The 110,555-nt window shown below is 63.8% G+C and carries 115 protein-coding genes, 2 tRNA genes, 2 pseudogenes and 1 riboswitch (1 of these 120 running past the window's edge); of the genes and pseudogenes, 71 read left to right on the top strand and 48 right to left on the bottom strand.

Annotated features, from left to right (window positions below; translation table 11 throughout):
* Positions 1-1,524 carry the 5' portion of a bifunctional diguanylate cyclase/phosphodiesterase gene (locus KRZ98_RS09405; RefSeq protein ID WP_217673308.1) on the bottom strand. Its footprint begins 789 nt before the window's first position, so 1,524 of the gene's 2,313 nt are visible here — the first part of the coding sequence; its start codon is at positions 1,522-1,524; the stop codon falls past the left edge of the window.
* Complete coding sequence (locus tag KRZ98_RS09400) at positions 1,521-2,135, bottom strand: methylamine utilization protein (protein ID WP_217673307.1); 615 nt, start codon at positions 2,133-2,135, stop codon at positions 1,521-1,523. The genes KRZ98_RS09405 and KRZ98_RS09400 overlap by 4 nt, the downstream gene beginning before the upstream one ends.
* A gap of 115 nt (positions 2,136-2,250) precedes the next feature.
* Between KRZ98_RS09400 and KRZ98_RS09395 the strand changes: the two genes are divergently transcribed.
* The 3 genes from KRZ98_RS09395 (at position 2,251) to KRZ98_RS09385 (ending at position 3,869) form a co-directional block, all read left to right on the top strand.
* Complete coding sequence (locus tag KRZ98_RS09395; protein ID WP_217673306.1) at positions 2,251-3,123, top strand: DUF3034 family protein; 873 nt, start codon at positions 2,251-2,253, stop codon at positions 3,121-3,123.
* Between the two features lie 13 nt (positions 3,124-3,136).
* On the top strand, positions 3,137-3,607 hold the full coding sequence (locus tag KRZ98_RS09390) for a group 1 truncated hemoglobin (protein ID WP_217673305.1): 471 nt from the start codon (positions 3,137-3,139) through the stop codon (positions 3,605-3,607).
* A gap of 79 nt (positions 3,608-3,686) precedes the next feature.
* Positions 3,687-3,869 (top strand): CsbD family protein, encoded by a 183-nt coding sequence (locus KRZ98_RS09385; RefSeq protein ID WP_217673304.1) that lies wholly within the window; start codon positions 3,687-3,689, stop codon positions 3,867-3,869.
* Positions 3,870-3,905: 36 nt separating this feature from the next.
* Here KRZ98_RS09385 and KRZ98_RS09380 read toward each other — a convergent pair whose 3' ends face one another.
* On the bottom strand, positions 3,906-5,285 hold the full coding sequence (locus KRZ98_RS09380; protein WP_217673303.1) for a sodium:alanine symporter family protein: 1,380 nt from the start codon (positions 5,283-5,285) through the stop codon (positions 3,906-3,908).
* A 204-nt stretch (positions 5,286-5,489) separates the two neighbouring features.
* Here KRZ98_RS09380 and glmM point away from each other — a divergent pair, with 204 nt between their 5' ends.
* The 7 genes and pseudogenes from glmM to KRZ98_RS09350 all read left to right on the top strand — a co-directional run bounded on the left by glmM (position 5,490) and on the right by KRZ98_RS09350 (position 10,499).
* A complete protein-coding gene (gene glmM, locus KRZ98_RS09375; protein WP_217673302.1) occupies positions 5,490-6,830 on the top strand; it encodes a phosphoglucosamine mutase in 1,341 nt (446 codons plus the stop codon).
* Between the two features lie 114 nt (positions 6,831-6,944).
* Positions 6,945-7,169 (top strand): DUF1272 domain-containing protein, encoded by a 225-nt coding sequence (locus KRZ98_RS09370; RefSeq protein WP_217673301.1) that lies wholly within the window; start codon positions 6,945-6,947, stop codon positions 7,167-7,169.
* Positions 7,166-7,933, top strand: coding sequence for a bifunctional hydroxymethylpyrimidine kinase/phosphomethylpyrimidine kinase (gene thiD, locus KRZ98_RS09365; RefSeq protein ID WP_217673300.1), 768 nt, complete (start codon positions 7,166-7,168; stop codon positions 7,931-7,933). Before KRZ98_RS09370 ends, thiD begins: the two co-directional genes overlap by 4 nt.
* On the top strand, positions 7,926-8,525 hold the full coding sequence (locus tag KRZ98_RS09360; RefSeq protein WP_217673299.1) for a ribonuclease HII: 600 nt from the start codon (positions 7,926-7,928) through the stop codon (positions 8,523-8,525). The genes thiD and KRZ98_RS09360 overlap by 8 nt, the downstream gene beginning before the upstream one ends.
* Before the next feature lie 117 nt (positions 8,526-8,642).
* Positions 8,643-9,278, top strand: a complete 636-nt coding sequence (locus tag KRZ98_RS09355; protein ID WP_217673298.1) for a L,D-transpeptidase family protein — start codon at positions 8,643-8,645, stop codon at positions 9,276-9,278.
* A 192-nt stretch (positions 9,279-9,470) separates the two neighbouring features.
* Positions 9,471-9,584, top strand: a pseudogene (locus tag KRZ98_RS24040) (MJ0042-type zinc finger domain-containing protein); the annotation flags it as partial.
* A 189-nt stretch (positions 9,585-9,773) separates the two neighbouring features.
* A complete protein-coding gene (locus KRZ98_RS09350) occupies positions 9,774-10,499 on the top strand; it encodes a hypothetical protein (RefSeq protein ID WP_254798280.1) in 726 nt (241 codons plus the stop codon).
* Between the two features lie 328 nt (positions 10,500-10,827).
* Here KRZ98_RS09350 and ahpF read toward each other — a convergent pair whose 3' ends face one another.
* The 6 genes from ahpF to ispH form a co-directional block, all read right to left on the bottom strand.
* Positions 10,828-12,408, bottom strand: a complete 1,581-nt coding sequence (ahpF, locus tag KRZ98_RS09345; protein WP_217673296.1) for an alkyl hydroperoxide reductase subunit F — start codon at positions 12,406-12,408, stop codon at positions 10,828-10,830.
* Positions 12,409-12,500: 92 nt separating this feature from the next.
* Positions 12,501-13,064 (bottom strand): alkyl hydroperoxide reductase subunit C, encoded by a 564-nt coding sequence (gene ahpC / locus KRZ98_RS09340; RefSeq protein ID WP_217673295.1) that lies wholly within the window; start codon positions 13,062-13,064, stop codon positions 12,501-12,503.
* A gap of 106 nt (positions 13,065-13,170) precedes the next feature.
* Positions 13,171-13,845 carry a transcriptional regulator BetI gene (gene betI / locus KRZ98_RS09335; protein ID WP_217673294.1) on the bottom strand — a complete coding sequence of 225 codons (675 nt, stop codon included), beginning with the start codon at positions 13,843-13,845 and terminating at the stop codon, positions 13,171-13,173.
* A gap of 73 nt (positions 13,846-13,918) precedes the next feature.
* Positions 13,919-14,365: a ribonuclease HI gene (gene rnhA / locus KRZ98_RS09330; RefSeq protein ID WP_217673293.1), complete on the bottom strand. Its 447-nt coding sequence runs from the start codon at positions 14,363-14,365 to the stop codon at positions 13,919-13,921.
* Between the two features lie 60 nt (positions 14,366-14,425).
* Positions 14,426-15,403 (bottom strand): homoserine kinase, encoded by a 978-nt coding sequence (thrB, locus tag KRZ98_RS09325; RefSeq protein WP_217673292.1) that lies wholly within the window; start codon positions 15,401-15,403, stop codon positions 14,426-14,428.
* A gap of 3 nt (positions 15,404-15,406) precedes the next feature.
* Positions 15,407-16,366, bottom strand: coding sequence for a 4-hydroxy-3-methylbut-2-enyl diphosphate reductase (gene ispH / locus KRZ98_RS09320; RefSeq protein WP_217673291.1), 960 nt, complete (start codon positions 16,364-16,366; stop codon positions 15,407-15,409).
* A gap of 198 nt (positions 16,367-16,564) precedes the next feature.
* On the opposite strand from ispH, the gene KRZ98_RS09315 reads away from it, so the two are divergent.
* The 11 genes from KRZ98_RS09315 to tatC all read left to right on the top strand — a co-directional run bounded on the left by KRZ98_RS09315 (position 16,565) and on the right by tatC (position 25,650).
* Positions 16,565-17,173 (top strand): hypothetical protein, encoded by a 609-nt coding sequence (locus KRZ98_RS09315; RefSeq protein WP_217673677.1) that lies wholly within the window; start codon positions 16,565-16,567, stop codon positions 17,171-17,173.
* Positions 17,174-17,343: 170 nt separating this feature from the next.
* Entirely contained in the window at positions 17,344-19,068 is a 1,725-nt protein-coding gene (gene argS / locus KRZ98_RS09310) for an arginine--tRNA ligase (RefSeq protein ID WP_217673290.1), read from the top strand.
* A gap of 20 nt (positions 19,069-19,088) precedes the next feature.
* Complete coding sequence (locus KRZ98_RS09305; RefSeq protein ID WP_217673289.1) at positions 19,089-19,811, top strand: SPOR domain-containing protein; 723 nt, start codon at positions 19,089-19,091, stop codon at positions 19,809-19,811.
* Between the two features lie 49 nt (positions 19,812-19,860).
* Positions 19,861-20,409 (top strand): TetR family transcriptional regulator, encoded by a 549-nt coding sequence (locus KRZ98_RS09300; RefSeq protein WP_217673288.1) that lies wholly within the window; start codon positions 19,861-19,863, stop codon positions 20,407-20,409.
* An 86-nt stretch (positions 20,410-20,495) separates the two neighbouring features.
* Complete coding sequence (locus KRZ98_RS09295) at positions 20,496-21,551, top strand: Rieske 2Fe-2S domain-containing protein (RefSeq protein ID WP_217673287.1); 1,056 nt, start codon at positions 20,496-20,498, stop codon at positions 21,549-21,551.
* Between the two features lie 57 nt (positions 21,552-21,608).
* Positions 21,609-22,622, top strand: a complete 1,014-nt coding sequence (nagZ, locus tag KRZ98_RS09290) for a beta-N-acetylhexosaminidase (RefSeq protein ID WP_217673286.1) — start codon at positions 21,609-21,611, stop codon at positions 22,620-22,622.
* Positions 22,623-22,794: 172 nt separating this feature from the next.
* Positions 22,795-23,571 (top strand): ScpA family protein, encoded by a 777-nt coding sequence (locus KRZ98_RS09285; RefSeq protein WP_217673285.1) that lies wholly within the window; start codon positions 22,795-22,797, stop codon positions 23,569-23,571.
* Entirely contained in the window at positions 23,568-24,161 is a 594-nt protein-coding gene (gene scpB / locus KRZ98_RS09280; RefSeq protein WP_217673284.1) for an SMC-Scp complex subunit ScpB, read from the top strand. Before KRZ98_RS09285 ends, scpB begins: the two co-directional genes overlap by 4 nt.
* 27 nt (positions 24,162-24,188) lie before the next feature.
* On the top strand, positions 24,189-24,428 hold the full coding sequence (locus KRZ98_RS09275) for a twin-arginine translocase TatA/TatE family subunit (RefSeq protein WP_217673283.1): 240 nt from the start codon (positions 24,189-24,191) through the stop codon (positions 24,426-24,428).
* Positions 24,429-24,460: 32 nt separating this feature from the next.
* Positions 24,461-24,874: a Sec-independent protein translocase protein TatB gene (tatB, locus tag KRZ98_RS09270; protein WP_217673282.1), complete on the top strand. Its 414-nt coding sequence runs from the start codon at positions 24,461-24,463 to the stop codon at positions 24,872-24,874.
* Positions 24,871-25,650 carry a twin-arginine translocase subunit TatC gene (tatC, locus tag KRZ98_RS09265; RefSeq protein WP_217673281.1) on the top strand — a complete coding sequence of 260 codons (780 nt, stop codon included), beginning with the start codon at positions 24,871-24,873 and terminating at the stop codon, positions 25,648-25,650. Before tatB ends, tatC begins: the two co-directional genes overlap by 4 nt.
* 72 nt (positions 25,651-25,722) lie before the next feature.
* Here the strand turns inward: tatC and KRZ98_RS09260 are convergent, their stop codons facing one another.
* Together KRZ98_RS09260 and KRZ98_RS09255 are read right to left on the bottom strand one after the other, a co-directional pair.
* Complete coding sequence (locus tag KRZ98_RS09260; RefSeq protein ID WP_217673280.1) at positions 25,723-25,851, bottom strand: entericidin A/B family lipoprotein; 129 nt, start codon at positions 25,849-25,851, stop codon at positions 25,723-25,725.
* 347 nt (positions 25,852-26,198) lie between these two features.
* A complete protein-coding gene (locus tag KRZ98_RS09255; protein ID WP_217673279.1) occupies positions 26,199-27,149 on the bottom strand; it encodes a cell wall hydrolase in 951 nt (316 codons plus the stop codon).
* 203 nt (positions 27,150-27,352) lie between these two features.
* Between KRZ98_RS09255 and KRZ98_RS09250 the strand changes: the two genes are divergently transcribed.
* The 29 genes from KRZ98_RS09250 to KRZ98_RS09110 all read left to right on the top strand — a co-directional run bounded on the left by KRZ98_RS09250 (position 27,353) and on the right by KRZ98_RS09110 (position 59,171).
* Complete coding sequence (locus KRZ98_RS09250; protein WP_217673278.1) at positions 27,353-28,348, top strand: cysteine synthase A; 996 nt, start codon at positions 27,353-27,355, stop codon at positions 28,346-28,348.
* Positions 28,345-28,692, top strand: coding sequence for a hypothetical protein (locus KRZ98_RS09245; RefSeq protein WP_254798222.1), 348 nt, complete (start codon positions 28,345-28,347; stop codon positions 28,690-28,692). The genes KRZ98_RS09250 and KRZ98_RS09245 overlap by 4 nt, the downstream gene beginning before the upstream one ends.
* An 11-nt stretch (positions 28,693-28,703) precedes the next feature.
* Positions 28,704-29,909, top strand: coding sequence for a GldG family protein (locus KRZ98_RS09240; protein WP_254798221.1), 1,206 nt, complete (start codon positions 28,704-28,706; stop codon positions 29,907-29,909).
* A 218-nt stretch (positions 29,910-30,127) separates the two neighbouring features.
* Positions 30,128-30,625: a division/cell wall cluster transcriptional repressor MraZ gene (locus tag KRZ98_RS09235; RefSeq protein ID WP_217673277.1), complete on the top strand. Its 498-nt coding sequence runs from the start codon at positions 30,128-30,130 to the stop codon at positions 30,623-30,625.
* Entirely contained in the window at positions 30,622-31,581 is a 960-nt protein-coding gene (gene rsmH / locus KRZ98_RS09230) for a 16S rRNA (cytosine(1402)-N(4))-methyltransferase RsmH (RefSeq protein ID WP_217673276.1), read from the top strand. Before KRZ98_RS09235 ends, rsmH begins: the two co-directional genes overlap by 4 nt.
* The gene (locus KRZ98_RS09225; RefSeq protein WP_217673275.1) at positions 31,578-32,228 is read left to right on the top strand and encodes a colicin transporter; all 651 of its coding nucleotides are present in this window, start codon (positions 31,578-31,580) and stop codon (positions 32,226-32,228) included. The genes rsmH and KRZ98_RS09225 overlap by 4 nt, the downstream gene beginning before the upstream one ends.
* 1 nt (position 32,229) lies before the next feature.
* A complete protein-coding gene (locus KRZ98_RS09220; RefSeq protein WP_217673274.1) occupies positions 32,230-33,936 on the top strand; it encodes a penicillin-binding protein 2 in 1,707 nt (568 codons plus the stop codon).
* The gene (locus KRZ98_RS09215) at positions 33,933-35,390 is read left to right on the top strand and encodes a UDP-N-acetylmuramoyl-L-alanyl-D-glutamate--2,6-diaminopimelate ligase (protein WP_217673273.1); all 1,458 of its coding nucleotides are present in this window, start codon (positions 33,933-33,935) and stop codon (positions 35,388-35,390) included. The genes KRZ98_RS09220 and KRZ98_RS09215 overlap by 4 nt, the downstream gene beginning before the upstream one ends.
* Complete coding sequence (gene murF, locus KRZ98_RS09210) at positions 35,387-36,778, top strand: UDP-N-acetylmuramoyl-tripeptide--D-alanyl-D-alanine ligase (RefSeq protein WP_217673272.1); 1,392 nt, start codon at positions 35,387-35,389, stop codon at positions 36,776-36,778. The genes KRZ98_RS09215 and murF overlap by 4 nt, the downstream gene beginning before the upstream one ends.
* A complete protein-coding gene (mraY, locus tag KRZ98_RS09205) occupies positions 36,778-37,851 on the top strand; it encodes a phospho-N-acetylmuramoyl-pentapeptide-transferase (protein WP_217673271.1) in 1,074 nt (357 codons plus the stop codon). Before murF ends, mraY begins: the two co-directional genes overlap by 1 nt.
* Positions 37,848-39,233 carry a UDP-N-acetylmuramoyl-L-alanine--D-glutamate ligase gene (gene murD, locus KRZ98_RS09200; RefSeq protein ID WP_217673270.1) on the top strand — a complete coding sequence of 462 codons (1,386 nt, stop codon included), beginning with the start codon at positions 37,848-37,850 and terminating at the stop codon, positions 39,231-39,233. The genes mraY and murD overlap by 4 nt, the downstream gene beginning before the upstream one ends.
* A gap of 38 nt (positions 39,234-39,271) precedes the next feature.
* Positions 39,272-40,474, top strand: coding sequence for a putative lipid II flippase FtsW (gene ftsW, locus KRZ98_RS09195; protein WP_217673269.1), 1,203 nt, complete (start codon positions 39,272-39,274; stop codon positions 40,472-40,474).
* Positions 40,471-41,637 carry an undecaprenyldiphospho-muramoylpentapeptide beta-N-acetylglucosaminyltransferase gene (murG, locus tag KRZ98_RS09190; protein ID WP_217673268.1) on the top strand — a complete coding sequence of 389 codons (1,167 nt, stop codon included), beginning with the start codon at positions 40,471-40,473 and terminating at the stop codon, positions 41,635-41,637. The genes ftsW and murG overlap by 4 nt, the downstream gene beginning before the upstream one ends.
* Positions 41,638-41,791: 154 nt before the next feature.
* Entirely contained in the window at positions 41,792-43,219 is a 1,428-nt protein-coding gene (murC, locus tag KRZ98_RS09185; RefSeq protein WP_217673267.1) for a UDP-N-acetylmuramate--L-alanine ligase, read from the top strand.
* The gene (locus KRZ98_RS09180; protein ID WP_217673266.1) at positions 43,219-43,416 is read left to right on the top strand and encodes a hypothetical protein; all 198 of its coding nucleotides are present in this window, start codon (positions 43,219-43,221) and stop codon (positions 43,414-43,416) included. Before murC ends, KRZ98_RS09180 begins: the two co-directional genes overlap by 1 nt.
* Entirely contained in the window at positions 43,398-44,312 is a 915-nt protein-coding gene (murB, locus tag KRZ98_RS09175; protein WP_217673265.1) for a UDP-N-acetylmuramate dehydrogenase, read from the top strand. The genes KRZ98_RS09180 and murB overlap by 19 nt, the downstream gene beginning before the upstream one ends.
* A gap of 142 nt (positions 44,313-44,454) precedes the next feature.
* Complete coding sequence (locus KRZ98_RS09170; protein ID WP_217673264.1) at positions 44,455-45,405, top strand: D-alanine--D-alanine ligase; 951 nt, start codon at positions 44,455-44,457, stop codon at positions 45,403-45,405.
* Positions 45,398-46,342, top strand: coding sequence for a cell division protein FtsQ/DivIB (locus tag KRZ98_RS09165; RefSeq protein ID WP_217673263.1), 945 nt, complete (start codon positions 45,398-45,400; stop codon positions 46,340-46,342). The genes KRZ98_RS09170 and KRZ98_RS09165 overlap by 8 nt, the downstream gene beginning before the upstream one ends.
* A gap of 5 nt (positions 46,343-46,347) precedes the next feature.
* Complete coding sequence (gene ftsA, locus KRZ98_RS09160; protein WP_217673262.1) at positions 46,348-47,634, top strand: cell division protein FtsA; 1,287 nt, start codon at positions 46,348-46,350, stop codon at positions 47,632-47,634.
* 108 nt (positions 47,635-47,742) lie between these two features.
* Entirely contained in the window at positions 47,743-49,158 is a 1,416-nt protein-coding gene (ftsZ, locus tag KRZ98_RS09155; protein ID WP_217673261.1) for a cell division protein FtsZ, read from the top strand.
* A 159-nt stretch (positions 49,159-49,317) separates the two neighbouring features.
* On the top strand, positions 49,318-51,099 hold the full coding sequence (locus tag KRZ98_RS09150; RefSeq protein ID WP_217673674.1) for an SPOR domain-containing protein: 1,782 nt from the start codon (positions 49,318-49,320) through the stop codon (positions 51,097-51,099).
* Positions 51,100-51,110: 11 nt separating this feature from the next.
* Positions 51,111-52,265, top strand: a complete 1,155-nt coding sequence (locus KRZ98_RS09145; protein WP_217673260.1) for a deoxyguanosinetriphosphate triphosphohydrolase — start codon at positions 51,111-51,113, stop codon at positions 52,263-52,265.
* A gap of 58 nt (positions 52,266-52,323) precedes the next feature.
* Positions 52,324-52,424, top strand: a riboswitch (glycine riboswitch).
* A gap of 171 nt (positions 52,425-52,595) precedes the next feature.
* Positions 52,596-53,747, top strand: a complete 1,152-nt coding sequence (gene gcvT, locus KRZ98_RS09140; protein ID WP_217673259.1) for a glycine cleavage system aminomethyltransferase GcvT — start codon at positions 52,596-52,598, stop codon at positions 53,745-53,747.
* 32 nt (positions 53,748-53,779) lie between these two features.
* Complete coding sequence (gcvH, locus tag KRZ98_RS09135) at positions 53,780-54,151, top strand: glycine cleavage system protein GcvH (RefSeq protein WP_217673258.1); 372 nt, start codon at positions 53,780-53,782, stop codon at positions 54,149-54,151.
* A gap of 83 nt (positions 54,152-54,234) precedes the next feature.
* Entirely contained in the window at positions 54,235-54,621 is a 387-nt protein-coding gene (locus tag KRZ98_RS09130) for a hypothetical protein (protein ID WP_217673257.1), read from the top strand.
* 28 nt (positions 54,622-54,649) lie between these two features.
* Positions 54,650-56,008 carry an aminomethyl-transferring glycine dehydrogenase subunit GcvPA gene (gene gcvPA / locus KRZ98_RS09125; protein ID WP_217673256.1) on the top strand — a complete coding sequence of 453 codons (1,359 nt, stop codon included), beginning with the start codon at positions 54,650-54,652 and terminating at the stop codon, positions 56,006-56,008.
* Positions 56,005-57,573 (top strand): aminomethyl-transferring glycine dehydrogenase subunit GcvPB, encoded by a 1,569-nt coding sequence (gene gcvPB, locus KRZ98_RS09120; protein WP_217673255.1) that lies wholly within the window; start codon positions 56,005-56,007, stop codon positions 57,571-57,573. Before gcvPA ends, gcvPB begins: the two co-directional genes overlap by 4 nt.
* Positions 57,570-58,202 (top strand): DUF938 domain-containing protein, encoded by a 633-nt coding sequence (locus KRZ98_RS09115; protein WP_217673254.1) that lies wholly within the window; start codon positions 57,570-57,572, stop codon positions 58,200-58,202. Before gcvPB ends, KRZ98_RS09115 begins: the two co-directional genes overlap by 4 nt.
* A gap of 93 nt (positions 58,203-58,295) precedes the next feature.
* Positions 58,296-59,171, top strand: a complete 876-nt coding sequence (locus tag KRZ98_RS09110) for a hypothetical protein (protein WP_217673253.1) — start codon at positions 58,296-58,298, stop codon at positions 59,169-59,171.
* Here KRZ98_RS09110 and KRZ98_RS09105 read toward each other — a convergent pair.
* The 5 genes from KRZ98_RS09105 to hrpB all read right to left on the bottom strand — a co-directional run bounded on the left by KRZ98_RS09105 (position 59,128) and on the right by hrpB (position 65,692).
* Entirely contained in the window at positions 59,128-61,119 is a 1,992-nt protein-coding gene (locus KRZ98_RS09105) for an ATP-binding protein (protein ID WP_217673252.1), read from the bottom strand. The two genes, KRZ98_RS09110 and KRZ98_RS09105, sit on opposite strands and share 44 nt — an antisense overlap.
* Positions 61,120-61,172: 53 nt before the next feature.
* Complete coding sequence (locus KRZ98_RS09100) at positions 61,173-62,405, bottom strand: aminotransferase class I/II-fold pyridoxal phosphate-dependent enzyme (protein ID WP_217673251.1); 1,233 nt, start codon at positions 62,403-62,405, stop codon at positions 61,173-61,175.
* Between the two features lie 135 nt (positions 62,406-62,540).
* On the bottom strand, positions 62,541-62,786 hold the full coding sequence (locus KRZ98_RS09095) for an acyl carrier protein (protein ID WP_217673250.1): 246 nt from the start codon (positions 62,784-62,786) through the stop codon (positions 62,541-62,543).
* Between the two features lie 118 nt (positions 62,787-62,904).
* On the bottom strand, positions 62,905-63,183 hold the full coding sequence (locus tag KRZ98_RS09090) for an ETC complex I subunit (RefSeq protein WP_217673249.1): 279 nt from the start codon (positions 63,181-63,183) through the stop codon (positions 62,905-62,907).
* A gap of 55 nt (positions 63,184-63,238) precedes the next feature.
* A complete protein-coding gene (hrpB, locus tag KRZ98_RS09085; RefSeq protein WP_217673248.1) occupies positions 63,239-65,692 on the bottom strand; it encodes an ATP-dependent helicase HrpB in 2,454 nt (817 codons plus the stop codon).
* Between the two features lie 151 nt (positions 65,693-65,843).
* On the opposite strand from hrpB, the gene KRZ98_RS09080 reads away from it, so the two are divergent.
* Complete coding sequence (locus KRZ98_RS09080; protein WP_217673247.1) at positions 65,844-67,469, top strand: ATP-binding protein; 1,626 nt, start codon at positions 65,844-65,846, stop codon at positions 67,467-67,469.
* Here KRZ98_RS09080 and KRZ98_RS09075 read toward each other — a convergent pair.
* Positions 67,454-68,233 carry a TSUP family transporter gene (locus KRZ98_RS09075; protein ID WP_217673246.1) on the bottom strand — a complete coding sequence of 260 codons (780 nt, stop codon included), beginning with the start codon at positions 68,231-68,233 and terminating at the stop codon, positions 67,454-67,456. The two genes, KRZ98_RS09080 and KRZ98_RS09075, sit on opposite strands and share 16 nt — an antisense overlap.
* Positions 68,234-68,368: 135 nt before the next feature.
* Positions 68,369-69,397 (bottom strand): polyprenyl synthetase family protein, encoded by a 1,029-nt coding sequence (locus KRZ98_RS09070; protein WP_217673245.1) that lies wholly within the window; start codon positions 69,395-69,397, stop codon positions 68,369-68,371.
* A gap of 97 nt (positions 69,398-69,494) precedes the next feature.
* On the opposite strand from KRZ98_RS09070, the gene KRZ98_RS09065 reads away from it, so the two are divergent.
* The gene (locus KRZ98_RS09065; RefSeq protein ID WP_217673244.1) at positions 69,495-69,779 is read left to right on the top strand and encodes a chorismate mutase; all 285 of its coding nucleotides are present in this window, start codon (positions 69,495-69,497) and stop codon (positions 69,777-69,779) included.
* On the opposite strand, the gene KRZ98_RS09060 is transcribed toward KRZ98_RS09065, so the two are convergent.
* The 4 genes from KRZ98_RS09060 to KRZ98_RS09045 form a co-directional block, all read right to left on the bottom strand.
* Positions 69,776-70,669: a DMT family transporter gene (locus KRZ98_RS09060; RefSeq protein WP_217673243.1), complete on the bottom strand. Its 894-nt coding sequence runs from the start codon at positions 70,667-70,669 to the stop codon at positions 69,776-69,778. The genes KRZ98_RS09065 and KRZ98_RS09060 overlap by 4 nt on opposite strands.
* A 193-nt stretch (positions 70,670-70,862) precedes the next feature.
* The gene (locus KRZ98_RS09055) at positions 70,863-71,510 is read right to left on the bottom strand and encodes a heme exporter protein CcmB (RefSeq protein WP_217673242.1); all 648 of its coding nucleotides are present in this window, start codon (positions 71,508-71,510) and stop codon (positions 70,863-70,865) included.
* On the bottom strand, positions 71,507-72,118 hold the full coding sequence (gene ccmA, locus KRZ98_RS09050) for a heme ABC exporter ATP-binding protein CcmA (protein ID WP_217673241.1): 612 nt from the start codon (positions 72,116-72,118) through the stop codon (positions 71,507-71,509). The genes KRZ98_RS09055 and ccmA overlap by 4 nt, the downstream gene beginning before the upstream one ends.
* The gene (locus tag KRZ98_RS09045) at positions 72,115-72,522 is read right to left on the bottom strand and encodes a metallopeptidase family protein (RefSeq protein WP_217673240.1); all 408 of its coding nucleotides are present in this window, start codon (positions 72,520-72,522) and stop codon (positions 72,115-72,117) included. Before KRZ98_RS09045 ends, ccmA begins: the two co-directional genes overlap by 4 nt.
* Positions 72,523-72,562: 40 nt before the next feature.
* Here KRZ98_RS09045 and KRZ98_RS09040 point away from each other — a divergent pair, with 40 nt between their 5' ends.
* Entirely contained in the window at positions 72,563-72,850 is a 288-nt protein-coding gene (locus tag KRZ98_RS09040) for a 4a-hydroxytetrahydrobiopterin dehydratase (protein WP_217673239.1), read from the top strand.
* 118 nt (positions 72,851-72,968) lie between these two features.
* Here the strand turns inward: KRZ98_RS09040 and KRZ98_RS09035 are convergent, their stop codons facing one another.
* Genes KRZ98_RS09035 through KRZ98_RS09025 form a run of 3 tightly spaced genes read right to left on the bottom strand, consistent with a single transcriptional unit; the run spans position 72,969 to position 76,540 of the window.
* Complete coding sequence (locus KRZ98_RS09035) at positions 72,969-73,439, bottom strand: hypothetical protein (RefSeq protein WP_217673673.1); 471 nt, start codon at positions 73,437-73,439, stop codon at positions 72,969-72,971.
* Positions 73,440-73,468: 29 nt separating this feature from the next.
* Entirely contained in the window at positions 73,469-75,802 is a 2,334-nt protein-coding gene (locus KRZ98_RS09030) for a patatin-like protein (protein ID WP_217673238.1), read from the bottom strand.
* Between the two features lie 42 nt (positions 75,803-75,844).
* Positions 75,845-76,540 carry an endonuclease/exonuclease/phosphatase family protein gene (locus KRZ98_RS09025; RefSeq protein ID WP_217673237.1) on the bottom strand — a complete coding sequence of 232 codons (696 nt, stop codon included), beginning with the start codon at positions 76,538-76,540 and terminating at the stop codon, positions 75,845-75,847.
* A gap of 89 nt (positions 76,541-76,629) precedes the next feature.
* On the opposite strand from KRZ98_RS09025, the gene radA reads away from it, so the two are divergent.
* Both radA and KRZ98_RS09015 read left to right on the top strand, forming a co-directional pair.
* Positions 76,630-77,997 carry a DNA repair protein RadA gene (gene radA / locus KRZ98_RS09020; RefSeq protein ID WP_217673672.1) on the top strand — a complete coding sequence of 456 codons (1,368 nt, stop codon included), beginning with the start codon at positions 76,630-76,632 and terminating at the stop codon, positions 77,995-77,997.
* Between the two features lie 11 nt (positions 77,998-78,008).
* Positions 78,009-78,521, top strand: coding sequence for a CvpA family protein (locus KRZ98_RS09015; RefSeq protein WP_217673236.1), 513 nt, complete (start codon positions 78,009-78,011; stop codon positions 78,519-78,521).
* A gap of 111 nt (positions 78,522-78,632) precedes the next feature.
* On the opposite strand, the gene KRZ98_RS09010 is transcribed toward KRZ98_RS09015, so the two are convergent.
* Genes KRZ98_RS09010 through obgE form a run of 3 tightly spaced genes read right to left on the bottom strand, consistent with a single transcriptional unit; the run spans position 78,633 to position 81,826 of the window.
* A complete protein-coding gene (locus tag KRZ98_RS09010; protein ID WP_217673235.1) occupies positions 78,633-79,547 on the bottom strand; it encodes an NAD(P)-dependent oxidoreductase in 915 nt (304 codons plus the stop codon).
* 4 nt (positions 79,548-79,551) lie between these two features.
* Complete coding sequence (gene proB / locus KRZ98_RS09005; protein WP_217673234.1) at positions 79,552-80,679, bottom strand: glutamate 5-kinase; 1,128 nt, start codon at positions 80,677-80,679, stop codon at positions 79,552-79,554.
* A 46-nt stretch (positions 80,680-80,725) separates the two neighbouring features.
* Positions 80,726-81,826, bottom strand: coding sequence for a GTPase ObgE (obgE, locus tag KRZ98_RS09000; protein WP_217673233.1), 1,101 nt, complete (start codon positions 81,824-81,826; stop codon positions 80,726-80,728).
* Positions 81,827-81,926: 100 nt separating this feature from the next.
* Here obgE and KRZ98_RS08995 point away from each other — a divergent pair, with 100 nt between their 5' ends.
* A complete protein-coding gene (locus KRZ98_RS08995) occupies positions 81,927-82,493 on the top strand; it encodes a GNAT family N-acetyltransferase (protein ID WP_217673232.1) in 567 nt (188 codons plus the stop codon).
* An 81-nt stretch (positions 82,494-82,574) separates the two neighbouring features.
* Here the strand turns inward: KRZ98_RS08995 and KRZ98_RS08990 are convergent, their stop codons facing one another.
* The 3 genes from KRZ98_RS08990 to rplU form a co-directional block, all read right to left on the bottom strand.
* On the bottom strand, positions 82,575-83,150 hold the full coding sequence (locus KRZ98_RS08990; RefSeq protein WP_217673231.1) for a GNAT family N-acetyltransferase: 576 nt from the start codon (positions 83,148-83,150) through the stop codon (positions 82,575-82,577).
* A gap of 272 nt (positions 83,151-83,422) precedes the next feature.
* Positions 83,423-83,692, bottom strand: coding sequence for a 50S ribosomal protein L27 (gene rpmA, locus KRZ98_RS08985; protein ID WP_017183119.1), 270 nt, complete (start codon positions 83,690-83,692; stop codon positions 83,423-83,425).
* Positions 83,693-83,724: 32 nt separating this feature from the next.
* Complete coding sequence (gene rplU, locus KRZ98_RS08980) at positions 83,725-84,090, bottom strand: 50S ribosomal protein L21 (protein WP_217673230.1); 366 nt, start codon at positions 84,088-84,090, stop codon at positions 83,725-83,727.
* A 189-nt stretch (positions 84,091-84,279) separates the two neighbouring features.
* On the opposite strand from rplU, the gene KRZ98_RS08975 reads away from it, so the two are divergent.
* Positions 84,280-84,672 (top strand): hypothetical protein, encoded by a 393-nt coding sequence (locus KRZ98_RS08975; RefSeq protein WP_217673229.1) that lies wholly within the window; start codon positions 84,280-84,282, stop codon positions 84,670-84,672.
* Positions 84,673-84,726: 54 nt separating this feature from the next.
* A complete protein-coding gene (gene ybaL, locus KRZ98_RS08970; protein WP_217673228.1) occupies positions 84,727-86,364 on the top strand; it encodes a YbaL family putative K(+) efflux transporter in 1,638 nt (545 codons plus the stop codon).
* Here ybaL and KRZ98_RS08965 read toward each other — a convergent pair.
* The 10 genes from KRZ98_RS08965 to KRZ98_RS08920 all read right to left on the bottom strand — a co-directional run bounded on the left by KRZ98_RS08965 (position 86,361) and on the right by KRZ98_RS08920 (position 95,964).
* Positions 86,361-87,899, bottom strand: a complete 1,539-nt coding sequence (locus KRZ98_RS08965; RefSeq protein WP_217673227.1) for a cryptochrome/photolyase family protein — start codon at positions 87,897-87,899, stop codon at positions 86,361-86,363. The two genes, ybaL and KRZ98_RS08965, sit on opposite strands and share 4 nt — an antisense overlap.
* 205 nt (positions 87,900-88,104) lie before the next feature.
* Positions 88,105-89,895 (bottom strand): DEAD/DEAH box helicase, encoded by a 1,791-nt coding sequence (locus tag KRZ98_RS08960; RefSeq protein WP_217673226.1) that lies wholly within the window; start codon positions 89,893-89,895, stop codon positions 88,105-88,107.
* 255 nt (positions 89,896-90,150) lie between these two features.
* Positions 90,151-90,849, bottom strand: a complete 699-nt coding sequence (gene rplA, locus KRZ98_RS08955) for a 50S ribosomal protein L1 (protein ID WP_217673225.1) — start codon at positions 90,847-90,849, stop codon at positions 90,151-90,153.
* A 4-nt stretch (positions 90,850-90,853) separates the two neighbouring features.
* On the bottom strand, positions 90,854-91,285 hold the full coding sequence (gene rplK / locus KRZ98_RS08950) for a 50S ribosomal protein L11 (RefSeq protein ID WP_119749317.1): 432 nt from the start codon (positions 91,283-91,285) through the stop codon (positions 90,854-90,856).
* Between the two features lie 216 nt (positions 91,286-91,501).
* Complete coding sequence (nusG, locus tag KRZ98_RS08945) at positions 91,502-92,038, bottom strand: transcription termination/antitermination protein NusG (RefSeq protein ID WP_006968004.1); 537 nt, start codon at positions 92,036-92,038, stop codon at positions 91,502-91,504.
* Between the two features lie 39 nt (positions 92,039-92,077).
* A complete protein-coding gene (secE, locus tag KRZ98_RS08940; protein ID WP_066857860.1) occupies positions 92,078-92,284 on the bottom strand; it encodes a preprotein translocase subunit SecE in 207 nt (68 codons plus the stop codon).
* 170 nt (positions 92,285-92,454) lie between these two features.
* Positions 92,455-92,530 (bottom strand) — tRNA-Trp (locus KRZ98_RS08935).
* A gap of 53 nt (positions 92,531-92,583) precedes the next feature.
* Positions 92,584-93,501 carry a YihY/virulence factor BrkB family protein gene (locus tag KRZ98_RS08930; protein ID WP_217673224.1) on the bottom strand — a complete coding sequence of 306 codons (918 nt, stop codon included), beginning with the start codon at positions 93,499-93,501 and terminating at the stop codon, positions 92,584-92,586.
* Positions 93,502-93,626: 125 nt separating this feature from the next.
* A complete protein-coding gene (locus KRZ98_RS08925; protein WP_217673223.1) occupies positions 93,627-94,850 on the bottom strand; it encodes a dihydroorotase family protein in 1,224 nt (407 codons plus the stop codon).
* A gap of 118 nt (positions 94,851-94,968) precedes the next feature.
* Complete coding sequence (locus tag KRZ98_RS08920) at positions 94,969-95,964, bottom strand: aspartate carbamoyltransferase catalytic subunit (RefSeq protein ID WP_217673222.1); 996 nt, start codon at positions 95,962-95,964, stop codon at positions 94,969-94,971.
* A 115-nt stretch (positions 95,965-96,079) separates the two neighbouring features.
* On the opposite strand from KRZ98_RS08920, the gene KRZ98_RS08915 reads away from it, so the two are divergent.
* Complete coding sequence (locus tag KRZ98_RS08915; RefSeq protein ID WP_217673221.1) at positions 96,080-96,421, top strand: GIY-YIG nuclease family protein; 342 nt, start codon at positions 96,080-96,082, stop codon at positions 96,419-96,421.
* A gap of 41 nt (positions 96,422-96,462) precedes the next feature.
* On the opposite strand, the gene KRZ98_RS08910 is transcribed toward KRZ98_RS08915, so the two are convergent.
* The 3 genes from KRZ98_RS08910 to KRZ98_RS08900 form a co-directional block, all read right to left on the bottom strand.
* Positions 96,463-98,073, bottom strand: a complete 1,611-nt coding sequence (locus KRZ98_RS08910) for an NAD(P)/FAD-dependent oxidoreductase (protein ID WP_217673220.1) — start codon at positions 98,071-98,073, stop codon at positions 96,463-96,465.
* Positions 98,070-99,230 (bottom strand): aromatic ring-hydroxylating dioxygenase subunit alpha, encoded by a 1,161-nt coding sequence (locus KRZ98_RS08905; RefSeq protein ID WP_217673219.1) that lies wholly within the window; start codon positions 99,228-99,230, stop codon positions 98,070-98,072. Before KRZ98_RS08905 ends, KRZ98_RS08910 begins: the two co-directional genes overlap by 4 nt.
* Positions 99,231-99,297: 67 nt before the next feature.
* A complete protein-coding gene (locus tag KRZ98_RS08900) occupies positions 99,298-100,284 on the bottom strand; it encodes a bile acid:sodium symporter family protein (RefSeq protein ID WP_217673218.1) in 987 nt (328 codons plus the stop codon).
* A gap of 95 nt (positions 100,285-100,379) precedes the next feature.
* Between KRZ98_RS08900 and KRZ98_RS08895 the strand changes: the two genes are divergently transcribed.
* The gene (locus tag KRZ98_RS08895; RefSeq protein ID WP_217673217.1) at positions 100,380-101,138 is read left to right on the top strand and encodes an enoyl-CoA hydratase-related protein; all 759 of its coding nucleotides are present in this window, start codon (positions 100,380-100,382) and stop codon (positions 101,136-101,138) included.
* On the opposite strand, the gene KRZ98_RS08890 is transcribed toward KRZ98_RS08895, so the two are convergent.
* The 3 genes from KRZ98_RS08890 to KRZ98_RS08880 form a co-directional block, all read right to left on the bottom strand.
* The gene (locus KRZ98_RS08890) at positions 101,125-102,045 is read right to left on the bottom strand and encodes a DMT family transporter (RefSeq protein ID WP_217673216.1); all 921 of its coding nucleotides are present in this window, start codon (positions 102,043-102,045) and stop codon (positions 101,125-101,127) included. The two genes, KRZ98_RS08895 and KRZ98_RS08890, sit on opposite strands and share 14 nt — an antisense overlap.
* A 76-nt stretch (positions 102,046-102,121) precedes the next feature.
* On the bottom strand, positions 102,122-102,436 hold the full coding sequence (locus KRZ98_RS08885) for a hypothetical protein (RefSeq protein WP_217673215.1): 315 nt from the start codon (positions 102,434-102,436) through the stop codon (positions 102,122-102,124).
* Between the two features lie 63 nt (positions 102,437-102,499).
* Positions 102,500-102,979 (bottom strand): MarR family winged helix-turn-helix transcriptional regulator, encoded by a 480-nt coding sequence (locus KRZ98_RS08880; RefSeq protein ID WP_254798219.1) that lies wholly within the window; start codon positions 102,977-102,979, stop codon positions 102,500-102,502.
* A 159-nt stretch (positions 102,980-103,138) separates the two neighbouring features.
* Here KRZ98_RS08880 and KRZ98_RS08875 point away from each other — a divergent pair.
* The 6 genes and pseudogenes from KRZ98_RS08875 to KRZ98_RS08855 all read left to right on the top strand — a co-directional run bounded on the left by KRZ98_RS08875 (position 103,139) and on the right by KRZ98_RS08855 (position 106,979).
* Positions 103,139-103,213: transfer RNA gene (locus KRZ98_RS08875), tRNA-Gln, on the top strand.
* A gap of 103 nt (positions 103,214-103,316) precedes the next feature.
* Positions 103,317-103,496: pseudogene (locus KRZ98_RS24535) on the top strand (DUF6538 domain-containing protein); the annotation flags it as partial.
* 21 nt (positions 103,497-103,517) lie between these two features.
* On the top strand, positions 103,518-105,035 hold the full coding sequence (locus KRZ98_RS08870) for a site-specific integrase (protein ID WP_217673213.1): 1,518 nt from the start codon (positions 103,518-103,520) through the stop codon (positions 105,033-105,035).
* Between the two features lie 181 nt (positions 105,036-105,216).
* Positions 105,217-105,501, top strand: coding sequence for a hypothetical protein (locus tag KRZ98_RS08865; protein WP_217673212.1), 285 nt, complete (start codon positions 105,217-105,219; stop codon positions 105,499-105,501).
* Positions 105,502-105,562: 61 nt separating this feature from the next.
* Positions 105,563-106,624 (top strand): hypothetical protein, encoded by a 1,062-nt coding sequence (locus KRZ98_RS08860; protein ID WP_217673211.1) that lies wholly within the window; start codon positions 105,563-105,565, stop codon positions 106,622-106,624.
* 1 nt (position 106,625) lies between these two features.
* Positions 106,626-106,979 (top strand): DUF2958 domain-containing protein, encoded by a 354-nt coding sequence (locus KRZ98_RS08855; protein ID WP_217673210.1) that lies wholly within the window; start codon positions 106,626-106,628, stop codon positions 106,977-106,979.
* Here KRZ98_RS08855 and KRZ98_RS08850 read toward each other — a convergent pair.
* On the bottom strand, positions 106,969-107,196 hold the full coding sequence (locus KRZ98_RS08850) for a helix-turn-helix domain-containing protein (RefSeq protein ID WP_217673209.1): 228 nt from the start codon (positions 107,194-107,196) through the stop codon (positions 106,969-106,971). The genes KRZ98_RS08855 and KRZ98_RS08850 overlap by 11 nt on opposite strands.
* A 70-nt stretch (positions 107,197-107,266) precedes the next feature.
* On the opposite strand from KRZ98_RS08850, the gene KRZ98_RS08845 reads away from it, so the two are divergent.
* The 5 genes from KRZ98_RS08845 to KRZ98_RS08825 all read left to right on the top strand — a co-directional run bounded on the left by KRZ98_RS08845 (position 107,267) and on the right by KRZ98_RS08825 (position 110,226).
* Positions 107,267-107,926, top strand: coding sequence for an SHOCT domain-containing protein (locus KRZ98_RS08845; protein WP_217673208.1), 660 nt, complete (start codon positions 107,267-107,269; stop codon positions 107,924-107,926).
* Complete coding sequence (locus KRZ98_RS08840; protein ID WP_217673207.1) at positions 107,919-108,824, top strand: SHOCT domain-containing protein; 906 nt, start codon at positions 107,919-107,921, stop codon at positions 108,822-108,824. The genes KRZ98_RS08845 and KRZ98_RS08840 overlap by 8 nt, the downstream gene beginning before the upstream one ends.
* Positions 108,825-108,849: 25 nt before the next feature.
* Positions 108,850-109,110 (top strand): hypothetical protein, encoded by a 261-nt coding sequence (locus KRZ98_RS08835; RefSeq protein ID WP_217673206.1) that lies wholly within the window; start codon positions 108,850-108,852, stop codon positions 109,108-109,110.
* A gap of 141 nt (positions 109,111-109,251) precedes the next feature.
* Complete coding sequence (locus KRZ98_RS08830; protein WP_217673205.1) at positions 109,252-109,899, top strand: hypothetical protein; 648 nt, start codon at positions 109,252-109,254, stop codon at positions 109,897-109,899.
* Between the two features lie 156 nt (positions 109,900-110,055).
* Positions 110,056-110,226 (top strand): helix-turn-helix domain-containing protein, encoded by a 171-nt coding sequence (locus KRZ98_RS08825; protein WP_217673204.1) that lies wholly within the window; start codon positions 110,056-110,058, stop codon positions 110,224-110,226.
* The last annotated feature ends 329 nt before the right edge of the window (positions 110,227-110,555 follow it).

Below are 110,555 nucleotides of genomic sequence, written 5' to 3'. Positions count from 1 at the left end.
ATCCATGGCGCTTTCAAAGAAACGATGGCTGCCTTTGCCCTCGCTCTTGGCGCGGTGCAGTGCGAGTTCGGCATTTTTGAGCAGGCTGGTCGCGTCCGCGCCATCCTGCGGGCTGAGCGCGATGCCGACGCTGGCGCTGACGATGATGCGATGGCCGTCTATGTCGAAGGGTTCGGCCAGGGCCGCGACGATGGCGCGACCGGCCTGATCGGCGGTCTGTCCGCCTGCGCGCAGTTTGACCGCAAATTCGTCCCCGGCCAGTCGGGCGACAAAGCCGCTGGGGCAGGTCGCGGCCAGCCGAGTGCCGACTTCGCACAGCAGGGCGTCGCCGACCGGGTGGCCAAGCGATTCGTTGATCGATTTGAAATTGTCGATGTCGATGCAGAACAGCATCAGATTGCCGCCCTCGGCACGGGTCAGGCCCAGCGCGACCTGTTCGCGCAGCATCGCCCGGTTGGGCAGGCCAGTCAGCGCGTCGTGAAAGGCCATGTGCGCAATCTGCGCCTCTCGCGCCTCGACCGCATCGACCATGCGGTTGAAGCTTTGCGCCAGCCGCCCGATTTCGTCGCGCGTCTCCACTTTCACCTGCGCATGTTCGCCTGCGCTCACCTTGCGCGCCGCGGCCTCCAGCGCGACGATCGGCTGGGTTAGGCGGCGGGAAGCGGCAAATACGCCAGCCACCGCCAGCACGCCGCCAACCGCGCCGAAGCCGAACAAGGCCCACAGGATCGGCGCATAACCTGCCATGGCGCGGGTCAGGCTATATTCCAGCACCAGCATTTCCGGCGCCGTCTTAATCAGCGTTTCGACTGGCCGGGTCTGCACCAGCATCAGTTCGCCATCGCGCATGACTTCGCGCATGCCGCTATCGGCCTTGTCTGCTCGCGCGACACGCGCCAGAGGCATGAGTTGCGGATGCAGGTCGATCGAGGAGAGTTTCGCCAGCGCGTTGAGGTCGGCTGGACCCATGTTGCGGGCGAATACGACCCAGCCGGTCAGAATCGGCGCTCGCACGGGCGCCGCGGCCGCGATATGGCTGTCGCTACCCCATCGCACGACGCCCTGCGTCCTACCGGCGTCGAGCGCGTCATATAGCTGATCCTGTTCCGGGCGACTCAAATCCTTGATGTCGCCCATCACCGTGCCATCGACCCGGACGAACAGCGCATGGTCGAGCTGGAAACGCCCTTCCAGACTGTGCAGCGCGGACTCGATAGTCGGGGCGTCACCGGTGCCGACCGCCTCGCGGAAGCCGAAATCGCTGGCCAGCACGTCGGCCCCCTGGCCAAGCTGGCGCAACTGCATCGCCGAGATCCGGTCGAACAGCGCGCTGCCGACATTCATTTCGCGCCGAATGACATTTTCAGCATAGATTTCGATGGCATTGCGCGTGCCGAACAGGGTCAGCGTCGTCACTGCGACGAACAACGCGCCATAAAAGAGCGTCATCCTGATCGTCAGGGTCGACCGCGCCGCGCGCCGCCAGCGCCGCCATCGTCTTTTCAGGCGAAACGCGCGGGTCATCTGGAGGCGCGTAACGCCAATGGGACGCTTTTGCTCACCGTACCGCTGCCGGGAATGGGCAGGTTGATCAGCAATTCATTATCCTTGCCCTTGAGCAGGGGGTGCCACACCGTAACCTGCGCCGTGCCCGTCGCCAGCCCGCTGATCCGCGCTTGCCCTGCGGCATTGCTCTTGGTGGCAAAGGGGGTGTCTACCACTTTGATGAAGCCGCTCATTGCGTCGTGAATGTTGCAGCCCAGTGCCACCGCGCCTGCGCTGGTGAACGTATAGCTGCGGCTTTCATCCTGCCCGAACAGCTTGATTTCAAACTTTGCTGGTTTAGAGAAGGAATAGACATGGTGCCGCACCTTGTCCTTGTTGGGGAATTTCACCGTCGCGCCAACGGGTACGATCAGCACATGGGGCGCAAAGGCGATATTCTGCTGCACCATGGTGGTACCCCAGGGGAAGCGGATCGGCCCTGCCGGAATGCCGCCTGCGGGACGAACCGTGACGACCGCGTCACTGACCGGGCGACCAGCGGAATCGACGATCCGAAGATCAAGGTCACCCGCGATTGCCGGGCTGGCGATCAAAGACAGGGCGACAAGGAGTAGGCGTGACTCGTTCATGGTTACGCTTGGTAAATGGAAATATTAAACAAATGTTTAGTTCATTTTGGATCAGATTTTCGGAGGGGTAGGGTGGCGAACCCTATCTTAACCATGATCTGCCTAATATCCGATCATGACCTATCTCCGTCCGCTCCTGCTTGCTGCCCTCATGCTGGCCGCTTTGTCGCCGCAACAGGGTATGGCCAGACCGATCCGAAATGGCGGAAAATTGCTGCTGACCAATGGCATCACGTCGCTGGAGGGGGCATCGGGTGGTGGCCTGACCCCCTGGGCGGTGATTGCGGGCAATGAAACATCTGACGGCATCGGCCTGTCGGCGCATGGCACGCTGGTGGAGGTCAAGGATTATGACTATCAGAGCGCTGGCGTGGCGATCGGCATCCGGGACCGGATCGAGCTGAGCTACACGCATCAGGATTTCAACACGAACGAGATTGGCGCGGCGCTGGGGCTGGGCAAGGATTTTGCCTTCTCGCAGGATATTTTCGGCGCGAAGGTCAGGCTTGCAGGCGATCTGGTCTATGACCGGCTGCCCGCCATCGCGGTCGGCGTCCAGTATAAGAACAACAATCAGGGCGCGATCGTCCGCGCGGTTGGCGCGAAAAGTGACAAGGGCGTCGATTATTATGCTTCCGTCAGCAAATTATTCCTCTCCCGCTCCATCCTGCTGTCCGGCACTGCGCGTCTGACCAAGGCGAATCAGATGGGGCTGCTCGGCTTTGGCGGCGGCAAGCAGGCCGGTCATACGCTCCAGTTTGAAGGATCGGCTGCCTGGCAATTGTCGCGCCGCATCGCGATCGGCGGCGAATATCGGCGCAAGCCCGACAATCTGAATATCGCGCGGGAGGATGACTGGTTCGACGCCTTCGCCGCCGTCGCCATCAGCCGCAATGTCACCGCGACCATCGCCTATGCCGACCTGGGATCAATCGCCACGGTCAAGAAGCAGCGCGGCGTGCTTTTCCAGCTCCAGACCGCTTTCTAAAGGACGCAACTCCATGTCCATCATCCTGTCGCTACTGCTGTTGCAGGCGCCCTATGCGCTGCCGGGCGAAACTGCCGTCGATCCCTATGTGGCCGATAACCGCCATGCCGGAGCCGCACCTTTTGAAGGGGACGGCATGGCCAAGGCCTTTGGCGGGCAGGACGGCATCCGCCGCATCGTCGACCGCTTCGTCGCGATCAACTTTGCCGATCCGGTCATTGGTGAGATATTCGCCAATCATGATCAGGTCCGCCTGAAGCGCACCTTGTTCGAGCAATTCTGTTTCATTCTGAATGCCGGGTGCAGCTACACCGGGCGCGACATGGCCAGCGCACACAAGGATCTGGGCGTGCAGAAAGCGGACATGAACCGTCTCGTTGAAACGCTCCAGCGGGCGATGGGCGAAGAGGGCGTGAGCTTTCAGGCGCAAAATCGTTTTCTGTCCAAACTCGCGCCGATGCGCCGCGATGTGATTGAAAAGTAACGTTACGCCTGCGGTCCGACGGAAACCCTTTCTCCATGCGCTCGTTTGATATGTGGAAATCACGCAAGGAGTAAATCAGATGGGTGAAGCAACAGACAAGCTGAAGGCCGCTGGCAACAAGGCCGCTGGTGCCGTCAAGGAAGGCGTCGGCAAGGCGACCGACAATGAGCGTCTGGAAGCCGAAGGCAAGGCGCAGAAGGCCAAGGGCACGGCGCAGGACGTCGCCGGTTCGGTCAAGGGTGCGCTCGGCGACAAGATCTGAATTTGAGTTGCTCCCAAGCAGGAGAAAGCCCCGCCCTTATCCGGCGGGGTTTTCTTTGTCCGCCAGATAGGCGCACACGTCTCGCCGTAGCTCGCCTGCGCACAGATACAGGGCGATGACATTGGGAATGGCCATCAGGAAGAAGCTGCTGTCCACAATGTCGACCACGCGGCCAAGGTCGATCGCGGCGGCGGGCGGCAGGGCGACGATGTAGAGGATCTTGTAGGTCCATTGCGCCCTTTGGCCATGGCCAAACAGATAGCCCCAAGCCTGCAAGCCATAAAAGCCCCACGCCACCAAGGTCGAGTATGCGAACAGGAACACCACGACCGCCAGCAGCCAGGGAAACCAGGGCGACACCTGCGCGAAGGCGGCGGACGTGATCGCAATCCCCTCCAGCCCTATATTCCATGTTCCGGCAACCACCAGCGCGAGTCCGCCGAGCGCGCAAACGATCATCGTGCCGAGCAGGGGTTCGAGCAGCGCGACCAGCCCTTCGGACACCGGATGCCGCGCCCGTGCCAGGCTGTGCGCCATCACCGCCGACCCGACCCCCGCTTCACTCGCGAACACGGCGCGGCGCATTCCCGCGACAAACGCGCCCACCGCGCCACCCGTCGCCGCCTGACCGCTCCACGCCCCGTTCCAGATCAGCGCCAGCGCGCCCGGAATGGCGTCCAGATGCAGGATCAGGATTGCCAGCACGCCCGCCAGATAGACTGCGACCTTCAGGGGGGTCAGCCTTTTGGCAACCTCCCCCAGCCAGGCCGCGCCACCCAATGTCACCAGCGCGACGGCTCCGGCCAGGAACACGCCATAGGCCCAGCCATTGGTGAGGCCGGTGACGACCTTCACCTGCGCGAAGCTCTGGTTCACCTGCACCATCGGGATCGCGCCGAACAGGGCGAAGAAGGCATAGGCGCCGCCCAGCATCATGCCGATCCTTGGCCAGCCGCGCGCGGCGCCGACGGCCTTTAACACATACATCGGCCCGCCATGAACATGGCCGACCTCGTCGAAGATGCGATATTTAAGGCCCAGCGTGACCTCCGCCATCTTCACCGTCATCGCAAACCAGCCGATGATGAACATCCACAAGATCGCGCCCGGCCCACCCATCGTCAGCGCCACCGCGACACCCGCAATATTGCCAAGGCCGATCGTACCGGACAGCGCGGTGCTGAGCGCTGCCCACTGGCTGACATCGCCCTGCGCCTCGCCCTTGTCCGGCTGGGTGCGCAGGATGCGGATCGCCCGTCCGACCTGGGTGACATTGGGGAAGCCCAGCCACAGGGTGAAGAACAGCATCGGCAACGCCAGATACAGCACGATCAGTTCGATCTGCGCCCCCGCCACAGGCACCTTGAAAAACACCGCGCCCGAAAGCGCGTCGATAAACGCATTGAAACTGTCCATCGCGCCGGGATGCCGCGAGGCCGCTGGAAAGTCGATGAAGAAAACTTGGGCTTTCTCTCATCCCGTTCGCCCTGAGCGAAGTCGAAGGGCTCGACCGAGCGCAGCGAGGTGCCTTCGCCTCCGCTCAGGCAAAGGCTTCGACTTCGCTCAGCCCGAACGGTTCTGGGGTTGATACCGGGCACATCTCCGGTGCATGAGAAACGCATGACCAGACGATATTTCGGCACCGACGGCATACGCGGGCGCACCAACGCATGGCCGATGACGGCGCAACTGGCGATGCAGGTCGGCATGGCGGCGGGCACCCATTTCCAGCGCGGCGACCATCGCCATCGCGTGGTGATCGGCAAGGATACGCGCCTGTCGGGCTATATGGTCGAAAATGCGCTGGTCGCGGGTTTTACTGCGGTGGGCATGGACGTGGTGCAGTTCGGGCCGATCCCGACGCCTGCCGTCGCGATGCTGGCCCATTCGATGCGCGCGGACCTTGGGGTCATGATCTCGGCCAGCCACAATCCCTATTTCGACAATGGTATCAAGCTGTTCGGGCCGGACGGCTACAAGCTGTCGGACGAGGATGAGCTGAAGATCGAGGCGTTGATCGACCAGCAGGTGCCGTTGGCCGCGTCCAAGGATATTGGCCGCGCGCGGCGGGTCGAAGATGCGCGCGGCCGCTATATCCATGCGGTCAAATCCAGCTTCCCCGCCGACCTGCGGCTCGATGGCCTGAAAATCGTCATCGATTGCGCCAATGGCGCGGCCTACCAGGTCGCGCCGTCCGCCCTGTGGGAACTGGGCGCAACCGTCGTGGCGGTCGGCGTCAATCCCAACGGCACCAACATCAATGACGGCTGCGGATCGACCGCGCCCTTGCTGTGCCAGGAAACGGTCGTGTCGTCGGGCGCGGATATCGGCATTGCGCTGGATGGCGACGCGGACCGGCTGATCGTGGTCGATGAGAAAGGCCAGATCGTCGACGGCGACCAGATCATGGCGCTGATCGCCGCCAATTTCGCGCGTGCGGGGACGCTGCGCGGGGGCGGACTGGTGGCGACGGTCATGTCCAATCTGGGGCTGGAGCGCTTCCTGACCGGGCAGGGCATCGGCCTGGAGCGCACCAGCGTGGGCGACCGCTATGTGCTGGAGCGGATGCGCAGCGGGGGCTTCAATGTCGGCGGCGAACAGTCGGGCCATATGATCCTATCCGACTATGCGACCACCGGCGACGGCACGGTGGCGGCGTTGCAGGTGCTTGCCGCGCTCGTGCGTTCCGGCAAACCTGCCAGCGAGACGCTGCACCAGTTCGACCCGGTGCCGCAATTGCTCAAAAATGTCCGCTTTTCTGGGGGCAAACCGCTGGAGCATGACGACGTCAAGCGCGTCATCGCGCAGGCGGAAGCGGAGCTGACCGGGGTTGGCCGTCTGGTCATCCGCCCGTCCGGCACCGAACCGGTGATCCGGGTAATGGCCGAGGGCGATCGCGAGGAACAGGTGCGCGACGTGGTCGATCGCATCTGCGCGGCGGTCGAGAAGGCGGCGGCGTGATGGGTGTTTCCAACCGTCATCCTGACGAAAGTCAGGATCCAGAGTCTCTCTCTCAGCGCCGGGCGCTCTGGATCCCGGATCAGGTCCGGGATGACGAGGATGGGAGTTGGCTCAATGCTTGAAATGCGCCCCGACTGCGAACGCTGCGGCACGGACCTGCCCGCCGATGAACCCGGCGCGTTCATCTGCTCGTTCGAATGCACATACTGCGCGCCCTGTGCCGAGGCACTGGACGATCGCTGCCCCAATTGCGGCGGTGAACTGATGGACCGACCGAGCCGCACAGGCAAGGCGCTGGCGGGCAATCCCGCGTCCACCATGCGCCATTATAAGGGATGAGCATCGCGCGCATCCTGATCATCGCCGGGTCCGACAGTGGCGGCGGTGCGGGTATCCAGGCGGACTTGAAAGCGGTCACGATGCTGGGCGGCCACGCCATGACCGCGATCACCGCGATCACCGCGCAGAATACGCTGGGGGTGCAGGGCGTGCATCCGGTGCCGACGGACATGGTGCTGGCGCAGATGCACAGCTGCATCAGCGATATTGGCGTGGATGCAGTGAAGATCGGCATGATCGGATCGGCAGAGACGGCGATGGCGGTGGCGGAACTGCTAACTGGCCTGAGCGACGTGCCGATCGTCTTTGATCCGGTGATGGTGGCGACCAGCGGGTCGGTGCTGGCCGATGCGGCGACAATTGCGGCGTTCGAGAAATTGATGGCGATCGCGACGCTGGTAACGCCCAATATTCCCGAACTGGCGGCATTGGGCGGCGAGGGCATTGCCGCGCGGTTCGGCACGCATGTGCTGGCCAAGGGCGGGCATGGCGTGGGTGCGCTGCTGGTCGACCGCTTGGTCGGGCCAGAGGGGCTGGTCACCGATTGGACCGACCCGCGCATCAACACGCCACATACGCACGGCACCGGTTGCACATTGGCGAGCGCGATTGCGACCGGGCTGGGACAGGGGATGGCGCTTGCTCCCGCGATTGCGCGGGCGCGGGCTTATGTGCGCGCGGCGCTGACGATCGCGCCGGGGCTGGGCGGCGGGCATGGGCCGATGGGTGCGCCGCCAGAATTTCTTGCGCATTTTCATGCCTGATTTCACCCATGAACTGCGCCATCATCCGGGGCTCGTCGCCGGGGTGGATGAGGCGGGCAGGGGACCGCTGGCCGGGCCGGTGGTTGCCGCCGCTGTGATTTTGCGCGCGGAGGATTGCCCGGAGGGGCTGAATGACAGCAAGAAACTCTCGGCCAGTCGCCGCGCGGCGCTGGAGGGGGAGATCAAGGCGCGCGCAATCTGCTGGGGGCTGGGGGTGGCCAGTGTCGAGGAGATCGATCAGATCAATATCCTCTGGGCGACAATGCTGGCGATGACGCGGGCGGTCGAGGCGCTGGGGCAGGATTGCCAGCATGTGCTGGTCGATGGCAACCGGGTGCCGGACTGGCGATGGCCCGCCACAGCGGTCATCGGCGGGGACGCGCTGTGCCTGTCGATCGCCGCGGCCTCCATTTTGGCCAAGGAAGCGCGGGACCGGATGATGCTGGAGGCGGCGGCCAGCCACCCCCATTATGGCTGGGAAAGCAACAAGGGCTATGGCAGCGCGCAGCATCTCGCCGCGCTGCGCACCCATGGGCCGACCCCGCTGCACCGGCGCAGCTTTGCCCCGGTGGCGCAGATGGTGCTGATTTAGGGCGGCCCAAACGAACGGAGGTGGCGCGACGCGCCGCCCTGTCCCAAGTCGGGACCGTTGCGGTAAAGCGATTTCTGCCCCTCTGGCGCGCGGCGGGCTTATGGTTAAGAAAGGTTTATGCTTTTCCCCCGGCTGTTCGTCCTGCTGTGCTGCCTGGCTATGGGCGTGCCGTCCGCGCGGGCGGAGCTGGCGGATATGCCGTTGGCACCCGGCGCGTTTCGCTGGGCTGACGATGGCGCTGCCAGCGGGCCGCTCTATTTGATCGTCAGCATCGCGCGGCAGCGTGTGCATGTCTATCGCGGTGACCGGCTGATCGGCGCGGCCAGCGTGTCGACGGGGACGAAGGGTCACCGCACCCCCACCGGCAGCTTCCCAATCCTGCAAAAGCGGCAGTGGCATCGCTCCAACCTCTACAGCAATGCGCCCATGCCCTTCATGCAGCGGCTGACCTGGGACGGCATCGCGCTCCACGCCGGGCATAATCCCGGCTACCCCGCCAGCCATGGCTGCATCCGCCTGCCCTATGCCTTTGCCCGGCAGTTGTTCGCGCTGACGCAGATCGGCACGCTGACGGAGGTGACCAGCAACCGGCTGAACGCCGCGATCCTGCTCGACCCGCTAGTGGTGGGTGATGCAGGGAGCAGCGTGGTGACGTTCGGGATGGGCGGCAGCGACAGGCGGACGGGCGCGGCGACGCGGGTGCCGCTGCTGGAGATCGACCCGGATATTTTCGGTGTCTGGGGTCGGCGCTGAGGGGGCAGGCGGGGTACGATTGCTGACAGGCAGGTTTGAAACACCAGCCGGGTTACGTAGACCTTCGCGCAAGCAGATTTTAGAAGCGTTCACGCTCGCCACAACCTGAAATAGAATGTCTGTTGTTGTATCAAATCATCGCCACCTGCATCATCTAGATGAAAATGCGCGATGGATGGAGTTCGGTTAGCAATGCGTTTGTCCTGCCCAGTATGTCTAACGCGCTATATCGTCCCGGATGATGCTATCGGAGAGGGAGGACGACAAGTCAGGTGCGCCGCTTGCAAAAGTTCTTGGTTTCAAGACGAAAATGGCGCGGTTCGGGAAGTAACGAACCAGAGTCGGCAAAAAGATAAACTATCTATTCTGGAAAAAAGTCGCAAGTCGGTCAATCAGCTGAAGTTCCATAACATATCTCCACCATTGAGCCCGCTAGGTGCGCAAGTCTATAATGGCCAGCTTGTCCGGCACGATCCGGGGGGAAGGGATGGATTCATGTCGTCGCCGGATAATATAGAAGCTGTGCGCCGTGACTGTCTGGAAGACGCACAGGCTCTCTGTTTGCTTTTGACCAACGCAGGAGAGGCATTCGAACGCAGGTTTGCTCGCATCCGATCGATTCTCTCTACAGAACTGACTGGACAAAGCTGTGTCCGTCTTGGCTGTCAGATACACGCCCTTCGCCATTCGCTTATAGGCATCCAAGACCAGTTACTCGAGTCCACAATCGGCGACATCCGTGCGTTCATCGACACCGCCAGCCGACTGACTGCCCAGCATTCGGAATGGCATAAATTTCTACATGAGGCGGAAGCAGCGAAGGCTGATGCCAAAATCGGCGATGCGGCGAAAGAGGCGCTCAAAAGGCTTGCCGACAACCAAGGTTCAGTATCACAGCCATTATTGGACGATATGAACGTTCTTGTCGAAGACAATGGAGATGAAGATCCGATATCTTCCTTTTTCCTAGTTCGGGCTGCGCAAAGTCTTTACAGCGCCATAGCGCGTGCGATCATCGCTCGTTTTGATGGCATCATGCAGCAGGTCAAACAAGGCGTAGATAAAGGTGCGGCCTTGGCTCTGTTGGGTGGCGGGTTAATTTTAGCATCTGCGGCGGCGGCTGGTCCATTGAACGAGCTTGCCATCCGCTATCCTGAGGACTTCTCTTGGGTTCAAAACTTCCTCGAAGCTGTAAAAGCAATCAAAGACTTTATAAGCTGATTATCTGGCGGATGCTTCCTCCATCCACCATCTGATGATGCAATCGACGCCATTGCCCTGCCCCTCACTATAAGACTGTCACGGAGCAACAAGCTGCTCCAGCCCATGCTCAATAGAGGCGAGTGGTGCTGTTAACGGCAAGGGCAGGCTTTGCACCTGCGCCCCGCACCTCCAGAGTGCTAACTGGCTGCTTACAGGAACTATCTTATCGAGCGCGGGCGACCAAAACTGGAGTAACTCGGCCACTCCCCAACCCACAAAAAAGCGGCCGATCCGTCCCCGGATCGGCCGCTTTACATATGTCCAACTCGCTGTCGGACTTATCTCGTCACGCTGCCTGTGCGGCTTCTTCGCTCGCGGGCAGGCGGATCAGATAGTCGAACGCCGACAACCCGGCCGTTGATCCAGCACCCATGGCGATGACGATCTGCTTGTAAGGCACCGTCGTGCAGTCGCCTGCCGCGAAGATGCCCGGCACGCTGGTTTCGCCGCGGGCGTCGATTTCGATTTCGCCGCGGGGGGAGAGGGCGACGGCGTCCTTCAACCATTCGGTGTTGGGAACCAGGCCGATCTGGACGAAGATGCCTTCCAGTTCGATGTCATGTTCGGTGCCGCTGTTGCGGTCCTTGTAGGACAGGCCGGTGACGCGTTCGCCATTGCCGTCGACCTTGCTGGTGAGCGCCGAGGTGATGATCTTGACGTTGGGCAGGCTGGCGAGCTTACGTTGCAGCACCGCGTCGGCGCGGAGTTGGCTGTCAAACTCGATCAGCGTCACATGGGCGACGATGCCCGCCAGGTCGATCGCGGCTTCGACACCGCTATTGCCGCCGCCGATCACCGCGACGCGCTTGCCCTTGAACAGGGGGCCGTCGCAATGGGGGCAATAGGCCACGCCTTTGTTGCGATACTCTTCCTCGCCCGGCACGCCCATCTGCCGCCAGCGCGCGCCGGTGGAGAGGATGAGGGTGCGGCCCTTGAGCGACGCGCCATTTTCCAGCACGACCTCATGATAGCCGCCTTTGGTGCGGGCGGGGATCAGCTTGGTCGCCTTTTGCAGGTTCATGATCTCGACATCATAATCCTTCACATGGGCTTCCAGTGCGGACGCCAGCTTTGGCCCTTCGGTGCGGGACACAGAGATGAAATTTTCGATGTCCATCGTGTCGAGCACCTGGCCCCCGAAGCGTTCGGCGGCGACGCCGGTGCGGATGCCCTTGCGCGCGGCATAGATGGCTGCCGCAGCCCCGGCAGGTCCGCCGCCGACGACGAGAACCTCGAAAGGCTCCTGTTTCCGGATCTTCTCGGCGGCGCGGGTGGCGGCGCCGCTATCGATCTTCGCGACGATCTGCTCCAGTTCCATCCGGCCAGAGCCAAAGGGTTCGCCGTTCAGGAAGATGGTGGGGACGGCCATCACCTTGCGCTCGTCCACCTCCGCCTTGAACAGCGCGCCGTCGATGGCGACGTGGCTGATGCGGGGGTTGAGGACGCTCATGAGGTTCAAGGCCTGCACAACATCAGGGCAATTCTGGCAGGAGAGGGAGAAATAGGTTTCGAAGGCGAAGTCGCCGTCCAGCCCCTTGACCTGTTCGATCAGGTCCTGCGCGGCCTTTGATGGGTGACCGCCGACCTGGAGCAGGGCGAGGACGAGGCTGGTGAATTCATGGCCCATCGGGATGCCGGCAAAGCGCACGCCGATGTCGGTGCCGACGCGGCGGATCATGAAGCTGGGGACGCGCTTGTCGGTGCCGGTGGTGACGGTCACCTTGTCGGACAGGGCGGCGATTTCGTTGAGCAGATCGCCCAGTTCGCGCGATTTATTGTCGTCACCCAGAGAGGCGACGAGTTCGATCGGCTCACGGATGTTGACCAGATAGGCCTTGAGCTGCTGCGTCAGGGTGGCGTCGAGCATGGAATAATCCTTACGTTAGATACAAATATGGCCCGGAGCGGAGGAGAGGTTCCACTCCGAGCCACTTTGCGACCCGCTTGGGGAACCGTTATTTAGATTTTGCCGACCAGGTCGAGCGAGGGGGCGAGGGTGGTTTCGCCTTCTTCCCACTTGGCCGGGCAGACTTCGCCGGGGTGCGCGGCGACATATTGCGCAGCCTTCACCTTGCGCAGCAGTTCGGTCGCGTTGCGGCCAACGCCTTCGGAGGTGATTTCCATGAACTGGATCACGCCTTCGGGATCGACCAGGAAGGTCGCGCGATCGGCCAGGCCAACGCCGGGGCGCATCACGTCGAAATTGTTGGTGATCGTACCCGACTGGTCACCCAGCATATAATAGTTGATCTTGCCAATGGCAGGCGAGGTGTCGTGCCAGGCCTTGTGGCTGAAATGGGTGTCGGTCGATACCGAATAGACTTCGACGTTCAGACCCTGGAGCGTCGGGTAGATGCTGGCCAGATCTTCCAGCTCGGTTGGGCAGACGAAGGTGAAGTCGGCGGGGTAGAAGAAGAAGATCGCCCACTTGCCCTTCACGTCCGCGTCGGTGACGTCGACGAACTTGCCTTCTTTATAGGCGGTCGCGGCGAACGGCTTGATGGTGGTGTTGATAAGAGCCATGGGCTTGTCAGGTCCTTCTGAGGGGTTGCTGTTGCGAACACCATGTAGGGAAGGCGACGGCCCAAGGGAAATTGGTTTTCTCGGACTTGGATAGTGAGAAAAGCGATCACGGCCTGTCGGATTGATCGACCCACTCATCGCGCCATTGGCCGAGTGCCAGCATCATGGCGCGTTCGACCATGGCCTGCGCTTCGTCCGCCGAGAATGTTGTCGAGTCGAGGCAGATTTCCAGCCAAAGGCCATCGACCAGCGCAGTCAGACTGATCGCGGCGAGCCGGGCGCGGTCCTGCGGCATTTCCGGCACGATAGCGCACAAAAGCGATTCGAGCTGGGCGCGGGTGCCGCCATAGACGTCGGCATGGATGGCGGCGATGCGGGGGTCGGTCTTGACCAGACTCCAGAAGGCGGTCCAGGTCGCGAGCAGATCGGGATCGAGGATCGGCGCGCGGAAATTGGCCTGGAGGCAGGCGCGCAACTGGTCACGCGGATCGGCGCCCGCTTCCTCGACCGCCTGTTCGAGCGCAGCGGAGACTCGCGCACCGACATCCTCATAGGTGGCGACGATAAGCGCATCGACGCCATCGAAATAATGGGTGAGCAGGCCCGACGACACGCCCGCGCGGGCGCAGATGGCGCGGACGGAGGTGCCGGCGACGCCTTTCTCGGCAAGGCAGCGTGCGGTCGCCTCGATCAGGGCCTGCCGTCGCACGTCCGCCGTCTCGCGGATGAAGCGCGCTCTTGGTTTGGAAATTACGCTACGTTTTGCTAGATTTTCTGTCATCGTTCCCCCCGAAGACTCACTTTGGGGTCTGGCGGCGTGGCTGGCAAGATAGGCCGTTGCTTGGGATATGTCTCTAGCGACGAAAATTGTCGGCTGCGGCACTGGCCAGACGGTCGGCGCGTTCATTTTCAGGGTGTCCGGCATGGCCCTTGACCCATTTCCACGTCACCTGATGCGGGGCGGCGGCTTTCAATAGCGCCTGCCAGATTTCGACATTCTTGACCGGCTTGTTGTCTGCGGTGCGCCAGCCCTTCTTCTGCCAGCCGAACACCCATTTGGTGATGCCGTCCATGACATATTTGCTGTCGGTGTGGAGCGTCACGCGGCAGGGTTTCTTGAGCGCATTGAGCGCCTCGACCGCCGCCATCATCTCCATGCGGTTGTTGGTGGTCAGGGCTTCGCCGCCCGACATTTCCTTTTCCGTATCACCAAAACGCAGCACAGCGCCCCAGCCGCCAGGGCCGGGGTTGCCCTTGCACGCGCCGTCGGTGAAAATATCGACTGTGGGGGTTTCGGTCATTATTAGCCTTGCACTGCCAGTCGGTTTCTCGACTTCGCTCGAAACGAACGGATGTTGGAGTTAGGCGCCCAGCAGGTCCGCCGGATTGGCGCTGGCGTAGAAATCGAGGCGGCGCAGATAGGCGAGCGGGTCCTTGCGGGTCACCAGCGCGTCAGGCGGCGTGTTGATCCAATCATAGGCGCGGGTCAGCAGGAAGCGCAGCGCCGCGCCCCGGCACAATATCGGGAAGGCGGCGCGTTCCGCGTCAGTCAGGCCATGGGCGGCGTCATAACCTGCGCCCAGCGCTGCCGCGCGATCGGCAAAGAAGGTCGCGCCGTCATGGCTGAATACCCAGGCGCTGTGGGTGATGGCGAGGTCATAGGCCCGAATGTCGGTGCAGCTGAAATAAAAGTCGATGAGGCCCGTAACCTTTTCGCCCAGCATCAGCACATTGTCGGGAAACAGATCGGCATGGATGACGCTGCGGGGCAGATCGGCGGGCCAATGGGCATCGAGAAAGGCGAGTTCGTCGCGGACGCGGACGGCAAGGCCCGGCGCAATCTGGTCGAAATCCTCGCCGCATTTGTCCGCCAGATCATGCCAGCCTGCAAGGTCCAGCGTATTGCGCCGTTCAAGCGGGAAGCCTTCCGCCGCGCGATGCAGCTCGCCCAGCGCCGCGCCAGTCGCGCGGGCTTGTTCAGGCGTTGGTTCAGTGAGCGAAATGCCGGTCAGAAATTCAATGAGGCAGGCGGGGCGGCCCGACAGCGTCTGGAGCCGCTGGCCGTTCCGGTCGGCGATGAAGCGTGGGACGAGACAGCCGCGCGCGCCCAGATGGTCGAGCAGGTCCATAAAGAAGGGCAGGTCGGCCTCATCCACACGCTTTTCATAGAGGGTCAGGATATAGCGGTGGCCGGAACCATCATGGCCGGTGGTTTCGAGCAGATAATTGCTATTCTCCACCCCTTCGGCAATGCCCTTGGCCGACACGAGGCGGCCTGCGTCATAGCGGGTGAGGAAGGCATCAATCTCTTCGGCGGGAACATGGGTATAGACGGCCATGACTTATGCCGTCTCCAGCCCGCGCGGCAGCTTGAAGGCGATGGTTTCCCGCGCGGTTTCGACCTGCTCCTCGGTCACGGTGAAGCGGGTGGCGATGGCTTCGACCACTTCGCGCACCAGTATTTCGGGCGCGGAAGCGCCAGCGGTGAGGCCGAGCGTCGTGACGCCTTCGAGCCAGGCAAAGTCGATCTCGTCGGCACGCTGGATCAGGCGGGCGGGGGTGCCTTCGCGTTCGGCCACTTCGACCAGCCGCAGCGAATTGGAACTGTTGGGCGCGCCGATGACATAGAGCGCGTCGCAGCGCGGGGCGATCGCCTTCACTGACGTCTGGCGGTTGGAGGTGGCGTAGCAGATATCCTCCCCCTTTGGCGCGACGATCGCAGGGAAGCGCTCTTGTAGGGTGGCGACGATCGCGGCGGTGTCATCGACCGACAGGGTGGTCTGGGTCAGGAAGGCGAGATTGGCGGGATCGGCCGGGGTGAAGGCCTGCGCATCCTCGACAGTCTCGATCAGGGTCATGGTGCCGTCCGGTACCTGACCGAAGGTGCCGATGACTTCGGGATGCCCCTTATGCCCGATGAACAATATGTGGCGGCCATCCTTGACCTGCCGTTCGGCCTGACGATGAACCTTGCTGACCAGCGGGCAGGTGGCGTCGAGATAGGAAAGGCCGCGTTCTTCCGCCTTCGCAGGCACCGCCTTGGGTACGCCATGGGCGGAAAAGACGACCGGCACGCCGTCCGGCACCTGGTCCAGTTCCTCGACAAAGATCGCGCCCTTGGCCTTCAGGCTGTCCACGACATATTTGTTATGGACGATTTCATGGCGGACATAGACCGGCGCGCCATAGGTTTCGATCGCCCGTTCGACGATGATGATGGCGCGGTCGACCCCGGCGCAGAAACCGCGCGGTGCGGCGATCAAAAGGGTCATGGGCGGGCGGGCGGCGGCGCTGTCGGTCATGGCTTTGCGCTTAGGCGAATGTGGGCCGGGAGGAAAGCCGCTTCCTTGCGGTTGCGCGAGCGGCGGGGGATGGATAAGGAAGCGCAAAGCTTCTGGCCGACGGGCCATGCCAAGGAATTTCTGCCTGTGCCAAGGAATATCAGCCTGTCTCATACTGCCCCGTCTCGCGCCGTTCTGGCCCGGATCGTTACGACCGGCATGGTGGCGCTGGCCCTGGCGGGTTGTTCGCGCCGGGGTGAAATCGACGCGACCGGCGGCATTGTCGCGGTGCGCTCCGCTTGCCCTACGGCGGCTGTGCCTGCCTATACGGGCGACATCACCCTGTTCAATCCGGCGCAGAGCCGTGACGCAGCGGCGATCGATGTGGTGGCGGACATCACCAATTTGCGGTCGACCTGCACCGATGGTGCGCAATTCTACACCGAGGCCAGCTTCACCGTAAATGCCCGGCGCAGCGACGCCAGCGTGGCGCGGCAGGTGACCTTGCCCTATTTCTCCGCCGTGGTGCGCGGCGGCAATGCCGTGGTCGCCAAGCGGGTCGGCCAGGTCACGCTGAACTTTGCCGCAGGCGAATATCGCGCCAGTGCGCAGGCGAAGGCCGGTTCCTATGTGGACAAGGCGTCGGCATCGCTGCCCGCCGACATTCAGGCCAAGATTACGCAAAAGCGCAAGGCAGGCGACGCGGATGCCGCGATCGATCCCTTCGCCCAGCCCGACGTCAAGGCGGCACTGCAGCGAACCAGCTTCGAGTTGCTCGTGGGGTTCAACCTGACCCAGGACCAGCTCAAATATAACGCCACGCGCTAACGGCTCTACCGGATTTACCTTTCTCCGTTCGTGCTGAGTAGGGACTGAGCGAAGCCGAAGGCCCATATCGAAGCATCACACGCTGCGCTTGATCCTTCGATACGCCATTTCGACTTCGCTCAATGGCTACTCAGGACGAACGGTATATTTGTGATGCAGGATATAATCTGATGTCCCTCTATACCCGTTTCACCGCCCATCTCGACACTGTGCTGGACATATTGGAGGCCGATGGCGTCCTGCCGACAGGTCTCAATCGCAAGCCGGTGACGGTCGAGCCGCCGCGCGATGCGTCCCATGGCGATTTGGCGACCAACGCGGCGATGGTGCTGGCCAAGCCTGCGGGGACGAACCCGCGCGCGCTGGCCGAGGCGATCGTGGAAAAGCTGGAGGGGTTGACCGAGGTGGCGAGTGCGTCGATCGCCGGGCCGGGCTTCATCAACCTGACGCTGACCGATGTGACATGGCGTTCGGAACTCGCTGTGCTGGCGGAAGAAGGCGATGATTATGGCCGATCCGACATCGGGCAGGGCGTGACCGTCAATGTCGAATATGTGTCCGCCAATCCGACCGGTCCGATGCATATGGGCCATTGCCGGGGCGCTGTAGTGGGCGATGCGCTTGCGACCCTGCTGGAATATGCCGGGCATAAGGTGATCCGCGAATATTATATCAATGATGCGGGTGGGCAGGTGGACGTCCTCGCCCGGTCGGCGCATCTGCGCTATCGCGAGGCGCTGGGTGAAGCGATCACGATCCCCGAAGGTCTTTATCCCGGCGACTATTTGGTCTTGGTCGGTGAGGCCTTGATGCATGACTTTGGCGACACCTATAAAGACAAGCCAGAATCAGAATGGCTTGGGCTTTTTCGTAAGCGTGCCGTCGAATATATGATGATCCTTATCCGTGAGGATTTGGGGAAACTGGGAATCAAGCACGACGTATTTTCGTCCGAAGCCGAATTGCAGGCGGCGGGCAAGCCGGACGAGGCCGAAGCCTGGCTGCGCGCGCATGACCTGGTCTATGACGGCGTGCTGGAAGCGCCCAAGGGCGAATTGCCTGATGACTGGGAGCCGGTCGTGCTGCCGCTGTTCCGGTCGACCAAGTTCGGCGACGATCAGGACCGGCCGATCAAGAAGTCGAACGGAAGCTGGACCTATTTCGGTGCCGACATGGCATACCATTATCAGAAGGCCCAGAGCGCGGACCAGTTGATCGATATTTGGGGCGCGGACCATGCCGGCACGGTCAAGCGCATCCAGGCGGCGGTTGCCGCGCTGACGGAGGGCAAGGCGCGCTTCGACGTCAAGCTCATCCAGATGGTGCGGCTGCTGCGCGATGGCGAGCCGGTGAAAATGTCCAAGCGGGCGGGCAATTTCGTGACGCTGGCCGATGTCGTGCAGGAAGTGGGCAAGGATGTCGTCCGCTTCACCATGCTGACGCGCAAGGCCGACGCGCAGATGGATTTCGACTTCGCCAAGGTGGTGGAGGCGTCGAAGGACAATCCGGTATTCTATGTCCAATATGCCCATGCGCGCATTTCCTCGCTGGGGCGGCGGGCGGAAGAGGCGGGGATCGTGCTGCCAGCGCCGGACCTGTCCCTGCTTGGGACAGCGGAGCTTGGGCTGATCAAGCTGGCGGCGCAGTTCCCGCGCGTGGTCGAAGGGGCGGCGCTGACCCGCGAACCGCACAGAATTGCATTTTATCTTAACGACTTGGCTTCGGCTTTTCATGGCTGGTGGAATATGGGCAATGACGATCCGCGCGCGCGCGTGATTCTGGCCGACGATCCGGCGCTCACGTCGTCGCGGCTTTTCCTGAGCCGTGGAATAGGGCAGATTATACGCAATGGCCTTGCGCTCATGGGCGTGGCGGCATTGACTGAGCTGAACTAGAGCGGGCGGAGTTTCGGACGATGGGCGATTATGCACGGGGCCGGCTGGATTTTGACGATGAGGACCGGCTGCCTTGGCTGGAGCCTGCGGTCGATGACGAGGATGAAAATGGCATCTCGCCGCTGCGTCTGCTGTGCCTGATCCTGCTGGGCCTTGCGCTGATTGGCGTCGTCGTGGCGGGCATATGGTGGGTGCAGAATCGCAATGGTCCGGGCGCAGCGGGCGAGGGCCAGCTGATCGCGGCGCCTGCCGACAATTACAAGATCGCTGCCAATGAAGCCGACGCCAAGAAGTTCGATGGCGAAGGCGACGCGAGCTTCGCGGCAAGCGAGGGCGTGCTGCGCGACGGGCGGATCGATGCCAGCCGCGTGCCGGAAGCGCCGATCACCAAGTCCGCACCTGCGCCCACGGGGACCAAGCCTGTCGTCCCGGCCAAGCCCGCACAGAGCGTGAGCGCCCGTGTCGCTGACGAAACCAGGGATCGCGCAGCGGTCGCGCCCAAGGCGGCACCGGGCGGCGCTTTGATCCAGCTGGGTGCCTATGGCAGCGCGGCCGGCGCCAAGGACGCCTGGACCCGTCTGTCCAAGCGCTTTGCCTATCTCGCGCCGCTCACCATGGTCGTCGAGCCGGCAGAAGTGGGCGGCAGCACCGTCTATCGCCTGCGGGCGAGTGCGGGCGGGCAGGCCAGCCTGATCTGCGGCAAGCTGAAGGTCGCGGGCGAAAGCTGCATGGTGGTCAACTGAGCCTTCGCCCTGCGATGGACATAGGCGTCATGCTGCCCGAAAGAGGGGCATGACCGAACGGAAACTGACCCGCGCCACGATCGCGGCGGCGGCACTGGATGTGCTGAACGAGCAGGGGCTGGACCAGCTGAGCCTGCGCAAGGTCGCGGCACGTCTCGATGTCAAAGCGCCCTCGCTCTACTGGCACGTCGCGGACAAGAATATGCTGCTGGCGCTTCTGGCCGAAAGCATCTTCACCGATTGCCTGACCAAAATCCCGGCTTGTACCGACTGGCGCGACTGGTTGCGCGGGTTCGGCATGGCGTTGTGGCAGGCGCAGAATGCGACACGCGACGCGGGACGGCTGATCCTGGGTGCGGGACAGCCGATCGAAGTGCTGGAAGCGATGCAGGATGCGATCGCCACACCACTGATTGCGCTGGGACTGGCGCCGGAGCGGGCAATCATGATGCAGGCGTCGGTGCAGGCGCTGGTCACGGGCTGGACCACCTTCGCACAGGGACCGAATGCGGCCTATCTGCAATCCCGGCTGCCGATTGACACGGCCTTTGCGGCGGGGCTGGACGCGCTCATTCATGGCCTTGATCGCACTCCCTAACGATGTTAGACTAACACTGTTAGTTTATCTGGGTCGGCATTGATCGCGACACGCGGCGATGCGGGCCTTTGTCAGGGAGAGATGTCATGTATCCGTTTCGGGAAGGGTCTTTTGCCGTCCGCAATGGCTGGTATGTTGCCGCGTTTCGTAACGAACTGGGCCGCGATCTGCTGGCACGCACGGTCCTGAACCAGCCGGTCGTCCTCTATCGCAAGGAAGACGGCGAGGCGGTTGCGGTTGGCGGGCGCTGTCCGCACCGGCATTTTCCCTTGGGCAAAAGCTGCCTGACAGGTGATACGATCGTCTGTGGCTATCATGGTATCGCCTTTGGCGCGGATGGCAAATGCGTCGATATTCCGTCGCAGGACGTCGTTCCGCACGCCTACAAGATCCCGACCTATCCATTGGTCGAACATGGGCTGTGGGCGTGGATATGGATGGGAGACGCGGACAAGGCCGACGTCGCGCTGCTGCCGGACCTGGAGGAGATTGGCGTGACCGCGACGGGCATGACGGCGCGGCCATTTTATGTGCAGGAGGTGCAGGGGCGCTACCAGTTGCTCAACGACAATCTGCTCGATCTGTCGCACCTTGCCTTCCTCCACGCCAGCAGCATTGGCACGGTGGAGAATGCGCGGGCACCCGAAGAGCTGGTCAAGCGCCCCGGATTTCTGAGTTGCCGCCGATATATCCGCAATGCCGAAGCGCCGGCGGTGATGGCGGCGAGCGGGCGCTATGCGGGCAAGATCGATCGGGTGACGGGGATGGATTTCTACCTGCCGGGCTTTCATGCGGGGATTGGCGATATGGCCTATCCGCAGAACCACCCCGAACATGCCGGCGAAACGATTGTGACCAGCCGGGTCTATCATGCCGTCACGCCCGCGACGCCGCACAGTTGCATCTATTTCTTCGCCATGGCGTCGGAGGATGTGGAGGGCATGGATTTCATGTTCGATTATCTGAGGCCCGTGCTGGAGGAGGACAAGTTCGCCACTGAAGAGATTGAGAAGATGCTGGCGATCGTCGGTGAGAATCCTGACGAACTGCTGATCAAGACCGATCGCAACGCAGTAGAGGGGCGGCGCATGTTGCAGGCGATGATGGATGCGGAAAGGTCGGCGGCGGCTGCGCCAGCCTGATCGCCGCTCGTCAATTCGCCTTCGACAGGGGCGGGACTTGGCGCTACCATCTTCCGCATGAAACCCGTCATCTTCGGCCTGTCTGGCGCAACACTGACCCCTGACGAACGCGCGTTTTTCGTCGACGCACAACCTGCCGGATACATATTGTTTCGGCGCAATATTGTCGATCGGGCGCAGTTGCATGCGCTGACCGACGATTTGCGGGCGCTGCATGGCCGCGACGACCTGCTGATCATGATCGATCAGGAGGGTGGCCGGGTGGCGCGGATGCAGGCACCGGTCTGGCCGACCTTTCCGGCTGGGGCGCTGTTCGACCGGCTCTATGATGTCGCGCCGTCGAGCGCGATCGCGGCGGCCCGCGCCAATGCCCGCGCCATTGCGCTCACGCTGGCGGAGGTCGGCATTACGGTCGATGCGCTGCCGCTGCTGGACGTGCGGCAGGAAGGGGCGAGCGACATCATGGGCGACCGCACATTGGGCGCGGAGCCGATGCGGGTCGCTGCGCTGGGGCGGGCGACGCTGGAAGGGCTGGCCGATGGCGGGGTGGTCGGCATCGTCAAGCATATGCCGGGCCATGGCCGCGCGCTGGTCGACAGCCATCTGGAACTGCCGGTGGTGCGCGCGGACGCGGACGCGCTGGCAAGCGATCTGCAACCGTTCGAGCGGCTACGCGACGCGCCGATGGGGATGACCGCGCATGTCGTTTACACTGCCTGGGATGCGGAGCGCCCCGCCAGCCTGTCCCCGACGGTGATCGAGGAGATTATCCGCGGGCGAATCGGCTTTGACGGGCTGTTGATGTCGGACGATCTGGACATGAAGGCGTTGCAGGGCAGCATTCCCGATCTGGCGGCGGGCGTGGTGGCGGCGGGGTGCGATCTGGCGCTCAATTGCTGGGGGCGGATGCACGATATGGTGGGCATTGCCGAGAAGCTGCCGGAGATGGGGGATGCGGGACGTGCGCGGCTCGACCGGGCAATGGCGTCAGTAGTGCGCGGCGGGGATCAGCCGGAGCTGGGCGAGTTGTTGACGATGCGGGACAGTCTGCTGGGGTTGGTGGCGGCTTGAGGGGCGAACTCGAAAATTCCTCCCATAGGGGGGGGATTATTGCGCATGACGTTCGGTTATCCCTCCAACGTCATGCTGAATTTATTTCAGCATCCATTTCTCGTCACAAGCAACTGTGTGAGCTGGAAAGATTCATATGTCATAATCCGGGCCCATGGGGGAGGGTCTAGACGTGGACGACCTGTTCATTGCCCCCGCCATCCCCAGCCCCGACACGCTGACCGTCAGCTTCGACGCATGGGAGGGACCGCTTGATCTGCTCTTGACGCTGGCGCGGTCGCAGAAGGTGGATTTGCGCGAGATTTCGATCCTGGCGCTGACTGAGCAATATCTGCAATTTATCGATGGCGCGCAGCAGTTGAAGCTGGAGCTGGCGGCGGATTATCTGGTGATGGCGGCGTGGCTGGCCTATCTCAAATCCGCCTTGCTGCTGCCGCGTCAGGAGCAGGCCGATCCCAGTCCCGAAGAAATGGCGTTGCGGCTGCAATTGCGGCTCCAGCGGCTGCACGCGATGCGCGACGCGGCGGCGCGGCTGATGGCGCGTGACCGGGTGGGGCGTGATGTGTTCGTGCGGCGCAAGCCCGAAGGGCTGCGGCTGGTGCGCAAGGCCAAGTGGCAGGCGAGCCTCTATGACCTGATCCAGTCCTATGGCCAGATTCGTGCGCGGACGCAGCCTGCCGTCCATGTCATCGCCGTGAGGCCGGTGATGACGCTGGACGAGGCGATCCAGCGAGTCGGCGCGCTGGTCGGCGCAGCGATCGACTGGACGCGGCTGGAGGCGTTTTTGCCCAAGGGGCTGGACAGCGCCAAGGCGAAGTCGGCGCTGGCGAGCAGTTTCGTTGCTGCGCTGGAACTGGCGCGGCAGGGGCGGCTGGAAATCCAGCAGGAGGGGATTTTCCACCCCATCTATCTGCGCGCCGGAGTGCCGGATTTGGAGGCGGAGTCATGAACGGGGAGCCGGACGATTATCTGCGCGCGGTGGAGGCGGCCCTGTTCGTGGCCGAAGCGCCGCTGACACCTGCCGAATTGCGGCTGCATGTCGGCGATGCGGGCGATCTGGCCGCGGCGCTCCGGCAACTGTCCGACGATTATGCCGGGCGCGGCATCAATCTGGTCGAGCGGGGCGGGCGCTGGCATTTTCAGACGGCGGCGGACCTGGCGCATATCTTGCGGCGCGAGAAGGACGAGGCGCGCAAATTGTCGCGCGCTGCGATGGAGACTTTAGCGATCATCGCCTATCATGAGCCGGTCAGCCGCGCCGAGATAGAGGCGATCCGCGGCGTGCAGGTGGCCAAGGGGACGCTGGACGTGTTGATGGAGTCGGGATGGGTGCGGCCAGCGGGGCGGCGCGAGGTGCCGGGGCGGCCGCTTATCTATGCAACGACCGTAGATTTTCTGTCACATTTCGGGCTTAGCAGCCGCCGTGACCTGCCCGGCATCGACGATCTGCGCGCGGCCGGGCTGCTCGATCCGGTCGATTTGGCGCTGGAGGGTCTGGGCGGGCAATCCGTTCTGGAAAATGACGATGATGTGGCCTAGATAGGTTGCCTTACAGGAGTATTTGAAATGGGTTCCTTCTCGCTGATGCACTGGGTGATCGTGCTCCTGGTCGTCATGCTGCTGTTCGGTGGCGGCCGGATTTCCGGCCTGATGGGTGACGTGGCCAAGGGTATCAAGAGCTTCAAGAAGGGCATGGCGGACGATGATGACGTCGCCACACCTGCCAAGCCCGCGACCCGGCTGGAGGGTCATCGCGTGCCCGAACAGGATGCGACCACAGCTACCGAAGAAAAGACCAAGGCCTGACGCTCAGGCGCCGGGTGGTAGGGTAGCCACGCATGTTTGGTATCGATTCGACCGAGTTTCTGCTGATCGTCATCGTTGCGGTGATCGTAATCGGGCCGAAGGATTTGCCGCGCGCACTCTATAAGGTGGGGCAGATCGTGGGCAAGGCGCAGGGCATGGCGCGGCACTTTCGCACGGGGCTGGACGCTATGGTGCGCGAGGTCGAGCTGGAGGAGCTGGAAAAGAAGTGGGCCGCGCAGAATAAGCGGATCATGGACGAGCATCCGCCAGAGGTGGCCGCGCCTGCGATGGAAGCGCTGCCTTCGCCTGAGGGCGACGCTGAGGCTGCGCCTGACGGGTCGCCGCCTTTTGTGGCGCAGTCGGCACCCGTGGCGTCGGCCAATGATGCGCCGCCCTATCTGGCCGGGGAAGCGGCGGCTGACGGCAAGAGCGGGTCAGCGGCATGATCGGCGATATCGACGAGAGCAAAGCGCCTTTGCTCGACCATCTGATCGAATTGCGCGGGCGGTTATTGAAATGCGTCTATGCGCTGGTGCTGACTGGCGCGATCTGTTTCTATTTTTCCGCCGAATTGTTCGCGATCCTGGTCCATCCGCTCAAAGAGGCCTTTGGCGATGGCGGCGGCAAGCTGGTCTATACCAAGCTGTACGAGGCCTTTTTCGTGCAAGTGAAGATCGCCTTTTTCGGCGCTTTCTGCCTGTCCTTCCCGATCATCGCCAACCAGCTATGGGCGTTCGTCGCGCCGGGCCTTTATGCCAAGGAAAAGAAGGCGCTGCTGCCCTTCATATTGGCGACGCCCTTCCTGTTCGGTCTGGGCGCGAGCCTGGCCTATTTCGTGGTGATGCCGACCGCCTTCCACTTCTTTCTGGAGTTTCAGGGTAATAGCAGCGGCTTGCAGGTCGAGGCTTTGCCGAGCGCAGACGCCTATCTGGGACTGGTGATGCAGTTCATATTGGCGTTTGGGATCAGTTTCCTGATGCCGGTGCTGCTGATGCTGCTCAACCGGGCCGGGTTCGTCAGCCGGGCGCAGTTGATTGGCCTGCGCCGTTACATGATCGTGGCGGCCTTCATCGTCGCGGCGGTGCTGACCCCGCCCGATGTCGTGTCGCAGCTGATGCTCGCGATTCCGCTGCTGCTGCTTTACGAAATCACGATCCTAGCGATCTGGTTTACCGACCGGCGGCAGGCAAAGATGCAGGAAGCCGAAGAGGCGTCGGCCTGAACAAAAAGCGGCCCGCCTTTTTGAGGGGCGGGCCGATGCTTGGGAGTCGGGTAGTCGTAAAGCAGAAAGCAATCAGTCCGCTGACTTCTCCACTGCCTTGCCAGCGCTCTGCACGTCGCGGCCTGCGCCTTCGACCGTGTTGCAGGCGGCGACCATCAGCGACCCGGTGAGCAGCAGGGCTGCGAGAATCTTTTTCGTCATCGAAACTCTCCTTGAGAAACGTGCGACCGCATGGGGTGAGCCATGCCAGTGACGGGATACAGAACCCGCCGCTGGCCCAAGCGTTCCGACCACGAAAAATTTAATGATTTCAAGAAGAAAAACGCCCCAAAAAATCTGAGCCCGGAACGCGTCGGGGGGGGGAGGCGTTCCGGGCTCATATTGTGTGGATAGCAAGAGCGGGGGGCAAAAGATTTGCTATCCGAAATAGAGAACCCACAATATCGCCATTCGGTTCCCGCGAATGCCCAAAAAAGTGCATTTTTAATCCCGCGCGATTCCAGATATTTGGGTGGTATCGCGGGGGTTAACCGCAAAAAAGTCGAGGCTCAGACGATCGGGCGGCCGCTGTTGCGATATTCCGGGCGGATGGTGGATTCCGGCAGGTTGTCGTCGCGATTGGCGGGGGCCGAGCGGGTCACGGGAGCGGTCCAGCCGGTCGATGGCAGGGTGGGAGCGGTGCTGCCGAAGGGTGCGACAAACGCCTCGACCGGGACAACCGGCTTGGCTGGCCAGACCCGGCGTGCCGGACCCGATATCGTTTCGCGCCCCAGATAGGCGGCGCGGAAGGCGGCGGGAGTGCCGTTGAAGCCGGGATTACGGTAGAAGATATGCGCGCCGATCACTGCGACCGGTTGCAGGCTGGACGACCAGTTGGGGCGCACCGCCAGCGTGTGATAATGGGTAGCGAGGCCTACGGGCGCATAGACGCGGCCCGCCAGCGCATCCTGCGCCACCCGGCGCGCGCGCACCCATTGGGCAGCGGCGGGCAGGCGCGCCATCGCGCCATCGCAGCTGAAGGTGAACTGGCATTTATAGTCGATGCGTTCCGACCCTTCATAGACGACGCCGCATACTGTGTTGGGCCAGAGCTGACTGCGCACGCGGTTGAGGACCACTTGCGCCACCGCGCGCTGACCATCGTCCGGCTCGTTCCCGGCCTCATAATAAATAGCCGACGTCAGGCAATTGAGCGCGCGATAGCTGTCGAGGCCGGTGATGCCGCGAAACACGGCAGCGGGCGCAGCCTTGACCTCGTCCAGCCCCATGACATGCTCGCTTTGGACCGTCAGCGCGCCGGGGACAGGATCGAAAGCGCCCTCTGCGAAGAAGAAGGCGGAGCCGGGGAAGTTGGCGGCGGCTTCCTCCGCCGGGTCGTCCTGGGCGTGATGGCCGTCGAGCATGTCGAGCGGCGCGGCGGTGATGAAGCGCGGCGCGACGAGCGCGGCAAGGACGAGAGCGATGATGGTGCTGTGTCCTTTCCATCCGATCGCCTGCATGTGAAGCCCTCATGTGCCGCGACCCGCTGTCGCCCATGCCGCCCATAGCCGCATTTCCTTTCCACTTCCTCCCCGGATTCGCCCCTGTGCCGGGATGGGACAGGGAGAAGGGCGGGGGTTAACGTGGCGGTGAAATCGGCTCTTTTGAGCGGCCATCATTCCCTTGCTTGGCAAAGGTGCGCGGGGTCCGCTATGCGTGGGTCATGCTGCTACAACCCCATAGTCTCGCGCTGATCGGCAATACGCCGATGGTGCGCCTTGCCGGCCCCTCCGATGCGACCGGCTGCGATATTTTCGCCAAGTGCGAATTTGCCAATCCCGGTGCTTCGGTGAAGGACCGCGCGGCTTTGTTCATCGTCAATGATGCTGAGGAGAAAGGGCTGCTGAAGCCCGGCGGCACCATTGTCGAGGGGACGGCGGGCAATACCGGCATCGGCCTGGCGCTGGTCGCCAATGCCAAGGGGTACAAGACGATCATCGTCATGCCCGAAACCCAGAGCCGCGAGAAGATGGATACGCTGCGTGCGCTGGGGGCGGAGCTGGTGACAGTGCCGGCTGCGCCCTATTCGAACCCCGGTCACTTCGTCCACACATCGCGCCGCCTTGCGGAGGAAACGGAAGGGGCGATCTGGGCCAACCAGTTCGACAATATCGCCAACCGCAAGGCGCATATCGTCGGCACTGCCGAGGAAATCTGGACCCAGATGGAGGGCCGGATCGACGGTTTCACCTGTGCTGCGGGCACCGGCGGCACGATTGCGGGCGTGGGATTGGGCCTCAAGGCCAAGGATGAGGCGATCACCATTGCGCTTAGTGATCCGCATGGCGCGGCCCTGTATCAATATTATGCCTGCGGCGAGCTGAAGGCGGAGGGTAGCTCCGTTGCCGAAGGGATCGGGCAGGGCCGGATCACCGCCAATCTGGAAGGCGCGCCGATCGACACGCAATTCCGCATTTCCGACGAGGAAGGTCTGGAATGGGTCCGCCGCCTGCTCGCCGAGGAAGGGCTGTGCCTGGGTCTGTCGTCAGGCATCAATGTCGCAGGTGCGGTCGCGCTGGCGCGGCAATTGGGGCCGGGCAAGCGGATCGTGACGATCCTGTGCGATACGGGGTTCCGCTATCTGTCGACGCTCTATGACCGGCAATGGCTGGAATCTAAGGGCTTGACGGTCTTTCCCTGGCTGGCGCAGACTGCATGATCGCCGACACGGGTCGCGGCGAAGAGCATAAGAGCGCAGGCATGGCTGAAACACCCCGCCGACTGGAAGGGTTGCAGCGCGTCCAGATCGGGCTGACCGGTCTGGCTGGTGTCGTGTTGCTGGTTGGGTTGGCCAATATCGTCATCGACAAGGCGCGGCAGGATGATGCCGCGCTGCCACCGCCGGTGGTGCCGACGCTGTCGTCCACCAATGCCGTGTCGCCCAAGGATCCGCTTGCTGAACTCGGTGTGCAGCCCGCGCCGGAACAGGCACCGGTCGTGCCCGATCTCCAGCCCGATCCCAATCTGCGCAAGCCGATGGACCGCGATCCGCAGCAGCGCTGAATGATGGGCGGATGAGGGTACCGCGCCGCCTGACGATTTTTCTTGTCCTGTTGCTGCCCGTCCTAGCGGCGCTGATGGCGGGGCTGGCGCGTGCCTGGCGATCGGGCGGGCAGGCTGATCCCTGGAACTGGGCCTTGCCCGCGGCGCTGATGGTCGCGCTGATGGCGCAATTGCTGGCCAGGGATTTATGGCGGTGGCTGGTGTGGATCGCGGTTGGCGCGGCCGGGGCGGCGTTGATTTTCTGCACGATCGCGGCGGCGCGTCCGCCTGATCCCTGGGCGGCTGTGGGACTGTTGCTGGTGATGCTACTGGCGGGGTTTGGCAGTCGGGGGATCCGTGATGGCAAGACACGATTGATCGGGATCGGGCTGCTGGCGCTGGCCGGCTTGCTATTATGGCGCGGCCCGGCGCAACCGATCGCATCGGTGGCTCAGCGGCCAGCGTTGGCTGTCATTACCGCGTTGCCCTTGTTTTGGGATAAAGCGGGACTGGCTGACGCGCCGATCATCACCCTGCTGCGTACACGCTTTACGGTGCGGCCTTTGGATGATCCGCGCGCCTTGGCCAAGTCGGGCGCGCGCGCCCTGCTATTGGCGCAGCCGCGCGCGATGACGCCCGACCAGTTGGTGGCGATCGATACATGGGTGCGGGCGGGCGGCACGGCACTGGTGCTGGCTGATCCATCACTGCGCTGGCCGTCCGATCTGCCGCCCGGCGACCGGAGGCGCGCGCCATCGGCCAGCCTGATCGACCCGCTGTTGCGGCATTGGGGAGCGGTGCAGGACGCACTGGTGGAGGCGGAGACGCGGCAGTTTCTGGACGATGGGCGGCTGGTGACCCTATTTGGAGCGCAATCATTCAAGGCAGGCGGAGCATGTGCGGCGGAGCAGGGTGGCGGGATTGTCCGTTGCCGGGTGGGGCAGGGGGGCATCGTGCTGGTGGGGGATGCTGATCTGATCGATGACCGGCTTTGGCTTGCCGATCCGGCCCGTCCGCTCGACCCACGGGCATGGGCGGCGGATACGCCTGCGCTGGTGGCGCAATGGCTGGGCGGACCGATAACGGGCGAACGGCGCTGGTTGCGGGCTGGGAGCGATGTGGTTCTGGGGCTGCGCTGGGCGTTAATCCTTGGGATAATTTGGGCGATGGTGGGAATGGCGCTGTTCAGCCGAACTGGACAGCGAGCTGGACATAGTGCCGATGGGAACAAATCATGAAAATATGCTGGAAATGCCGATGAAAATCAGTTAGACCCATTTTCTAACGACTGATCCCAGTTTCTCCCGACTTTTCCCTTTTCAGTTGCCCCCTTGCTTGATAGGTAATCAGCAATTGGGGTTAATCAGGTGTTGGCGATTCCTGCGGGCCGGATATCCATTCAGTGATTCCGGCGACGGGTGGCCTGTGCCCCGCATGAAAGGGGCGAATTTCCAGCGTGTCGGACGTCATTCTCTATTCGGGCAACGCGTTCAGCGTCGCGGACGGCAAGGGCCGTTTCGTGCTGCCCCTAGAGATGCGCAAGCTGGTCCGTCAGGCCAGCGGCGATGAAAATCGCCTGTGCCTGTCCGTCCACATGGACAATGGCTGCGCCACCGGCTTTGGCCTGTCGCACAAGCGCTTCCTGTTCGATGAGGTTGCCGAACTGGAACGGCTGGCGCGCGAGGCTAACCGGCCCTTCAACGGCGATCTGGAACGCGAAAATCGCCTCGGCACGATCGAGGACGTCAATTTCGATGATGGCGGCCGCTTCTTCCTGCACCCCGATATCAAGGATGAAGCCGGCATCACCGACGTGGCGTTCTTCTATGGCGTGGGCCGCTATTTCCAGATCTGGAACCCGCAAGCGCTGGTCGAAAGCCCCGATCGACCGGCGCTGATCCGTAACAAGGTGAAGCGCTGGCTCGATGCGCGCGCGGCGGAGGGCGGCAAGTGAGCCTGCCCGACGCTGATACTGCGCCGCATATCCCGGTTCTGCTCGACGAAGTTCTCCGCGCCCTGGCCATTACCCCTGGCGAGATTCATGTGGATGGCACGTTCGGCGCAGGCGGCTATTCGCGGGCGATGGCGCTGGCTGGGGCGAGCGTGTTTGCGCTGGATCGCGATCCCGATGCCATCCGTGAAGGGCAGGCCTTGGCTGACGCGCATGGCATCACGCTGATCGCTGGCGAATTTTCGCGCATGGCGGAATTGCTGGCGGAGCGCGGCATTGAGAAAGTGTCGGGCATCACGCTCGATATCGGCGTGTCGTCGATGCAGCTCGACCGGGCCGACCGGGGCTTCTCCTTCCAGTCCGATGGCCCCCTGCTCATGACCATGAGCCAGGACGGGATGAGTGCCGCCGATTTCCTGAACAATGCAACGGAGGAGGAGATCGCCAATGTCCTCTACCGTTATGGCGAGGAACCGCGGTCGCGCCGGGTCGCCCATGCCATTGTCGATGCGCGCCCGCTGGAGCGCACGGGGCAGCTAGCGCATGTCATCCGCCGCGCGCTGGGCCACAAGCCGCACGACAAGAAAGACCCCACGACCCGCGCATTTCAGGCGATCCGCATCCATGTGAATCGCGAGCTGGAGGAGCTGGAGCGCGCGCTGGAGGCGGCCGAGGCGCTGCTGGAAGAGGGCGGGCGGCTGGCCATCGTCAGCTTCCACAGTCTGGAAGATCGCATCGTCAAGCAATTCCTGCGCAACCGCAGCGGCGGCGAGGGCGGCTGGTCGCGGCACATGCCCGAAAAGCGCGCCGCCGACGCGCCGACCTTTGCCAAGCCCGCCAAGGCGGTGCGCGCGGGTGAGGCGGAACTGGCGCGCAACCCCCGCGCCCGATCCGCCACGCTGCGCAGTGCCATCCGCACATCTGCCCCTGTTTCGTCCTCCGGGAGTTCCCGCTCATGATCGCCGTCAAAAGGTTGCAGAGCCTGATCTGGGTGTTGCTGGTCGCGCTGGGCGCGCTGGGTGCTTATCTGGTGTCGCTGAAGGTCGCGACCGAGCGCAACGAGTTGATGCAGGTGCGGATGCAGGTTGCGCGGGCGAAGGGCGATATTCGCTATCTGGAGACCGAATTCAGCGCGCGCGCGTCGATGCGGCAGCTGGAAAGCTGGAACCAGCATGACTTCATGTATGGCACGCCGACTGCCGGCCAATATCTGGCCGGTGAGCGGGCGCTGGCGCAGCTGGACGGGGTGCAGCCCAACGGGCCGGACTATGTCGCCCCGCCGGTGATGGTGGCGATGGTCGAGACCCCTGCTGACCTGCCGTCCGCCCCGCAGGCTGCGCCTGCCAGTCCCGCCGCGACCCAGATTCGCAGCGACATTGCCGTGATCCGCGAGGCGCACGCCGCCGACAATGTTGAGAAGCTCGCCAAGCCCGCGCCCCGCACTCCGGCGGTGCAGGCAAAGGTGGATGCCGACGTGTCGAAGCCCAATCCGGTCGCGCGCAAGGCGGAGCGGATGGCGATGCTGGACGCCAAGCTGCTGGACGACAGCACGCTGGGCGAATTGAGCGCCACCGCGGCGCGCGAGCGCAAGAAGGGAGCGCGCTGATATGGCCACGATCATCGTCCAGCCCGGCGGGGCGCGGGCGGGAAGGCAGCGGGTCAGCCTGACCGCCATCGCCCATAACCGGCTGATGTTGCTGCTGATCCTGTTCATGGCGGTGACGACGGTATTGATCGGCCGGCTCCTGTGGGTCGGCGTTTTTGCGCATGGCGCGACCGGGGACGATGCCCTGTCGGCATTCCTGCCTGCGCGCGCCGATATTGTGGATCGCAACGGCGTGCCGCTGGCGCGGACGATGGACGCCTATTCGGTGGCGGTGCGCCCGTCCAAGCTGATCGGCGAACCGGCCGAACTGGCGCGCAAGCTGCACGAGATTTTCCCCGACGAGGCCGAGGCGGCATTCTACAAGAAGCTGACCGGTCGGGGCTGGGCCTATCTGCGCCGCCGCGCCATGCCGGAGCAGGTGGCGGCGGTGAATGCGCTGGGCGAAATCGGCATCGAATTTCCGCGCGAGAAAGAGCGGCTCTATCCGCAGCGCACGCTGGCGGCCCATGTGCTGGGCTTTGCACCCAATGCTGAAGGCGTCGGCGGGATGGGCGTGGAGGCGGCCTTTAACGACCGGCTGACCGATGCGGCGCTGCGCGGCCAACCCTTTGCCATTTCGATCGACAGCCGGGTGCAGGGCGCGCTGGAAAGCGAGCTTTACGCCCAGATGGTCGCGCAACACGCCAAGGGTGCGGGTGGCATCATATTGGATGCCAATACGGGCGAAGTGATCGCCATGGCCTCCATCCCGGTGTTCGATCCCAACAAGCTGCAAAATTATGCGGGCAAATCGTGCAGCCAGTCGCCTTTGTGCAACCAGATGGTGCAGGCCCGTTATGAGCTGGGGTCGACCTTCAAGCCGATCTCGATCGGAGCGGCCATGGACCATGGCGTCGTGACGTCGATGAGCAAGCGCTATGATGCGACGGCGCCCATCTCGATCGGCGGTTTCCGCATCAAGGACGATCATGCGCTGGGCCGCTGGATCAACGTGCCCGACACGCTGGTCCATAGCTCCAACATCGCGACCGCGCGCATCGCCGACGAGATGGGCGCGGCACCGATGCAGCAGATTTTCCGCGCGCTCAAATTCGACCAGCGTGCGCCCATCGAACTGAAGGAACAGGCCGGGACGATCTGGCCCAGCAATTGGGGACGGATCACCACCATGACCGTATCCTATGGCCATGGCATTGCGGTCACCCCGCTGCATCTGGCCAGCGCCTATGCCGCGCTGGTCAATGGCGGCATGTATCGTCCCGCGACGCTGCGCAAATTGAAGCCGGGCGAAGCGCCGGAAGGACAGCGCGTCTTTTCCGCCGCCACCAGCGCGCGGATGCGCCAGCTGTTGCGATTGATCGTTGCGGCGGGTACAGGGCGTAGCGCCGACGCCACGGGTTTCCGGGTGGGCGGCAAAACGGGTTCCGCCGAGAAACCTGAGGATGGTCGCTATAATAAGAGTTCGCTGGTGACGACATTTGCTGCCGCTTTCCCGATGGATAATCCGCGCTATGTCGTGCTGACCATGATGGATGGCGCGACCAGCGCGATCGGACTGCGCACCGCCGCCTGGACCGCAGCGCCCGTGGTCAAGCGGGTGATCGAGCGCACTGGCCCGATGCTGGGCGTGATGCCGGACGAGCGCCGCGACGTCGATATTTCGGACCTGACGCCATTGCTGTGGAAGCCCAAGGGAGAAGCTGAATGACGCGCCTTGGCGGGCTGATCGACGGGCTGGATGCGGCGGTGAGCGACGGTGCGGCGCTAGATGCCAACGTCACGGGTTTTGCCATCGACAATCGCAAGGTTGCGCCCGGCACGGTGTTTGGCGCATTCCAGGGGCTGCGCGTCAATGGCGAAGATTATATTGCCGACGCGGTGAAGGCGGGGGCGATCGCGGTCGTTGCCCGGCCTGAGGCCAAGGTCGACGGCGCGATCCATATCGCCCACGCCAATCCGCGCCGCCTGTTCGCGCAACTGGCCGCGCGCTATTTTGCGCCCTTTCCTGACGTGACGGTGGCGGTCACCGGCACCAATGGCAAGACCAGCACGGTCGAACTGACCCGGCAATTGTGGCGGATGATGGGCTATCATGCCGCGTCGATCGGCACGCTGGGCGTCACCACATCGGTCGATCAGGTATCAACGGGCCTCACCACGCCGGACATCGTCACCTTCCTGTCGAACATGTCGGGTCTGCGCCGCGAGGGCATCACCCATGCGGCGTTCGAGGCGTCGAGCCATGGGCTGGCGCAATATCGCACCGAAGGGTTGCCGGTGCTGGCGGGCGGTTTCACCAATCTGTCGCGCGACCATCTCGACTATCATGGCGACATGGACAGCTATTTCGACGCCAAGATGCGGCTGTTCGACGAGGTCGTCGGCGCGGACGGCGCGGCGGTCGTGTGGGCGGATGACGCCTGGTCGGACAAGGTGATTGCACGGGTTGATGCGCGTGGCCTGCGGTTGCTGAGCGTCGGGGAGAAGGGTGAGGCGCTGCGGCTCGTCACGCGCACGCCGACGCAACTGGGGCAGACGCTCGGCATCGAGGCGCCAAGAGAAGGTGGCGTCACGACGTATAAGGTCAATCTGCCGCTGATCGGGGCTTATCAGGCTGCCAATGCGCTGACGGCGGCGGGGCTGGTCATTGCGACTGGTGGCGACGTGGCGAGGGTGCTGGAACTGCTGGGCCGGGTGCAGCCGGTGCGTGGGCGGCTGGAACGGGCGGTCATCAGCAAGGCGGGCGCACCGGTCTATGTCGATTATGCCCATACGCCCGACGGCTTGCGCGCCGCGATCGAGGCGTTGCGGCCGCACACCAAGGGCAGACTGATCGCGCTGTTCGGCGCGGGCGGGGATCGCGATGCGGGCAAGCGGCCATTGATGGGGCAGGTTGCGGCGGAACTGGCCGATCATGTCATCGTGACCGATGATAATCCGCGGTCGGAGGAACCGTCTGCGATCCGGGCTGCCGTGATGGCGGGTGCGGCTGGCGCGCAGGAAATTGGCGGGCGTCGCGCGGCTATCGCTGCTGCCATTGCGCTGGCCGGGGCTGACGACATCGTGCTGCTGGCGGGCAAGGGTCATGAGCAGGGGCAGATTATCGGTGACCGGGTGCTGCCGTTCGATGACGTGACGGTGGCGCGGGAGTGCGCGGGTTGAGTGATCTCTGGACCTCCGCCGAGATCGCCGAGGCAACGGGCGGCGCCGTGTCGGCGCCGTTTGCCGTTTCGGGCGTGGCGTTTGACAGCCGCGAAGTCACCGGCGGCGACCTGTTCGTCGCGATGAAGGGTGAGGCGACCGACGGACATAAATTCATCGGCAAGGCCTTTGCGCAGGGGGCGGCAGGCGCGATCGTCAGCGAGCCGGTCGATCATCCGCACATCTTGGTGCGCGACAGCGCCGCCGCGCTCGAAGCATTGGGCCGCGCGTCACGCGCGCGGATGGGTGGCAAGGTGATCGGGGTCACCGGATCGGTTGGCAAGACGGGGACCAAGGAAGCGCTGTTTCAGGCGCTGGACCGCGCGCATCCGGGGCAGGTCCACCGGTCGGTCAAAAGCTACAACAACCATGTCGGCGTGCCGCTGAGTCTGGCGCGGATGCCGCGCGATACGGCATTCGGCGTGTTCGAGATGGGGATGAACCATGCGGGCGAACTGGCCGCGCTGACCCGGCAGGTGCGCCCCCATGTCGCGATCGTCACTGCCATCGCGCCCGCCCATATCGAATATTTCGGCACCGAGGCGAAGATCGCCGAGGCCAAGGCGGAGATTTTCGAGGGGCTGGAGCCGGGCGGCACGGCAATCATCCCCTATGACAGCCCGCATGTGGCGCTGCTGTACAACAAGGCGGAACGGCACGCCGCCAATATATTGACCTTCGGCCTGAGTGACGAGGCGGATGTTCATGCGCGCGAGACGGTGCCAGCGCCCGATGGCGGCACGCTGGTGACGGCGAAGCTGCCGGATGCGGAACTCTGCTTTACCGTGGCAGCGCCGGGCGATCATTGGGTGTCCAATGCGCTGGCGGTGCTGGCGGCTGTGTCGGCGGTCGGCGGCGATCTGGCAGCGGCGGGGCTGGCGCTGGCGGAAATGCCCGGGCTGCCGGGCCGGGGCGAGCGGCGCATAGTGCCGGTCGCGGGCGGCGAGGCGCTGCTGATCGATGAAAGCTACAACGCCAATCCGCTGTCCATGGCCGCGACGCTCAAGCAATTGGGGCGTGAAACGGCCGATCGGCGCGTTGCCGTGCTGGGCGGAATGCGCGAGCTGGGCGCGCGCAGCGCTGAATTGCACGCCGATCTGGCCGGGCCGCTGGAGGCGGGACAGGTCGATTACGCCATCCTGGTCGGCGCGGAAATGGCCCCGCTGGCCGATGCGCTGGACGGTAGCATGGCCTATGCCCATGTCCCTGACACGGCGAGCGCCATAACCCTTTTGACCACTGACATGCGCGCGGGCGATGCTATCCTCGTCAAAGGCTCCAACGGCATCGGGCTGTCCCGGCTTGTCGCGGCGCTTGGCGAACGCGCCCGCGACGGAGAGACCCACTGATGCTCTACTGGCTGGCCCAGACCATGGATTTTGCGGGCGGGTTCAACCTGATCCGTTACCTGAGTTTCCGCGCGGGCGCGGCGATCTTTACCGCTTTGTTTATCGGCCTGCTGATCGGTCCCAAATTCATCGGCTGGCTGCGGGTGCGGCAGGGCAAGGGGCAGCCGATCCGCACCGACGGGCCGCAGACCCACCTGGCCAAGCGCGGCACGCCGACCATGGGGGGGCTGATGATCCTGACCTCCATGGTGGTGTCGGTGCTGCTGTGGATGGACCTCAACTCCATTTATGTCTGGGCATGCCTGTTCGTGACTTTGGGCTTCGGTGCGATCGGTTTTCTGGACGATTATGACAAGGTGACCAAGGCCAGCCATAAGGGGTTGTCGGGCAAGGCGCGGCTGTTGTTCGAATTTCTGATCGCGGGTTTTGCCGCCTGGCTGATCGTGTCACAGCATGGCAATACCGCGCTCTATGTACCTTTCTATAATGGTCCGGCGATCGAGCTGGGGCCGTTCTATTTCCTGTTTGCCGCTTTCGTGATCGTGGCGTTCGGCAATGCGGTGAACCTGACCGATGGGCTTGACGGGCTGGCGACCATGCCGGTCATCATCGCCTGTCTTGCCTTCATGCTGATCGTCTATCTGGTGGGGCGCGCGGATTTTGCCGAATATCTGGGGATCCCGCATGTGCCGGGCGCGGGGAACCTTACGATATTGTGCGGGGCGATCATTGGTGCGGGACTGGCATTTCTGTGGTTCAATGCGCCGCCAGCCGCCGTGTTCATGGGCGACACCGGGTCGCTGGCGCTGGGCGGGACGATCGGCGTGATCGCGGTGACCGCGCATCATGAAATCGTGCTGGGCATCATCGGCGGACTGTTCGTGGTGGAGGCGATGAGCGTCATCATTCAGGTGTTCTTCTACAAGCGCACCGGCAAGCGGGTGTTCAAGATGGCGCCGATCCACCATCATTTCGAGCAACTGGGCTGGGCTGAACCGACCGTGGTGATCCGTTTCTGGATCATCGCCTTCATCCTGGCGCTGGCCGGCCTTGCGACGTTGAAGCTGCGATGATCGTTTCGGACGCCTTTAAGGGCAAGACCTATGCGGTGCTGGGGCTGGCGCGGTCCGGCCTGGCCACCGTCGATTGCCTGTCGGCCAGCGGCGCGCGGGTCGTGGCATGGGACGGGCGCGAGGAAGCGCGGGCGGCGGTTGCGGGCAAGGCGGAGCTGGGCGATCCGATGGAGATCGACCTCACAGGCTTTGACGGCATCGTCGTGTCGCCGGGCGTGCCGCTTAATCGCCATCCGATCACGATGCGCGCGAAGCTGGCTGGCGTGCCGATCATCGGCGACATCGAACTGTTCGCGCTGGCCCGCCCCACGCTGCCGCCGCACAAGGTGGTCGGCATCACCGGCACCAACGGCAAGTCGACCACCACGGCGCTGATCCACCATATCATTGAACAGGCCGGTTATCCCACGGTGATGGGCGGCAATATCGGCCTGCCGGTGCTGGGCCAACCGCCGCTGGAGCCGAACCTGAAAGGGCCGGGCGTCTATGTGCTGGAACTGTCGAGCTATCAGATCGACCTGACGCATAGCCTGGACTGCGATGTGGCGGTGCTGCTGAACATCACGCCCGATCATCTCGATCGCTATGACGGGTTTGACGGCTATGTTGCGTCGAAGGCGCGGCTGTTTGCGATGCAGTCGGCGGGCCATGTTGCGGTGGTCGCGGCGGAGGATGAATCGAGCCGGGCGATCGCCCACTCCATCCGTCATCCCGGCGAAAGCCGGGATCCCGTTTCTTCTGGCGCGCCCGAAGAAAAGAGAGATCCCAGCCTTCGCTGGGATGACGTGAAAGATGTGGCGTCGAGTGAGATCGATCCCGTCGCCCAACTGACCTGGCCGGCATTGCAAGGCCCGCATAATGCGCAAAATGCTGCGGTAGCGATTGCTGTCGCGCAAGCGCTGGGCATTGATGAGGCGACGATCGCTAACGCGCTCGTCAGCTATGCCAGCCTGCCTCATCGGATGCAGGCGGTCGGCACCCGCAACGGTGTGCTCTACGTCAACGACAGCAAGGCGACGAACGCCGCCTCCACCGCGCCCGCGCTCGCCGCATGGCCTGCGATCGACGGACGTCCACGCATCCACTGGATACTCGGCGGGGTCGCCAAGTCCGACAATCTGGACGAGTGCGTGCCGCATTTCGGCAATGTCGCCCATGCCTATACGATCGGTGAGGCGGGGCATATGTTCGCTGACCTGCTTCGCGGGACTATGGCGGTGGACGATAGCGAGATGCTAAGCGCCGCGGTGCGCCGTGCGGCGCGGATTGCGCAGCCGGGTGACGTGGTGCTGCTGTCGCCCGCCTGTGCCAGTTTCGACCAGTTTCGCGATTTCGAGGCGCGCGGCGATGCTTTTGTCGCGGCCGTCGCAGCACTGGAATAGGGTGATGGCGGGGCATCAACAAGGAAGGGGCGGGGCAAATGTCTAGGGCAGGCGAACTGGTGAAGGGGTTTCGCACCCGCACCGTGCCGCGCGAACGCACCGCGCTCGCCATCTGGTTCTGGGAGATTGATCGCGTCCTCCTGTCGCTGATCGTCACGTTGATGGCGATCGGGCTGGTGGCGGTTGCGGCGGCGTCTCCGGTCGCGGCGATCGACCGGTCGACCGCGCAGATTGCCGTCAATCCGCTCAACTATTTCTACCGCCAGCTCGTCTTTGTTGGTTTGGGCCTGCCGATCATGCTCGTCATATCGATGCTGCCCCGGCCACAGGCGCGGCGGCTGGCGACATTTTTGTGTGTCTTTTTCTTCGTCATGCTGCTGTTCGTGCCGCTGCTGGGGAGCGTGGTGAACGGGGCGAAGCGCTGGATCGACCTGCCCGGTTTCCGCTTCCAGCCGTCGGAGTTTCTGAAACCCGTCTATGTCGTGACTTTGGCCTGGCTGCTGTCGCTGCGCGGCAAGGATGCGAGCCTGCCGGTGATCCCGCTGACCGGCGCATTGACGCTGCTGATCGCGGCGATCCTGATGCGCCAGCCTGACTTTGGCCAGACGGTCATTTTCCTGGCCTGCTGGGGATGCCTGCTGCTCTTGTCGGGGATGCCGATGCGCTGGATTGCGGCGCTGGGTGGCATGGGGCTGGCGGGACTTGTCGCGGTCTATATGTTCTATGAAAATGGCCGTCAGCGGATCAATGATTTTCTGGGGATCGGCGTTGATCAGAGCGCCGGGCCGGACCAGACGGACCTTGCTTTCCGCACCATCACCCATGGCGGCTTTACCGGCGTGGGACCGGGCGGCGGGCAGCATAAATTTCGCCTGCCTGAAGCGCATACCGACTATATCTTCTCGGTCATCGGGGAAGAGTTCGGCCTGCTTGCCTGCATCGCCATCGCTTTGGTCTATCTGGCTATCGTCGTGCGGGTGCTGCTGCGCCTGCTGGACGAGGAGGATAGTTTCACCATTTTGGCTGCGGCGGGGCTGACGACGCAGTTCGGATTGCAGGCGATCATCAATATGGGCGTAAATGCGCAGATATTTCCGTCCAAGGGGATGACGCTGCCCTTTATCAGCTATGGCGGCTCCTCTATGCTGGCGCTTTGCATCGGCGTCGGCCTGTTGCTCGCCTTCACGCGACGCAACCCCTTCATGGGTCGGCATACGGTCGTCAAATGGAGTGGTCGATGAGCATTTCCCGTCACTTCGTCCTCGCCGCCGGCGGGACGGGTGGTCATATGATTCCGGCTCACGCCGTGGCCGAGGAACTGATGGCGCGCGGCCATCATGTCGCGCTGGTCACCGATGAGCGGGGAGCCAAGATCCCCGGCATTTTCGACAAGGCGCAGGTTCATGTCCTGCCCGCCGGGCGGATGACCAAGAATCCGAAAAGCTGGCCGGGGGCCTTGAAAGCGATCCTGGCGGGCCGGGCGATGGCGCGGCGATTGAATGAGACGTTCCGCCCGACCGCCGTGGTCGGCTTTGGCGGTTATCCGGCGATGCCTGCGCTGCTGGCGGCGCTGGCCGATGGCGTGCCGACGGCGGTGCATGAGCAGAATGCGGTGCTGGGCCGGGTCAACCGGCTGCTGGCCGGGCGAGTCGATGCGATTGCGACCGCCTATCCGGGGGTTGAGCGGCTGAAGGACAAATATACCGCCAAGGTTCACCTGATCGGCAATCCGGTGCGTGAGGAAGTCAAACAACTGCGCGAGGAGGATTTCCCCGCGCTGACCGACGAGAGCGTGTTCCGGGTGCTGGTGATCGGCGGTAGTCAGGGTGCGTCGATCCTGTCGAGTGTGGTCCCAGAAGGCCTGTCGATGCTGCCGGTCGCGCTGCGCCGCCGCTTGCAGGTGACGCAGCAGTGCCGAGCCGAGGATATTGAGCGGGTGCGCAAAACCTATGCGGAGATGGAAATCCCCGCTGACTTGGCCACCTATTTCAACGATGTGCCGGAGAAACTGGGCTGGTCGCATCTGGTGATTGCGCGGGCGGGAGCGTCCACGCTGGCGGAACTGACCTGCGCCGGGCGGCCTGCCATATTGGTGCCATTGCCGAGCGCGATGGACGATCACCAGACCGCCAATGCGCGCGAAATGACCGAGGCGGGCGGCGCGCGGACGATTCCGCAGGCGCGCTTTACCGCTGTGGAACTGGCCAAGCAGATGCAGAAGATGGCGATGGAGCCGGGTGCCTTGCAGAATGCGGCGAAGCGCGCGCGCGGCTGCGGCCGTCCCAATGCGGCGCGGGACATGGCGGATTTGCTCGAAAGCATCGGCCAAGCGCCGATCGTCAATGATCCGGTACGGGTCGGGCCGACGCCCACGACGCTCAATCTGGCGGGGGTTCCGGCTTGAAGAACGCCAGTCTTTCCCCGTTCGGTTTGCAATCATTCTTCGTTCGCCCTGAGCTTGTCGAAGGGCCGTCCTTCTTTCCGACCCTCGTTCAAAAGAAAGGGCAGGGCTTCGACAGGCTCAGCCCGAACGGTTTAATATATAAGGAATTTCGCTCATGAAGGGTGTCGGCACGGACATCGGCACGATCCATTTCATCGGCATTGGCGGCATCGGCATGTCGGGCATTGCCGAGGTGATGCATAATCTGGGCTATGATGTGCAGGGCAGTGACGTCGCCGAAGGCTATGTGGTCGAAGGGCTGCGGGCCAAGGGCATCCGCGTGATGATTGGCCATAAGGCGGAAAATCTGGGCGATGCTGCCGTGGTGGTGACATCCACCGCGATCAAACGCGGCAACCCGGAGGTTGAGCTGGCGCTGGAAACGCGCGTGCCGGTGATCCGCCGGGCGGAGATGCTGGCCGAGCTGATGCGTCTCAAATCCACCGTCGCGGTGGCGGGAACACATGGCAAGACGACGACGACATCGATGGTCGCGGCGCTGCTCGACGCGGGCGGGGTGGACCCGACCGTCATCAATGGTGGCATCATCAACAGCTATGGCTCCAACGCGCGGCTGGGCAATAGCGACTGGATGGTGGTGGAGGCCGACGAGAGCGACGGCAGTTTCCTGCGGCTGGACGGCACGATCGCGGTCGTCACCAATATCGATCCTGAACATCTGGATCATTACGGCAGTTTCGACCGGGTGAAGGACGCCTTTGTCGAATTTGTCGGCAACGTGCCTTTCTATGGTGCCGCCCTGCTGTGCCTCGATCATCCCGAAGTGCAGGCGATTTTGCCGCGCGTGCAGGACCGGCGGATCGTGACCTATGGCTTTTCCGCGCAGGCGGACATTCGCGGCGACAATGTGGTGAGCTTCCCCGGCGGAAACCGCTTCGACGTGCAAATTCGTGAGCGGGACGGATCGACCCGCAGGATCGAGGGGATCGAAATGCCGATGCCTGGCCGCCACAATGTGCTGAACGCCATGGCGGCGATCGGCGTGGCGCTGCACATGGGGATTGACGACGCGACGATCCAGACCGGTTTTGCCAAATTCGGTGGGGTCAAGCGGCGCTTTACCAAGGTTGGCGAGATTGCGGTCGGTGCTGGTTCCGCCACGGTTATCGACGACTATGGCCACCATCCTGTCGAGATCAAAGCGGTTCTGGCGGCTGCGCGTGAGGGCGCGCAGGGGCGGGTGATCGCCGTTGTTCAGCCGCATCGCTTCACCCGGCTGCGCGACCTGATGGATGATTTCCAACAGGCGTTCAATGACGCCGACATCGTCTATGCTGCGCCCGTCTATACCGCGGGCGAACAGCCGATCGAGGGCGTGGACAGCGCGGCTCTGGTCGCGGGATTGAAGCGGCGCGGGCATCGCCATGCATCGACCATTGCCGACGCCGATGCGTTGGCGAGCGCGCTGGCGGCGGATGTTCAGGCGGACGATATGGTCATCTGCCTGGGCGCGGGCGACATCACCAAATGGGCGGCGGGGCTGGCGGCTGCCGTTTCCGTCAAGGTCAAGGAGTCGGTCTGATGTTCGAGCTGTTCGCCGTAGGGTTGGAAATGCAGAAGCGCATGATCGACGTCCAGATGCAGGGCGTGGAGGCCGCGCGCGACATGGTGGAGGCGGCGCAGCAAAATGCCAAGGCCGGGATGGCTGCCAATCAGGCGGGCGAGGCGGGCATGAAGGCGATGAAAAGCTGGATGAAGCTGTGGGGCATGCGCGGTTGAGCGACGGGATTGCCCTTCCGCCCGTGCGCGGCAGTTTGAAGGCGGATGCGCCGCTGGCCCCGCTCGTCTGGTTCAAGGCGGGCGGCTCGGCGCAATGGCTGTTCGAACCGAAGGATGCCGACGATCTGTCGGATTTTCTGGCCATACTCGACCCTGACGTGCCCGTGATGGCGCTGGGGCTGGGGTCCAACCTGATCGTGCGCGATGGCGGGGTGCCGGGCGTGGTGGTGCGGCTGGGCAAGCCGTTTGCGAAGGTCGAGCGACTAGACGAGGTGACGCTCACCTGTGGCGGCGGCGCGTCGGGGATATTGGTGTCCTCGACCGCGCGGGATGTGGGCATTGCGGGGCTTGAATTTCTCCGCTCGATCCCCGGCACGGTCGGCGGTTTCGTGCGGATGAATGGCGGCGCTTATGGACGTGAGACGCGCGATATCCTGGTCGAGTGCGAGGTGGTGTTGCGGTCAGGCGAGCAGGTGACGCTCTTGAACCGCGACCTGCATTACACCTATCGCCATTCGAACCTGACGGACGGCGCGATCGTGGTCAGCGCGACGTTTCGGGGCGAGCCTGGCGAACCGGCCGCGATCCAAGCGGAAATGGACCGCATCGCCGCCGCGCGCGAGGAAAGCCAGCCGCTGCGCAGCAAGACCGGCGGATCGACCTTCAAGAATCCCGACGGGCACAAGGCGTGGCAGCTGGTGGATGAAGCGGGGTGCCGCGGGCTGCAACTGGGCGGCGCGCAGGTGAGCGAGAAGCATACCAATTTCCTGCTCAACCTGGGCGAGGCGACCAGCACCGACATCGAAGCGCTGGGCGAGGAAGTGCGGCGGCGGGTAAAGGACAAGAGCGGCGTGGAGCTGGAATGGGAAATACAGCGGGTGGGGTTGGTGAAGTGAGTGGCGGAATGAAGTTCCTCCCCTGCAAGGGGAGGGGAACCGTTCGCGAAGGGAATGGTGGAGGGGTGTCGCCCTATCGTGAGGGCGACACCCCTCCGTCAGGCTTCGCCTGCCACCTCCCCTTGCAGGGGAGGATCTGGTTGTGACCCGTGGCCCCTGGCATGTCGCCGTCCTGATGGGCGGCTGGTCGGCGGAGCGGCCTGTTTCCCTCATGAGCGGGGAGGGTGTGGCCAAGGCGCTGGAATCGCGCGGGCATCGGGTTACGCGGATCGATATGGACCGTGATGTCGCGGCGCGGCTGGCGGAAACAAAAGCGGACGTGGTGTTCAATGCGCTGCATGGCGTGCCGGGCGAAGATGGCACGGTGCAGGGGATGATGGACCTGATGGGGCTGACCTACACCCATAGCGGCCTCGCCACCTCGGTCATCGCGATCGACAAGCAACTGACCAAGCAGGCGCTGGTGCCGCACGGCATTCCCATGCCCGGCGGCCATATCGTGCAGAGCGAGAGCCTGTTCGATGGCGATCCGCTGCCGCGTCCCTATGTGCTGAAGCCCGTCAATGAGGGCAGCTCGGTCGGCGTGGCGATCGTCACCGCCGAGGGCAATTATGGCAACCCGATCGCCCGCGACAGCGTGGGGCCGTGGCAGGATTTCCCCGAACTGCTCGCCGAACCCTATATTCGCGGGCGCGAACTGACCACCGCCGTGCTGGGCGACGAGGCGCTGCTGGTCACCGAATTGCGACCCAAGAGCGGCTTTTATGATTTCGACGCCAAATATACCGATGGCATGACCGAACATGTCTGCCCCGCCGACATTCCCGACGAGATTACGCAGGCGTGCAAGGCGCTGGCGCTGCGGTCGCATCAGTTGCTGGGGTGCAAGGGGGCGTCGCGGTCCGATTTCCGCTGGGATGATGAACAGGGTGTTGAGGGGCTGTTCCTGCTGGAGGTCAATACCCAGCCGGGCATGACCCCCTTGAGCCTGGTTCCCGAACAGGCGGCGAAGCTGGGCATTGACTATGCCACGCTGGTGGAGACTATTGTCGAGGAGGCGCTGCACCGCGCCGGGGGTGAGAAACATGGCTGAGGCACGGATCCGGCGCGGCGGCACTGCGCGGCTGAGCAGCGCGAAGGGCAGGGCGACGAAGGGCGGTCGCGGGCGCGCACTCAAGCGCCAGTCGTCGCTCGACCGGCTGATCGAGGCGCTGCCGGTCAGCGAAGCGACGCTGCAACGGCTGGCCAGCTGGGCGATTGTGGGGATTTTCGGGGCGATCCTGATCGGCTTTGCGATCTTCTTTGGCCTGCCCGCCATGGCGCAGCAGCAGGCCGCGCTGATCGCGGCGCGCGCGGGTTTCGAGGTGGACAAGGTCGAGGTGCGCGGCGTCGAGCGGATGGATGAGCTGCCGGTCTATAATATCGCGCTGGGGCAGGTGGACCGCTCTATGCTCTCGCTCGACCTGCCCAAGGTCCGCGCCGATATGCTGAAACTCGGCTGGGTCAAGGATGCGCGCATTTCCCGCCGCCTGCCCGATACGCTGGTGGTCGATATCGTCGAGCGTGATCCGGTCGCGGTGTGGCAGCATGGCGGCCAATTGCACCTGATCGACGTGGCGGGCGTGGTGCTGCAACCGGTGTCGGCCAGCGCGATGCCGGACCTGCCGCTGGTCGTTGGTCCCAATGCTAATCGGCAGACGGCGGGGCTTAACCGGCTGATGGAAAATGCGCCTGCGTTGAAGCCCATGCTGGCGGGCGCGACCTGGGTCGGCAATCGCCGCTGGGATTTGCGTTTCCAGTCGGGCGAGACGCTGTCGCTGCCCGAAGGGGACAAGATTTCGGCTGCCGCGCTGGTCAATTTCGCGCGGATGGACGGGGTCAACCGGCTGCTGGGCCGGGGTATCGTGAAGTTCGACATGCGCGATCCCGATCGCTTCGTGCTGCGCCTGCCGCAGGGCAGGGTCGAGGAGAAGCCGGTGGATGCCGCCGACACGGCGGCCAGCACCGCCGCGCTGGGCGAGGAAGGCTAAGCCCCATGGCGCAGCCCAAGGTCGAAAAGCTCATCACCGCGATCGACATCGGATCGTGGAAGGTCTCTGCGTTGATCGCGGGGCGGACCGACACGGGTGAGCTGGCGATTTTGGGCACCGGCCAGCGCGAAAGCCGGGGCGTGCGGCGCGGCTTCATCGCCGACATGGAGCGCACCGAACTCGCCGTGCGCGAAACGATCGAGCAGGCCGAGCGGGTTGCTGGCACCAATATCGAGGATGTCTGGGTCAGCTTTTCAGGCGGCAGCCTGGTCAGCGATGTCGTGACGGTCGAGCGCGACATGGGCGGCTATCGCATCGAACAGGCGGATATTGACGATCTGCTGACCACTGGCCAGCAGGGGATCGATCCCGATGGCCGGGTCGTGCTGCACGCGCAGCCGACCTGCTTCACCATCAATGGGAAGGTGCCGGTCAAGAAGCCCGCCGGGATGCACGCAGACCTGCTGGGCGTGGATATCCATGTCGTGCTGGCCGACGGCGCGCCGCTCGCCAATCTGGACCTGTGCGTGCGGGGCGCTTATCTGAACGTCAACTCCATCGTCGCGTCCCCGATCGCGACGGGGCTGGCCTGCCTGTCCGAAGAAGAGCGCGATCTGGGCGTGGCGCTGGTGGAACTTGGGGCAGGGGTCACCAATGTGTCGCTTTATGCGGGCGGGATGCTGGTGGGGCTGCACTCGATCCCGATCGGCGCGTCCGACATTACCGACGATATCGCGTCGGCCTTTGGCATTCGCCGCAGTCAGGCCGAGCGGATCAAATGTTTCTATGGCTCGGCGATGCAGAACCGTCGCGATTTCCGCGAGATAATCGAGATCGCAGCACCCCATGGCGATGTCGCGCTGCCGGGGCAGAGCGCCGGTCCCAACGCCGAAGGTGGCAAGATCACTCGCGCCGCGCTGGTCGGGGTCATTTGCGAGCGGCTCAACCAGCTGATGTCGGAAGTGAATGCGGCGCTGGCGGGCATGGGCTTTAATTCGCCGACCGGGCGGCAGGTGGTGCTGACGGGTGGCGGCGCGGAAATGAAGGGCATTGCCGATTATGCCCAGGGTGCCTTGGGCCGGGCGGTGCGGATCGGGCGGCCACGGGGCTTGTCCGCCATGCCCGAAGCACATAGTGGCCCGGCCTTTGCGACATTGGCGGGACTGGCGCTTTACGGCGCTTCCAACCCGGTTGATCTCCGCACGATGGCGCCTGCGCCGCAAACCGTGCATCGTCTGGGCGCACCCTTGTGGTGGCAACGGATGATGCGGGCGATAAAGACCAACTATTGAACGAAATTACAGTAAGAAGAAAATAGCTGGTGAAATACTCCAGTTTCTGGTGTTAACATTTGGTGTTGGTTGTCGCTTCCTGACGAGGAAGCTGAGGGAGCAGAATATATGAGCATTGAGATCAGCCCTCCGCATGTGGATGAACTGAAGCCGCGCATCGCGGTGATCGGCGTCGGCGGCGCGGGCGGCAATGCCATCGCAAATATGATCGCCGCCCATGTCGAGGGCGTGGACTTCATCGTGGCGAACACGGACGCACAGGCGTTGAACGCCTCGCCCGCCGAGCGCCGCATCCAGCTTGGCCCGCAAATTACCGAGGGTCTGGGCGCCGGGTCGCGCCCCGAAATCGGCAAGGCAGCGGCGGAAGAAACGATCGCGTCGGTCGAACAGGCGCTAGAAGGCGCGCATATGTGCTTCATCGCCGCTGGTATGGGCGGCGGCACCGGCACCGGGGCTGCGCCTGTCATTGCCAAGGCGGCGCGGGAGCGCGGCATCCTGACCGTTGGCGTGGTGACCAAGCCCTTCACGTTCGAGGGCAATCGCCGCATGAAGTCGGCAGAGAGCGGCATTGACGAGCTGCAAAAGCATGTCGACACGCTGATCGTCATTCCGAACCAGAATCTGTTCCTGATCGCCAACCCGAACACGACCTTCAAGGAAGCGTTTCAAATGGCGGACGAAGTGTTGCAGCAGGGCGTGCGTGGCATCACCGACCTGATGGTGATGCCCGGCCTCATCAACCTCGACTTTGCCGACGTCCGCTCCGTGATGGGCGAAATGGGCAAGGCGATGATGGGCACCGGCGAAGCCGAAGGCGACGGCCGTGCGCTTCAGGCGGCGGAAAAGGCGATCGCCAACCCGCTGCTCGACGGCGTGTCGATGCGCGGCGCGAAGGGTGTCATCGTCTCCATCGTCGGTGGCGAGGATATGCGCCTGATGGAAGTGGACGAGGCCGCCAACCACATCCGCGAACTGGTGGACCCGGACGCGAACATCATCTGGGGCAGCGCGTTCAACGACAATCTGAATGGCAAGATCCGCGTGTCGGTGGTCGCCACCGGGATCGACAATGATGTCGGCAATCATGCCGCGCCGCTGACTCAGCCGTTCAGCTTCGCCAGCCGCCCCGCCGTGTCGGTGCCGCAGTCGGCAGCGCCCAAGGCCGCTGCGCCTGCGCCACTGGCGGCTCCTGCCCCTGCGCCGGAACCAGAAACGCTGGAACTGGACGTGCCGGAAGCGCCTGCGCCCGCTCCTGTGGAAGCCGCAGCGCCCGCACCCTTTGCCCCGCCGCGTCCGGCAGCCGTCTTTTCGGACGACGATCCGGCCGAGGACGAATTGGTCCTGGGTGCAGAAAGCGCTGCCCCGGCCGCCCCTGTGGAACCTGCGCCGCGCGTAGCATCGGGCGGCACCTTGTTCGAGCGGATGGCGGGTCTGACCCGTGGCACGGAAAAGGCACCGGGGGCGGACGAGCCTGCACCGGGCCTGGACATTCCGCGCTTCCTCAATCGCCAGAACAACCAGTAAGCGATCCGCTTGCAGGGGCATCTGTCCCGCCAAAAGCGCGCCGTCGGTCCCACAAGGCAACCGGGCGCGCTTTTTCGTATGGGGTCATTTCCCATTCAGCACGGTATCGGCTAAGGCACGGATGTGAAACGCTCTCTTCCCTGGATCATTGCCGCGCTCATGCTTTCGGGCGGGGCGCAGGCGCAGGTTGATCAGTCGCAACTGGTGCGTCCGCCAGACGCGGCGGACCTCAATACATATCTTGCCCGCCTGTCCACCAATCCGCGCGACGTGGCGGCGCTGATCGGGGCGGGGGAGGCGGCGCTGGCGCTGGACGATCCGCGCGCTGCGGCCGGTTTCTTCGCCCGCGCCGATGCGATTGCGAGCGGAAATGGGCGGATCAAGGCCGGGCTTGGCCGGGTGATGCTGAAACTGCAAAATCCGGGCGAAGCGCTGCGGCTGTTCGATCAGGCAGTGCGGCTGGGCTATCCCGACGCGACCATATTGGCCGATCGCGGTCTGGCGCGCGACATGACCGGGGATCAGGCCGGGGCGCAGCGCGATTATCAGGTGGCGCTGCAACGCACGCCCAATGATTTGGAGCTGCTTCGCCGCTATGCCGCGTCATTGGGGATAGCGGGCCAGATCGAGGCGTCGGACAAGGTGATGCAGCCGCTTTTCTACAAGAGCGACCGTGCGGCCTGGCGGTCCCGCGCGTTCATATTGGCGATGAACAACCGGCAGGCTGAAGCGCAGAAGATCGCAGAGCAGACCATGCCTGCGCAACTCGCGGCTGCCATCATGCCCTATATGCGCAAAATGCCCTATCTGACCCCGGCGCAGAAAGCCGCGGCGATCCATTTCGGCCATTTTCCGACGCAGATCGGCACGACCATCGCTGCGATCGTGCCCACTCCGCCGGCGCCCGGCTACAGCCAGCCAGTTGTCGCCAAGACGCCGCCGGTTGCAGTGGCGGCGGCACCGACCAGCCCGGCGCAGGATCGCCGCGCGCGGCGTGCCGAACAGCAGCGCCAGCGCCGCGAAGCGACTCGGCTGGCACAGGCCGATGCGGCGCGCCCGGCTGTGGTTCAACCGGCACCCACGCCTACGCCCACACCGACCCCCGCGCCGCAACCGGTCCAGCCACCACCGGCGCAGGTGCAGATGGTTCAGCAGACGCCCGCCGCGCCCGCGCCGGTCCAGACCGCGCCGCCGCAGCAGGTCGCCGCTGCTTCCCCGCAGGTGCAGGGGCCGCCTGCGCCCGGTTTTGAATCGGTCGATACATCCCGGACGGCTGCCCCTGCCGCCAGCCAGGCTGCACCCGCAACACAGCTGAATGCCATCACGCTGGCGCAGGCATCGGTCCCGCCGTCCACGCCCCCCAGCGCGCAGCCGTCGTCGCCGGTCGTGCAACCAACGCCAACGCCTGCCGCGCCGCCGCCTCAGCCCGATCCGCAGGCGACCCGTACCCTGGCCGACATCATCCGCGCGATCGATGTGCCGGAAACCGAACGTCAGTCGGCGGTCGCGGCGGTCGATCTGGCCGAGATCGAGAAAATCCAGGCCGCGCGCCGGGCCGAGCGTCTGGCCGCTGCCGACAAGGTGAAGAAGGCCGCGGCTGCCAAGGCCAAGGCGGAGGCTGATGCCAAGGCGAAGAAGGAAGCCGAGGAAAAGAAGCGCCTGGCCGACAATCCCGCGCGCAACTGGCTCCAGATCGCGACCGGGGCAAACAAGAGCGCGCTTGGCTTCACCCTCAAAACGATGCGCAAGAAATATGACGCGCTGGCCTCGCAAAGCGCCTGGGTCGCTAGCTGGGGCCGGACCAACCGGCTGGTCGTTGGTCCCTTCGCCAGCTTCACCCGCGCCAAAACACTCGAAACCAAGCTGAAGGGTGAGGGCGCGGACGTTTTTGCCTGGCAAAGCGATGCGGGAGAGGTAGTCGAAAGGCTGGGCGGCGAGTAGAGGGGCGTCTCATGACGATCCTTGCCTCCTATGCCTGCCACCCCGCCGCCAGCCGTGGCCGCCTCCACCCCGAAGAAGGGGGTGAGGTGCGCGGCCCGCGCGACATGTTCCAGCGCGACCGCGATCGCATCATCCATTCGATCGCGTTCCGCCGCCTGCGCCACAAGACGCAGGTGTTCGTCTCGCCCGACGGCGATCATTTCCGCGTCCGCCTGACCCATAGTCTGGAAGTCGCGCAGATCGGCCGTACGACCGCGCGGACGCTGGGGCTGAACGAGGATCTGACCGAGGCGTTGTGCCTGGCCCATGACATCGGCCATCCGCCGTTCGGCCATGCGGGGGAGGATGCGCTGGAGGCGGCGATGGAGGCGTATGGCGGCTTTGATCACAACGCTCATACGCTGCGCACGCTGATGCTGCTCGAAAGTCCCTATCCGCGTTTCAGGGGGCTGAACCTCAGCTGGGAGATGCTGGAGGGACTGGCCAAGCATAATGGCCCGATCGCCAATCCCGGCTGGGCGATGCGGGAGCTGGATGCGCTTTTGCCGCTGGACCTTGCCAGCCATGCCTCGCTGGAGGCGCAGTTGGCGGCGATTTCGGACGACATCGCTTATGACAATCACGACATTGACGATGGGCTGCGCGCCGGGTTGCTGACGCTGGAGCAGTTGCTGGAGGTTCCGTTCGTGGCGCGATGCTGGGAGAGGGTGCGGGCGCGCTATCCCGATGTCGCGCAGGACCGGCTGCTGCGCGAACTGGTGCGCGAACAGATTGGCGTGATGGCCAATGACCTGATCGCCGCGACCCGCGCGAATATCTCGGAGTCGGGGGTGGAGACGGTGGAGGATGTTCGCGCGCTGGGCCGCACGCTGGTCGCCTTCTCGCCGGAGCTGGCAGCGGAAGAGCGCGAGCTCAAGCGCTTCATGTATGCCAGCCTTTATCATCATCCCGAACAGCTGGCCGCGGCCGACCGGGCGCGGGTGATTGTCACCGACCTGTTCGCCGCCTATCAGGCTGACCCCGCGCTGATGCCGGACGAATGGCGCGATGAGTGCGTTACGGGCGAACCCGACCGCAGCCGTCACATCGCCGATTTCATTGCTGGCATGACCGACCGCTACGCCGAAAAGCGCCATGCGGAGATATTCGGGGCGCTGGCGGATTGACGCGCCGGTGCGTTTGACGCAATGCAACACATGTCTCCGGCGCTGAGGATTCGGTGCCGGGCACGATGCGGGAGAGCATGGGCGGTCTTTCAGGCCAAGCCCGTCGCCGAAGGAGCAACCGCCCCGGAATCTCTCAGGCCAAAGGACCGCATCGCGCGCAGGCACTCTGGAAAGCGGACGGGGAAACCTGTCCCACCGAAGGGGTAAGCCGTTTCCTGCAACAGGACGGTCAAAGCTCTCAGGTTCCCGTGACAGAGGGGGTGACGAACAGGGCGGTCCTTTGCGGGCCGGGTTGATCGTCGCTGCGCCCTCTCACGGAAAGGCCGTCCCATGACTGCCAATGACAATATCGCCATGCTGGAAGACGCCCTGCCGCTGGAGGCCTTGCCGCTCGACGCCTGGCATCGCGCACGCGGCGCGCGGATGGTTGGTTTTGCCGGTTATCATATGCCGATCCAATATGATGGCATCATGGCCGAACATGGCTGGACCCGCGAACATGCTGGCCTGTTCGACGTCAGTCATATGGGGCAACTGACCTTTTCGGGTGAAGGCGCGGACGAGGCGCTGGAACTGCTGCTGCTCAGCGATATCAAGGGGTTGAAGCCCGGTCGCCAGCGCTATTCGATGCTGCTGGATCAGGATGGCGGCATCCTCGATGACCTGATGGTCTCCCGCCCCGGCGATGGCGCGTTCGACGATGCGGCGATCTATATGGTGGTCAACGGCGCGACCAAATATGACGATATTGGCTGGATGATCGAGCATCTACCCGACGACGTCATCATGAACCATATGGCCGATCAGGCGCTGCTGGCGTTGCAGGGACCGGAAGCGGGCGAGGCTATGGCCGCGCTGGTGCCTGGGACCGCTGATCTTATTTTCATGCAATGCGGCGCGTTCGACTGGAACGGGGTGCCGCTGTGGATCAGCCGGTCTGGCTATACGGGCGAGGACGGGTTTGAAATCAGCCTGCCAGCGGACGCCGCCGTCGCTTTTGCTGACGCCTTGTGCGCGCTGCCGCAGGTGAAGCCGATCGGCCTTGGCGCGCGCGATTCGTTGCGGCTGGAGGCGGGATTGCCGCTCTATGGCCATGACCTGACGCCCGCTGTCAGTACGATCGGCGCGGATCTGGGCTTTGCGATCCAGAAACGCCGCCGCGAGGAAGGCGGCTTCATCGGCCATGGCCGGGTGATGAAGGAACTGGCCGATGGTCCGGGCGCAAAGCGGGTGGGCCTGACGATCGAGGGCCGCCTGCCCGCGCGCGAGGGCGCGCAGATTTATCTCGGTGATGTGCAGGTGGGCGATGTCACGTCCGGCGGCTTTGCCCCGACCGTGGGCGCGCCGATCGCGATGGGCTGGGTCAGCCTGCCCCATAGCGCCATCGGCACCGCGCTGGAGATTGAGGTGCGCGGCAAGCGCATCGCCGCGGTGGTTGCGCCCATGCCGTTCGTGCCGCACCGTTACCGCCGCAAAGCCTGATTCTCACGCAAATCATTCCGGGGAGACTATCCATGAGCCGTTATTTCACCGACGAACATGAATGGATCGACGTCGAGGGCGAGATCGCCACGGTCGGCATCACCGATTATGCGCAGGAGCAGCTGGGCGACATCGTATTCGTCGAACTGCCTGCCGAAGGCACGACATTCGACAAGGGCGACGATGCCGCCGTGGTCGAATCGGTCAAGGCTGCGTCGGACGTCTATGCGCCGATTTCGGGCGAAGTGATCGAGGCCAATGGCGCGCTGGAGGATGAACCCGCGCTGGTCAACAGCGATGCCGAGGAAGATGGCTGGTTCTTCAAGCTGCGCATGACCGACCCGTCCGAGCTGGAAGGGCTGATGACCGAAGCGGCCTACAAGAAGTTTGTCGCGAGCCTTTGATGGTGAGGGGCGCAGTCCCGACGGCGGCAATCGCGCTTTGTGCGTTGCCTCTCATCTTGGAGGGCTGCGACCGGTCGCCCCAGATGGCGGTGGACAAATTGGTGCCGGACATCGAACGGCTGAACGGTAAGCGCGTAACGGCGACTGGCTACTTGCCAGAGTGTTTGGGCTATGAATGTCGATTATTTGCTAATGAGGCCGACGCCAGACGGGCAGCCAACTATTTTGCTGAGCTGAAGTCAGCCAGGCGACCATCCTTCCAGCCTAAGGTCAAAGAGCCGATCTGGTTGGGCATCGGGGTTGGCAAGAATATGAAGTTCGATGAGCAAGCCAAGCCATTTGTCGGCGGCTATGTGAAGGTCACCGGTGTCGTCACCAATCGATGCCGCTTTCAAGGCCGCCCTGCCTGTTCCGACCGGTCCACCGACATCGAACCCGATTCGATAGAGGCCGGGCGTCGTTCGCAATGAATATTTCCTCCAGTTATGAGAGGCGCTGATGCGTTACCTACCCCTTACCGACACCGACCGGCAGGCGATGCTGTCCGTCATCGGCGCGGCCTCGATCGACGACCTGTTTGTCGATGTTCCCGCCGAGGCCCGCCTGTCCGCCAAGATTGCGGGCCTGCCCGACCATGCCAGCGAACTGGCGGTCGAGCGCCATATGAGCAAGCTGGCGCGGCAAAATCTGTCGGCGGGGGAAGCGCCCTTCTTTCTGGGCGCGGGGGCGTACAATCATCACGTCCCGGCCAGCGTCGATCATCTGATCCAGCGCGGCGAGTTTCTGACCGCCTACACCCCCTATCAGCCGGAAATCGCGCAGGGGACGTTGCAGGTGTTGTTCGAGTTCCAGACGCAGGTGGCGCGCCTGCTGGGCTGCGACGTGGCGAACGCATCCATGTATGACGGATCGACCGCCTGCTGGGAAGCGATCGGCATGGCGCGGCGGATCACCAAGCGGAGCAAGGCGATATTGTCGTCGGGCCTGCACCCCCATTATGTATCGGTCGCCAACACGATGGCGAAATTCACCGGCGACCAATTGGTCCATGACGCGCCGACGCTGAGCGCTGACACTGATATCGAGGCGCTGATCGCGGGCATCGACAAGGACACAAGCTGCGTCGTCGTCCAATATCCCGACATTTTGGGACGCATTGCCGACCTGACTCCGCTGGCCGAGGCGGCCCATGCCGCCGGTGCGCTGCTCGTCGCGGTGGTGACCGAGCCGGTGGCGCTGGGCGCGCTGGTGCCGCCGGGCGAGATGGGCGCGGACATTGTGGTGGGTGAGGGCCAGTCGATCGGCGTCGGCCTGCAATTTGGCGGGCCGTATCTGGGCCTCTTCGCCTGCAAGCAGAAATATGTTCGTCAGATGCCCGGTCGCCTGTGCGGCGAGACGGTGGATGCGGCGGGCAAGCGTGGTTTCGTGCTGACGCTGTCCACCCGCGAACAGCATATCCGCCGCGAGAAGGCGACGTCGAATATCTGCACCAATTCAGGGCTTTGCGCGCTGGCGTTCAGCATCCACATGACCCTGCTGGGGGAAAAGGGGCTGCGCGAATTGGCGGCGCTCAATCATGGGTTGGCGGTGCAGGCCGCCGATCGATTGGCGCAGGTGCCGGGCGTGACTTTGCTCAACGACAGCTTCTTCAACGAATTCACGCTGGTCCTGACCAAGGACGCGCGTGAGGTCGTGCGTAGCTTGGCCGACAAGGGCGTGTTGGCGGGCGTATCGCTGGGCCGCCTGTTCCCGCAACACACGTCCGTGGGCAACGGTCTGGTCGTCGCGGTGACCGAGACAGTCACGGCGGAAGATATCGAAACGCTGGCCCAGGCGCTGGAGGAGGAACTGGCATGACCATGCTCAAGGAAGGCCGTCCCACCGCGCCCGTCGCCGTCGCGGACGCGCACATGGCCCCCGCGACCGTTACGGGCAACCGCGCGCTGATGCTGGAAGAGGCGCTGATCTTCGAGATTGGATCGACCGACACCACCGGCGTCGATTTCGCGCCTGCGCCCAAGGTGGCCAGCCGCCTTGCCGGGCTGGAGCGCCGGGCGATCGGCCTGCCGGGCCTGTCGGAACAGGAAACGGTGCGCCACTATACGCGCCTTAGCCGCCAGAATTATGCCATTGACCTTGGCCTGTTTCCGCTGGGCAGTTGCACGATGAAGCACAACCCGCGCCTTAACGAAAAGGTCGCGCGGATGCCCGGTTTTGCCGATCTCCACCCGCTTGCCCCGCAATCGACGGTGCAGGGCGCGTTGGCGGTGATCCATGAACTGGCGGAGTGGCTGGTGACGCTGACCGGGATGCATAGCGTCGCGATGTCGCCCAAAGCGGGCGCGCATGGGGAATTGTGCGGCCTGCTGGCGATCCGCGCGGCGCTGGAAGCGCGCGGTGACGCACGCAGCGTCGTGCTGGTCCCTGAAAGCGCCCATGGCACCAACCCCGCGACGGCGGCTTTCTGCGGCTATAAGGTCGAGGATATTCCCGCGACCCCCGAAGGCCGGGTCGATCTGGCGGCGTTGACCGCGCGGCTGGGACCGGATGTGGCGGCGGTGATGATCACCAACCCCAATACGTGCGGCCTGTTCGAGCGCGACCTCAAGACCATTTCCGACGCGGTCCATGCGGCGGGCGCGTTCGTCTATTGCGACGGCGCGAATTTCAACGCCATTGTCGGCCGGGTCCGCCCCGGCGACTTGGGCGTCGACGCAATGCACATCAACCTGCACAAGACCTTCTCCACCCCCCATGGCGGCGGCGGCCCCGGCTCCGGCCCCGTCGTGCTGTCAGAGGCGCTCGCACCCTATGCGCCGCTGCCCTTCGTGGAAAAGCAGGGCGACACATTCGTCCTGATCGAGGAGGAATCGGCGCAGGATCATCATGCCGGGACGTTCGGCCGCATGGTCGCTTTCCATGGCCAGATGGGCATGTTCACCCGCGCATTGGCCTATATCATGAGCCATGGCGCGGACGGGCTGCGGCAGGTGGCGGAAGATGCGGTGCTGAACGCCAATTACATATTACGCAGCCTGGACGATGTGCTGGACGCACCGTTCGGTGGCAGCGGACCCTGTATGCATGAGGCCTTGTTCAGCGACAAGGGGCTGGCCGAAGGCTTCACCACGCTCGACATTGCCAAGGGGCTGATCGACGAGGGTTTCCATCCGATGACCATGTATTTCCCGCTGGTCGTCCATGGCGCGATGCTGGTCGAACCGACCGAGACCGAGAGCAAGGCAGCGCTCGACCAGTTCATCATGGCGCTGCGCAGCCTGGCGCAGCGGGCCAAGGCCGGGGACGAGGCATTGAAGGGCGCGCCCTATCATGCGCCGCGCCGTCGCCTGGATGAGACGCTGGCGGCGCGGAAACCCGTGCTGACCTGGGAAGCGCCGATGCTCGCACAGGCGGCGGAATGACGCTCTGGGTTCCGGGCGAAGCGGGCGGCGAGGCGCAGAAACGCCACGCCCCCGCGACGCTGAGGAACCGGGACGCCATTCTAGCGATCCTGCGCGACGTCTTGCCGTCCGCCGGACTGGTGCTGGAGGTGGCGAGTGGCAGCGGCGAACATGCGATCCACTTCGCCGCCGCGCTGCCCGCGCTCGACTGGCAACCCAGCGATCCAGATCCGGCCGCGCTGGGCTCGATCGCGGCTTGGCGGGCGGAGGCGGGGTTGCCCAATCTGCGCGCGCCGATCCTGCTCGACGCGGCGGGTGACTGGCCGATCAACCGGGCCGATGCGATATTGTGCATCAACATGGTGCATATCAGTCCGTGGGACGGGACTTTGGGGTTGCTGCGCGGGGCAGGGCGGGTGTTGCCGCCCGGCGGTCTGCTCTATCTCTACGGTCCCTATATCCGCGACGATGTGGAGACCGCGCCCAGCAATCTGGCGTTTGATGCCTCGCTCAAGGCGCGCGACCCGCGCTGGGGGGTGCGGCGGTTGGAGGATGTCGTGGCGGCGGCGGAGGCGCAGGGATTGCGCTTTGACCGGGTGGTCGAGATGGCGGCGAACAATCTGTCGGTGATTTTCAGGCGGCGGACTTGAAATAATGGCCTGTTCCCGCGAAGGCGGGGACGTAGCCCTGCTATTGGAACTGGGTTCCCGCCTTCGCGGGAACACGGCGTGCATGAAGGACCGATGCCTCAATCTCTCCTCCCCTTGGTCACCGCCGAGCTGCTCCAGCCCGCCGATCCGCGCGCGGCGGCGATGGCGGGCGCGTTGGCGGCGAAATATCCGTCAGCGGCGCGGGCGTTGTTGTTTTATGGCTCTTGCTTGCGGGAGGCCAATCTCGACGGGTTGATGCTCGATTTCTATCTGATCGTGTCGGACTATCGCGCCGCCTATGGCAAAAGCTGGCTGACGCGGGCCAATCGGTTGATCCCGCCCAATGTCTTTCCATTTGAACATAATGGTTTGATCGCCAAATATGCGGTGTTGTCGGAGGCGGATTTCGCCCGGCTGTGCAGTCCGGCGGCGGACAATGTGTCAGTCTGGGCGCGCTTTGCCCAGCCGTCACGGTTGTTGTGGGTGGCGGATGAGGATGCGCGCGAACATGCTATCGCTGCTGTCGCGCAGGCCGCACCGACCTTGCTTTCGCTGGCCCGGCCGATGGCGGAAGGGCAGGATGCGCTGTCCTTGTGGAAGCAAGGCTTCACCCTGACCTATGGGGCCGAATTGCGCGCTGAGCGCAAGGGGCGGTCGCTATCGATCGTCGATGCTGACCCGGATCGCTATCGCCGTTTTGGCGAGGCGGCGCTGGCCGATGGCCTGCCGCCCTCGCCCGATCAGGCGGCGCGGTGTTGGCGTGCACTGCAACGGCGTGGCAAGTGGCTGTCGGTGGTGCGGCTGGCCAAGGCGAGCTTCACCTATGCGGGCGGGATCGACTATCTGGCGTGGAAGATCAACCGTCATGCCGGGACGGCGATCGTCATCAAGCCCTGGCAGCGGCGCTGGCCGCTGCTGGGCGCGCTCACTCTGCTGCCGCGACTGTTCCGCTCTGGTTCGATCCGCTGAGCGCGCTCGACAGCGCATTGGCCAGCGCCATCAGCGTATAGGGTTTGCGCAGCACTTCATGGCCGACAAAATCGGCGCTGGCGGTCGCGTCCCCGGCATAGCCGGTCACGAACAACACCGGCAGATGGCGATATTGGGCGGGCAGCGCGCGGATCATTTCCGGGCCGGTGAGGTCGGGCATCAGCACGTCGCTCATGATCAGGCCAATATCGCCATTATTGGCCAGCAGCTTGGCGGCCTTGGACGGATGGTCGCAGGCGATGGGCAGGTGGCCCAGCTCCGCCAGCGCCGCCATCGTCTGGTTCAGCACGCGCGGATCATCCTCCACCACCAATATGCGCGTGGGCGGATGGAGCGTTGCGACGCGCGCGGGTGATACCGCATCGACCGCATCGTCCGCTGCGCTCCCCATGCGGCGGGGCAGGTAGATATGGACGCTGGTACCTTTGTCGGGTTCGGATTCGATGCGGATTTCGCCCTCGCACTGGCGCACGAAGCCGAAAATCTGGCTGAGGCCAAGGCCGGTGCCCTTGCCGACCGGCTTGGTGGTGAAAAACGGCTCGAACACGCGCGCCAGCACCTCCGCGCTCATGCCGCAGCCATCGTCGGCGACGGTCAGCACGACATAATCGCCCGCCACGCAATCGCCCACTTCGCCTGCCGCCAGCACCGCCTGTCCGGTGCCGATGGTCAGCCGCCCGCGCCCGTCCATCGCGTCGCGCGCGTTGACGCACAGGTTCAGGATCGCATTTTCCATCTGGTGCTGATCGACGAAGATGCGCCAGCCCTGCGCCTTGGGCGCCAGGGCTACGATAATCTGGTCGCCGATGGTGCGGTCGATCAGGTCCGCCATGCCCGACACCAGCGCATCGGGATCGACCGCGCTGGGCAGTAAAGGTTCGGACCGGGCGAAGGCGAGCAGGCGGCGGGTGAGGGCCGACGCGCGATTGGCCCCCTCCATCGCATTGTCGAGATGGCGGGATGCTTCCTGCGGTTTCAACCGAATATTGCGCTTTGCCAGTTCCAGCCCGCCGACAACGACGGCCAGCATATTGTTGAAATCATGGGCGATACCACCGGTCAGCTGACCCACCGCGTCCATCTTGTGCATCTGGCGCAGATTTTCCTCCGCCGCCTCGCGTTCGATCGATTCCTGTTTCAGCCTTTCATAAGCGTCGGTCAGTTCCGCGGTCCGTGTGCGCACCGCCAGGTCCAGCCGGTCGGCGCGCTCGGCCTCCGCCTCCGCCAGTCGCCGCGCGTTGCGGCGGTCGCTATAGGCGACATGGGCGAACCAGGCGGCGAACAGGACGCACACCAGCATCGCCAGCCCCAGCAGGCGCGATGTCTGCCCCATCCATTCGGTACGATCCCCCGCCAGCGTCACCGCCAGGCTGCGTTCGCGCAGGCGCAGATTTTCCGCCTGGATCACCCGGTCGAGCAAAGCGGTGATGCGTTTAAGGTCGCGCGACGTCCCGGCTTCATGAAAGCGGCCCAGTGCGGCCATTTTCTGGTCATAGGTGGTGCGCAGACCGATTTCGTTCAGCGTCTTGCCGCGCGCCATATAGGCATGTTGCAACGCCTCGACATTGCCGCGCTGCCAGCCGGTACCGCGTGTCGCATAGCCCAGCGCCTTCAACTGCGCGCCGGCGGTGCGCCACTGGTCCTGAAACAAACGGCCAGTGTCGGGATTCAGGCCGATGACATAGCGGGCCAGCGTCACTTCGGCGCGGGCGGTCTGCGCCTCGAACGCGCGGGCGAGGGCAATAATCTCGAAGCTGCGCTGCTGTTCGGCCAGCGCCTGCTGATGATCACGCGCAGCGTTGCTGGCACTATAGAGAAGCGCGCCAAGCGATCCGATCAGCAGGATGCCGAGCAGGAACGGCAACAGGCGCCGCATCGCCACGCGCCAGCCCTGTTCCCGATCATCTATGAAATCGCTGTCTGCCATGGCCCTTTATCATAGCTGATAGCAGCGAAACATCGCCGGTCAAAGGGCAGGGATCAGGCGATAGCCCCTGTCGCTTTGCCCGCAACCTCGAACATGCCGATAATCTGTTCGACCTGTTCGTCGCTATGGTCCGCGCAGAGCGAACAGCGCAGCAGGAAGGTGCCGGCAGGGGTTGCTGGCGGGCGGGCCATGTTGACGTAGAGCCCCAGTTCCAGCAGCGTCTGCCAGATCGCAACCGCCTGGGCCTGATCGGTCAGTATCACCGCGATGATCGCCGATTGCGGCGTCTTGGTCCCCAGCGTGAAGCCAAGATCGGTCAGCCCCTTGTGCAGCCGCTGGCTGTTCTTCCACAGATGGGCGCGCTTTTGGCCTGCATGCATCAGCTTGCGGATGCTGGTCGCGGCGGTCGCGACCACGCTGGGCGGCAGCGAGGCGGTGAACACATAGGGTCGGCAGACCAGGCGCATGATCTCGAACTTGGGATGGTTGGAGACGCAGAAGCCGCCGACCGTGCCGACCGATTTGGAGAAGGTGCCGACGACGAAATCGACGTCCTTCTCGACGCCCTGTTCCTCATAGACGCCGCGGCCATTGGGACCGAAAAAGCCCATGCCATGGGCTTCATCGACCAGGATCATGCAATTCTGATGCTTGCGCACCGCCGCGACCATATCGGGCAGGGGGGCGATATCGCCCAGCATCGAATAGACGCCTTCCAGCACGACCAGCTTGAGCGCGTCGGCGGGCAGGCGGCCAAGGCGCTTGTCCAGATCCTCGACGCTATTGTGGCGGAAGCGGACGATTTCTGCGTCACCCAGGAAGCAGCCATCATAGATGGAGGCGTGGCTGTCGGCGTCCAGCACGACATAGTCGCCGCGCCCCGCCAGCGTCGAAATCACGCCCAGATTGGCCTGATAACCGGTCGAAAAGACCATGGCGGATGATGTGCCGTAAAATTCCTTCAGCGCATCCTCGACCTCGCGATGGCCCTGATAGGTGCCGTTGAGAACGCGGCTGCCGGTGGTGCCAGCGCCAAATTCGTCGAGCGCCTTCTTGCCCGCCGCGACCACGTCCGGGTCGAAGGTCATGCCCATATAATTATAGGTGCCGAGCAGGATCGTTTCCTTGCCCTTGATGATCGCGCGCGTGGGCGAGAGCACCTGATCCATCACGATCGAGAAAGGATCGCGCACGCCCGTGTCCAGCAGCGCCTGGCGCTCGGCGATCAGGGGATCGAATTTGGACAATAGGTCGCGGGTTTCGGCGGCGATGGCGGTGTCGGTCATAATATCCATGGTCCTAAAACCGTTCGGGCTGAGCGAAGTCGAAGCCCTTTGCCGAGCGGAGCCGAGGCTCCATGCTTCGCCTTCGCTCAGCAGCGCCCTTCGACTTCGCTCAGGGCGAACGGACGTTGTTCCTATTTACGCGGCCTTCAGCTTCGCGACGGCATCCACCAGCTGGCCGACCGTTTCGATCTCGGCCTGCATGTTCATGGTGATCAGGATGTCGAATTCATCCTCGATCGCAGCGACGAAATCCATCACGGTCAGGCTGTCCCATTCCAGATCGCCGGCAAAGGTGGTGGTTTCGGTCAGCGCGACGCCCTTTTTATTGAAAGGGGCGACCTGCGCGGTGACGCTGTCGAAAATTTCGGTGCGATCCGTCATCTTTTGCTTCTGTCTTTCCGTAAAGCACGGCTTTTGCCGCCTCGCCCTGCCCTATGGCAAGCGAATAAGGCGGCAATCGGGCAGGATCGCGCCCGAATTTGCGCGGTGCTTTGCGCCTTTACCGGAAATTGTCGGCGTAGGCCTGCAATTTCAGCGTCTTGGGCGGGGTCGCGATGACGGTATAGGCCACGCCCTGCTTTTGCGCATAGGCAATGGCGGCTTCCTGCGAGGGGAAGCTGAGCTTGAGCTGCTGTTGCGTGTCGCCAGAGCCAGCCCAGCCGGTCAGCGGATCGGCCTGCTTGGCTTCGGCCGGGGCATATTCCAGCACCCATTTGTGGGTCAGCGCCTTGCCCGATTGCAGGGCGTTCTTCTGGATCTGGTAAATGCGCGCATTCATCGCGAAAGACTCCGGTAAATCGTGATGCTGCGTTGCACCAGCGTCCCGCGTGAAGTCAAGAGCGGCTGCGGGCGTCCGCGCGCTTGGTGCGCAGCGTGGGCGGGGCGGCGGCCGGATCGTCGGGCCAGGGATGGCGGGGATAGCGACCGCGCATTTCCTTGGCGACGTCGCGCCAGTTCCCGACCCAGAAGCCGGGCAGGTCGCGCGTCGTCTGGATCGGGCGGCCAGCGGGCGAGGTGAGCGAGAGGATGAGCGGGATGCGCGCGCTCCCCACGGTCGGATGCTCGGCGAGGCCATAAAGCGCCTGCACCCGCAGTTCGACGCGCGGTCCGCCATCGGCCATATAGTCGATCGCGTGGCTACTGCCTGCGGGGGAGCGGAAATCGGGCGGGGCGAGTCGGTCAACCTGCTGCTTGCCGTCCCAGCCGATCAGCCCATCCAGCACGCCCGACAGTTGCGACCGGTCGATGTCCGACAGGCGGCGTTTGCCCGCCAGAAGCGGCGGGAGCCAGTCGTAGAGGCTGGCCATCAATGCTGCGTCGGACAGCGCCTCGACCCCCGCAAAATCGGCGCGCATTCGCAGCGATTGTGCGGCCTCCGACCAAGGGAGCAGGTCAAGGCCGCCCTGCCGCACGCCGTCCAGCAATGCCGCAACCACCGCCGCCGGATCTGGCCGGTCGTCGGAGCCGGACGACAGGCGCACCGCGCCCAGCCGCCGTTCCCGCAGCGCCTCTATCCCGCCATTGGCCGGGCGGAAACGGACAGTGCGGTTGGTCATGATCCGGTCGGGGAACAGCGCCAGCACGTCCGCCTCGCTGATCGGTGCGGCCGACAGGATGCGTGCGCCTGCTGCGCTGCCCTGCACCTCGCCCACGGCCAGCCATTCCTCACGGGCTAATGGGGAGAGGGGATCAAGCCGGAAGCCGCGCCCGCCCACGCTCGCCCAGTCCGCGCCGTCGGCGGAGCGGCGTTTGGATACGCGGTCGGGGAAGGCGAGGGCGAGGCAGAGGCCGACAGAAGGTCTACCCCCTGGCCCCCTCCTGCTTGCGGGAGGGGGAACAACAAGTCCTGACCACCGTTTCGCGAGCGCGCGTCCGGCGTCCGCGCGTTTGCCGCCTTCGCGCCGCCAGCGTTGCAGGCGCAGTGTCAGGTCGGTGTCTTGGCCGCCAATGCCGCGTTCGCCCAGCAGCACGGCGATTTCGGCGGCGGTCTGCGCCAGACCCATCTCGCCCGCGCGCACCAGCATATGGGCGATGCGCGGACTGAGCGGCAGTTTGGCCAGCGCCTTGCCATGCGGGGTGATGCGCTCGTCGCTATCCAGCGCCTCCAGCGCCATCAGCCGGGTGCGCGCCTCCGCCACCGCCGCAGCGGGCGGCATGTCCAGCCAGCGCAGCGTCGCCGGATCGCTCACGCCCCAGAGCGCGCAGTCGAGCAGCAGGCTGGAGAGGTCGCTTTCCAAAATTTCCGGTGGATCGAAGGGCGGCATTCCCGCGCTGGCGGCGGCTTCCCACAGGCGATAGGCGACGCCGGGCCGCTGGCGGGCGGCGCGGCCTGCGCGCTGGGTCGCCGACGCCTGACTGGCGCGTTCGGTGACCAGCCGGGTGACGCCCGCCGCCCGGTCATAGCGGGGTCGCCGCGCCAGCCCGCTATCGACCACGATCCGCACGCCGTCGATCGTCAGGCTGGTTTCGGCAATGCTGGTCGCCAATATGATCTTGCGCGCGCCCGAGCGCGCTGGCCGGATCGCGGCGCGCTGGGCCGCGGGATCGAGCGATCCATGGAGCAGATGGACCTCATAGGGACCGCCCTCGATCCGCTCCGCCGTCCGCTCAATCTCGCGCACGCCGGGCAGGAAGGCGAGCAGGTCGCCTTGCGCTTCCTCGCTGATCGCGCGGCGGATGGCGGCGGCCATTTCATCCTCGATCCTGCGCTCTGCATGGCGGCCGATATGGCGCACTTCGAGCGGCTGGATGCGCCCCTCACTTTCGATGACCGGCGCATCACCCAGCAAGGCGGCGAAGCGCGCGCCGTCCAGCGTCGCCGACATCGGAACGATGCGCAGGTCGGGGCGCAACCCCTCCTGCGCGTCGAGCGCCAGCGCCAGCCCAAAATCGCTGTCCAGGCTGCGCTCATGCACTTCGTCGAACAGCACCGCCGACACGCCCGCCAGTTCCGGGTCGTCCTGAATCCGCCGCACGAATATGCCCTCGGTCAGGACGAGCAGCCGGGTGCGCGCGGACATCTTGCTATCCATCCGGGTGGCATAGCCGACCGTGCCGCCGGGCTGTTCGCCCAGCATCTCGGCGATCCGCTCGGCAGCGGCGCGGGCGGCGAGACGGCGGGGGGAGAGCAGCAGCACCTGGCCGCTGCACCATGGTTCGTCCAGCAGGGCTGGCGCGACCGCCGTTGTCTTGCCCGCCCCCGGCGGCGCGACCAGCACGGCGTTGCTGCCGGTGCGCAGCGCGGCAAGCAGGTCGGGCAGGACGGCATGGATGGGCAGGGCTGTCATCGCCCATCCTCTCGCGCCAATCCCGCCAAACCGCAAGCGGAACGAAAAATGCACGGCCATGGGAAAGAATCGCCATTCCAGGCGTTCGCGCGGCAGGCAGGCATTCCAACCCCTGCGCCACCATATGGAAGATCAGGGGGACGATCGGGGCATGTCGGCATTTACAGAAGATGCGGAACGCTATCGCACGCTGTTTGAAACGATGGACGAAGGCTTTTGCATCATCGAATTTTTCGATGGGCCGCACGGGCCGTTAAGCGACTATATCCATATCGAGGCGAACGCCGCATACGAACGCAATGCTGGCATCCCCAATGTCGTTGGCCAGAAATTGCGCGAAATGGTGCCTGACGAGGCCGATGGCTGGGTCGAACTGTATGGCCGCGTATTACACACGGGCGAACCGATCCGCTTCCAGCGCGAACTGGTCGCGACCGGCCGCTATCTCGACATTTCCTCCTTCCGCGTTGGCGCGTTCGAGGACAAGCAGGTTGCAGTCCTGTTCAAGGATGTGACCGACCGCATCCGCATCGAAAACGAAGTCCGCCAGCTCAACGAAACGCTGGAGGCGCGGATCGCGCAGGCGCTGGCCGAGCAGGAGGAGGCCGAGGCCGCGCTGCGACAGGCGCAGAAGATGGAGGCGGTTGGCCAGCTGACCGGCGGCCTTGCCCATGATTTCAACAATTTGCTGGCCGGGATTTCCGGCGCGTTTGAGATGATCGGGCTGCGGCTGGCCGAAGGGCGCACCGCCGATGTCGAACGCTATCTGGCCGCCGGGCAGGGCGCGACCCGCCGCGCCGCCGCGCTGACCCATCGGTTGCTCGCTTTCTCCCGCCGCCAGACGCTGACCCCCAAGCCGACCGTCATCAACCGGCTGTTCACCGATTTCACCGAACTGGTGCGCCGCACCGTCGGGCCGCAGATCGAGGTGCAGACGATCGCGGCGGGCGGACTATGGCCTGCGCTGGTCGATGCCAACCAGCTGGAAAATGCGCTGCTCAACCTGTGCATCAATGCGCGCGACGCCATGCCGGACGGCGGCAAGATCACGATAGAGACCGCCAATCGCTGGCTGGACGATCGCACCGCGCGCGACCATGGGCTGACGCCCGGCCAATATGTGACCGTGTGCGTCAGCGATACCGGGACCGGGATCGACAAGGCGATCCTCGATCGCGTGTTCGATCCCTTCTTCACGACCAAGCCGGTGGGGCAGGGGACCGGGCTTGGCCTGTCGATGGTCTATGGCTTTGCCCGGCAGAGCCACGGCCATGTCCGCATCTATTCCGAAATCGGGCAGGGGACGATGGTATGCGTCTATCTGCCCCGCCATCGCGGCGAGGATGATGAGGAGGCACCCGTCGCCCCGGACGCCACATTCGAGGCGGAAGCGGGCGAAACCGTACTGGTTATCGACGACGAACCATCGGTCCGCATGTTGATGGTCGATGCCCTGACCGATCTGGGCTATGCCTGCGTCGAGGCGGGCGACGGGCCGTCGGGCCTTAAAATCCTGGAATCGCGGACGCGGGTGGACCTGCTGGTCACTGACGTTGGCCTGCCGGGCGGGCTGAACGGGCGGCAGGTGGCGGATGCGGCGCGGGCGCTGCGGCCGGACCTGCGGATATTGTTCGTGACCGGCTATGCCGAAAATGCCGTGCTGAACCACGGCCATATCGAACATGGCATGGAAGTGCTGACCAAGCCCTTCGCGGTCGAAGAATTGCGCCGCCGGGTGGCTGGGCTGCTCCAGCCGGACGATCAGCCGAACAGATAGATGTGGATCGGATTTTTGGGATCGATCAGCATCTTGGCGGTCAGCGCCAGCGACATGATGATCAGCAGCGGCTTGATCAGCCGGGAGCCGAACCGCATGGCAAGGTGCGAGCCGATCTGACCACCAATGACGCTGCCGATCGCCATGGTGAGGCCCGCGATCCACAGCACATGGCCGCCCGCGACCATGGTGAGCAGGCCCGCGATATTGCTGGCGAAATTGGCGGCCTTTGTCTGGGCGGTGGCGCGCAGGATGGAGAGGCCGCCCAAGGCCAGGAAGATGGTGGTGTAGAAAGCGCCCGCACCGGGGCCGAAAAAGCCGTCGTAGAAGCCGATGACGCCGATCAGGCCGCTGAGCGCAGCAATGCCGACGCGGGCGTGTCGGTCGGCCTCGCCCAGTTTTGGCGAGAAAGTGAAATAGGCGGCAATGGTGATGAGCAATGCAGGCATCAGCCCGGCCAGGATCGACGGATCGACCCGCTGGAGCAGCCAGGCGCCGCCGACCGATCCGATAAAGGCGGCGATCACCGGGCCTTTGTAGGTTTTAAGGTCCATATGCCCGCGCCGGGCATAGGCAATACAGGCGCCGAAAGTGCCAAAGCAGCTTTGCAACTTGTTGGTCGCGACCGCCTGCACCGGCGGGATACCTGCGGCCATCAGCGCGGGCAGGGTGATCAGGCCACCCCCGCCCGCCATCGCGTCGATACAGCCCGCCATCAATGCGGCGGCCATCAGGAATGCGAGGGTTTCGGGGGGCAGGATCATGGCTGCTTCGGCCCGCCACCTCATCCCGTTCGGGCTGAGCCTGTCAAAGCCTTATACTTTCTCAGAAGAACGCTCTTTAGACTTTGCTCAGGGCGAACGGCGTTTATGGGTCAGACGAAACGCAGACCCAAATCCTCAATAAGCGCGGATCGTTGCGAATTCGACGGCTTCGGTCAGCGCGGCCTTCGCTTTGCCATTGTCGAACATGCCGAGCGCGTCGATTGCGCGCTGGCCGTAATGGCGGGCGCGGGCGAGCGTGTCGGCGATCGCGCCGGTGCGGCGCAGCAGGGCGGTGGCGTGGGCCAGATCATCGTCGCCAATCTTGTGGCCGGCAATCGCCGCCTTCCAGAAGGCGCGATCCTCGTCACTGCCACGAGCATAGGCGAGGATGACGGGCAGCGTCACCTTGCCATCGCGGAAATCGTCGCCCGCATCCTTGCCCATGGTCGCGCCGTCCGATTCATAATCGATTGCGTCGTCGATCAGCTGAAAGGCGATGCCGAGGTTGCGGCCATAGACGTCGAGCGCCTGTTCCTCCCGCTCGTCGCGGTCGGCGACCACGGCGGAGATGCGGCAGGCGGCGGCGAAGAGCGCAGCGGTCTTGGCGCCGATAATGTCGAGATACTGGTCCTCGCTGGTGTCGATCTTGCGCTGGGCGGTCAGTTGGTTGACCTCGCCCTCCGCAATCACGGCAGAGGCATTGGCCAGGATTTTGAGGACTTTGAGCGACTCCGCCTCGACCATCAGCTCGAACGAGCGGGAGAAGAGGAAGTCACCCACCAGCACGCTGGCGCTGTTGCCCCAGATGATATTGGCGGTCTTTCGCCCCCGGCGCAGGCCGGAGCCATCGACGACATCGTCATGCAGCAGCGTGGCGGTGTGGATGAATTCTACCGCAGCGGCCAGCTTGAAATGGCGCGACCCGGCATAGCCGACCAGATCGGCGCAGGCCAATGTCAGCATCGGCCGCAGCCTCTTGCCGCCGCCCGCGATCAGATGGCCGGCCAGTTCGGGGATCAGCGGAATGCGCGACTGCATCCGGTCCAGAATCACGGCATTGACCTGGTTCATGCCGTCGGCGACCAGATTCATGATGGGAGCCAGCGACGGCGCGGCTTTCGCGCGGCCGATGGGGTGGACGTTACCGGGGGCGGGTGCTGTCATGACCTGCGTCCCTTGGCGGGGCAAAATGCAGATGGCAAGCGGGAATAGCTTGCCTGAAAGGCCATATGGCGCAAAAAGCGCGCCGATTGAGCGGAGGATGGACGTGACCGACACATTGCAGCGCTATCGCGAGAGCATCGACAATATCGACGCGGCGCTGGTGTTCATGCTGGCCGAGCGGTTCAAGGTGACGCAGGCGGTGGGCGAATATAAGGCGACCCATGCGCTGCCCCCCGCCGATCCGGGGCGGGAGGAGCGGCAGGTCGCCCGGCTGCGCCAGCTGGCGCTCGACGCCAATCTGGACCCCGATTTCACCGAAAAATTCCTGCGCTTCATCATCGATGAGGTGATCCGCCACCATGAAAGGTTGCGGGAGGGCTAGGCCGGTTCGGTCAGGTCGGCTTCTTTCGCGGGGGCTGATCGACCGAGCAATACCCCGCCCAGTGCCAGCGCAAAGCCGATCAGTTGCACCGGGCCAAGCCGTTCGCCAAAGAGCAGCCAGGCCTCGATCGCGGCGAGCGGCGGTACGAGCAGCAGCAGCATCGACATGGCGGTTGGCCCCTGATGCCGCACCAGCCAGACCAGCAGGCTCAGCCCCGCCGCTGACAGGCCAAGGACGGACCAGCCGAGCGCCGCCCACAGCAACGGATCATTGTCCCAGCGCCATTCGCCCACGATCAGCGTCGCGGCGATCGCGACCAGTGCGCCGCCGATATTCTGGACTCCGCCCGACACGAGAATCGGATCGTCCGACAGTCCCCCGCGCTGGATCAGCGTGCCGCCGGTCATGGCGATGATCGCGATGATGCCTGCGATCGCCAGGCCCACGGTGATGGAGCCGGTGCCGCTGCGGGCGATGGCGGGTAGCAGGACGCAGGTGACGCCCATGATCGCGATGGCAAGCCCCGCCCAGGTGCGGGGCGGCAGCCGGTCGCCCAGCAGGACGACGCTGGCGACCGCGACCATCAGCGGCTGGAGCGATCCCAGCAGCGCCATGACCCCGGCGGGCATTCCCCGACTGACCGCCCACCAGCTGACCGTCAGATAAACGCCATGCAGCATCGCCCCTGCGACCAGATGCAGGACGAGCCTGCGCCCGCGCGGAAAGCCTTGCCGCGCAAACAGCGCCGCGCCGCAAAGCAGCAGCGCCACCAGCGTCAGGCGTATCGCCAGCACCAGTTCGGGCGCACCATGCGGCACCACCGCGCGGGCGACGATGAAGCCGGTGGACCAGATGAGGACGAACAGGGCGGAGGCAGCAAAAGCAAGCATGGCCGCGGCTTTGGCGCAGGCGCAGCGCGATGTCGAGTGGCGGAAGGGATTGGGAGGGGCTTCGGCTAAGGGCATTTCTCCTCACCCGTTCGGGCTGAGCCTGTCGAAGCCCCGCCCTTCCTTGCGAGAAGAAGAAGTACAGCCCTTCGACAGGCTCAGGGCGAACGGAGCTTGGGTTGCAGTGCGCCGGAGCTCACTCCCGCCCCGCCCGTATCGCAGCCCCGCCAGCAAAGGGCGTGATCGCCACCAGCAGGAGCGAGGCGGCGGCCAGGTATTTGAGCGCTGCTCCGCTGCCATCGCCCAGCGTGCCTGCGCCAAAGATCAGCAGCGGCACTGCCAGTGGCAGGGCCAGCAACCCCGCCAGTGCGCCGCTAGACCGCAGGCCCGCCGTTAGCGTCGCGACCAGCAGGCCGAGCGCGGCCAGCGCCGGGGTGCCGACCAGAAGCCCTGCCTCCAGCATCCAGATAGTGCCGCCATCCAGCTTGAGCAAAGCCGCGGCAGGCAGGGTGGCGAGCATCAAGGGCGGGCCAAAGCCCAGCCAATGAGCGATCAGCCGGGCCAGCACGACCATTTCATCGCTTATGCCGCGCAGCGCGATCTGGTCCAGCACGCCTGCGTCGCGATCCGGTGCGATCAGACGGTCGACCGGCAACAGGCTGGCGAGCAGCGCGGCGATCCACAACATCCCGCCACCGGTGCGGCGTAGCAAGGTCAGGTCCGGCCCGACCGCAAAGGGATAGAGGCTGGCGACCAGCAGCAGGAAGGCGATCGGCAGCCATAGGCCCGACGACCGCCAGGCGGCACCCAGATCGCGCGAGGCGAGGAGCCAGAGCATCCTCATGCGTCCCACTCCGCCGGGTCGGGCAGATGGTCGGTCAGCGAGAGGGTGACCGGTGCGCCGAGCGGGAGCGGCTGGTGCGAGGCGGTGACGACGATACCGCCAGCTGCCAGATGCGCGGCGACGGCTGCGCCCAGCAGATCAAGCGAGGCGGTGTCGAGGCCGTTGCCCGGCTCGTCCAGCAGCCAGATCGGCGCACCGCTGGCGATGACCCGCGCCAGCATCGCCCGCTTGCGCTGCCCGGTCGAAAGCATCCGCACCGGCACATCGGCCAGCGGGGCAAGCGTCATGGCGTTGAGCGCTGCGGCGACCGCGCCATCGGCGCTGTCGTCCAGTCGCGCCCAGAAATCGAGCGCGCGGGCGAGCGGTAATTCGCTGTCGAGCGCCAGCCGCTCATCGGCCAGCGCGACCGCGCCCGTACGCTTGATCGTGCCGGAAAAGGCGGGGAGCAGCCCGGCGCATAGCCGCAGCAGGCTGGACTTGCCGACGCCATTGGGTCCGGTCAGCAATGCGCTGGCGCCTGCATTGAGCGACAGGCTGACGCCCCGGAACAGCATCCGGCCGCCGCGCAGGCAGGCGACATCGGACAGATGCAGCCCCGCCCCGCTCATGGCGCGACCATATCCTCCAGCACATGCATGTCGAGGTCGGACAGGCCGAAATGATGGCCGATTTCATGGACGACGACATGGGTGATCAGCGCGTCCAGCGGCACCCCGGTTTCGACCCATTCGTCAAGCAGCGGGCGGCGGAACAGGTGGACGGTGGGCGGCGCATCCCCGGTCTGCGCCTCTTGTCCGACAGGACGGCCGGTATAAAGGCCGGTCAGGCCGAACGGGTCGTCAATCTCCATCTCTTTCAGGACTTGCGCGTCGGCAAACTCCTCCACGAACAGGACGACATTGTGCAGATGGTCGGTAAATGGTGCGGGCAGGCGCGCGAGTGCTTCGAGCGCCAGCGCCTCAATATCCTGCGCGGTGGGAGCGAAGCGGGGCGGTTGACCGTTATGCGACATGGCTGCCACATAGGCGAAACTATTTTCAGAGGATAGGGACATGATCGAGAAGCTGAGCGATGAGGCGCGCGCGCTGGCGCTGGCCAACCTGCCCGAATGGACGGTCGTGGCCGACCCCGACGGTATATCGCGCCGCTTCACCTTCCCCGATTTCGTCGCGGCGTTCGGCTTCATGACGCGGGTGGCGATAGTGGCGGAGAAAGCGGACCACCATCCTGAGTGGAGCAACGTCTATAACCGGGTGGACGTGGTCCTGACTACGCATGACGCGGGCGGGCTGTCGCAACGGGACATTGATCTGGCGCATCAGGTGGAAGGGTTGTTGTAATAGCTGCACCGTTCGGGCTGAGCGAAGTCGAAGCCTTCCGCTGAGCGAAGCGAAGTGCCTTCACTGCGTTCAGGCTTGCCCTTCGACTTCGCTCAGGGCGAACGGGTGAGGGGAGTCCCTACTCCTCCTCCCGCCCCTCGATCCGGTCCTCATAGCTGTGCAGCGCGGCGGTAACGGCGGGGTCGGTGGCGTAGCGGCGGCGGAGCATGGCCAGGGTCGCGTCGGACCCGTGGCACAGTTCCGCGACATTTTCCTCGATATAGGCGCGGCGTTCCGCGTCATAGGGTTCCTCGCCCCGGAAATGGTCGCAACTGTCGCGCGCGACCATGAACCGGGTCACTTCGCGCGGGAAAGGGTCGGCGCTGGCAGCGACGTCGGACGGGGGCAGGTCGAGCGAATGCCAGGGCGCGGGCTGGGCGCGGACGGTGACCACGGGACCGGCTTTGGGCGTTGGCATGGCTACTGGTTCGGGCTGCGGCTGGACGGGGGCGGGGGTAGCCACAATGGCTGCGGGCTTGGCAGGGCTGGGGTCGGTCTGGGCAACCTGCGGCGACGAGTCCCCGCAGCCCGCGACCAGCGCCAGCATCATGCACATCGGAACCAGCCTTGACCGCCTGCTCACCCGATTTCCTCCCGCAAGCTGGCGATCAGGTCCGCGACATGGGGCAGCCGCGACTCTTCTTCGTCCAGGATCGCCAGAAAAGCCGCCCGCCTATAGTCCCGCAGCGCGTCGGGGGAAAGGCGGCTTGCGGCGGGCATGGCCGAAATCACGATGTCCAGCAGCCGCTCGACCCCGTGCAGGCGACCCCACAAATAGTCATTTTCCCGATAGACCCTGCTAAAGAAAGCGCCGAAATTATTGAATTCTATGCCTTTGAGCGTAGCCGCTGCGCCACCGGGCCGGATCGCAGCGCAATCTTCGGGCGAAATCCGGTCAACCTTCACCGGATCATATTCATCCATAGTGTCACCCTGAAGCAACGGTAGGGTGGCGATGTCGTAGAAAGGGAAGCCGAGATAGGCGAGCAGCATGGAGCGGCGGCCTGCCTTGGGCAGGGCGGCAAAAGCTTCGGCGAGGATCAGGTCCGCGCCATCATCTCGCGCCCGCAGGTCACGGTCCTGCGCCACCGCCTCCAGCGCGGCGGCGGCGTCGCCCGGCACGTTGCGCGCGGCGGCCAGCACGGTCGCCCTATGAAAATCGCTTTCCTCGCACGCGGCATAAAGGGCCAGCGCACGGTAGATGGCGTCATGCATCGCCAGCACGGCTTCATCCTCCGCCGCGCCGTCGCTTTCCAGCGTGTCGGCCAGATGCCGGGCCAGAAAGCGCAGGCGACGGATGCGGAAGGCCAGATCATGGGTGCGGAAGAAGGTGACGGGGGCGGAGCCTGACCCGCCGCTGTCGTTCAGCTGGTCCGCACCATCCTTGCGCACCTGCGCCCAGATCGCGGCGCGATAGGTTTCGCGCAGCATCCGGCTGTCCTCCCCCGACAGGCGGAACAAGAGGGTGGCGAGCGATTCGACGATGCCTGACAGTTTGAGATGACCATAAGCGGGGAAGGCGAAGCCGGCGGAACTGGCCGCGCGCTGCTGCGCCTTGGCGCGCCAGGCCGACAGGCGGGCAGGGGTCGGGCGGTCGAGGAACAGCATCCCGCCGATGGCCCCTTCCACCTCCGCCTCGATACCGGGACGCAGCGCGTTCAATATGCGACGCATCCGGCGGATACGTGCGGAATGGCGGTCGATCGCCTCCAGATTGTCGCGGATCGGCTGTTCGCGCGGAATATCGCTCAAAGCGCCGAAGATGGTGCGAAAGAAGCCGGGCAGCGGCGCATCCTCGCCGGTCGGCACCGCGACCTGATCACCATGGCGGTTGAGCTGGATGGTGCGATGGCCGGGCTTGGGATCGATATAGACGAAGCGCCGGTCAACCTCCCGCCGGGACGGCCGGTTGCGCAGCGCACCGATCGCCTGTGCGAAAGGCGCATTGGCCAGCACCGATCCGTCGATCAGCACCGCGTCCTCTGCCGTGCCACGTGCCCAGTGACGGGGCAGGGCGCGGGCCAGAAACGCGTCGCGTGTCGGCCAGTTGCGATGGCGGCGCTTCAACACCCGGTCCAGTTCGCGCACGGTGAAGGGCGGGAAGGCGCCGGGGAAGCTGGCGGTGGCGCGCGCGGCGAACACCAGTTCGGCGGTATCGGCAAAATCGCGCGTCCCCCGGCCCCGCGCCCGGAAGCCGATCGACAGGCGATGCTCGGTCTCGATCACCTGGGGCGGGCTGTTGAGGGTCAGGCTTTGCGGATGGCCTTCAAAATCGGTGACGGTGACGAACAGGTCGAGCGGATGGCCGTCGGGCAGCAGCACCGGGCCGCGCTCGCTGGCGGCCATGGCGTCGAACGCGTCGAGGATGAGGGTGGTGAAAATCTCTCCGCCAAAGGGTGGCTCGAACCAACGGGAGCGGATGAAGCGGGAGAGTTTCATCCGCACTTCCTCGCGCGTGTCCGGTGCTACGGTGCGCTCCACCGCGTCACCCGGTCGCCGCGCTGCCATCCAGACGAGCGGCGTTGCCCAGAATTTGGTGAGCGCGCGGGCGGGGCGGGCGTCGGGGTCGAGCAGGCTATCGACATCGGCATTGTCGAGCCACAGGTCGGTCAGCGGTTCGAGCGACTGGCCGGTCTCGATTGCCTGCGCCAGAAAGATGCCGTTGATCCCGCCCGCGCTGGCCCCGGCGATAATGTCCGGCAACACGCGCAGCCGCACCCCGCTCGCCGCCTCCATATCCGCCAGCAGCTTGTGATAAATGGCTTCGCTGCCCGTGGTCGGCGGTACGCCATCATGGAAGGCGCGACTGGCGCGCGCCAATCGCCACACCTCCTTGGTGATGCCATGCATGTAGATCGCCAGGCTGATGCCGCCATAGCAGACCAGACCGAGCCTGAGTTCCCTCTCCTTCATGGCCTGAACGTCGCAGAGCGAGGGCGGCTTGTCGAGGGGCTGTCAGGCGCGGAAATCGGCCCAGATCGGAAGATGATCAGACGCCTTGCGCGACGATGCGCTGTCATGGACGCCGCAGTCGGTCAGCGTCAGGCGGGCGCAATGCATGATCCGGTCGAGCCGGGCCACCGGACGGCGCGCATGGAAACTGCGGCCGCATGGCGCGAAACTATAATGATGGGCAAAGTCCGCCAGGCAACCGCGATTGGCGCTCCATTCGTTTAGGTCGCCCATCAGCACAGTCGGCATCGCCGCGCCCTGCGCCGCTGCGTGGATCACCGCTGCCGCCTGCCGCCGCCGCCAAAGGCCCGACAGGTCCAGATGCATCCCGAACACGCGCAGCGACAGGCCACCCAGCGTCACTTCCGCCATGGTCGCGCCGCGCGGTTCCAGATAGGGGAGGTGCAGCACATCGCTCATGTCGATCTGCGCGGCCTTGCGCACCAGCAGCGCATTGCCGTGCCAGCCCATCGAATCGATCTGCACATTGAGCGGCACCGGCTTGTAGTCGCTCAGTCGCTCCATCAGCGCGGGCGGGATGGCGGCGGATCGCACGCCAAAGCGCCGGTCGGCCTCCTGCAGGGCGATGATGTCAGCATCCACCTCCGCCAGCACCTCCAGCACCCGTTCGGGCATCCGCCGCCGGTCGGTGCCGATGGCCTTGCGGATATTGTAGCTGGCAACGCGGATTGTTCTCATCGCCGCCTCAATGCCTGAGCCGTGGCGATGTTTCCAGTGTGTCGCCAGATGTTCTTGCAATGTTCGCGCTTGATCGGCATATCTTCGCCATGGCCAAGGCAAAGCGTAAATTCGTCTGTCAGCAATGTGGCACCGTGGCGGCACGGTGGCAGGGGCAGTGCGAGGATTGCGGCGAGTGGAACAGCATTGTCGAGGAAGCGCCGGAAACCGCCTTTTCCGCGCGGCATGATCTGCACGCTGGCGGGCGGGCGATCACGCTCATCGGGCTGGACAGCAAGATCGAGCTGCCGCCGCGCACCAGCACCGGCATTGCCGAGTTCGACCGGGCGCTGGGCGGCGGGATCGTGGCGGGATCGGCGACGCTGATCGGCGGCGATCCGGGTATCGGCAAATCGACATTGCTGTTGCAGGCAGCGGCACGGGTCGCGGCGCGCGGGTTGTCGGTCGTCTATATCAGCGGTGAGGAAGCGACCGATCAGGTGCGGTTGCGGGCACAGCGGCTTGGATTGGGCAGTGCGCCGGTGATGCTGGCGAGCGCCACGTCGGTGCGGGATATTTTGACCACGCTGGGGGAGGGGGAGCCGCCCGCCCTGCTCATCATCGATTCGATCCAGACGATGCATAGCGACCTGATCGAGGGTGCGCCCGGCACGGTCAGTCAGGTGCGCGCCTCGTCCCAGGAACTCATCCGCTTCGCCAAGCAGCGCAACACCGCGCTGGTACTGGTCGGCCATGTCACCAAGGATGGCAGCATCGCCGGGCCGCGCGTGCTGGAACATATGGTCGACACGGTACTGGCGTTCGAGGGCGAACGCAGCCACCAATATCGCATCCTGCGCGCGATCAAGAACCGCTTTGGCGGCACCGACGAGATTGGCGTGTTCGCGATGGTGGCAGAGGGACTGGAGGAAGTCTCCAACCCGTCCGCTTTGTTCCTGACCCATCGCGACGAAAGCGTGACTGGCGCGACGGTGTTCCCCGCGCTGGAAGGGACGCGGCCCGTGCTGGTCGAGATACAGGCGCTGGTCGTGCGCCTGTCGAGCGGGGCGACGCCGCGCCGGGCGGTGGTCGGCTGGGACAGCGGGCGGCTGGCGATGGTGCTGGCGGTGCTGGAATCGCGTTGCGGCCTGAGCTTTTCGACCTGCGAAGTCTATCTGAACGTCGCGGGCGGTTATCGCCTGTCGGACCCTGCGGCGGATCTGGCCGTCGCGGCGGCTTTGGTGTCGGCCCTGTCGGAAAAGCCGGTGCCCGCCGATGTCGTACTTTTCGGCGAAATCGCGCTGTCGAGCGAAATCCGGCCCGTCGCCCATGCGCCGCTGCGGCTGCGCGAATCGGCCAAGCTGGGCTTCAATCGCGCCTTCATCCCGGCGGCCGCCGCCGACGGAGTGAAGGGGATTGCGGTCAATGGTTTCCGCACGCTTGCAGGGCTGGTTGACCAGATGCTGGGCAGGGGATAGCCACGCTGGCGATGAACGCCGTCGATATTCTCGTCCTGCTCGCCATTGGCGGTTGCGCCGTGCTGGGCCTGCTGCGCGGTTTCGTGCTGGAAACCCTCTCGCTGATGGCCTGGGTGCTGGCGATCTTTGCGATCCGCCTGTTCCATGCGTCCGCGACCGATTTGCTCAGCGCCTTTGTCGGCACGAGGAGCGGTGCGGCGGTGCTGGCGCTGGTGCTGGTGTTCGGCGTCACTTTCGCCGCGGGCAAGATGGTCGCGCACGCCATCGGTCGCCGCACGCGCCAGTCGGTGCTGGGTCCGGTCGATCGTGTGCTGGGCGGCGGCTTCGGCGCGGTCAAGGGACTGATCGGCGCGACGCTGATCTTCCTCGCCTTCAGTCTGGTCTATGACACCATGTATGGCAGCGGCGGGCGCCGCCCCGACTGGCTGTCCGACGCGCGCACCTTCCCGTTGCTCAACGCCAGCGGACAGGCGATCAGTGAATTTCTGGCGGAACAGCGGGCGAAGAAGGTGGCGGCAGATTAATAGTCCCGTCATCCCAGCGACCCGAAGGGCAGCGAAGCTAATGCTGGGATCTCACTTTTCTTCAGCGACGCAAGAAGGGAGATGCCAGCCTTCGCTGGCATGACGGTGAAGTCACACCCAACCCTTCGCCCGATACGCCTCCGCCGTCGCCTTCAATCCCGCCTCAGTCGGCACCTGCGGCATCCACAACTGTTTCGGCACATGCGCCCCGGTCGCGGCGACCCAGTCGGGGTGGCAGAAATAATCGACCCGGTCGGGTGTCAGCTTCGCGCCTTTGCCCCGGATCATCCGGTCGGTCCGCGCGGCGACGCCCAGCAGCCACGCCGGTGTCGCCAGCGTCCGCACCGCTCGTCCCATGGCCCGGCCGATCGCCGCGCCGAAATCCCTATGATCCCAGCCGCCGACCGTGCCGTCATCCGCCTCATAGATGCGGGTCAGGCTGATCTCCCGCTCACCGGCCAGCACCAGCAGCAACCGCGCCAGATCGCCAACCTCGATCACCGAAAGCCGCCCGCCCGGCGGCAGCATCATGATGCCGCGCTTGGCCATGCGGAACAGTTCCAGCATTTCCCGGTCGTTCGGCCCGTAAATCGCCGGTGGTCGCACGATCGTCCAGTCCAGCCCGCTGGCTTTCACATGGCGTTCGGCCAATGCCTTCGACCAGCCATAATCGGACAGGTCCGGTTCGCGCGCGGCCAGCGACGACACATGCACCAGCCGGCGCACACCGCGTTTGCGCATCGCGTCGATCACCGCGATGGTCCCGCGCGCATTGCCCGCCTCGAACGCATCGCGATCGGGCGCATTCACCACGCCCGCTATATGCACCACGACATCGGCGTCGCGCACCAGCGTATCCAGGCTCGCCGCATCGTCCAGCGACCCCGGCACCCATTTCAGCCGCGCGCGCGGCGGCTGCGCCTTTCGGGTCAGCGCGGTGACATGATGCCCGCTGGCAAGCGCCTGATCCAACGTCTCTGTACCGACGAAACCCGTCGCGCCGGTTATAGCCATCCGCAAAGCCATGGTGTCAGACCATCGCCATATGGTCGCGATGGACCAATACGGAACGGGGCAGGTGGCCGAGCAGCGTGGCGATATCCTCGCTGCGCTTGCCCGCGATCCGCGCCGCTTCCTCGCTGTCATATTCGGACAGGCCACGCGCGATCACCCGGCCATCAGGGGTCACGATATCGACCACATCACCCCGCGCAAACACCCCTTCCACGCTGGCGACCCCGGCGGGCAACAGGCTGTTGCCCTTGCCCAGCGCCCGTTCCGCGCCCGTATCCACGATGATCCGCCCGCGCACCGTCAGCCGCCCGGCCAGCCAGCCCTTGCGCGCGCGCTTGGCGGGTGCGGCGAGGAAGATCGACCCCTTGCCGCCGCCCGCCCAGTGCGACAGCGGCGCATCCACCTTGCCCGAAATGATGGCCAGATGCGCACCCGCGCCGGTCGCGATCTTCGCCGCCTCGATCTTGGAGGTCATGCCGCCCGATCCCATGCCGGACGCGGAGCCGCCGTCGGCCATGGCGGCGATTCGCGCATCAATGCGCTCTATTGTTTCGATCAGCATGGCGTCCGCATCGACGTGCGGGTTGGCGGTGTAAAGCCCGTCCACGTCCGACAGCAGGACAACTGCGTCAGCCCGTGCCGCCTGTCCGATACGCGCCGCCAGCCGATCATTATCGCCAAAGCGGATTTCGGCAGTCGCTACGCTGTCATTCTCGTTCACCACGGGCACGACGCCCAGCGCCATCAGCCGTTCTAGCGTGGCCGAGGCATTGAGGTAACGGCGGCGATTTTCCAGATCATCGAGCGTCACCAGCATTTGTGCAGCGACAATGCCCTGTTCGTCGAGCAGGCTGGCCCAGCATTGCGACAGGGCGATCTGCCCGGTCGCTGCCGCCGCCTGCGCATCCTCCAGGCTCCCGCGCCCACCCTTGGGCAGTTTCAGCCGCCGCGCGCCCAGCGCGATCGCGCCCGACGACACGATGATGACCTGCTGTCCTGCGACCTTCCGCGCCGCGACATCGGCCACCAGCGTGCGCAACCAGTCCACCCGCACCTGCCCTGCCGGATCGACCAGCAGGGCAGAGCCGATCTTGATCACCAGACGGCGGATAAGGGTGGGGGGGAAACCGGAGAGGGGGGTCATAGACTAGTCCAGCAAAGCCCCTCACCTTCAGGGGAGGGGATGAAGGTCAGAGCGGCGACCATGGGCTCTCGCCTTCTTCGTCCCCATCGCTTTCAGGCTTCGCATCGTCCAGTGCTTGGCCCACGATCGGCAGGATCGCGTCGAGCAGCGCTTCCACGCCCTCGCCGGTCCCGGCGGAGATGATGAACACATCCTCCACGCCTTCCTCGCGCAGCTGGTCGGCAATATCCTCCATCAGCTCCGGGCCGAGCAGGTCGCCCTTGTTGAGCGCGACGATCTGCGGCTTTTCGTCCAGCCCCTCGCCATAGGCGGACAATTCGTCCTGCACGATGTGGAAGGCCTCGATCGGATCGTCACCGGTCGCGTCGATCAGATGGAGCAGCACGCGGCAGCGTTCGATATGGCCCAAAAACCGGTCGCCAATCCCCACGCCTTCGGCTGCACCCGCGATCAGGCCCGGAATGTCGGCCAGCACGAATTCGCGCTGCTTGTGCAGCACAACGCCCAGCTGCGGCTTGGTGGTGGTAAAGGCATAGGCGCCGACCTTTGCCTTGGTATTGGTGACCTGATTGATCAGCGTCGACTTGCCCGCATTGGGCATCCCGACCAAGCCGACGTCGGCCAGCAGTTTCAGCCGCAGCCACACCCACATTTCCTGGCCCGGCCAGCCCGTGCCATGCTGGCGCGGGGCGCGGTTGGTGCTGGTCTTGTAGGACATGTTGCCCCGCCCGCCATCGCCGCCGCGCAGGAAAGTGACGCGCTGCCCCACCTCGGTGAAGTCGGCCAGCACATCCTGATCCTCATAATCGGGAATGCCGTCCTCATCCTCGCTGCCCTCGATGGGCTTGGGATCGGACAATATCTGGGTGCCGACCGGCACCTTGATGACCAGATCCTTGCCACCCGCGCCATAGCGATTCTTGCCCATGCCCGGCGTGCCGCGCTGCGCCTTGAAATGCTGGGTGTAGCGGAAGTCGATCAGGGTATTGAGACCCTGCACCGCTTCAAAAATGATGTCGCCGCCCTTGCCGCCATTGCCGCCGTCCGGGCCGCCATATTCTTCATATTTTTCGCGCCGGAAACTGACCGCACCGGGGCCACCCCAGCCGGACTTGATAAAGATTTTTGCTTGATCGAGAAAATGCATGGGGCGCCCATAGCGCCTAATGGCGTGAAATGTAACCTCTGTGCGAGGGGATAAGCAACTGGTTGTTGACGGGCCGAACGGAGCGGCCTTTGATCGCGGCATGATGACCGCGCCCGTGCTCCATACCGACCGCCTGATCCTGCGCCCGCACGGCCTTGCGGACTATTCCGCCTGCTGTGCGCTGTGGGGTGATGAGGCGGTGATCCGCCATATCGGCGGATCGCCGCAGGATGCGCAGGCCGTGTGGTTCCGCCTGCTGCGCTATGCGGGCATGTGGTCGCTGCTGGACTATGGCATGTGGGTGATGGAGGATCGCGCGACCGGCGCGGTCATTGGCGAGGCGGGCTTGCTGAGCGCCGCGCGTGGCCTGCCCGAACTGGACGGTGTGCCGGAGGCAGGCTGGGTATTGGGACCGCAGGCCTGGGGCCGGGGGCTGGCGACCGAAGCGATGGCCGCGGTGCTAGGCTGGGCCAACGCCAATCTGGACGGGACCGCGATCCGCTGCATCATCGAGCCGGACAATGGCGCGTCGATCAGGGTGGCGGAAAAGCTGGGCTTTACGGAATTGGGCGATGCGGTGTTGGGGGGCAAGGCGATCCGGGTTTTCGATCGGCCATTTCTCCCCGGCACGGGGAGGGGGACCGGTGCAGCCGGCGGAGGGGGCTAGCCGCCTGACACAAGTCTCGCGTCCAGACCTCACCCCCTCCGTCACGCCTTCGGCGTGCCACCTCCCAGCGAGCGGGGAGGATTACGCCGCCATCGCAGGCAAGGCATCGGCATAGAGATCCATCGCCGGATCGTCCCCACTTCGCGCCACCGCGCCTTCCTCGAAGATCAGGCAGGGTGCGGTGCAGCCGCGGGCCGGGCTGAAGCGTGCTTCGACCCGGCCATTATGGCGAAAGCAGAGCTTGCGCAGGACATTGCCCGACGCGCCATTGTCGGCGAAATGGGCGGCGCGGATGTCGTCCACGCCGTTGGCGCGCGCCATGCGCAGCACCGCCTGCGCGGCTTCGGTCGCGAAACCCAGCCCCCAATAGGGGCGTGCGATCCAGTAGCCCAGTTCATGGCCGCCATCTTCGGCGCGCATGACGCCGCAGCCGCCGACCAGACGCGGCGCGCCATGGGTCCGGGTGAAGGCGAGCAGGCTGGGCTGGCGCACATCCTGCGGTCGGGCCAGAAATTCCTGTGCGTCCGCCAAGCCATAGGGGCTGGGCGCGCGGGTCAGGTTGCGCAGGACCGCCGGGTCACCAATGGTCTGGGCCAGGGCAGGGGCATCCTCCATCCAGCCCGGACGCAGGAGCAGGCGGGGGGTACGGGCGAACATTCTCGTCTCTCCTCTTTGTCTGCGCCGATAGCCGCCAATGATGACGGCTTGACGACGCTGTGGCTTTCTGGACTGGCCCCGCCCGCATGACGCGCGGGAAGGGCTTTAGTTCCAGGGACTTGAGGGAAAGTGGAGGGGAGGCCCGTAGCAACGAAAAAGGGGCGTTCCTTGTGGAAGGAGCGCCCCTTTTTCCCTAGAAAACCGACAGCGCCTGATGGCCCTGTCGGGAGGATCGCCCCTTTGCGGAGGACGACCCGTCATCTTGTCGTCCGTTATTCGGCGGCCTGCGCCACAGCGTCGACCGACACATATTTGCGGCCCTGCTTGCCAGCATGGAATACCACGCGGCCTTCGCCCAGCGCGAACAGCGTGTGGTCCTTGCCCATGCCGACGTTACGGCCGGGATAGACGCGGGTGCCGCGCTGGCGAATGATGATGTTGCCGCCGATCACTTCCTGACCGCCGAACTTCTTGACGCCAAGGCGCTTCGATTCCGAATCACGACCGTTGCGCGACGAACCGCCAGCTTTCTTATGTGCCATTGTCTAAACTCCTAATTCTAGTCGCTAAGCGATCAGGCTTCAGCAGCGGCAGGGGCCGCGTCATCACTCTTGGCAGCGGCCTTCTTGGCCTTCTTCTCTTCGCTGCCGATCGACACGATCCGCAGGATCGTGTGACGCTGACGGTGGCCGTTCTTGCGGCGATAATTGTGGCGGCGGCGCTTCTTGAAAACGATGACCTTCTCGCCCTTCGCCTGCGCGATGATCTCGGCTGCGACGGTCAGACCGGCCACATCCTTCAGGTCGCCGCCTTCACCGGCCAGCAGGACGTCGTCCAGCGTGATCTTGTCACCGGCCTCACCGGCCATTTTCTCGACGACGATCTTGTCTCCGGCGGCGACGCGATATTGCTTGCCGCCTGTGCGCACGATAGCGAACATGGCTTGTCTCTTCTCGTTCAAATCTGCTTTACGCAAATCACCAAAGACATGAAGCCTTAGCCGACCCGCGCGGGAATGTGGCCCGGTAGTGGAATGACTCGGACCTGTCAACCATGATGGGCCGGTTCAGGGGGTGGTTTTCCACCTGCCTTACCCTATCTATAGCAGGATAAAGGGATAGTGGCACGCATGAAGCGCATCGGAGCAGACAGCAAAGGATTTGCGGGCCAACGCCTGCCAGTCATCGCTGCCCTGCGGATGCTGATTGCTATCGTCTTGCTCTCCGCCCTCGCGCCGCTAGGGCCGCCGCTTAGCCTGGTCGCAGGGTCCGCCTTCAATCCCGCGACGAGCGATGTGGTGATAAAGGCGCGCGCGCCGCTCCCTCCGCAGACGGTGCAGACCGCCCGGCTGGACGGCGATGGTCCGTCGGCCTTTCACCTGCTGCTGGCAGTCGCGGCAGCCTCTTTACTCATCCTCTGGCGGTTATGTGCCGTTCCGGCATTTTCTCTTTCAGCAGCGATGGTGCGATCCGGCGTTCACTCCCGTTCCAGGCTCGCGCGCGCACCCCCTGCCTGTTCCTGACGAATCGACTCTGGCCCCAGTGCGCGGGCCTTCGTTCGGAACAAGGATTTGCCTATGCCTCATCACACGCCCTTGATCGGCACGATCGTTGCCGGTCTTGTCGTCGCCTTCATCATGGGGGCGATCGCGCATCGCCTCAAACTCTCGCCACTCGTCGGCTATCTTTTCGCCGGGATCATGGTTGGTCCCTTCACCCCCGGCTTCGTGGCCGATGCCAGCCTCGCCAATGAACTGGCCGAAATCGGCGTCATTCTGTTGATGTTCGGGGTGGGGCTGCATTTCTCGATGAAAGACCTGCTCTCGGTCAAGCATATCGCCATCCCCGGCGCGCTGGTGCAGATCGCGGTCGCGACCGGCCTTGGCATGGCACTGGCGCATGTCATGGGCTGGCCGCTGATGGGGGGCATCGTCTTTGGCCTTGCCTTGTCGGTCGCCAGCACCGTCGTGCTGCTGCGCGCCTTGCAGGGCGCTGATCTGGTCGAAACGAAGCGGGGCCGAATCGCCGTCGGCTGGCTGATCGTCGAGGATCTGGTGATGGTCCTGGCGCTGGTCCTGCTGCCAGCCCTCGCCGCCGTCATCAACGACGCCGATTCCGGGGCGGGGGCGGGCGCACTGATCGCGCCGCTGGTCGGCACACTGCTCAAGGTGGCGGGCTTCGTCGCGCTGATGCTGGTCGTCGGGCGGCGGGTCATTCCCTGGGCGCTGCACTGGGTCGTCCATACCGGATCGCGCGAGCTGTTCCGCCTCGCCGTCCTCGCCATCGCACTGGGCGTCGCGTTCGGCGCGGCCTATGCGTTCGATGTGTCCTTCGCGCTGGGCGCTTTCTTCGCTGGCATGATCCTGGGCGAAACCCCGCTCAGCCGCCGCGCGACTGAAGAGACACTGCCCCTGCGCGATGCTTTCGCGGTGCTGTTCTTCGTGTCGGTCGGCATGTTGTTCAATCCCGCCGTGCTCGTGCAGCAGCCGCTGCCGCTGCTCGCCACCGTCGCGATCATCATCGTGGGCAAATCGATCGCCGCCTATGCCATCGTCCGCCTGTTCGGCAAACCGGGCGACACCGCCATGACCATCGCGGTCAGCCTGGCGCAGATCGGCGAATTTTCCTTCATCCTCGTCACGCTGGGGACAGGCCTTGGCGTGCTGCCTGCCGACGCACGCGACCTGATCCTGGCAGGCGCGATCGTCTCGATCTTCCTCAACCCCATCCTCTTCTCGCTCGCCGTGCGCGGCCGCAAGCAGGAGGAGGTCGATGCCGAAGCCGCCCGCATCGCCGCCGCGCGTCCGGCGATGGGCCATGTCGTGCTGGTCGGCTATGGTCGCGTCGGCAAGCTGATCGCCACCCGCCTGACCCAGCGCGCCGTCCCCTTCGTGGTGATCGAAGGAGACGCGGAGAAGGCCGAGGAGGCGCAAGCCGCCGGACTGTCCGTGGTGCGCGGCAATGCGCTGGAGGACCGCCACCTCATAAAAGCGGGCGTGAAGGAAGCGCATCACCTGCTGATCGCCGTGCCGGAGGGTTTTGAGGGCGGCGCGATCCACGAACATGCGATCCGCCTGAACCCCAAGCTGGCGGTTATCGCCCGCGCGCACAGCGACGCGGAGGTCGATTATCTGGAGAAACTCGGCGTCCCCCATGTGGTGATGGGCGAACGGGAACTGGCGGGCCGTATGCTCAGCCTGTGCGGCGCGAATTAATCCAGCGCACCCAGAAACCGCGCGGCCTGATCCCTGATCGCCGCGCGGTCCTCCTCCGCCATCCTGCCCCAATTGCGGTAGGGCATGGCCAGCCGCACATTGCCGCCCAACAGCTTTTCGTTGCGGGCCAGAAAATCCCAATAAAGCGCGTTGAACGGGCAGGCATCCTCGCCCACACGCTGCTTCACATCATAGTGGCAGGACGCACAATAATCCGACATGCGGTTGATATAGGCGCCGCTCGCCGCATAGGGCTTTGACCCCAGCAGGCCACCGTCGGCAAACTGGCTCATTCCCAGCGTGTTGGGCAACTCGACCCATTCATAGGCGTCGGCATAGACCTCCAGATACCAGACATGCACGGCGTGCGGTTCGATACCCGCCAGCAGCGCGAAATTGCCGGTGATCATCAGCCGCTGGATATGATGGGCATAGGCATGGTCGATCGTCTGGCCGATCGCCTGGGCCATGCAGTGCATGTCCGTGTCACCCGTCCAGTAGAAGCCGGGCAGGGGCCGCGTCGCCCCCAGCGCATTGCGCCGCGCATAGTCCGGCCCTTCATGCCAGTAGATGCCGCGCACATATTCGCGCCAGCCGATGATCTGGCGGATGAAGCCCTCCGCCGCGTTCAGCGGCACCTTGCCCGCCCGATAGCGGGCCTCGACCGCGCGGCAGAGCGCCAGCGGATCGAGCAGCCCGGCGTTGATATAGGGCGACAGGATCGAGTGCCACAGGAACGGCTCGTCCGTCAGCATCGCGTCCTGATAATCGCCAAAGCGCGGCAGCGCCTCGTCCAGAAATCGGCGTTGCTGGCGCAGCGCTTCCTCATGCGTCACCGCAAAATGGAACTGGTCGAGGCTGCCGATATGGTCGGCAAAGCGATCCGCGACCAGCGCCAGCACATCCTGCGAGATGGCGTCGGGCCGGAAGCGGATCGGCTGGGGCATCAGCAAGTCGCGCCGGGGCGGGGGCTTGCGGTTTTCCGCGTCATAATTCCAGTCGCCGCCTTCCGGCTTGCCCGTCTCGGTCATCAACAGCCCGGTCTTGCGCCGCATGTCGCGATAGAAAAACTCCATCCGCAACTGCTTGCGCGCTGCCGCCCAAGTGTCGAACTCCACGTGGGAACAGAGGAAACGGTCATCCTCATGGATCGTGACCGGCAGGCCGAACCGCAATGCCCAGCTGTCGAGCATCGCGCGCACCCGCCATTCGCCCGCCTCGGTCACATGGACGGCGGCGGGCATGTGCCGCTCGATGGCGCGAGCAACCTCGCCAGTGAAGCTGCCGCTATTTGCCGGATCGTCCAGCGCCACATAATCGACGGTCCACCCCAGCGCCCGCAGCCGTTCGGCATGGTGGCGCATGGCGGACAGGATGAAGGCGATCTTTGCCTTATGATGGCGGACATAGGTGGTTTCATCCGCCACCTCCATCATCAGCACGACGCTGCGCGCCTTGTCCGCGTCGCGCAGCGCGGCGATGTCGGGCGTCAGCTGGTCGCCCAGTACCACAATGAGAAAGGGGCCGTCGGTCATGCCCTACAGCAATGACCGACGGCCCCTTTGGCTCCTAGCTGTTCTAAAGTGTGCTGGTTTACTTCAACACCGTTCGTCCTGAGTAGCCATTGAGCGAAGTCGAAATGGCGTATCGAAGGATGCGTACGCGCACAATGCTTCGATACGAGCCTTCGACAAGCTCAGTCTCTACTCAGCACGAACGGATGTGTAAGTATCTTGCAACTTACCCCCGGCTGCGCGGCGGACCCTTGCGTGGACCACCGGCGCCAGCGCCCTTGAACGGACGCGGGCTGTGCGGGGCGGCGCCACCACGCGAGAAATTGCCCGGACCGCCACGGGGCGGGCCGGTGCGATTGGGACGGTCGCCATTGGCGGGACGCAGCTGCTTGCGCTTTTCGCGGGCTTCCTCGCGCGGGGCGCCATCGACCGGATCGAACAGCACGTCCGCGCCCTCGTCACCCGCTTCGCCGGTGCGGCGGACGGCGGCCAGGAATTTGGACGCGATCGCCTTGGGGATTTCGAACATCGTGTCGTTGGTGGTGATGCGTATCGCACCAATGTCTCCGCGCGACACATGACCGCGACGGCAGATCAACGGCAAAATCCAGCGCGGATCTGCATTTTGCGTGCGGCCGATATTCATGCGGAACCACTGGGTATCCTCGAAACCGGGGCGCGGCCCTTCACGGCGGGCGGGGGCATCGCTGCCGTCCAGCAACTCTTCGGGCGCGGGCAGCGCGGCGCGGGCGGACCGCACCAGCATGGCCGCGATTTCCTTGGCGCTCTTGGCTTCCAGCAATTCGCCGCCCAGCGCCCAGTCGGACTCTTCCAGCTCCATCGGCTCCAGCAGGCGCGCGCGCAGACGCTCGGCATCCTGCGCGGCAATCGCTTCCTTGGTGGGGGCGGACGTCCATTCGACGGGAATCTTCGCACCCTTCAGCATCCCTTCCACCCGGCGACGGCGCGGATAGGGGACGATCAGCACGGCGGTGCCCTTCTTGCCCGCACGACCGGTACGGCCCGACCGATGCTGCATGGTTTCCGCATCGCGCGGAATTTCCACATGCACCACCAAAGTCAGCGTCGGCAGGTCGATGCCGCGCGCTGCAACGTCGGTCGCCACGCACACCCGCGCCCGCTTGTCGCGCAGCGCCTGCAACGCATGGTTACGCTCATTCTGGCTATGTTCGCCCGACAGCGCCACGGCGGCAAAGCCCCGTTCGGTCAGACTGGCGTGGAGATGGCGCACATTGTCGCGCGTCGCGCAGAACAGGATCGCCGTCTCCGCCTCATGGAAGCGCAGCAGGTTGACCACGGCATTTTCAATGTCGGCGGGCGCGACGGTCATCGCCTGATAGCTGATGTCGCCATGGCCGCGATCATTGCCGGCGGACTGGATTTGGAACGCATCCTTTTGATAGCGACGGGCCAGTGCCACGATCGGCTTGGGCATGGTCGCCGAAAACAGCAATGTGCGGCGGCCATCGGGGGTGGCGTCGAGTATGCCCTCCAGATCTTCGCGGAACCCCATGTCGAGCATTTCGTCGGCTTCATCCAGCACGGCGGTCCTGAGCGCTGACAGGTCGAGCGCGCCGCGTTCCAGATGGTCGCGCAGACGGCCCGGCGTGCCGACGACGATATGCGCGCCCTGCGCCAGTGCCTTGCGTTCCCGCGCCGCGTCCATGCCGCCAACGCAGGTGGCGATGCGCGCGCGCGCCCCGGCATAGAGCCATTCCAGTTCGCGGCTGACCTGCAACGCCAGTTCGCGCGTCGGTGCGATCACCAGCGCCAATGGCCACGCTGGAGGCGGCAGGCGGCCTTCCTCGTTCAGCAATTCGCTGGCCATGGCCAAGCCAAAGGCGACGGTCTTGCCCGATCCGGTCTTGGCCGACACGATCATGTCGCGGCCAATCGCTTCAGGCTCGATGACGGACGCCTGCACTTCGGTCAGGCTTTCATAGCCCTTGGTCGTGAGCGCCTGCGCGAGGATAGGGGGTAGAGTTTCAAATGCCATATTATTGTATTCCATCGGATAATAGCGACCCGCCATATGCCGACGGATACCAAAAGACCTGTTCCTTCCGCCCGATCGATCGGACGCCCGGAGTGCAAGGTCGCACACTCCGGTTCCAGGTTGGAAACCAACCTCCGTTCAAGCTCAGCCTGAACGGTTGAGGGGAACGACCTGTTTGCCGTTCCCTAAAACAGGAAAGCCTCCTTCCCCATTTCGCGAGGAAGGAGGCTTGCCTGATTGTCTATAGCGCAAAAATCAGATTGCGGCGACTTCCGCCACATCGACCTTCACGCCCGGACCCATCGAAGAGGACAGGGCGATCTTGCGCACATATTTGCCCTTCGAGCCGGTCGGCTTGGCCTTGACGATCGCATCGACAAAGGCGTCGAAATTCTTGCGCAGATCTTCGGCGGTGAAGCTCGACTTGCCCAGGCCCGCATGGATGATACCGGCCTTTTCGACGCGGAATTCGATCTGGCCACCCTTGGCGGCCTTCACGGCTTCGGCGACGTTCGGGGTCACGGTGCCAAGCTTGGGGTTCGGCATCAGGCCCTTGGGACCAAGCACCTTACCCAGACGACCGACCAGGCCCATCATGTCCGGCGTAGCGATGACGCGCTGGAAATCGATGTTACCGGCCTGGATCGATTCCAGCAGGTCCTCGGCACCCACAATGTCGGCACCGGCGTCGAGCGCCTGCTGCGCCTTGTCGTTGCGGGCGAACACGGCGACGCGAACGTCCTTGCCGGTGCCTGCGGGCAGGGTGACGACGCCACGGACCATCTGGTCGGCGTGACGGGGATCGACGCCCAAGTTGATCGCGATTTCGACGCTCTCGTCGAACTTGGCGGTCGCATGGGTCTTGATCAGGCCCAGCGCTTCGTCAACGCCGTGCAGCTTGTCCTTGTTGATCGCGGCGGCCAGAGCCTTCGCCTTCTTGGTCTGCTTTGCCATGGTCTTAGCCCTCCACCACGTCGAGGCCCATCGCGCGAGCGGAGCCTTCGATGATCTTCGTTGCTGCGTCGATGTCGTTCGCGTTCAGGTCAACCATCTTGGCCTGCGCGATTTCGGTCAGCTGGGTGCGGGTGATCTTGCCAGCGACGATCTTGCCCGGTTCCTTGGAACCCGACTTCAGGTTGATCGCCTTCTTGATCAGGAAGGTGGCAGGCGGCTGCTTCATCGTGAAGGTGAAGCTGCGGTCCGCATAGACGGTGATGATCGTCGGCAGGGGCGTGCCCTTTTCGACATTGGCCGTCTGCGCGTTGAACGCCTTGCAGAATTCCATGATGTTCACGCCGCGCTGACCCAGTGCTGGGCCGATCGGCGGGGCAGGCTTGGCATCTCCAGCGGGCACCTGGAGCTTGATATAGCCCGTAATCTTCTTGGCCATGATGACTCACTCTGTTGCTGGGCGTGCCCGAAAGCGCGCCCGGTTCAAGTTTAGCGGTGCAAACGAAGGCAAAGCCTCCTCCCGCGCTTATTCCCGGTTGCCCGGAAATTCTGTTTGCCCCGTCATGCCGGACTTGATCCGGCACCCAGGGCGAAATCATGCGACGTCACGCCCAGACGCCCTGGATCCCGGCCTTCGCCGGGACACGAGCTTTCCTTATTTGGAAAGCTCTACCTGCTCGAAATCCAGTTCCACAGGCGTCGCGCGACCGAAGATCGACACCGACACCTTGACCCGGTTCTTTTCGAAATCCAGTTCCTCGACCGTGCCGTTGAAGCTGGCGAAAGGACCGTCCAAAACCTTGACCGCATCGCCGATTTCGTAATCGACGCTGACCTTGTGCTTGGGGGCGGCTTCGGCTTCCTTGCGGGCGCCGAAATAACGCGCGGCTTCCGATTCGCTGATCGGCTGCGGCTTGCCCATCGACCCCAGGAAACCCGTCACCTTGGGCGTGTTCTTGATCAGGTGATAGATGTCGTCGTTCATCGCGAGCTTGGCCAGGACATAGCCGGGCATGAACTTGCGCTCGACCTGCACCTTCTTGCCGCGCTTTACCTCGGTCACGGTTTCGACAGGCACTTCGACCTGCTCGACCAGCTGCGTCAGGCCCATGCGCTCCGCTTCGGACAGGATCGATTCCTTGACCTTGTTCTCGAAGCCCGAATAGGCGTGGATGATGTACCAGCGCGCCATGTTACCGTTTCAAACTCCCAAAAACCAACGCAGTCACGTTCACGCCTGACCCGCCGCAAGGCCCAGCAGCCACTGGACGATCGCACCGAAGAAGGTGTCGATGCCAAAGAAGAAGAGGCCCAGCAGCGTCGTCATGATGACAACCATCACGCCGGTCATGACCGTTTCGCGACCCGTGGGCCACACGATCTTCGACGCTTCGGTTTTCACCTGATTGACGAATTCGCCGGGGGAAACCTTCGCCATCGCCTGCCTCAAACCCTTTGCACAAACACCAAAACGCGAAGCAATAGTCCGCCCTCCCGATCCCGCCCATATCGGCGTCCGGGGGATGCGGCCGCATGGCTTCGCGACACAATTTCGACGGCGCGTCTAGCGGCAAACCTCATGGAAAACAAGGATGCTGCTGGAACGCTTGGCAGGAGTGGAGGGACTCGAACCCACGGCATTCGGTTTTGGAGACCGACGCTCTACCAACTGAGCTACACTCCTGTGCCAGCGAAGGAGGGCGCTTTAGCGTGGCCTGCCGGGCAGGGCAAGCGCGATTATGCAGCTTTTTCTTGGGGGTCGGCAATGGTCGTTTCGGCACTGGTCTGCCGCTCCCCCTCCGCATTGATCTGCGCCCCCAGCAGCACGACATAGGCCGACACGAACAGCCATAGTTGCAGCACGACGACTGCGCCCAGCGACCCATATGTCTCGTTATAATTGCCAAATGTCGCGACATAGAAGGACACGCCCAGCGTCACGACCAGCCAGAACAGGGTGGCCGTGACCGACCCGACCGTCAGCCATTGCCATTGCGCCTGCCGCCGGTGCGGCCCGAAGCGGTAGATCAGGCCGAAGATGACGCTGGCCAGCAGTCCCGCACTAATCCACGTCACCGCCTTGATCGCGAACAGCACGCCCGGTCCCCAACTGACCAGCAGCTTTTGCAGCAGGCCAATGACCGTCGCGGTAAACACCCCCGCCACCATCACGAGCACGGCGGAGAAAGTGATGCCCATCGACACGCGGGTAAAAGCGATGATCCCGCGCCCTTCCTTCTGCCCATAGACGATATTGAGCGCCTCCATGATCGCCGACGCCGCCCTCGTCGCGCCATAGACCGCAATGCCGAGCGCCGCCGCCAGACCAAAGCCGATCGCGGGCTTGGCGGTGCTGACGACCCCCAGCAACTGGTCGTTGATCAGCTTGGCCGCATCGGTCGGCACAACCGCGATGATCGCCTGCATATGCCGCCCGACCATCGCCGGATCGCCAAACAGCCCATAGGTCAGCACCACAGCCGCCATCATCGGCGCGATCGACAGAAAGGCATAATAAGCAACGCCCGCCGCCAGCAATCCCACATGATTGGCCGACAGCGCGCCATAGACCCGCTTCAAAATCTCCCACCAGGCCCGCGGCGGTATCTTCCATGGCGCATCGACATGCACTTGCTGCGCGACTGGCTGGTTCATTGGTGTCCCCTGTTGCTCATCCGGGCAAGCGCATGAAGGGGGAGGGCGGTTCCAATCATCCCCAAGCTGGCCTGGGAAGGGGACCACGCGAAGCGTGGTGCAGGGGTTGGGGCGCAAGGCGCTCCTTACAAAAACACCCCGCCCTTCATGATCCGCCGGGCGCGGCCCTGTACTGGCACGCGGTCGAACGGCGTATTGCCCGCCGCCGCCGCCATCTTCGCGCTGTCCACGATCCACGGCGCGTCGGGATCGACGAAGATCAGGTCCGCCGCGCTGCCGGGCGCAAAGCTGCCCGCATTGACGCCCAAAATCCGCGCCGGATTGGCGCTCAGCAGCGTCATCAGCCGGTTGAGCGACACTTGCCCCTCCCGCACCAGATTGAGCGAGAGCGCCAGCAGCGTCTCCGCCCCCGCCATACCGGGCGAGGCGTCGGCGAAGGGCAGGCGCTTGTCCTCGGCCCCGCGTGGATCATGGCTGGAGGTGATCACATCGACCGTCCCGTCCGCCACCGCCGCGATACTCGCTTTGCGGTCATCCTCCGACCGGAGCGGGGGCGACAGACGCGCAAAGGTGCGAAAATCGGTCACCGCATTGTCGGCCAGGAACAAATAGGCCGGGCTGATCCCGCAGCTGACCCGCAACCCTTCGGCCTTCGCCGCGCGAATAAGGTTGAAGCCCGCCTTGGTCGTCACCAGCCGGAAATGGATCGCTGCGCCCGCCTGCCGCGCCAGCATGATGTCGCGCGCAATCGCCATCGCTTCGGCGCAGGCGGGCGCATGGGGCAGGCCCAGCCGCGTCGCTGTCTCACCCGATGTCGCCACCGCCTTGCCCGCCAGCCCGCCATCCTCGGCATGGGCGATCACCGTCAGCCCCAGCCCGGACGCATAGGACAGCACCCGCAGCATCACGCCCGAATCCGCGATCCACTGCCGCCCGGTGCCGACCGCCTTCGCGCCCGCCGCCTGCATCATGCCGATCTCGGCCAGCTCCGTGCCTTTGAGGCCGCGCGTCGCCGCCGCAATCGGATGGACCCAGAAATCGGGCTTCCCCGCCCGCGTCGCCTGCCGAATGAGCGCCGCATCGTCCAGCAGCGACGACTGATCGGGCATCAGCGCCGCGCGGGTGATCCCGCCAAAATGAAAGGCCGGCTTGTCCGTGGCGAATACGCCCAGGTCGATCAGGCCGGGAGCCACCACCAGCCCCTGCGCGTCGATCCTCTCCGCGTCGGCAGGCACGGCAATATCCCCGGCCGCGACGATCCGGTCGCCCTCGATCAGGATGGAGCCGGAGACCGGCGCATCCCCCGCCGGATCGGCCAACCGACCGTTGATGATGGCGAAGGTGGTCATTGAACTACCTCAATTCCGTTCGCCCTGAGCCTGTCGAAGGGCCGTACTTTCTTCTGGGGAGGCGCGAAAGAAGAGCAGGGCTTCGACAGGCTCAGCCCGAACGGGTTTGGGTTTATCATCAACGCCACCCCTCCACACCGCGCGCGCCCCGCGTCAGCACGTCCAGGCACGCCATGCGGATCGCCACGCCCATCTCCACCTGCTCGGTGATCGCGGAGCGCGTCGGATGGTCCGCCACCACGCTCGAAATCTCCACCCCCCGGTTCATCGGCCCCGGATGCATCACCAGCGCATCGGGCTTGGCCAGCGCCAGCCGCTCCGGCGTCAGCCCATAGAGCATATGATATTCGCGCGCAGACGGGATGAACGCCCCGTCCATCCGTTCATTCTGGAGCCGCAGCATCATCACCACGTCCGCGCCGTCCAGCCCCTGCGCCATGCTGGTAAAGGGCGTCGCGCCCAGCATCTCGACCTCCGGCGGCATCAAGGTGGGCGGCGCCACCGCGCGCACCTGCGCGCCCAGCGCGGCCAGGCACAGCATGTTGGAGCGCGCAACCCGGCTGTGCAGCACATCGCCGCAGATCGCGACGATCAGCCCCTCGAAACTGCCCTTGCGCCGCCGGATCGTCAGCGCGTCCAGCAGCGCTTGCGTCGGATGCTGATGCCAGCCATCGCCCGCGTTCAAGACCGGGCAGTCCACCTTGTCCGCGATCAGCGCGACCGCGCCGGAACTGGCATGACGGATGACGATGACATCGGCGGCCATGGCGTTCAGCGTCATCGCCGTGTCGATCAGCGTCTCGCCCTTCTTCACGCTCGACTGGCCCGCGTGCATGTTCACCACGTCCGCGCCCAGCCGCTTGCCCGCAATCTCGAACGACAGCAATGTCCGCGTGCTATTCTCGAAAAAGGCGTTGATCTGGGTCATCCCCGCCAGCCGGTCATCATGCTTGCGCGCGCCGCTGCGGTTCGCCCGCGCCCAATGCTCCGCCTCATCCAGCAGAAAACGGATTTCCCAGGGCATCAGGTCCGCAATGGACAGCAAATGCCTGTGCGGAAACAGCGCCCGACCAGTCAGGTCAGACGAAGCGGGCGCGGCGGTCGTTTCGGGCATGGGATGCGCTTTAGGCGAGGGGAGGGGCGAGGGCAAGGCGGAGATGCGGGCGTGCATACCAACATCCGTTCGTCCTGAGCTTGTCGAAGGACCGTTCTTCTGTTCTTCTGCCCCCATGCCCTTCTGGACCTACATGCTGCACTGCGCGGGAGGCGCTTTCTATGTCGGCCATACCGATAATCTGGAACAGCGGATCGGTCAGCATGAACAGGGGATCATAGCCGGCTTCACCAGTGACAAGCTGCCGATCAAGCTGGTCTGGTGCGAATGTTTCACCCAACGGATTGAGGCGCTGGAAATGGAGCGCCGTTTGAAAGGCTGGAGCAGGGCCAAGAAAATGGCGCTGATCCGGCGAGACTGGGACAAGATCAGCGCGTTGGCGCGAAACAGGAAGGACGACCCTTCGACAGGCTCAGGGCGAACGGAGGAGGGATTGCCTCTCAACCGTTCGGGCTGAGCCTGTCGAAGCCTTGCCCTTTCTTCTGGTACAAGGTCGACCTACCTCCGCCGCCACAACCGCCCAAACACCGCTCCGTCGCGCAACACCTCCCGCGCGGCATTATGCCCCGGCGCGCCGGTCACCCCGCCGCCCGGATGCGTGCCAGCGCCGCACATATACAGCCCCTTCACCGGCCCGCGATACGCGCCATGGCCCAGCACCGGGCGCGCGGCCCACATCTGGTCCAGTGATAGAAGGCCGTGCATGATGTCGCCGCCGACCAGACCGAATTTGCGCTCCAGGTCGAGCGGCGAGTGGATTTGCCGTGCGATCACGCCACTCGCAAAGCCCGGCGCGGCCATTTCCACCGTCGCGATAATGCAGTCCGCCGCCGCCTCCCGCTCATCGTCCCAGCTCCGCCCATCGGGCAGTTCCGGCGCGAATTGCTGGCAGAAGAGGCTGGCGACATGGCACCCTTCTGGCGCGAGTGACGCATCGACGATGGACGGGATCAGCATCTCCACGATCGGCGCTTTCGACCAGCCGTCGCGTTTGGCGTCCATGAACGCCCGGTCCATATAATCCAGCGTCGGGGCCAGGATGATGCCTGACTGGTGATGCTCGCCCACACCCGGCAAGCAGGTAAAATCGGGCAGTGCGCTCAGCGCCACATTCATGCGGAAGGTGCCGGATCCGGCCTTGAACGCCCTGATCCGTTTGACGAAATCGGCGGGCAGGTCGGCCGGAGCCATCATCTGCTCATAGAGCAATTTCGGTCCGACATTGGCGATCACCGCCTTGCCCATCACCTCTTCGCCGCTTTCCAGCCGCACGCCTACAGCGCGCGCCCCATCCACCAGCACGCGGTCCACCGGCGCTTCCAGGCTGATTTCCACCCCTATTGTGGTCACGACCCGCGCCATGATCTGGGTGATCGCGCCCATGCCGCCGACGCAATGGCCCCAGGCGCCCTTCTTGCCATTCACCTCGCCAAAGACATGGTGCAGCAGCACATAGGCGCTGCCCGGCGTGTCCGGCGACGCATAATTGCCCACCACCGCGTCGAAGCCGAACGCGGCCTTCACCGCGTCACTCTCGAACCAGCTGTCCAGGAAGCTGCGCGCCGATTTGGTGAACAGGTCGAGCGCGTCGCGCTGCTGCTCGATCGACAGCCCAGCGATCCGCCGCCCCTGTTTCAGCGCATCCACGATCATCGAAAGCCCGTCGCCGACATTGGGCGGGCTTTTGAGCACCATGTCGCGCAGCACGTCCGCGACCACCTCCAGCGTGGCATAATAAGCGGGCAGGGCGGCGGCATCCTTCGCGCTGAACCGGGCAAACTCGGCCTGTGTCCGCTCCAGCCCGCCGCCCAGCTTCAGATAACTGCCATCGGGCTGGGGCAGGAAATTGCTGATCGGTCGTTCGATGACGCGATAGCCATGATCGGCCAGCTTCATGTCGGCAATGACCTTGGGATTGAGCAGGCTGACGGTGTAGCTGGCGGTCGAATTGCGGAAGCCGGGATGAAATTCCTCGGTCACCGTCGCGCCGCCCACGACGTTGCGGCGCTCCAGGATGCGCACCTTATAGCCCGCCCGTGCCAGATAGAAGGCGCAGACCAGCCCATTATGCCCCCCGCCGATGATGACGGCATCGTAGGATTTGGTCATGCGCTATTACTCCACCCCGCCGCCGGCGCGCGATGCAGCCGGGCCTGCGGGATCACTCCCCGCATCCGCCCGCAAAAATGGCGCAGCGCCACTTCATCCTGGTGCAGCGGTCCCACGGTAAAACTGTCCGACGCCATCCCCGCCTGCACCCGCGCGACCAGGGCCGTATCCTCGGCATTGACCTGCCGGTTGATCCGCCAGTTCAGGTAGCGCGCCGCCTTCATCTCGCGCCGCGCGTCCGGCACCGCATAGCTGATCTCGCGGATCAGCGTCTGTGTCGGCGATACCGGCAGCCAGGCCATGAAATCGACCTGATCGGGATAGATGTCGAAGGCGACATTGGGCCACAGCTTGAAATAGGTCCACAGCCGCTGCCGTTCGGGTGGTAGATGAGGCACGTCCGGCAGAAAGCGCTGATAGGCCCGCTCGGACCAATTGGCCGATGGCCGCGCGACAATCGGTCCCCACATCTTGTCGACATGTTCGCTTGCCTCGACGCCATAGCCATCGCCTATCAGCCGTTTCAGCCCCGGATGCGCGACCGCGATATGCAGCCCGTCGGAATAATTATCGCCGATATTTTTCCAGTTCACGTCCCGCGGCCGCAACGTCACCCGCCCCAGCGCGCGCAGGTCGGCAAAGCGATAGGGCGTGATTTCCGCGACATAGGGCGCCATCATCTGCGCCACAGACGGCCCGCCATCATCGGTCAGCCGGACAAACAGGAAGCCGTGAAAATCCTCGACTTCCACGCGCGTCAGGCCATGGTCGGCCATGTTCATGGCATAGCCCGCCTTCATCGGTACGCCGGTCAGCCGCCCGTCATTTTCGTAAGTCCAGCCATGATAGGGGCAGACCAGCTTCTTCGCGCAGCCCGAAGCACCATCCATGATCCGCGCGCCGCGATGGCGGCACACATTAGTGAAGGCGCGCACCGCGCCATCCTCGCCCCGGATGACGATGACGCTCTCGCCGATATAATCGAGCGTGTGGAAATCGCCGGAGTTGGGGATGTCGCTTATGTGGCAGACGATCTGCCAGCTGGGACGAAAGATGCGTTCGACTTCGGCGGCGAAAAATTCCGGGTCGCTATAGGTCCAGGCTGGCAGGCTCCAGCCCGCATCCGGGTCTGCCCCGCTTTCCGCCTGCTCCAACATCTCCGAGCATCCCCCGACGCTGCCGATCAATTTTACGAACGTATAATAAATGCGCGAAAAATGCCAGCTATATGTCCAACTCAGTGTCGGCTTTTTCCCCCTGCGCACCGTAGCGTCGCGCCAGCACCGCGCAGGCCATCAGCTGAATCTGGTGGAACAACATCACCGGCAACAATATCGCGCCCACTGCACTGGCCGGGAATAGCAGCCCCGCCATCGGCACCCCGGTCGCCAGGCTCTTTCTCGACCCGCAAAAGACCAGCACGATCCGCTCCGCCCGCGCCAGCCCCATCATCCGTCCCAGCCCCCAAGTAAAGCCCAGCACCATCGCCAACAGAGCGACGCAAAGCCCGGCAAGCAGTGCCATCTCCCGCGCCGACACGGTCCGCCACAGCCCTTCGACCACCGCCGCGCTGAACGCGGCATAGACCACCAGCAATATCGACCCGCGATCGACCCGCCCGATCATCGCCTTGTGCTGCGCCACGAACCCGCCGATCCACGGCCGGGCCAGATGGCCGATCAGGAAGGGCAGCAGCAATTGCAGCACGATCCCCTCGACCGACGCCAGCGAGACCAGGCTGCCGCTGCCCGTCCGTTGCATCAGCAGAGCGACCAGCAGCGGCGTCAGGACGATGCCCAGCAGGTTGGAGAAGGAGGCGCTGACCACAGCAGCGGCGACATTCCCCCGCGCGATCGCGGTAAAGGCGATGGAGGATTGCACCGTCGATGGCAGCAAAGTCAGGAACAGCAGCCCAGCCCGCATCCCGTCCGGTACTAAGCCGATATGCTGGCTCGCCAGCCCCAGCAGCGGAAAAACAGCGAAGGTCGTCGCCAGCACCGCCAGATGCAGCCGCCACGCCTTTGCCCCCTCCCATATCGCCGCCCGCGACAATTTTGCGCCATGCAGAAAAAACAGCAGCACAATGCCCGCATCTGCCACGGCATCTGCAATCCGCGCACCATCACCCCGCGCTGGCAGCAATGACGCTAGCGCAACCGTCGCGATCAGCAGCAGCAGGAAGGGATCGATCAGTTCGCGAAGGCGGGTCATCAGCTAACCTGAACAGGGAAGGGCGAAAAAAGGGGGATAGACGCCGCCCCATCGTTGAGCCAACAGATTCGCACAAGCCACACAAGGAGCGGATCGTGAGCGAGTCTATTGCGGTGATCGAGCAGGGCGGCGTGCTGGAAATCCACATCAACCGGCCCGACAAGAAAAATGCGCTGACCGGTCCCATGTATCGCACCATGACCGCCGCGCTGGCCGATGCCTCCGCCCGCGCGGACATTGGCGTGGTGCTGTTTGTGGGGCGGGGCGACGCCTTCTGCGCAGGCAATGATCTCAAAGACTTCATGGCCGGGCCGGAGGGGGGCGCTGCCGCTTTCGCCTTCATTCGCGCCATCGCCGCCTTCGACAAGCCATTGGTCGCCGCCGTACAGGGGCTGGCCGTGGGCGTTGGCACGACGATGCTTTTCCACTGCGATCTGGTCTATGCCGCGCCCGACGCACGCTTCATCATGCCGTTCGTCAATCTGGGGATCGTGCCGGAAGCGGGGTCCAGCCTGCTTGCGCCGGCCGTGATGGGCCATGCCAAGGCAGCGGCAATGCTGATGCTGGGCGAACCGATGGACGCGGAAGGGGCCGACCGTGCAGGCTTTGTCACCGCGATCGTCCCGGCCGACACGTTGCTCGCCCATGCTCGCGCCAAAGCCGCCGCGCTGATGGTCAAGCCGCCGCAGGCGTTGGCTACCACCCGTCGCCTGATGAAGGGGGATCCGGCAGCACTCACCGCCCGGATTGAGGAGGAAGCGCAGCTGTTCCGGGAAACGCTGGCCTCGCCCGAAGCCCAGGAGGCCTTCACCGCCTTCTTCGAAAAGCGCCCGCCTGTCTTTAAGAGGGGGTAGGGCCGTCCACCTGTTTGCCAAACCGCAACTCACTCACGATCACCGCCGCGACGATCAGCACCCCGCCCAGCAGCGCCAAGGGTGGCAGGCGGTCGCCCGCTATTCTGCCGATGATGCCAGCCCAGACCGGCTCGCCCGCATAGATCAAGGTCGCCCGCGTCGGGGACACGGTGCGTTGCGCCCAGTTCATCACCAGCTGGATGATCGCGGTCATTGCGCCAAGACCGCAGGCTGCGATCACCACAGCCCAGGAGAAGGGCGGGATCGCCTCGCCAGCCGGGATCATGCAGGCAAAGGCAAGCAGCGACGTCACCGCCAACTGCACCACGGTTACCCGCAGCACGTTGACGCTGCCTGCCCACAGGCTGATGAAGATGATCTCCAGCGCGATCGCCACCGTGCCGATCAGCGTCAATATCTCGCCCCGGCCCAGCGCCATGCCACCCTCCGGCGCGGCAACTAGTAACAGGCCGACGAACGCCAGCGCCACCCCGATCCAGCTCGCCAGCCGGGGTCGCCGTCGCAGGATGATCCATTGCAGCACCGGCACCAACGGCACATAGGCTGCAGTGATGAACGCCGACGCGCTGCTCGAAATCGTCTGCAACCCCCAGGTCTGGAGCGTGTAGCCCACGAAAATCCCTAGCCCGATCATCAGCCCCGCCCAGGCTTCACGCCAAGTCAGCCCGCGCAGCACCGGTATCGCGAGCGGCAGTGTCAGCAACGCAGCCGTGCCGAAACGCAAGCCGACGAAATAGAGCGGTCCTGACTGCGTCATCGCGCCATGGACGATCAGGAACGTCCCTCCCCACAGCATAGTCACGCCAATCAGCGCAAGTTCGGGACGGCCGATTAGCCAGCGGCTGGGGGCAGGGAGATGGTCGAGGACGGCGGCGGCTTGGGTCATGCGCCGACCGCTATGGGCCGCGCAGGGCGCGGTCAAGCCGGGGGTGCGCGGCGTGAGGGCCGCGCACCCGGCCAGATCATTCGTTCTTCAGGTCCTTGCCTGCTTCTTCCAGCGATGCGCCGACATCGCGCTTGGCGGCGTCCGCCTTGCGTTCAGCGTCGCTGGTTGCTTCGCTCGTCGCCGTGCCGATCTTGTCCGCGCCCTCGTCGATCGCGCGTCCGGCCTTGTCCAGCCCATTGTCGATCTTGTCACCAGCGCGATCGACCGACTGGCTGATGTCATTGCCGATGGAAGCGCCGGCATTTTCGACGTTATCCTCGGTCTTTTCCGAGCAGGCCGAGAGGCTGGCGACCGACAGGACCGCAAGTGCGGCCAGAACAGATGTGCGCATGATGGCTCCTTTTCCCATTTGCGTGGAGCGACATAAGCGCAGCAGGCGCGATAAGGTTGCGTGCTATCCGCCGCGCAGTCCGAACACCATCGATCGGTCCTGATCGGGAATCAGCCCTTCCAGCACCCGCCAGAAGCCGGTGACCGACCCTTGCCCTGCTTGCGCATAGGCGGCAGCCATCTTTTCGCGCAGCGCGCGGAACAGCTCCGCCTCCAGCGCCGCGCCCGCCGCGCTCAGCCGCAGCAGTTTCTGGCGGCGGTCGTTGGGACCGGGCCGCGTCTCGATATACCCACGCTCGATCAAGTCGTTCAGCACGCGTCCCAGCGATTGCTTGGTGATCGCCAGCAGCCGCAGCAAGTCCTTGACCGTCAGGTCAGGCTGGCGCGAAATGAAATAGAGTGCACGATGATGCGCCCGGCCCAGCCCGATCGCTGCCAGCCCTTCGTCGATCGACCGTGTCAGGGCCGAATAGCCGAAATAGAGCATCTCGATCCCGCGCCGTATCTCATCCTCGCGCAGGAACAGCGGGGAGGCGGGCGACATTTGGGCGGAGGAAGGCGATGAACTGGTGACGGTCATGGCTGTGATGATCCAGCGCGGGAGGAAAGTATCCTAATGCCGTCCCAAAAGGATGATGACTAGGCTTTCCTTTCGCCAATCACACGCTATATGCCTGACCGCGCCGACGAAAGTCGGCCATGCTGGGGCGTCGCCAAGCGGTAAGGCAGCGGCTTTTGATGCCGCCATGCGCAGGTTCGAATCCTGCCGCCCCAGCCAGTTTCCTATCAACACACTGCAAAACCTTGGTTTTCGAACAGCGCCGGAACCGTGGTGGGGCATTTGCTACAAAGCTCTGCTACAAAGTTGAGGCTTTGTTGGTATGGGAGCCATCCCAAATACAGTGCGTCGGGCAGGGATTTATCATTTCCGCAGAGGGATTCCGGCCGCCCTTCAACCTATTCTTAAACGGGTTGAGCTGACATGCAGTCTGGGTACGAATGATGCGGCGGTGGCACGAAGCCTGTCCCGCTATTTGTATCTCCAATCGGAGGAGATGTTCAGTGTCGTTAGGTGTGTCCCGTTGCTGACCGATCAAGACATTGCGGCCCTGATCAAAGATTTCTACGCGACGATCCTCTCTCGCGATGAAAGCGTGCGGTTGGATAGCGATGAGCCTGTGTGTGAAGAAGTTCGCCAGGGGCTTAGCGATCATTACCGGATTTTGGCAGAACGCTCACGCATCGACCTGGCTAGTAATGCGTTTGACTCCGTGCGGATGATTACCGGCGCAATGTTGGCCCGTCGTTTCGGCATTGACGCCAAATTTGAGAGGAGCGAGGTGCGCCGCCTCGAACATGCGATGCTTCGGGCAGGGATTGAGGTTTCGGAAACGTTGCGCGCGCGATGGGAAGGCAATTTCAACTACGAGCCTTCCGACAAACTGCTGGCCCAAGCGTTGCGAGAAACGCCCTCTGCTCCGATTTCTAACCCAGCGCCCCCTTCGACTGAAGTGCCTTCCGTAGTGGCCGGTCCTACCTTCTCGGCAGCGGCGGAATTGTTTCGCGAGGGCCAGTTGCGGCGGAAAATCTGGGAACGTCAAACCTATCTACAGGCAAGAGCCACATATTCGATTTTCTGCGACTTTGCTGGGGATCGGCCACTCAGCGGATACGTCCGAGCCGATGCGGGTCGTTTCAAGGCACTTCTTGAGGAGTTGCCCGCGAACTACAGCAAAGCGGCCGAATATCGGGGTTTGTCAGCACAGCAAATCGTTGCTCAAGCGCTACAGCAAGACGTTCCGCGCCTATCGTCCCGCACTGTGCAGCGGCATTTCGCTGCTTTGTCTACTTTATGGGATAGCGCCATCGAACAAGGGACGGCGAGCATCAAGATTTTTAACGATTGGAAGTTTACGGCAGCCAAACGCGCTCGGGACCAACGTAAGATGTGGGACAGTGAAGCCCTCCAAAAGTTGTTCTCGACTCCTATTTGGACTGGCTGCCAATCTGAGCATCGGCGATCCAAGCCAGGGCAGCATGTCCTTCGTGACGAGAAATTCTGGCTTCCGCTCATCGCTGTATATTCCGGAATGCGTCAGGAAGAAATTTGTCAGCTTCGGTTAGCCGACGTGCGCCAAACCGAAGGGATATGGGTGTTTGATCTCAGAGAGGGTGATGGACGCCAACTCAAAAACAGCAATGCTGTGCGGAAGGTGCCGATCCATAATATGCTGATCCGGCTTGGTTTATTAAACTATGCTGATGCTCTGCGGACTGAATCCGCCCAGTTACTGTTTCCGAATTTACAGCCTGGAGGCGCGGATGATCGTTTAGGGCATAATTACTCCAAATGGTTCACGCGCTATCGGCGTGACACAGATCTTTACGCCGAAGGGCTGGATTTCCATTCGTTCCGCCACAGCGCCACGACGTTTATGAAGCGGGCAGGTGTTGCAGATTCCGTCATTGATGAAGTGACGGGCCATGCAACGGCTGGTGAAACAGCCCGCTACAATAAGGGATTGACGGTCGCAAACTTGAAAGACGCCATCGATAAGATCGACATCGACGTAAATCTAGTCAAACTCGAGCAAAAATAACGGGAAACGCTGGCGGGATCAGCGCTCGAACGACTCGACAAGGGGGGCTCTGCGGTGCATAAATTTCTGGCGCTCCAGACGCCTATGCCCTCCCTAATACCTACCTTACCTTACCTTTATCTATCCTGCCTTTATACATACCATCCTTCTCTCCCTTTCCCTCTCCATCCTTGGAAGAGAAATGAAGGAAGATATGATGAGATTTAAGAAGATGCCGTCAGCGGAAATCCAGCCGGATGATGATGCGTTGATGGCTACTGCCATCGTTCAGCTGCGCGGTTACGGCGCAGATGTGCGCCGACCTGAAGGTTCATCATTCCAGTTGAAGCTGCCCAAGGGCGTCAACTTCTATCCCACCACTGGAAAAATCTACATTGATGGTGGGGTGTCGGCCCTCACGCAGAAAGGCCTGGAGGCCCTTCTGCTGATTTTGCGTGATCAAGGAACAATTGCAAATCCTGCATAGATATCGACCGTTTCGATGAATCTTTGCTGCCGGACAATGCCCGGCCAGCAGAGGAGAATTCATGACGCCAGAGCCCGGCAAAGCCATTGGCCAACTGCCCATTGTGCCAGAAGAGTTGCTAAAGGCGCACTTCGTCCACGAAAAGTTCGATACTCGCTTTCGTGCATGTGCGCGGTTACTGCAGGCGATGTGGCGGGAGCGCCAGGGGCTTCCTGTAGGCATCTTCCAGGGACGAGATGGCCGCAAGCGGAAGGTCGGCTCCCTTCTTAGCACGACGGCAGCAGCGGTGGGCCGCAATTTCCTCGGACCCGCCGTGGCCCATCTGGCACGACGTGAGGTCATCTATCAGGAGACAGGAGCACTCATCGACCGACAGAGGCTTTACAGCAATCTGCTGAGCTCCATGCCATTGGCCTTTAACTTCTTCGCACCATTGCGCTTTGATCTCGCGCTGGCAGCAAAGGTCATGCGAGCCATTGCACCCACCATCGACATCGCCGCCGTTCGTCACGTTTGGTTCGAGCATTCGCCGGGCCGTCGTCAGGCAGACCTGACCGGTGACCGCACCGCCTTTGACGTCGCGATCGTTTATGAGCGAAGCGATGGCGCGACAGGCCTAATCGGCATCGAAGTCAAATATTCTGAAAACCTTGCTGAACCCGCTCCTCCCGAGCTGAAGTCACGTTATGATGAGCTGGCACAAGCATCCGATCTGTTCAAAGAGCCGATGCATGCTGCTTTGCGCATCAATCCGATGCAGCAGCTGTTCCGCGAACATCTGTTGGCGCAAGCGGCACGGATGCGTGGCGATTGGGCCGAAACGCACTTCATGCTGCTTGCCCCTCGGCACAACCACCACGTCCAACAGGGCGCGCAACTATATGGTAAATTCCTCAAGACGCCGGGCTCGGATCAGGCATCCTTCCTCAACGTCGATCTGGAGCAGTTCGTCGAGGCACTTGGCTGGGCTGGCGCGCGCGATGAGGCCTATGCGCTCTTCGATCGATACCTCAACTGGGGCATCGTGATCGACGCGGTCGAAGCCTGCCTTCGTGGCAAAATGGACGACTGGCACATCGCCCCACCGACCGCACCGATTAGTCTGATCGGGAAGGCTGCCTGACATGGACAAGCCAGCATTCCTCGATACTGTCACCTTCGCGATATTGCTGGCTAACGGTCGGCGAAGTGCGTCGGGCGAAGATATAGATCCCGTGCCGGTGGTGAAGCTCTTCACCCCGGACGCCGGGGCAACCTGGCTCCTCACAGAAATTGATCCGATTGATCCCGACCGTGCTTTCGGCCTGTGCGACTTAGGATTGGGAGAACCCGAGCTGGGCTATGTAAGTCTGGCCGAATTAGCCGAGGTTCGCGGGCATCTGCGCCTGCCGATCGAAAAGGACATCGCGTTCGTCGGTGCTCAACCTCTGTCGGCCTACGCCACCGAGGCGCGGATCGCCGGTAGAATTATAGCTTAACGTCGAGGGGGGGCGGCTGGAGCAAATCCAGATGCGAAACGCCCAGTGCCAGAGCAAGCTCATACACCGTCACGATCGTTGGGTTCCGTCGACTGCCTTCAAGGCCTGAAACATACTGCTGACTGAAGCCTGAGCGTTCAGCAAACTCCTCCTGCGTCCATCCTTTGTCTTGGCGCAGACGCTTAAAATTTGATCCGATCAGGCGGCGCATATCCATGCCGCCCTGATCGGGCTTGCAATGTCCGTAAGTTTATCAACTATAATATGTATTGTTCATTGGGGGGTATATGACTGATCGGATCGATGCGCTGGAGCGCCTAGCTAAACTCAAGGCAGATGGCGCGCTTTCGGAGATGGAATTCGCTTCTCAGAAGGCCAAAATTCTCGGAGAGCAGGCTAGTCAGCAGGCTCCCACCTTAAGCGAGCGTTGGCGTGAAGGACGGACAAAAACGCATGGGACGCGGCGCTTCTTCCGTTGGTTCTGGGGAATCCAGATGTTGTTTATCGTGTGCATCGGAATTTACTTCCTGACAGTCGGTAGCAAAGAGGAGGCCCGGCGCAGCGTCATAGCCGATGAGGCCCCCGCCGCCGCTGTACCACAAACACGCGAGCCGACTCAGCCACTCCGAACGGTCGCGATTACAGATGCGACCCTTACCGACCCTTGGAATTACGACGGGGATGGCGGCAAAAACAGCCATATGGATGTGTGCGCAAGCAAACAGGTCACAATTGCTAACCGGTCTACCAGGACGCTGCATCTTGATATTTACGACCTGGCAACCGTTGAGGCACAGGGCACGATCCCAGACTTGGTTGCAGGCGAAAGCCGCCTCTTTAGTGTCGGAAAAGTCGGAGAATATGTCATCAGCAACAGTGCCGAGGCGGGACAGGTGGCGACTACGCTTTTCCTCCTCAACGCCGTGAAATGCTCGTCGGATGAATGACCATCTCGAAAAGATCGAGAGGCTTCATCGCCTTCGCGAGCAAGGGCATTTGTCTTTAGCGGAGTTTGAAGCCGAGAAGGCGGATCTACTCGACAGCCTCGAGAACCACGAGACGCCACCAATTTCCCTCGTGAGATCAGGCGCGGTTCGCTTCGTCTGGATCATCGCGGGCATTGCCGTCCTGCTTTGCGCAACATATTTCGCCGCGCTATATCGTACCGCTGAACGCGTAAGTGAAGTGCCGATATCGCCGACGACCAGTACGGCCGACACCGTGACCTCCGACGATAAGCCGCGCAGTGTCGGGCCACCGCCAGATTATATGAGCCTTTGCATTTATAGTGGCGTGACGCCCATGGGCACGCGCCTATCTACCATGGCTAGCTTGCTTCAACAGCAAGGTCGATTGGTGGCTTGGCAGGAAAATGGCACTGATTGGATTATGCGGACGACCTGGCATGATCGATTGACGGACACCGATCATGAAGAAGGGTTCGAATTTCATCGCCGAGATGGTGCAGAGCCAGCGCCAGCCTGTAATCGCCCCATAGGAGAGGTCATGCTGGATCGCGTAGCCCGTGATGGCATGGAATTGCCGACGCTCGATACGTCCCTCGCCACGCTTTTTTACAAGGACATTGGACAATCGCAGCCGGGTGGCGAACACGATAGCGGGGGTGACGACGAATCTTCTATCCGGGCCGTGCCGATCGTGGCTCAATATATCGCATTGAATGACCGCTGCCGTGGCGGGTCCGGCGATGACGATGCGACGATGAAGGCTTGTGAGAAACGCGATGCCCTCATGCCGGAAGTCGAACGTCAGGGATATTGTTGGGGCGGCGCGTCGGATCAGTCTGAAGCAGATAGAAAATGGCAGCGCTGTGATGGACGATGAGTGCGACGCCGTAGGCCGACAGTCCTTGGCCCGTAATGGCGCGTCCTTCGAAATTGGACAGCGCGTGTTTTTCTGGACCGGGCGTGGGTCTCAAGGATATGGCACCATCGCTGCCGTCAAAAACGAACGGTTCCTCATCGAACCAGATGCTGACGCCTTAAAAGGAAGCGATTTTCGGGCACATCCACCTGGGTCGAAAAAAGCAGATTCATGGGCCCCCCGTGACTATGGTGTCGTGCCAAGCCAGATCAATTCGCCGCCAGATCCTTGGTTTCAGAACTCCTGACATTAATGAATACGAAAGTAGAATGTTGGACATTCATACTTCGTCGACCAACTTGCATTGATGCAATTCCGCCGCTTGGCGTGTTTCGTGGTCGGGTTCTAGGGTAAAGAACAGGAATCAATTTTAAGCACGGAATGCCTTATGGTCTGGGTTAACACGACAGATGAAGTCCCCTTTATGCCGAAATCCCCTTTCGAAATGAAGAAGGGTCACCAGGTAATTAAATTTCGGGCGGATAAATTCGTTCCTTCTGCCGTACATGATGAGGATGGCCGCGACGATCCCTATGGCCGCTCAGTCATGCCAATTATGCACGCATTAAGTCGTGGTGAGTTGCGCGCCTACATCCAACTTGATTCTGGATATTTGCCCATCCCCAAATCGATGTGGGCACCAGATGAAAATGGAAGCTGGCCGGTCGGCTGGTTGATTGGGCAAATGGACCCGATACCGTTTGGTGATGAGGCAGAGCGCATAATTGAATTTCCATACGTCGGCGCTTCGGTCCTGTTTCTTGAAAGCGAATATAAAAAATGGGCCAACTCGCCAAATGGCAAGCCGAGACAAGCCATAGACCAGCCAGGCTATGTGTCAGAGCAGAATATTCGTACTTGGTTGACAACCGTCGACACGACTCAATTCAAGCAAGCTGAACTTCTCGCTGCGGCACAGAAGTGGTTTAGTCCGCATATCGTTCGACCTTACCATGTGAAAAAGGCCCGTCGTGAGATCGAGCCTGGCAATCGCAAATCGGGTCCAAAAAGCGGATCTCGAGCCATCCCAGACTGAGTGCGTAGAAGGCGCTCGGCAACTTCTGCCGATTGCCTTTTTCCTCTTAATTATTGGAAAATTTTCCCCGACGCATTTCCGAATTTTCTTTTCCAAATAGCCCGGTCCAGATCCTTGTGTGCACAGGCAATTGCCCCTGCATATCAGGAGACTATCATGGACAGCATACCGCTTACGGTATCGATCGAATCCGCCGGCAAAATCATCGGCGTCTCCCGCACTATGATTTATGCGCTGATCAACGCCAAACGCATCACCGCGGTAAAGGTAAACCGTCGAACGCTGGTCACGATGGAGAGCTTACGGGCGCTGGTCGATTCCGGCTGATCTGCCCGCTAGGTGAGAGAGGCTATCTAGACCAGCGACCAAATAAGCAGGCCAACTTTCATGCGGTAGGGCTCTAACTTACATCAAGTGTAGCCCCATCTGCGCCTCACAGGCCTCGTAAGCAAGCCGAATATCAGAATATAATACAATGTTATCAATGCCTTACGGAACGATGGGGCACTTGTCGGTTTGGAGACCTAGCCTGCGCGGCGACAACTACGATGGCCGGTTGAGCGGCGACTATGATGGCCGGTAGGATCGGTTGTCTGGTCTGATCGTAGGGAGGGGCGCAGCCCCGACCGGAGAGCGGACCAGACAACCGGTGGCGA

The organism is Sphingobium sp. AS12 (assembly GCF_019097845.1).
Taxonomy (GTDB): Bacteria; Pseudomonadota; Alphaproteobacteria; order Sphingomonadales; family Sphingomonadaceae; genus Sphingobium.
The sequence above is the reverse complement of the archived record's forward strand: the minus strand, read 5'-3'. Positions and strand labels throughout refer to the sequence as shown.

Coding starts and splice junctions, on each gene's coding strand:
- KRZ98_RS08850 (WP_217673209.1), bottom strand. CDS start 107,196: ATGGATATGCGCCGCCTGATCGGATCAAATTTTAAGCGTCTGCGCCAA.
- argS (WP_217673290.1), top strand. CDS start 17,344: ATGTCCCTCTATACCCGTTTCACCGCCCATCTCGACACTGTGCTGGAC.
- tatC (WP_217673281.1), top strand. CDS start 24,871: ATGATCGGCGATATCGACGAGAGCAAAGCGCCTTTGCTCGACCATCTG.
- KRZ98_RS08975 (WP_217673229.1), top strand. CDS start 84,280: ATGAAGCGCATCGGAGCAGACAGCAAAGGATTTGCGGGCCAACGCCTG.
- nusG (WP_006968004.1), bottom strand. CDS start 92,038: ATGGCGCGCTGGTACATCATCCACGCCTATTCGGGCTTCGAGAACAAG.
- KRZ98_RS09045 (WP_217673240.1), bottom strand. CDS start 72,522: ATGTCGCATAACGGTCAACCGCCCCGCTTCGCTCCCACCGCGCAGGAT.
- KRZ98_RS09030 (WP_217673238.1), bottom strand. CDS start 75,802: ATGAAGGAGAGGGAACTCAGGCTCGGTCTGGTCTGCTATGGCGGCATC.
- KRZ98_RS08965 (WP_217673227.1), bottom strand. CDS start 87,899: ATGACCGACGGCCCCTTTCTCATTGTGGTACTGGGCGACCAGCTGACG.
- secE (WP_066857860.1), bottom strand. CDS start 92,284: ATGGCGAAGGTTTCCCCCGGCGAATTCGTCAATCAGGTGAAAACCGAA.
- KRZ98_RS09355 (WP_217673298.1), top strand. CDS start 8,643: ATGCTTTTCCCCCGGCTGTTCGTCCTGCTGTGCTGCCTGGCTATGGGC.
- KRZ98_RS09090 (WP_217673249.1), bottom strand. CDS start 63,183: ATGAATGCGCGCATTTACCAGATCCAGAAGAACGCCCTGCAATCGGGC.
- obgE (WP_217673233.1), bottom strand. CDS start 81,826: ATGCATTTTCTCGATCAAGCAAAAATCTTTATCAAGTCCGGCTGGGGT.
- KRZ98_RS09165 (WP_217673263.1), top strand. CDS start 45,398: ATGGCTGAGGCACGGATCCGGCGCGGCGGCACTGCGCGGCTGAGCAGC.
- KRZ98_RS08860 (WP_217673211.1), top strand. CDS start 105,563: ATGACGCCAGAGCCCGGCAAAGCCATTGGCCAACTGCCCATTGTGCCA.
- KRZ98_RS09220 (WP_217673274.1), top strand. CDS start 32,230: ATGGCCACGATCATCGTCCAGCCCGGCGGGGCGCGGGCGGGAAGGCAG.
- betI (WP_217673294.1), bottom strand. CDS start 13,845: ATGACAGAAAATCTAGCAAAACGTAGCGTAATTTCCAAACCAAGAGCG.
- KRZ98_RS09275 (WP_217673283.1), top strand. CDS start 24,189: ATGGGTTCCTTCTCGCTGATGCACTGGGTGATCGTGCTCCTGGTCGTC.
- KRZ98_RS09260 (WP_217673280.1), bottom strand. CDS start 25,851: ATGACGAAAAAGATTCTCGCAGCCCTGCTGCTCACCGGGTCGCTGATG.
- radA (WP_217673672.1), top strand. CDS start 76,630: ATGGCCAAGGCAAAGCGTAAATTCGTCTGTCAGCAATGTGGCACCGTG.
- hrpB (WP_217673248.1), bottom strand. CDS start 65,692: ATGACAGCCCTGCCCATCCATGCCGTCCTGCCCGACCTGCTTGCCGCG.
- KRZ98_RS08890 (WP_217673216.1), bottom strand. CDS start 102,045: ATGACCCAAGCCGCCGCCGTCCTCGACCATCTCCCTGCCCCCAGCCGC.
- KRZ98_RS08825 (WP_217673204.1), top strand. CDS start 110,056: ATGGACAGCATACCGCTTACGGTATCGATCGAATCCGCCGGCAAAATC.
- KRZ98_RS08885 (WP_217673215.1), bottom strand. CDS start 102,436: ATGCGCACATCTGTTCTGGCCGCACTTGCGGTCCTGTCGGTCGCCAGC.
- KRZ98_RS09180 (WP_217673266.1), top strand. CDS start 43,219: ATGTTCGAGCTGTTCGCCGTAGGGTTGGAAATGCAGAAGCGCATGATC.
- KRZ98_RS09095 (WP_217673250.1), bottom strand. CDS start 62,786: ATGACGGATCGCACCGAAATTTTCGACAGCGTCACCGCGCAGGTCGCC.
- proB (WP_217673234.1), bottom strand. CDS start 80,679: ATGACCCCCCTCTCCGGTTTCCCCCCCACCCTTATCCGCCGTCTGGTG.
- KRZ98_RS09315 (WP_217673677.1), top strand. CDS start 16,565: ATGGTGGCGCTGGCCCTGGCGGGTTGTTCGCGCCGGGGTGAAATCGAC.
- ispH (WP_217673291.1), bottom strand. CDS start 16,366: ATGACCGACAGCGCCGCCGCCCGCCCGCCCATGACCCTTTTGATCGCC.
- KRZ98_RS08840 (WP_217673207.1), top strand. CDS start 107,919: ATGAATGACCATCTCGAAAAGATCGAGAGGCTTCATCGCCTTCGCGAG.
- KRZ98_RS08880 (WP_254798219.1), bottom strand. CDS start 102,979: ATGTCGCCCGCCTCCCCGCTGTTCCTGCGCGAGGATGAGATACGGCGC.
- KRZ98_RS09145 (WP_217673260.1), top strand. CDS start 51,111: ATGACGATCCTTGCCTCCTATGCCTGCCACCCCGCCGCCAGCCGTGGC.
- ccmA (WP_217673241.1), bottom strand. CDS start 72,118: ATGAGCGGGGCGGGGCTGCATCTGTCCGATGTCGCCTGCCTGCGCGGC.
- mraY (WP_217673271.1), top strand. CDS start 36,778: ATGCTCTACTGGCTGGCCCAGACCATGGATTTTGCGGGCGGGTTCAAC.
- KRZ98_RS09300 (WP_217673288.1), top strand. CDS start 19,861: ATGACCGAACGGAAACTGACCCGCGCCACGATCGCGGCGGCGGCACTG.
- ybaL (WP_217673228.1), top strand. CDS start 84,727: ATGCCTCATCACACGCCCTTGATCGGCACGATCGTTGCCGGTCTTGTC.
- murC (WP_217673267.1), top strand. CDS start 41,792: ATGAAGGGTGTCGGCACGGACATCGGCACGATCCATTTCATCGGCATT.
- KRZ98_RS08915 (WP_217673221.1), top strand. CDS start 96,080: ATGCCCTTCTGGACCTACATGCTGCACTGCGCGGGAGGCGCTTTCTAT.
- KRZ98_RS09225 (WP_217673275.1), top strand. CDS start 31,578: ATGATCGCCGTCAAAAGGTTGCAGAGCCTGATCTGGGTGTTGCTGGTC.
- KRZ98_RS09390 (WP_217673305.1), top strand. CDS start 3,137: ATGTCCATCATCCTGTCGCTACTGCTGTTGCAGGCGCCCTATGCGCTG.
- nagZ (WP_217673286.1), top strand. CDS start 21,609: ATGAAACCCGTCATCTTCGGCCTGTCTGGCGCAACACTGACCCCTGAC.
- KRZ98_RS09100 (WP_217673251.1), bottom strand. CDS start 62,405: ATGACCGACACCGCCATCGCCGCCGAAACCCGCGACCTATTGTCCAAA.
- KRZ98_RS09025 (WP_217673237.1), bottom strand. CDS start 76,540: ATGAGAACAATCCGCGTTGCCAGCTACAATATCCGCAAGGCCATCGGC.
- scpB (WP_217673284.1), top strand. CDS start 23,568: ATGAACGGGGAGCCGGACGATTATCTGCGCGCGGTGGAGGCGGCCCTG.
- KRZ98_RS09240 (WP_254798221.1), top strand. CDS start 28,704: ATGAGGGTACCGCGCCGCCTGACGATTTTTCTTGTCCTGTTGCTGCCC.
- KRZ98_RS09370 (WP_217673301.1), top strand. CDS start 6,945: ATGCTTGAAATGCGCCCCGACTGCGAACGCTGCGGCACGGACCTGCCC.
- KRZ98_RS08845 (WP_217673208.1), top strand. CDS start 107,267: ATGACTGATCGGATCGATGCGCTGGAGCGCCTAGCTAAACTCAAGGCA.
- gcvPA (WP_217673256.1), top strand. CDS start 54,650: ATGCGTTACCTACCCCTTACCGACACCGACCGGCAGGCGATGCTGTCC.
- KRZ98_RS09255 (WP_217673279.1), bottom strand. CDS start 27,149: ATGCAGGCGATCGGATGGAAAGGACACAGCACCATCATCGCTCTCGTC.
- glmM (WP_217673302.1), top strand. CDS start 5,490: ATGACCAGACGATATTTCGGCACCGACGGCATACGCGGGCGCACCAAC.
- KRZ98_RS08830 (WP_217673205.1), top strand. CDS start 109,252: ATGGTCTGGGTTAACACGACAGATGAAGTCCCCTTTATGCCGAAATCC.
- thrB (WP_217673292.1), bottom strand. CDS start 15,403: ATGGCCGTCTATACCCATGTTCCCGCCGAAGAGATTGATGCCTTCCTC.
- KRZ98_RS09055 (WP_217673242.1), bottom strand. CDS start 71,510: ATGAGGATGCTCTGGCTCCTCGCCTCGCGCGATCTGGGTGCCGCCTGG.
- rpmA (WP_017183119.1), bottom strand. CDS start 83,692: ATGGCACATAAGAAAGCTGGCGGTTCGTCGCGCAACGGTCGTGATTCG.
- murD (WP_217673270.1), top strand. CDS start 37,848: ATGATCGTTTCGGACGCCTTTAAGGGCAAGACCTATGCGGTGCTGGGG.
- murG (WP_217673268.1), top strand. CDS start 40,471: ATGAGCATTTCCCGTCACTTCGTCCTCGCCGCCGGCGGGACGGGTGGT.
- KRZ98_RS09130 (WP_217673257.1), top strand. CDS start 54,235: ATGGCGGTGGACAAATTGGTGCCGGACATCGAACGGCTGAACGGTAAG.
- KRZ98_RS08930 (WP_217673224.1), bottom strand. CDS start 93,501: ATGAACCAGCCAGTCGCGCAGCAAGTGCATGTCGATGCGCCATGGAAG.
- rnhA (WP_217673293.1), bottom strand. CDS start 14,365: ATGACCGAAACCCCCACAGTCGATATTTTCACCGACGGCGCGTGCAAG.
- KRZ98_RS08910 (WP_217673220.1), bottom strand. CDS start 98,073: ATGACCAAATCCTACGATGCCGTCATCATCGGCGGGGGGCATAATGGG.
- rplK (WP_119749317.1), bottom strand. CDS start 91,285: ATGGCCAAGAAGATTACGGGCTATATCAAGCTCCAGGTGCCCGCTGGA.
- KRZ98_RS08865 (WP_217673212.1), top strand. CDS start 105,217: ATGAAGGAAGATATGATGAGATTTAAGAAGATGCCGTCAGCGGAAATC.
- KRZ98_RS09350 (WP_254798280.1), top strand. CDS start 9,774: ATGTCGTCGCCGGATAATATAGAAGCTGTGCGCCGTGACTGTCTGGAA.
- gcvH (WP_217673258.1), top strand. CDS start 53,780: ATGAGCCGTTATTTCACCGACGAACATGAATGGATCGACGTCGAGGGC.
- KRZ98_RS09250 (WP_217673278.1), top strand. CDS start 27,353: ATGCTGCTACAACCCCATAGTCTCGCGCTGATCGGCAATACGCCGATG.
- KRZ98_RS09060 (WP_217673243.1), bottom strand. CDS start 70,669: ATGCTTGCTTTTGCTGCCTCCGCCCTGTTCGTCCTCATCTGGTCCACC.
- KRZ98_RS09070 (WP_217673245.1), bottom strand. CDS start 69,397: ATGACAGCACCCGCCCCCGGTAACGTCCACCCCATCGGCCGCGCGAAA.
- rplU (WP_217673230.1), bottom strand. CDS start 84,090: ATGTTCGCTATCGTGCGCACAGGCGGCAAGCAATATCGCGTCGCCGCC.
- ahpF (WP_217673296.1), bottom strand. CDS start 12,408: ATGCTCGACGCCACCCTGACGCAGCAGCTCAAGGCCTATCTGGTCAAC.
- KRZ98_RS08995 (WP_217673232.1), top strand. CDS start 81,927: ATGATGACCGCGCCCGTGCTCCATACCGACCGCCTGATCCTGCGCCCG.
- ftsA (WP_217673262.1), top strand. CDS start 46,348: ATGGCGCAGCCCAAGGTCGAAAAGCTCATCACCGCGATCGACATCGGA.
- KRZ98_RS09115 (WP_217673254.1), top strand. CDS start 57,570: ATGACGCTCTGGGTTCCGGGCGAAGCGGGCGGCGAGGCGCAGAAACGC.
- KRZ98_RS08855 (WP_217673210.1), top strand. CDS start 106,626: ATGGACAAGCCAGCATTCCTCGATACTGTCACCTTCGCGATATTGCTG.
- KRZ98_RS08925 (WP_217673223.1), bottom strand. CDS start 94,850: ATGACCACCTTCGCCATCATCAACGGTCGGTTGGCCGATCCGGCGGGG.
- KRZ98_RS09040 (WP_217673239.1), top strand. CDS start 72,563: ATGATCGAGAAGCTGAGCGATGAGGCGCGCGCGCTGGCGCTGGCCAAC.
- KRZ98_RS09385 (WP_217673304.1), top strand. CDS start 3,687: ATGGGTGAAGCAACAGACAAGCTGAAGGCCGCTGGCAACAAGGCCGCT.
- KRZ98_RS09080 (WP_217673247.1), top strand. CDS start 65,844: ATGTCGGCATTTACAGAAGATGCGGAACGCTATCGCACGCTGTTTGAA.
- KRZ98_RS08905 (WP_217673219.1), bottom strand. CDS start 99,230: ATGTTGGAGCAGGCGGAAAGCGGGGCAGACCCGGATGCGGGCTGGAGC.
- KRZ98_RS08960 (WP_217673226.1), bottom strand. CDS start 89,895: ATGGCATTTGAAACTCTACCCCCTATCCTCGCGCAGGCGCTCACGACC.
- rplA (WP_217673225.1), bottom strand. CDS start 90,849: ATGGCAAAGCAGACCAAGAAGGCGAAGGCTCTGGCCGCCGCGATCAAC.
- KRZ98_RS09015 (WP_217673236.1), top strand. CDS start 78,009: ATGAACGCCGTCGATATTCTCGTCCTGCTCGCCATTGGCGGTTGCGCC.
- KRZ98_RS09075 (WP_217673246.1), bottom strand. CDS start 68,233: ATGATCCTGCCCCCCGAAACCCTCGCATTCCTGATGGCCGCCGCATTG.
- thiD (WP_217673300.1), top strand. CDS start 7,166: ATGAGCATCGCGCGCATCCTGATCATCGCCGGGTCCGACAGTGGCGGC.
- KRZ98_RS09215 (WP_217673273.1), top strand. CDS start 33,933: ATGACGCGCCTTGGCGGGCTGATCGACGGGCTGGATGCGGCGGTGAGC.
- gcvPB (WP_217673255.1), top strand. CDS start 56,005: ATGACCATGCTCAAGGAAGGCCGTCCCACCGCGCCCGTCGCCGTCGCG.
- tatB (WP_217673282.1), top strand. CDS start 24,461: ATGTTTGGTATCGATTCGACCGAGTTTCTGCTGATCGTCATCGTTGCG.
- KRZ98_RS09110 (WP_217673253.1), top strand. CDS start 58,296: ATGCCTCAATCTCTCCTCCCCTTGGTCACCGCCGAGCTGCTCCAGCCC.
- KRZ98_RS09360 (WP_217673299.1), top strand. CDS start 7,926: ATGCCTGATTTCACCCATGAACTGCGCCATCATCCGGGGCTCGTCGCC.
- ahpC (WP_217673295.1), bottom strand. CDS start 13,064: ATGGCTCTTATCAACACCACCATCAAGCCGTTCGCCGCGACCGCCTAT.
- KRZ98_RS08990 (WP_217673231.1), bottom strand. CDS start 83,150: ATGTTCGCCCGTACCCCCCGCCTGCTCCTGCGTCCGGGCTGGATGGAG.
- KRZ98_RS09295 (WP_217673287.1), top strand. CDS start 20,496: ATGTATCCGTTTCGGGAAGGGTCTTTTGCCGTCCGCAATGGCTGGTAT.
- ftsW (WP_217673269.1), top strand. CDS start 39,272: ATGTCTAGGGCAGGCGAACTGGTGAAGGGGTTTCGCACCCGCACCGTG.
- KRZ98_RS09105 (WP_217673252.1), bottom strand. CDS start 61,119: ATGGCAGACAGCGATTTCATAGATGATCGGGAACAGGGCTGGCGCGTG.
- KRZ98_RS09245 (WP_254798222.1), top strand. CDS start 28,345: ATGATCGCCGACACGGGTCGCGGCGAAGAGCATAAGAGCGCAGGCATG.
- KRZ98_RS09395 (WP_217673306.1), top strand. CDS start 2,251: ATGACCTATCTCCGTCCGCTCCTGCTTGCTGCCCTCATGCTGGCCGCT.
- ftsZ (WP_217673261.1), top strand. CDS start 47,743: ATGAGCATTGAGATCAGCCCTCCGCATGTGGATGAACTGAAGCCGCGC.
- KRZ98_RS09150 (WP_217673674.1), top strand. CDS start 49,318: ATGCTTTCGGGCGGGGCGCAGGCGCAGGTTGATCAGTCGCAACTGGTG.
- KRZ98_RS09035 (WP_217673673.1), bottom strand. CDS start 73,439: ATGATGCTGGCGCTGGTCGCGGGCTGCGGGGACTCGTCGCCGCAGGTT.
- KRZ98_RS09010 (WP_217673235.1), bottom strand. CDS start 79,547: ATGGCTTTGCGGATGGCTATAACCGGCGCGACGGGTTTCGTCGGTACA.
- KRZ98_RS09305 (WP_217673289.1), top strand. CDS start 19,089: ATGGGCGATTATGCACGGGGCCGGCTGGATTTTGACGATGAGGACCGG.
- gcvT (WP_217673259.1), top strand. CDS start 52,596: ATGACTGCCAATGACAATATCGCCATGCTGGAAGACGCCCTGCCGCTG.
- KRZ98_RS08900 (WP_217673218.1), bottom strand. CDS start 100,284: ATGACCCGCCTTCGCGAACTGATCGATCCCTTCCTGCTGCTGCTGATC.
- KRZ98_RS09380 (WP_217673303.1), bottom strand. CDS start 5,285: ATGGACAGTTTCAATGCGTTTATCGACGCGCTTTCGGGCGCGGTGTTT.
- KRZ98_RS08920 (WP_217673222.1), bottom strand. CDS start 95,964: ATGCCCGAAACGACCGCCGCGCCCGCTTCGTCTGACCTGACTGGTCGG.
- KRZ98_RS09400 (WP_217673307.1), bottom strand. CDS start 2,135: ATGAACGAGTCACGCCTACTCCTTGTCGCCCTGTCTTTGATCGCCAGC.
- KRZ98_RS09065 (WP_217673244.1), top strand. CDS start 69,495: ATGGACGTGACCGACACATTGCAGCGCTATCGCGAGAGCATCGACAAT.